Here is a 115,343-nt window from a genome sequence, read left to right on the forward strand (position 1 = left end):
GTGTCATCTTCGCTTTGGTTGCAGTGTTTGCAACAGCTTCAAGAAGAGTTACCAGCTACAGAATTCAGTATGTGGGTTCGTCCGTTACAAGCGGAACTCAATGACAATACTCTAACTCTATTTGCACCGAACCGTTTCGTACTCGATTGGGTTCGTGATAAGTATCTAAATAGCATTAACCGCTTACTGCAAGAATATTGCGGTAACGATATCCCACATCTTCATTTTGAAGTGGGAAGTAAACGTGTGATTGCACCAAAGCCTGCGACGCCGGCCCCGACTCGTACTCGCACTGCAGCCGACGTGGCTGCTGAGTCTTCGGCACCTGCGCAATTACAAGCTCGTAAGCCTGTCCATAATAACTGGCGTGATGAAGAGCCTGTAGCGGTTGACCTTAACCACCGCTCAAACGTTAACCCAAAACATAAGTTCAACAACTTTGTTGAAGGTAAGTCTAACCAACTAGGTTTGGCTGCGGCACGTCAGGTTTCTGATAATCCAGGAACAGCCTACAACCCGTTGTTCTTATACGGCGGCACTGGTCTAGGTAAAACGCACTTGTTGCATGCGGTGGGTAACGCCATTGTTGATAATAAGCCGAATGCGAAAGTGGTTTACATGCACTCAGAGCGTTTTGTTCAGGATATGGTAAAGGCACTGCAAAACAACGCGATCGAAGAATTTAAGCGCTACTACCGTAGTGTTGATGCATTGCTTATCGATGACATCCAATTCTTTGCTAATAAAGAGCGTTCTCAAGAAGAGTTTTTCCATACCTTTAATGCGCTGCTTGAAGGCAACCAACAGATCATCCTCACGTCAGACCGTTATCCAAAAGAGATCAATGGGGTAGAAGATCGTCTTAAATCTCGCTTCGGTTGGGGTTTGACGGTAGCGATTGAGCCACCAGAGCTTGAGACTCGTGTTGCGATCTTGATGAAGAAAGCAGAAGACCACCAAATTCACCTTGCGGATGAAGTGGCGTTCTTTATTGCCAAGCGTTTACGCTCTAATGTTCGTGAACTGGAAGGCGCATTGAACCGTGTTATTGCAAATGCAAACTTCACTGGCCGCCCGATCACGATTGATTTTGTGCGTGAAGCACTGCGTGATCTACTTGCACTGCAAGAGAAGCTGGTCACCATTGATAACATTCAGAAGACAGTAGCCGAGTACTATAAAATCAAAGTCGCTGATCTATTGTCTAAACGTCGCTCTCGTTCAGTTGCTCGTCCACGTCAATTGGCGATGGCATTGGCTAAAGAGCTAACAAACCACAGTTTGCCTGAGATTGGTGATGCATTCGGTGGTCGTGACCACACAACTGTGCTGCATGCTTGTCGTAAGATTGCTCAGCTGCGTGAAGAGAGCCACGACATTAAAGAAGATTATTCGAACTTGATTCGTACCCTTTCTTCTTAATACACAGTATTCTTAACCTTAATAAGCAGAATCTTGGCCACGTACTATTACGCAGTGCCATTTAGACCGTAAGAGCAAGATATGAAATTTACCATTGAACGTAGTCATCTGATTAAGCCATTACAACAAGTATCTGGCGCACTCGGTGGCAGGCCAACGCTTCCAATTCTAGGGAACCTACTGATTAAAGTAGAAGATAACGTGTTGTCGATGACAGCGACGGATCTAGAAGTTGAACTGATCAGCCGTGTAACGCTTGAAGGTGATTTCGAAGCGGGCAGTATCACCGTACCTTCACGTAAGTTTCTGGATATCTGTCGTGGATTGCCAGATAACTCAGTGATTACTGTGGTATTGGATGGTGACCGCATTCAGGTTCGCTCTGGTCGTAGCCGCTTCTCATTAGCAACACTACCTGCGGCAGATTTTCCAAATATTGAAGACTGGAGCAGCGAAGTTGAAGTGTCAGTGACACAAGCTGAACTTCGCGGTCTGATCGAGAAAACACAATTCTCAATGGCGAACCAAGATGTTCGTTACTACCTCAACGGTATGTTGTTTGAGATTGAAGGTTCTATCTTGCGCAGCGTGGCGACCGATGGTCACCGTATGGCAGTATCTCAAGCACAGCTGGGGGCGGATTTTGCTCAGAAGCAGATCATTGTTCCTCGTAAAGGTGTTCAAGAGCTAGTGAAGTTATTGGATGCACCTGAACAACCAGTAACGCTGCAAATTGGTAACTCTAACGTGCGTGCTGAAGTGAACAACTATGTCTTCACTTCTAAGCTGGTTGATGGTCGTTTCCCTGACTATCGTCGCGTAATGCCGCAAAATACCACCAAGACGCTTGAAGCGGGTTGTGATGAATTACGTTCAGCATTTTCTCGTGCTGCGATTCTATCCAATGAAAAATTCCGTGGTGTTCGCGTTAACCTTGCTGATAGTGAGATGCGTATTACAGCGAACAACCCAGAGCAAGAAGAAGCAGAAGAAGTACTCGATGTTAACTTCGACGGCGACGCATTAGAGATTGGCTTCAACGTAAGTTACGTATTGGATGTGTTGAACACACTGCGTTGTGAACAGGTTCGCATCTCAATGTCAGATGCCAATGCGAGTGCTCTGATCGAAAACGCACAAGATGACAGCGCGATGTACGTTGTTATGCCTATTCGCTTATAAGCTGCCATATGTTGACCTACCGAGTCGTGATTGAAGATTAATATGAAGACGTTATGCCTTTATCGCGCTTAATCGTTAAGCAGTTTAGAAATATTGAAGCCTGTGACATTCAACCGTCATCAGGCTTTAACTTTCTTATAGGGGCTAACGGAAGCGGCAAAACCAGTGTCCTTGAAGCTGTGTATCTGCTCGGACACGGTCGCTCATTCAAGAGTTCACTCACCGGTCGTATTATACAAAATGAGTGTAGTGAGCTGTTTGTGCATGGCCGTTTTATGACCTCGGATCAATTTGAGCTGCCAATTGGCATTAATAAGCAGCGCGATGGCACGACAGAGGTTAAAATAAGCGGTCAAACTGGGCAAAAGTTGGCTCAGTTAGCTCAAGTCTTACCTTTGCAGTTGATTCACCCCGAAGGGTTTGATTTACTGACAGATGGGCCTAAGCATCGCCGAGCATTCATTGACTGGGGAGTTTTCCACAGTGAGTCGGGCTTCTATGATGCTTGGGGTAGGGTAAAGCGCCTCAATAAGCAGCGAAACGCCTTATTGAAAACGGCAACGCACTATCGAGAGCTGAGCTATTGGGACCAAGAACTGGCCCGTTTAGCCGAAAGCATCAGTCAGTGGCGTGCCACCTACGTTGATCAGCTCAAAGAAGTCGCCGAAGAAATCTGTGCGACCTTCCTTCCTGAGTTTGAGATAAAGATTAACTATTATCGTGGCTGGGACAAAGACACCCCATACGCTGAGATATTAGAAAAGAATTTTGAAAGGGATCAGCAGCTTGGTTACACCTTTAGTGGGCCAAACAAAGCGGATCTGAAGATAAAAGTGAACGGCACTCCAGTGGAAGATGTCTTGTCACGAGGTCAATTGAAGTTGATGGTGTGCGCGCTACGAGTAGCACAAGGGCAACACCTCACTCAAATGACAGGTAAGCAGTGTATCTATTTAATAGATGACTTCGCTTCCGAATTAGATAGCCAACGCCGCGCACGTCTTGCTGAGTGCTTAAAGGCGACCGAGGCTCAAGTTTTTGTAAGCTCTATTACCGCTGATCAGATTGCAGATATGCATGACGAAAATAGCAGGATGTTTCATGTGGAACATGGCAAAATAGAGCAAGGATAATTAGTCAGAGAGTAACTATGTCAGATAATTACGATTCATCGAGTATTAAAGTACTGAAGGGTCTGGATGCGGTACGTAAGCGTCCTGGAATGTACATTGGCGACACGGATGATGGTACCGGTCTGCACCACATGGTTTTTGAGGTGGTAGATAACTCTATTGATGAAGCGCTAGCTGGTCACTGTAATGACATCATTGTAACTATCCATGAAGATAGTTCTGTGTCTGTGAGCGATGACGGCCGTGGTATTCCAACAGAATTGCACCCAGAAGAAAACGTATCAGCAGCAGAAGTAATCATGACGGTTCTTCACGCTGGTGGTAAGTTCGATGATAACTCGTACAAAGTATCTGGTGGTCTGCACGGTGTTGGTGTTTCAGTAGTTAACGCACTTTCTAAGCAAGTTACTCTTACTATCCACCGTGGTGGTAAAATCCACACTCAAACCTACAGCCACGGTGAGCCTCAAGCGCCACTAGCAGTTATCGGTGACACGGATAAAACAGGTACAGAGATTCGTTTCTGGCCAAGTGAAGAAACCTTCACTAACATCGAGTTCCATTACGACATTTTAGCTAAGCGTCTACGTGAGCTATCATTCTTGAACTCAGGTGTGTCTATTAAGCTAATTGACGAGCGCGAAGAAGACAAAATGGATCACTTCGAATACGAAGGCGGTATCCAAGCGTTTGTTGAACACCTTAATACCAACAAAACGCCAATCATCCAAAAAATCTTCCACTTTAACTCTGAGCGTGAAGACGGTATTACCGTTGAAGTTGCGATGCAGTGGAATGATGGCTACCAGGAAAACATCTACTGTTTCACCAACAACATCCCTCAACGCGATGGTGGTGCTCACTTAGCAGGTTTCCGTGCGGCGCTAACGCGTACTCTGAACAGTTTCATGGACAAGGAAGGCTTCTCTAAGAAAGCGAAGACTGCGACCTCTGGTGATGATGCTCGTGAAGGTCTGACGGCGATTGTTTCTGTTAAAGTGCCTGATCCTAAGTTCTCAAGCCAAACTAAAGATAAGCTGGTTTCTTCAGAAGTGAAGTCTGCCGTTGAATCTACAATGGGTGAGAAGTTGTCTGAGTTCCTTATTGAGAACCCAGGTGAAGCGAAAACAGTTTGTTCTAAAATTATTGATGCTGCACGTGCTCGTGATGCAGCGCGTAAAGCTCGTGAAATGACTCGTCGTAAAGGCGCATTAGATTTAGCGGGTCTTCCAGGTAAGCTTGCTGACTGTCAGGAAAAAGATCCTGCACTGTCTGAACTATATATTGTGGAAGGAGACTCTGCTGGCGGTTCAGCTAAGCAGGGGCGTAACCGTAAGAACCAAGCAATCCTACCGCTGAAAGGTAAAATCCTTAACGTAGAGAAAGCACGTTTCGATAAAATGCTGTCTTCTCAAGAAGTGGCAACGCTAATCACAGCCCTTGGTTGTGGTATTGGCCGTGACGAATACAACCCAGATAAACTGCGTTACCACAACATCATCATCATGACCGATGCCGATGTCGATGGTTCTCACATCCGTACTCTGCTACTGACATTCTTCTACCGTCAAATGCCAGAGCTGATTGAACGTGGTTACATCTACATTGCTCAACCGCCACTTTACAAAGTGAAGAAAGGTAAGCAAGAGCAGTACATTAAAGATGAAGATGCGATGAACCAGTATCAAGTATCTTTGGCTTTAGATAATGCAGAACTGCACGTAAACCCTGAAGCACCAGCATTTGCAGGTGAAGGTTTAGAGAAGCTTGTTCAGCAATACAATGCAGGCATCAAGCTAGTTGATCGTATGAGCCGCCGTTACCCACGCGCATTGGTTCACGAACTGATTTACGTTCCTCGTCTAACGGCTGAGCAGTGTCATGATGACGCGGCAGTTGAAGCTTGGGGTAAGCAGCTTGTTGAGCAGCTAAACGCGAAAGAAGTAGGTGCAAGCCAATACAGCCTTGAAGTTGAAAAACACGAAGAGCTAGGTTTAAGCGTTCCTAAGATTGTGGTTCGTACTCATGGTGTGACTCATGAACACGTACTGAGCATTGACCTGATTAACTCTAAAGAGTTTGCGAAGTTAGCTGATTTGTCTGAAGCTCTTGATGGCTTGATTGAAGAAGGCGCTTACATTAAGCGTGGTGAGCGTACTCAAGAAGTGTCTAGCTTCGTTGAAGCTCTGAACTGGTTAGTGAAAGAGTCTCGTCGCGGTCTAAGCCTACAGCGATACAAAGGTCTAGGTGAGATGAACCCAGATCAACTTTGGGAAACCACCATGGATCCTGAAACTCGCCGTATGATGCAAGTAACGATTGAAGATGCTGTTGGTGCTGATCTGTTGTTTACTACGCTAATGGGTGATCAAGTTGAGCCTCGTCGTAACTTCATCGAAGAGAACGCACTGAAAGTTGCTAACCTTGATGTATAGATTTCTTTAATAATAAAGAAACTTAACATTATAAAAGCACTGCCAATTGGCGGTGCTTTTTTATGCCTGATCGATATGACGGCCAGCCGTGGCGAGGAAGTACTTTCCGGATAACAGTCCTACTTCGTAGTCATGTTCAAGTGCATACTGCGGGCTTCCCAACAAGGTCGAGTGCAGCGCTTTGTCCGGATGAATTTCATAGATGGTGGCGTCTTCAGGCGGGTTGCTCAGAAAGTCTTGAGTCGCACGGTAATGCGCCTCGTGCTTGAGTAACAGCTCAATCATTGCTTTGGCTTTTGTTTTGCCTAATAACTTACTGTATTTGCACATCCAGCGGTGATCAAAAGACGTTGAGATCGGTACTGTTCGAATCACCACAATATGTTTATAGCCCCGTTTATAGGCTTCTTGTGCTGGTATTGGAGCGGCAATACCACCATCAAGCCACTCTTCATCATTCGCTTGAATTGCCTTTGGGCTGATAAAAGGAACAGCACATGAGGCTTTGAGTGCATCCTGCCAAGCGTGAGAGTCTAAGTCAAAATAGGCTGGCTCGTGACGAGTCGCGTGGGATGCACAGGCAAGCACCTTACAACTCTTCATATTGTCATGACCTAACTGCCAGTTGAGCGGTAAGTTTGTTTCGGTTTGCTCAAGCAACCAGTCTAGATCTAATCCTTTCTTTTGTAGTAAGAACTTATAGGCATCGAAGAATTCAGGGCTGGCTGTTGCTTCCGTGATGACGCGATAAGCATGTCGATGTTGTCCGCATATATAGGATGCTAGGTTAAGAGAGCCCGCTGACGTGCCAATCATCAATGAAAACGGATTAAAGCTTTGTTCGAGAAAGGCATCTAACACACCCGCTGTAAAAATTCCGCGTTGGCCGCCGCCTTCCGTCACCAGAGCCACCTTATCGATGTGAATATCTAGATGCGCTAAGGCATCGTAAGAGTGGAGTGCGTAAGATATATGCGTAGAAGACATCAGAATTGCCACCAAAAGTGATAGAAAAGGATTCAACCTGACTAGGATATGACCAATGGTGGTTAATTAAAATTAAGTAATATTTATATAGCGTTTGGTTTTTCTTAACCAAAAAATTGAGTAACGCCGCTTGAAAAGCTATTTGTGGCACCACATATCTATTTATGAAGAGGATGACTGTCTTGCTCATAAGAGAAGAAACAGAACCTTCATTACCGCTGACGAAGTATCGCTCAACAGAGGATAACTTTAGCAGCACACAACTTAAAAATTGATTCATTGTCATGTCCCAGTGTTGTCGCCAACAGAGGTGAAACCCGAGGAATGCGAATTGAATCTCTTAGCTGCTTACTTGGTCATACACAGGTTCGATCTAAGTAAAATTCGCAGCTAAGACTATTGCTTACTAAAAGGATAGCATTATGAGAACTGTAGATTTCACTCCACTTTACCGCAACGCAATCGGCTTCGATCGTCTATTCAATATGATGGAAGCGAACACATCGAAGAACACTTCTGGCGGTTACCCTCCATACAACATCGAGCAAAAAGACGAGAACAACTACCGTATCACTATGGCTGTTGCTGGTTTTGCTGATGACCAATTAGACCTGACTCAGAAAGAGAATATGCTAATTGTGAAAGGTGAGCGTAAACCTGAAGCAGAAAAAACTTATGTGTACCAAGGTATCGCAGAGCGTGATTTCGAACGTAAATTCCAACTTGCAGACTACGTAAAAGTAGTAGGTGCGAGCATGGAAAATGGTCTTCTTCACATCGACCTAGAACGCGAAATCCCAGAAGCGATGCAACCACGTAAGATTGCTATCAATGGTAATAGCCTACTAGAAGGCTAATACCCGTCATACTTGAAGCTACAGCGTTGTTGACGTCGTAAATTCCCCGGATCGCCGGCCGCCCAAATTACATAGGTTTCCTATGCTCATAGGGCTGAATTTTCTAGTCGCCTAGCTGAAGCCCCAATTATTTAGGGTATTCAAGTGACAAACATTATCGGGAAGTAAAAGTGAAAGAGCACCTATGAGGTGCTCTTTTTGTTTGTCCTTCTAACGTCATTCCATAGAGGGAGGAACGACCGAGTAGGGAATCTCTATTTGCTTTCGCTGTAAGCCTTTTTCACTTCTTCAGCAATGATCGCAATACCTTTTTGCATTGCTTCATCGTCTTGTACGTAGTTCATACGTAAGCACTGATGAGCATGATCCCACTCGTCTTCCTGGCCAATAAAGAAGTATTCACCTGGAACAATCAATACACCGCGAGCTTTTAATCTGTCGTACAGTTCCATGGTGGTGATTGGCAGTTCATCAAACCATAGCCATAAGAAGATAGCGCCTTCAGGTTTGTGAATACGGAAACGTGGGTCATCAATTGCTTCTTGTAGCAGTTCAACGGCGCGCAAAGACTTCTCTTTATAGAAAGGCTTGATCACTTCACTGCTCAAGCGCAGCAGATCACCGTTTTCAATCATGTGGTTGGCAATAGCGGGTCCAACACTGCTTGGTGCTAAGCTGATGATGCCATTCATGTTGGTTAGCGCTTGAGTGACTTCTTCGCTCGCAATCACGATACCGCAACGCACACCTGGTAAACCAAGCTTAGATAGGCTCATGCACAGAATCGTATTTTCATTCCAGAACGGCTCTACATCTTCAAAGATGATGTTTGGAAATGGTAGTCCGTAAGCGTTGTCGATCAGCAGTGGGATATTGTTGTCACGTGCGAGTTTATCCAACTTACGTACTTCCTCATCTGTCAGTACGTTACCTGTTGGGTTGGTTGGGCGAGATGCACAGATAGCAGCGACTGAGTCATCCACTTTTAGCTGTTCGAAATCGACATGGTATTTGAACTGGCGGTTTTCTAGCAGCTCGATCTCCGGGTGGTAAGAGATAAAGATGTCGTCATCAATCCCTGCGTCACCGTAGCCGATGTATTCAGGTGCGATTGGCAGCAATATTTTTTTGTGAGAGCCGTCTGGCTGCTGGCCAGCTAGTAGGTTGAATAGGTAGAAGAAGCCGCTTTGACTGCCGTTAGTTAGGCTGATGTTCTTCTCGCTGATGTCCCAGTCATAGGTCTCTTTTAGCATTGCGGCTAAAGACTTAATAAAACTGTCTTTGCCCTGCGGACCATCGTAGTTGGCGAGGGCGGCGATGAGTTCTCCACTGGCGAGCATGTCGGCACTGGCTTGGTTAAAGTAATCGAGCATAGCTGGGATAGCGGCTGGATTGCCACCACCAAGCATGATTGCACCAGGAGTGCGCAGGCCATCATTCAAATCATCCATTAAACGAGTGATTCCAGAGTATCGATTAAACTTTTCACCAAACTTAGAGAACTGCATTACTTATTTTACCTAATTCATTGTGATTGCTTGTTATGTGTCATTAAGGCAGACCTTATGTCTGCCATCAGTGCATTCCTTGAACATACCGCAATGTTTTTGCGACGCATAGCGCCAAATGCGCTAACACGAAAAAAACTTTTCTTGTTCCCTAGGCTAAATACCGCGATTAAACGCCCTCAAACTGAACCCAAACTGAATAGAACGACAGTAAACGCCAGAACAACGTGAAGTTGGTCACTCTTTTGTTGCTCAAAAATAGCGCAATGAATATTCTTTTCCCCGAAGACAAAACAACCTATTTATCTTTTTGGAGAAAGTAATGATTACTCATTTATTTGTTAAAGCTCAATTGTTTACAGCAGCATTTAAAAACGACCAACGTGGTGTAACTGCGATTGAATACGCAATTCTTGGCGTGTGCATGTCTGCGATCGTGCTTGCTGTATTTGGTGATGGGCTGACTGCTGCGCTTAACGATGCTGTTGCCGCTATTTCTCAAAACATCACTGATGCAAATACAGTTGAACTATCAACTGCTGGCTCAGAAGGTTTCTAGTGGCGAGCTTATGGTGGCTAATTATTTTAGCCGCCATGGCTGCCTACGCCTGTTACACGGATTGTCGACACCGAGAGGTCAGCAATCGTCTGGTGTTATGTATGGCGTTATGGACCTTATCGCGAATGGAGTTTCACGGTGAGGCTCAACATCTATTGCATCCAGCAGCAGTGTTGTTGGTTGGTGGCGTGTTGTTCCAGATGAATATTCTGGCGGCGGGTGATAGCAAGCTATTTGCAGCACTGAGCTTAGCGATCGACTCTCAGTTTATAGTTATTACGCTGCTGCTTATTGGTTTTTTAGGTGGTGTGTTGGCGATTAGTCAGTGGTGGTTAGGACGAATGACTGCCGATATTCGGTGGACACAACGTGGTGTTCCCTATGCAGTACCAATCTGTTTGGCAAGCTTATTAGCTATAGCTGCATCATTATAGGTTAAACAATGAATTCAAAAATCATTCTTGGTCTAGCAGTTGTTGCTATATCTATTGGGCTTTATGGCGTGACACAAACGCCTTCTACGAAAGAAATTCCTACGCAGTCAGTCAATCAAGTGGAACTGAAGATACTAGCTTGGCAGTTGAAGCGGGATGTTGTGCAGGGTGACAAGCTTGTCCGTCGCGATTTTGAAGCAGTTTACCTGACACGCCAGCAAGCCGGTTCACATGGCTTAACTGAAGATACTCGCTTTAATTGGCAGCAAAGCTTGTTTGCCAAACAGGCCTTGCAACAAGGTGGCATTGTGACGCCTGAGTTACTGACTTCCCCAGGTCAAACCGATTACTTGAATACGGTGATTGAACCAGGGTTCGTGCCTTTTAACGTGACGGTTCCGGGAGAGGATGTCGTTGGTGGTACTATCAGTGTTGGCGACTTGGTCGATATCTCTGTGTTGTCAGCGCCTAAACAGAACTTGGCCAATGATAAGAGAGTCGATGATATTCAACACCTGACTATGACCCCGTTGCTCGCTCAGGTTCCTGTTTTGGATATGGTCAGTAGACAGCGTTCGGTGAGTACTTTAAGCAGTGAAAAAGTGACCGAGGTGACCTTGGTACTGCAAGTTACCAATAGGCAGGTTGCTCAATTAACGATTGCCAAGCGCATTGCAGAGATTGAAGTGCATAAGTCAATTGGTAAAGAGTTCTCGGACGACCTGGAAGCAGACTCAAGTGATGTGATCAGTTTGTCTGGTCAACGTGACGAGATACGCGAATATCGGTTTAAGTAGGGCGAATCATGATAACAAAACGAATATTAGCCTTTGCTGGGCTGTGGCTGCTATCGCCGCTAGTAGCGGCGGCTAGCCTAATCAACCTCACTGAGGGACAGGCTACAACCGTGAACGTTTCTGGTGATGTGGCTTCAGTCTTCATTTCTGACCAAAAGGTCGCGGACTATCAGGTGATAGACGAGAACAAAATTGTCGTGTTTGGCCGTCAGTTAGGAACCACGACTTTCATCGCTTTTGATCAACAAGGCAATGAGCTGGTGAATCAACAACTGGTCGTGAATCGCAGCTATACCGATATCGAGCAGCAGATCAAAATTCAGTACCCACAAGCAAAAGTGACCGTTTATGGCATTGGCGAAAACATCATCCTTAGTGGTCCCGTATCTTCCGAACTAGAGAAAGACAATATCTACCAGATGGTCGGCGAACTACTGGGTAAGGAAGAAGTTGAACAGAACTTCTCTTCTGAAAATGAAGCGCCAGTTGATGATTTAAGCATTGAGTTTATGACCAAGCGTCGCTATCGAGGAGTGGTGAATAACATTGAAGTGAACGCTACCAAGCAGGTCAATGTAAAGCTGACTATTGCTGAAGTATCTCACTCTTTTATCCAAGATTTCGGTATCAAAGTGGGCACTGCTGGCAACGCAGGAATGTTTGTTGATCAGCTTACTCACTTTAGTGCTAGCGATATTGTTTCTGTTATTTCTGCGGTGGGATCGGATCAGATTGGTCAGATTCTAGCGGAGCCTAACCTATCGGTGATCTCTGGTGAGAAAGCGAGCTTTCTTGTTGGTGGAGAGTTACCGGTTGTGACCAGTAATGATGGTGGCACCAATGTGGACTATAAAGAGTTTGGTGTTCGATTGGAGTTGATGGCGAAGGTGCTAAGAGACGACAAAATTAAGCTAGCACTGACCCCTGAGGTGAGCTCTTTAGATGCTCAATACAGTAACGAACTCTACGATTTACCGGCTCTAAAGACTCGACGCGCACAAACGACGGTTGAGCTGGGGGATGGGCAAAGTTTTGTACTGGGTGGTTTGCTGAATAGTGAAGAGCGCGAATCGCTGACTCGAATCCCGTTTATTGGCGACATCCCAATTCTTGGTGCGTTATTCCGACACACAGGAACGGAACGTAATAAGACCGAGCTCGTAATAGTGGCGACGGTCAACTTAGTTCACCCCGTTAAAGCGAATCAGATCCAACTGCCGATAATGGAAAAAACGGGTACTTTGAAGCGCTTCTTAGCGCTAGACAGTGAATATGACAAAGCCGAACAGCGTTGGGCGAGCGAAATTTTATCTGCCGGAGGCTTTAAACAGTGAAACGTTATTTACTAGGAATGTTATGTGCCTTTGGCATCACCGGATGCGCTGACCATGTCGTTGAACCTGAAGGTACCTCTATCGAAGTGGTGCCGATTCACTATCAATTTAATGCACAGAGTCAGGATCACACTGTAGTTGAGCAGCGCTTTGAAGCCTTTATTCAGCGTTATCAATTAGAGGGCAGTACTGCTCAGTGGCAAATTATCGTGAATGGCTCATCACCTCAGCCGCTAGTGTCAGTGCTGGATGAGGTACTTGCCAATAACCATATTGCTCAGTCGCAGGTGGAGCATCAAGTTAACAACACATCAAACCGTTTTAGCGTGTCTGTGATTGCAACGGATATGCAGGTTCGTCTAGAGGTCTGTCAGCAACAAAAGGTCGGGCATTATGGGTATAGCAAACTTGGTTGCTATACCGACGGTAACCGCTGGCAATCAATGGTTAACCCTGAAAAGTCACTGTAACTCCGTTTACTACAGCTCCTTCAACAAGTTTTAGGTTTACGAATATGTTTAATTTAGTCGATAAGTTGAGTGCTAAGGATGAGCAAACTCCTCAAGTAGATAACCATTGTGCCGTGCTTTTTCAGAGTGAAGATTGCCGAGCTCATTTATACAAAGCCTTTCGTTTTGAAGGCCTGCCTGAGCCTGTCGCTTTTGAAAACCAACCGGCAAGTGCTTTAAAGCTGGCTGAATTCGTGAATTTAAAAGTGGTGATGATTGATCTCAACGATAGCGACAATGTGGTTCGAGATGCTCAGCAGATCGCCTTACAACTCCCGACACACTTATCGGTTGTGGTTATTGGTAGTGAAGATGCGATCACCACTATCCGTGTGTTAAAGGACTTAGGTTTCTACTATCTATTTTGGCCTGCGAGTGTTGTTGAGGTGACCGATTTTTACCGAAGTGTTTTGCACAATCATATGCAGCGTCAAGGTGTGGCTCGAAACCGTAAGGCCAAGCAAATTGCTTTTGTTGGGGTGAAAGGCGGAGTGGGCACCTCATTGATTGCGAGTGAAGTTTCTCGTTGTTTAGCCAAGCAGCACTCACTACCAACTTTGTTGGTTGACCACACCTATACCGGCAGCAACCTAGACGTAATGCTCGGTTTGAAAAAATTCCAAAAGCGTAACGTACAAAAAGGGACGTTAGTTTCTGCGGTTGATACGGCTTTGGCTTCGAATTTGGTGCAGAGCTTAGAGAACAATCTTTCTATTTTGGCGGTCGAGTCCCAAGACTTCAGTCGTGGCGAATTGCATGAATACACTCAAGCACTGACTAAGCAAGTAGAGCAGAACAGTTCATTCATCATTGAAGACTATTCGCACAGTGCGCTGACCCAACAAGAGTTGTCTCGAGCACTGGCTGATGTTGATTCATTAGTTTTGGTATTTGATGCTACCGTTTCATCGTTGAGAGAGCTCAATCGAATTGTTGGCAGTGTACAAGCTGAATTGCCAACAATGACCATAGTGACGGTAATGAATCACACTCGTCCGAGTAATGCCGCCTCGGTATCAAAAGCCGATGTTGAGAAGCACTTTGGACAAGCCGCTAATTGCCACGTTGAGTTCGATCACAAGGCCAATCAATACCTTCTTCAGGGCGAATTGATCACTGAAACTCGATCTGAGATGCAATTGGGTTTAACGCAGTTGGTGGCGATACTTCTTGGTGAGCAAGTTGTCCAGAAAAGCAAAACGTCATGGCTCTCTTGGCTTAAGAGGTAGTTCGCATGCAACAGTCAAAACAAGTCTATCTTCAACTTCGTCAGCAAATATTTGAAGCTTTGGACGCGAGTGCAATTGAGTCTTTATCCACTCAAGAGTTAGAGAAGCAGCTGAGCCACGCCATTGAGGTGTTGGTTAATCGTGAACAGCTTCCTGTTTCAACATTGGCTAAGCAAGAGTATGTCACCAGTTTAATCAATGAGCTCGTTGGTTTAGGGCCACTTCAAGTGCTGATGGATGACGACAGCATCAGCGATATTATGATCAATGGCCATCAACAGGTCTTTATTGAACGCAATGGTTTGGTAGAGCGTGCACAGGTGCAGTTTATTGATGAACAACAGTTAATCGAGATTGCTAAGCGCATTGCAAGTCGAGTAGGGCGTCGTATTGATGAGTCTTCACCAACATGTGATGCCCGCTTGGAAGATGGCAGTCGCGTTAATATCGTGATCGCGCCGATTGCTCTTGATGGAAGCTTGATTTCTATTCGTAAGTTTCGCCATCAAGCGATTAACTTGGACAAGTTAACGGAGCTAGGAGCGCTTAGTGAAGAGATGGCGCAACTATTGGCATTGGCTGCTCGTTGTCGCTTGAATATCTTAATCTCTGGCGGTACGGGTTCTGGTAAAACAACCTTGCTCAATGCGTTGTCACAGCACGTCTCCGAGGTTGAGCGAATTGTCACGATTGAAGATACCGCAGAACTAAGATTACAGCAGCCTCATGTTGCTCGAATGGAAACTCGACTTGCAGGAACCGAAGGCACTGGTGCCATCACTTCTCGAGATTTGGTGATTAACTCACTGCGTATGCGTCCTGATCGCATCATTGTTGGTGAGTGCCGTGGCCCGGAAGCTTTTGAGATGCTGCAAGCGATGAATACGGGACACGATGGTTCGATGTCGACATTGCATGCCAATAGTCCTCGAGACGCAATATCACGTGTTGAGGCGATGGTAATGATGGCGACCAACAATTTGCCTATCGATGCGATTCGTCGCTCTGTGGTGAGTGCAGTCGATATCATCGTGCAAGTTACTCGATTGCATGATGGCTCAAGAAAAATTATCAGTATCTCCGAAGTTGTAGGCCTTGAGGGAGAGAGCGTGGTGCTTGAAGAACTATTTACCTTCCAAATCAAGGGTGCGTTGAGTGATGGAAAGTTGTCGGGACGCTATGTCACTTCAGGGGTCATGAGCCGCTCGGTACTCTTTAAAAAAGCGCACTTTTTTGGGTGTGAACAACAACTACAGCAGTTGATTCATGCGATCGAATTAGTGGGGTAGCAGTGTGTATTGGCTATTAATGTTTTGGGGCGTTGTCCTGCTGCTGGTTGTGATTTTTTCTAATAAGAGTCACTCAATTGATGATTATTTTCCATCAAATGATAAGACAAAAACAGCGTCAACAGCCCCTCGCCAAGCGATTCAACTTAGTCAGATATCCAATGGCTTAGGTTGGTCTTCGATAGCAAGCCTTTTTCATCAAGTTAAGCGACAGTTGGGCTCTTTTGCTGGTGTAAAGGTGGTTTTACTTAGTGGTTGTGTGAGTGTTTTAGCTGGTGCAGTGAACCGCTACCTATTCGGTTTCCCAGCTTGGCTAGTCCTTGGTAGCGCATTGGTTGTAACTTGGGTATGGGGCTTCTTGTGGTTAAAACAGCGTGACCGTAAGCAATTTGAAGAGAGCTTTCCTGATGCATTGAACATGTTGGCTAGCTCTCTATCTGCCGGAGAGAGTATTGGTCGAGGAATTGGTTTTGTCGGCAATAAGCTTCCTGGTGAGGTTGGCAAAGAGTTTAAAAGAATGGCAGAACGCTTGAAGCTAGGTGAGCCGCTGGACGATGTTTTTCGTAAGTCTTGCCAGCGATTTCCTTATCCGTCATTTCATTTCTTTGTGATTACCCTACGTGCCAACATGCAGCGTGGTGGGCAATTGAAAGAGGTCATGTCGCGTCTGAACCGTCAGATGTTCGAAGCTAGAGCGATGGAAAGAAAGAAGTTTGCGATGACTTCAGAGGCGCGTATTTCAGCAAAGATAGTCAGTGCAACGCCGTTTGTCTTTATCTCAATGCTGCCAATACTGAGCCCTGAGAATTTTGATTTCTTGATGTTTACCGACGAAGGTCGCCCGGTTCTATATTACCTGTTGATCAGCGAAAGTATTGGTTTAGCGATCATTTGGATGTTGATGAAGAGGGTGAGGTAATGGCCAATATTATTTCGATTTTAATCAAGCCTCAGTTGCAGTCATTGTTGATTTGGACTTGCCTGTCATTTGGTGTGTTGTTGCTCTGTTATTGGTTAATCACGCAGTACATCGCGCAGCAAAAGCTGGCTAGTATCGCTAGCCAGTTTAAATCGATGACTCAACAACGCAGTCAACGACAGTTACAAATCGATAGCCTCTTATGTCCGCTGACACAATTGGTTAATGCGTCCGACCAACAGATGCAGCAGCGCTTTATTGGTGCGGGTATTTATCAAACACGCTATAGCTCCATGTATATGCCACTCAAATATCTGGTTCTTGCGATAGGTGAAGTGGTGGTCATTGGTGTGTGCTGGTGGTCCGGTGTCGCTATTAATCAGGCTGTCGCTCTGATATGTGGTTGGGCAATGGTTTCTATTGCGCTGCCCGATATGGTACTCGCTCAGCGAACTAAGTGGCGACATCAAAAATTAGTGGGTCAGTTGCCTTACTTGATCGACCTAACGGCGATCTGTGTGCAAAGCGGGATGACGATTGAAGCTTCACTGAAGTATTTAGCACAAGAGATGCAAGGCTTTGATCGTGACTTGGCTTATCTACTGAATAAAACCAATCATCGCGCTCGAGTTGTTGGGATGGAAGAGGCGCTTGAAGAGCTTTATCAACAGGTGCCAAGCAGTGAAATGCGTAGCTTTGTGATGACGTTGACTCAAAGCATTCAACACGGCTCGTCGATTTATCGCATGTTAACTGTATTGGCGAGTGATGTGCGTGAAGTACAAATGCTCGAACTGGAAGAAAAGATAGGGAAGTTAGCCGCCAAGATGTCGATACCATTGATTGTCTTCATCTTGATTCCGATCGTATTCGTTATCGCCGCTCCTGGGGTGATGAGGTTAATGCAAAGTGTTTAAACAATTTCTGATATGTATGCTGCCATTGTGGTTAATGGCATGTAGTTCAACTGCTAATAACTGGCAGCAAGAAGAATCGAAGGAAGCGATTTACCAACAAACCAATAATCACACAAAACTGGTTGCTCTGTATAAAGTTCAGCTCCAACGTGAAGATATCGCCGAAATTAGGCAAAAACTGGCGAGTAGCTATTTAAAATTGGCCGATGCAGAATCCGCTCTTTTTTACATAACTCCTGTTATAGAGAGTGAGAAAGCCTCACTTGAAGCTTACCAAATCCAAGCGCAGGCATACGGTGATATGGGCCAATATCCAGCAGCAATCGCTGCAGCGAAACTGGCATTGGAGTTAGATCCGAGTAATAGCCGCACTGAGAATTTACTCGGCACCTACTATGGTTACAGCTTTCAAACGATGCTAGCGAGACGCTACTTTGAACGCGCTCGTGATCACTTCTATGACGGTGTCACAGTAAACAATAACCTTGCTGTACTGGACATCGCTGAAGGTGATTATTTTACTGCGGCCAAGCGTTTAATGCCGTTGTATAAGAGTCACCAAGCGGATGAAATGGTTATGGCAAATCTGACGCTTAGCATGGCTAAACAAGGCCATTATGCGTTTGTACAACAGGTCTTAAGTGATACCTACAGTCAGCACCAAATAGAAAAGATCTATCGTTCACTGCAGAAGTTCGAACCTATGAGTGCTGATAGCCGCTTAGATACGCTGTCGAGCATTCAATATGAAAAATAAGCAGCGTGGTGTCGCTAGCATAGAGTTTGTTATGGGCTTCTTTGCCTTCTGGCTGATGTGTATGGCGTGGGTGGAGATGAGCTATATGTCTTACATTTCATCTATTAACGATCTTGCTATATCGGAAGTTGCCCGTGAAGCCAAGAAAGGCTCACACGATTATTTGGCTACGGTAGAGCAAGTTTTACATAGAGACGGCAGCATGTGGAATAGTGTGATTGATGGTGATGATTTTCAGGTAACCATGCACTATCTCACATCGGTGGATGAGTTGGTGAAAGTCACCAATCAGTGCCAGATAGCACCGGGTGAGTCCTATAAAGAGTGTGGTGATGAGCAGAACTCGTCGTTGGCTATTTATCGACTCACCTATCCATTCACCCCAATTTTTAGTTACTTCTTAGGTCTAGACGGATTACTAAGCCGAGAAATGGTCGTGGTTCAAGAGTATGAAAGATCTAAGTTTGAAGTCTAACTCGCGAAAGTGTCAGCAAGGCATATTCAGTATCGAGTTTGCCATTGTAGGGTTCTTTTTTAGTTTGCTGTTGGTATTCAGTGGTGACGTGATCATCAAGCTTTCCGTTAAAGGTAAGTTGGATCGTTTGTCCTATTCGCTGGTGAATGTTGTCAAAGAACGCACGCAGCTTTATGACTCTAGTGTGCTCTTAACCTCTAAGCAGGTTGATGAAATAGACACGATAGCTCGTCACTCCTTACAACGTACCTTTGGTAATTATGACGCTTCGCGTTATGGCTTGTTGCTTGAAGAGCAAAGCTTTACTGGGATTGGCCAAGCTTCACCGAGCATTCGGGAACGTCGTGGAGATCTAAGCTGCAGTGTTGCCAAGCCCATTAGTGAATTACAGCATCTGTCTGTGGTGAGTGTTTGGGGGCACCAGATGCCTCTTTATCGTGTAACGCTCTGCTATCGAACTAATAACTGGTTTGGTGAACTGGTTGGTACTGACTTTACCGACGTGATGTCAGATTCTGTCGTGATTGGGAGGTAAACATGAGTCTATCTTTGGCTAAACAGTCTGGCCATGCTGCGATCTTGTTCGCGATATGTATCCCCGTGTTATTTGGTGTGTTTATGTTGGGCTCTGATGGCGCACGTGCTTTACAGACAAAAGCGAGATTAGAAGAAGCAGCAGAAGCGGCAGTATTGGCGGTATCTGCAGAAGACAGTGAAAACCACTCGTTGGCTCAGTCTTATATCGATCACTACCTCTACGATATGGATACCTTACTTGATGTTGAGGTCAATAAGCTCTCGTGCGATCAAATTGCAGATTGTACCCAGCAGGCTGAACAAGGTGGCGCTCGCTATTTTGAATACCGAGTTGCCGGTCGAACGCAGCACCAATCGTGGTTTCCGGGGCAAGGTGTGATCGTGGGATTTGGTGACACTTTTGATGTGACTGGTTCTTCAAAGGCTCGAAAGTTTCAAAGCAAGATTGTTGATATCACCTTTGTCGTCGATTTCTCTGCATCAATGAACGATGACTGGAGTGGCGGTAAAAAAAGTAAGATTGAAGACCTCAAAGACACGCTAGAACTGGTGACTGATGAACTAGGAAAATTTAATGCGGTGACGCCAGGTATAAAGCACCGAGTTTCTCTCACAGGGTATAACCGACGTACCGTGAACGCTAATACTGCTGGCAAACTGGTATTTCGAGATCAACGCATCGTTACCAAAATGGGTGAGTATGACAAAGATGATGTTGTGAACTTTAACAAGACCATTGAGCAACAATTTAAGGTGAAGGGTGCTGCCAAACGAATCCCCAATGGTGATGGTGACGCGGTGTTTACCGATATTTTCTATACCGAGGATTTTGATGGATTTATGAAAAAAGTCAGAACCTTCAAGGCGTCTGGTGGTACTGCCTCACTACAAGGAATCATTCGCGCAGGGCAGATTGTGACGTCATTGGCCAAGAATCCGAACCAACTGATTATCATCTTGTCGGATGGTGAGGATTGGAATCACTACGCAGGACAAACGAACAAGCTCGTGAACAAGGGTATGTGTACCAACATTAAGAATATGATAAATGGCGGCAAGGTCTCAGCAGATAATCTTAATGATGATGTCGCTGTTGTTGATGGAGTGAGCCCGGGTAAGTTTACGAGTTGGGGCGAGGCGATGAATGCGCGCATGTCGGTGATCGGCTTTGATTATGATTTGCATGCCAACACAGGACTACTTAATTGCGTTGGTAAAGACAACGTTTTTAAGGCTGAAAATAAGCAAGATATCTTGAATAAGATCTTAGCCCTGATAACTGAAGAAGTAGGTCACTTGGCGCAGTAATGTTGTGTCTGGTCGATCAGATAGTTGATGAATATCCAGAGAATTAGAATGAACAAATTTATATCGATAACATTGTTATTGGCACTGCCTTTTTCGGTTATGGCAGCAACACCGAAACTCGATACGAACGAACTGCTTTACCAATACTGTGATACTGGCAGCTCCGAATTTGAGCAGTCGGTTACGGTTGGGCAAGGTACTAAGGTTATGTACCATCAGGGGCCTTTCATGCAGGTATCGGCAACGGTTGATAATCAGGCTCTGGTTGAGTTAATTCAAGGCAAGCTTACTCAATCTGATCTCAGCAATAGCTGTACTCAGTTTCTGTTGAGCAGAGCCGTCATCGAAGATGAAAATCAACCCCGTGATCTGGTTGCCAGAGTGTTGTTTGACTTTGATAAGGATGAACTGAATAAACAGTCGCGCTATTTGTTACTTAAGCTCGGAGCGAAGTTAGAGCAACAGGTGCCCGAATTGAGTGTTGTGGGTAACACCGACTCGAAAGGATCGGGGAAATACAATTTGAGCTTGGGTTTAAAGCGTTCAGAGTCAGTTGTTACGTATCTGCGTGAGCATGGGGTTCCTGTTGAACAAATTACGGTAACCTCGCAAGGTGAGAAAGCTCCGATTCAAAGTAATGACTTGGAGACTGGCCGTCATCTGAATCGTAGAGTCGATATTCAATCTTAACCTATCTTTAATTTATGGCTTATAGCTAGGGCTGCGGAAGTAAAATCCTCAGCGAGACACCCATGGATGGGTCTTCTGGTGTCTCAAACCAAATTGCCCCTTTGTAGCTGTGAATTATCTCATCACATAGTGCCAAGCCTAACCCTGTGCCTGGGTTTTGTTGGTCAGCTCTTACACCTCGTTGAAATAAGCTCTGGCTAGTATTACTGTCGATAGCTGGGCCATCATTACTGATCTCAACCATAATCTGATTATCAATATTAGTAACCTTGAACAAGATCGACTGATCAGCAAAACGGTAGGTGTTTTCTAATATGTTACCCATTATTTCCATTAGGTCATCTTTACTTAATGGCAGGGTTTGGTTATCTGGATAGTCAGAGACAAATTGGATCGACTTGTCAGTATAAATCTTGGTGAACATACCAACCAAGCTATCTAATACAGGCTTAAGTAGGGTGTCATTGGTGGTGATACCTTTCACTCCTAATGATGCTCGCTTTAGCTGACCTTGGATAAGGCTATCCATTTCGAGTAATTGTTGATTGATTTGATGGTTTTTAGTGGGTGATGAATCGTCTAGTAGTGCTTGGGATACAGCAACACGAGTCTTCAAGCTATGGGCGAGATCGTTCAGTGACCGTTTATAACGTTCCTGATTTTCCTTTTGCTGGAACAATAGCTCATTCAGTGCACTAGTCACATTGTGCAGGTCTTCTGGGTAGCTTTCTGCTAGCTGGTTCTGCTTACCCTGTTTTATTTCGTGCAGCTCTTTTTCTAAGCGAACAAAGGGGGCAAAGCTGATGCGATAGAAGAGTAAAAGCAGGGCACTGATTAATGTCAGGGCTACTATCAATACACCTATCGTGGTGTATTTTAGTTGCTTTATTGGTTCCATCTTATGTTCGACTCTTTGAGTAAGGATTACCTTTCCATCTTCTTGATCTTTAAACCCTTTCCAAAGCATTGTGTGGACGATAAACGCGGCCCCACTCGGTTTCTCTACTAGCCGAATTGTATCGATTGGAAAATTGAGATCAGTACACAGGTTGTCTATTTGAGGACGTGAGATACCTAACTTTGCCAGCTGTTTGGTTCTTCGCTCAACGTCGATTGAAGTCCAAACTTGATGGCTGTTGTGGTCACATAAGATGACGCTGGTATTAGGTGACTCTTTGGCATAAAAGCTATTCCACTCAGTGAGTGGCGGGATCTCACCCGAGGAGAGGAGTTCGTTGACAATTGAAGGTAACTCTCGGAGCGTGTTTTTAGAATAGTCTTCAAACAGCTGGTGTTTTTGGGTGTTGTAATAGAACCAAGTGCTAGTCAGTACCATAGTAAAAAGAATGGAAGCAGCAGTGGCAAAGGTACGTCGTCTAAACTGGGTTTTATACAGTCTTTTCATATCATTTCGCTTCTATTTCGAATCGATAGCCTTGTCCTCGAACCGTGCTGATCAGTTTTTCTTCGGTATGTTGAGCAAGCTTTTTACGCAGCCGCGAAACGATCACTTCAATGTTATTAAGCTGAATGCCTTCTCCTTGGTCGTATAGCGAGTCCAAGATTTGTTGCTTGGAGACGATCTTCAAACTATGACGAATTAGATACTCGAAGATTTGGTATTCGAGTGCCGTGAGGTCGAGCAGCATTTCATTGTAGGTAATGCTTTTGGCTTGAGTATCAAGAGTCAGTGATTGCGCCTTGATTTGAGAGGCTGCAAATCCTTGATTTCGACGTACAAGTGCTTCAAGTCTGGCGAGTAGTTCTTCAAATTGAAATGGCTTGGTTAGGTAATCGTCGGCGCCACAGTTGAGCCCTTCAACTTTATCCTGCCAGTCACCGCGAGCGGTTAAAATCAGAATAGGAACTGTAATCTCTTTGCGGCGTATCTGCTTAATCAGCGTAAAGCCGTCGAAATCTGGCAGGCCAAGATCGATGATCATGACATCGGTATTGGGTTGTTTTTGAATGGTTTGTAGACAGGCTGATGCAGTTTTCTCTGCGTAAATGGTATGGCCAAGATCACCAAGTTGAGACGAGAGGTGATGATTTAATATCTCATTATCTTCAACCAAAACAACCAGCATTCAATATCCCTATATACAATAAGATTCAACTACATAGAGCTTACACTAGCTTAGGATAAAAAAAAGGAGAAGCTTAAGCTTCTCCTTGAGTTTCTGCTGTTTTATGTCACTCGGCGTTTACTTAGAACCGGTATAAACAACCAATACTTTGTCATCTTGGTATTGGCGTTCGAACGCATAGTAGCCCTTACTGTTGCGGATGATGTGCTTTCCTTGCGCGACAGCAGGGTGGCGTTGGCGGAATTGGCCAAGCGCTTGCCAATGTTCTAGCAACTCTGCACGTTCGCCGGTGATTTGATCCCATGGCATGTCTGAGCGAGTACCTTGCATTGGGTCCGATCCTGTTGGGCCAAAGTCACGGGCGATTTCATCTCCGTAATAGATCTGCACTGCGCCTGGAGCCAGCATTAATGCATTCGCTGCTTTGGTCTGTTTGGCAAAGTCACTGCCGTGCTGCGTCCAGAATAGCGAGGTGTCGTGAGACGATAGGTAACTCAGCACGTTGAACTCACTGTCAGTGTTGATCTTCTCTGCATAACGGAGGTAATCGGCATCGAGATCAGACAGGCACTTCAGCGCCTTAGGGGCGATGTCGCTCTGGAATTCAAAATTGATGATCGAATCAAAGCCGTTAGCGAAGTAATCTGATTTCACGACGCTGTGTGCCCAGACTTCACCAGTCATCCAGAATGGTAAGTCATCCAAGGCCTTTTCTGGGTTGTTCTGCTTCCATTCTGCAAGCGCTTGATTGGTGCTCTCCTTCAATTCAGCCCAAGCGTCCAGTTCAACGTGCTTGGCGGTATCAACCCTAAAGCCATCAACGCCGTATTCACGCACCCAATCAGATAACCAAGTGATTAGGTGGTCGCGAGGTGTTTTAAGCTCATCGGTCGCGCTGGTGGATTTGTTGCTATAGAAGTTCGGTAGCCCAGTGGTTTCTGTCGATTCTGTTTTGAAATCGGGCAGGTGCGCCAAAGACATGGTGAGGTTGTTGTAACCCGGAGAGTCATAAGCGCCGATATCGCTGCGCAGCCATGCCTTGCCCCACCATTTTTCCCACGCTTCTTTATCGCTGTATGAGATGTAGTTATTGAAGTAGTGCCAGTTCTGACCTTTAGCGGGTTGCCAGTCAGTCCAGTTCTCGCCAAGTGTTTTTGTTGCTTCTTCATCGGTGAGGTTGAGTTTACCAAAGTCGAACTCTTGCATATCAGCAAGTGTGGCGTAACCAGTGTGGTTCATTACCACGTCCCAGACGACACGAATACCTTTGCTGTGTGCGGTATCGATGAAGGTTTTCAGATCGTCTTCTGTGCCCATGTTGTCATCAAGCTTGGTCCAATCTTGGTGGTAGTAACCATGGTAGCCATAATGCTTGAAATCACCTCTGTCACCACCGCCAACCCAGCCGTGGATCTGTTCTAACGGAGACGTTATCCAGATAGCATTAGCACCGAGCGATTCTATGTAATCGAGCTTCTCGGTTAACCCGGCCAAGTCACCACCGTGAAAGGTGCCGATTTCTTCTTGTCCGTCTTGACTGCGACCGTAACTGTTGTCGTTGTTAGGGTTGCCGTTATGGAAGCGGTCGGTCATAACGAAGTAAACCGTGGCGTTATCCCAACTAAATTTAGCCTTGGTTTCGGGCCCAACTTTTTCTAGCAACAAGACACCTTGGCTGTTTTCTGCAGGCTGCATGGTAACGCTGCCATTAGTTACAGTCGCTTGTGTGCCTGAAAGGGCATCTCTAACCACGGTGCCATCATCAAAGGTTTGAGCAACGTCGATGGTAGTTGGCTCGTCACTAGGCACTGGACAGGCAAAGCTTTGTACCTGCTGTTGCTTCGGCTTTATCTGAACTGTGAGTTCATTAGTCTGTGGGTTGAGCGTGAATTGATAGGTGTTAGCGCGAAAGACTTTAATGGCGATCTCAGATTTCTCGGCACAGTCGTCTAGGCGAAGGGGTTTATTGAACTTGATGCGGTTTTCTTCAGCCAGCGCATAGTTGGTGCCACAGGTATTTTGAGTATCGCTGATAGAGAAGGTATAGCTACCTTTAGTGAGTTCCTGTTCTGCAATCACGGTGCCTTTACCGGATGATTCGAATACGACTGTGTCGTTATTAATCGTCAGTAATAGGTTGTTGTCACTGGTTTGGCTGCATGCGCTGAGTGCGAGCATTGAAAGCGCGAGTACTGTTTTTTTCATTGTTCCCTTCCCCTGAATAAACAGGTTATTTATAGCAAACAATGCCCTCTACAGTCTGAGTGCTGATTCATTCAGTTAATCAATAACACCTATACAAACAAATGCTTGGTTCACAAAAACAAAAAGGGAAGCTTTCGCTTCCCTTTGGGTATTTACCTAAATCGCCCAACCAAAATCGGAAGAGCAATTTTTCTGCAGTATTGCTTATTTCTGTAAAAGAGAAATATCAGCAATCTGTAGGAACAGGTTACGTAGGTTGTTCAGTAGCGTTAGACGGTTCTTCTTAAGCGCTTCGTCATCAGCCATTACCATTACGTTATCGAAGAATGCATCAACGGGTTCACGTAGGTCAGCAAGTTTGCTTAGGGCTTCTTGGTAGTTGCCTGTCGCGAATGCTGGCTCTAGAGCTTCCGTCATTACTTCAACGTTTTCAGCCAGTGCTTTCTCTGCGTCTTCCTGAAGAAGCGTTAGGTCGATTTCAGCTGGTAGCTCGCCATCGAATTTCGCAAGGATATTACCTACACGCTTGTTCGCTGCTGCTAGTGCTTCTGCTGCTTCCAGTTCACGGAAGTGAGAAACCGCTTTAACACGTTGGTCAAAGTCAGCTGGCTTAGTTGGGCGACGTGCCAGTACCGCTTGGATGATATCAACACTGAAACCAGCATCTTGGTACCATGCACGGAAACGACCTAGCATGAAGTCGATAACGTCAGCTTCTACGTTTTCGTTGGTTAGCTTGTCGCCTAGTAGCTCTTTCGCTTTACCGATCAGATCGGTTAGGTCTAGGTTGTAGCCGTTTTCAACGATGATACGTAGTACACCTAGTGATGCACGACGTAGAGCGAATGGGTCAGAACCTTTTGGTGCTTGGCCAATACCGAAGATACCTACGATAGTGTCTAGCTTGTCTGCCATTGCAACTGCTGAAGAAATGCCAGTGCTTGGTAGGTCGTCACCTGCGAAACGAGGCATGTACTGCTCGTAAAGTGCTAGTGCAACTTGCTCGTCTTCACCATCGTGAGTCGCGTAGTGCATGCCCATTACACCTTGTGTATCCGTGAATTCGAATACCATTGATGTCATTAGGTCACACTTAGCCAGCAGGCCTGCGCGCTTAGACTTTTCAACGTCAGCATCGATTTGCTCAGCGATGTAGCCAGCAAGTTCTGTGATGCGGTCTGTTTTGTCTTTGATAGTACCAAGCTGCTTCTGGAAGATAGCTTGGTCTAGCTCAGGAAGACGGTCGATCAGCGGACGTTTACGGTCTGTGTTGAAGAAGAACTCAGCATCAGCAAGACGTGGACGTACAACTTTCTCGTTACCTTCGATAACGTGACGAGGCTCTTTAGACTCGATGTTTGATACGAAGATAAAGTTAGGAAGTAGCTTCTTGTTTTCGTCGTAAACAGGGAAGTACTTTTGGTCACCCTTCATGGTGTAAACCAAAGCTTCAGAAGGTACTTTTAGGAACTCTTCTTCAAACTTCGCTGTAAGCACTACTGGCCATTCAACCAGAGACGTTACTTCTTCAACAAGGTCATCTTCTAGGTCAGCTTTACCGCCAACCGCTGCTGCCGCTTTTTGAGAGTCAGCAAGGATGATCGCTTTACGCGCTTCGTAATCTGCCATTACTTTACCGCGCTCTTCTAGGATTGCAGGGTATTGGTCAGCAGAATCGATTGTGAACTCTTGTTCGCCCATGAAGCGGTGGCCACGGATAGTACGAGCAGATGCTACGCCAAGGATTTCGCCTTCAACAAGCTCATCACCTAGTAGTACAGTCAGTGTTTTCACTGGACGGATAAATTGAATGTCTGAGTTACCCCAGCGCATTGCTTTAGGGATTGGTAGGCCTGCTAGTGCTTTCGCAGCGATGTCCATCACCAATTCTTGAACAGGTTTACCAGCCACTTCTTGTTTGAAAAGAAGCCACTCGCCTTTGTCTGTTTTTAGACGGTCAGCTTGTTCAACAGTAATGCCGTTACCACGAGCCCAACCTTGTGCTGCTTTAGTCGCGTTGCCTTCAGCATCGAATGCAACAGAAACAGCAGGACCACGTTTTTCAACGACTTTATCTGCTTGGCCTTCAGCCAGTGCTGTTACTTTAAGTGCTAGACGACGAGGTGCTGCGTACCACTTGATGCCTTCGTGAGAAAGCTCAGCAGTTTTAAGGCCTGCTTCAAAGTTAGAAGCAAATGCTTCTGCTAGAGAACGAAGTGCTGTTGGTGGAAGCTCTTCCGTACCCAGTTCAATTAGAAAATTCTTCGCCATGATTATTTGTCCTTCTTACACATTGGGAAGCCAAGCGCTTCACGTGACGCGTAGTACGCCTCAGCAACTGATTTAGTCAGGTTGCGGATACGAAGGATGTAACGTTGACGCTCTGTTACAGAGATAGCTTTGCGCGCATCAAGAATGTTGAATGCGTGACCTGCTTTTAGAATGCGCTCGTAAGCTGGAAGCGGAAGTGGCTTCTCAAGCTCAAGTAGCTCTTTACACTCTTTCTCGCACTGGTCGAAGAAAGTGAATAGGAAATCTACGTCTGCGTGCTCGAAGTTGTACGTTGATTGCTCAACTTCGTTTTGGTGGAAGATGTCACCGTAAGTCACGTTAGAACCGTCTGGTGCTACGTTCCATACTAGGTCGTAAACAGAATCTACTTCCTGGATGTACATTGCTAGACGCTCGATACCGTAAGTGATCTCGCCGGTTACTGGCTTACACTCAAGGCCGCCAACCTGTTGGAAGTAAGTAAACTGAGTTACTTCCATGCCGTTTAGCCATACTTCCCAACCAAGGCCCCATGCACCTAGTGTTGGGTTTTCCCAGTTATCTTCAACGAAGCGAATATCGTGAACAAGTGGGTCAACACCAAGAACCTCTAGTGAGCCTAGGTACAACTCTTGGATATTGTCTGGCGATGGTTTTAGCGCTACTTGGAATTGGTAGTAGTGCTGCAGACGGTTAGGGTTTTCACCGTAACGGCCATCAGTAGGACGACGTGAAGGTTGTACGTAAGCTGTAGACATTGGCTCTGGGCCAAGTGCTCGTAGACATGTCATTGGGTGAGAGGTGCCGGCACCTACTTCCATATCTAGAGGTTGAACAATGGTACAACCGTTTTGAGCCCAGTAATCCTGCAGCGCGAGGATCATTCCCTGGAAGGTTTTGATATCGTATTTTTGCATAGTCAGGTTCGCGCGATTCTTTTAAATGAATGAGAAAATAACCTCTGAGTATACCGAGATATTCGTAAAGCGAGTAGGGGTAATCTTGTTTAATTAGTGGTCTAAAATGTCGTTTAGTGGATTTTTTTGCCTTTAATGTTTGTTTTTCGGCACAAGTGGATATTTTGATAAGTTTGACACTTGTGTTTGAAAGCGTGGGTGATTAAAATCTCGCGGTCTTTGGGGAGTAGCTTACTTATTCATATCCTATTGAATAAGTTCGTCCGTCAACATAATTGATGCAAAATCATCATGGCGTTCGAGGCAACCACCACCTTGGTGGCGCTTAGCAAGACCTTAGACAAGCATCGTGAACCGGGATGGGGCGCGAGGTTTGTCTTTGGTTAAATATAATAATCTCCATCCCAAATGAGCATGTCGTGAGCGTTTTAGCAATTTCAATTACAACTGTCGCCTTAGCCGAGATCGGTGATAAGACCCAGTTGCTATCCCTTTTATTAGCCAGTCGATATCGAAAACCGATACCTATTATTGCGGCTATTTTCTTTGCCACTATTGCCAATCATGCCCTTGCTGCATGGCTCGGGGTCGTGGTTGCTGATTATCTTTCACCTGAAGTATTAAAGTGGGTGCTAGTGGTCAGTTTCATTGCTATGGCGGGCTGGATTCTGATTCCGGATAAGTTGGATGATGATGAGCAGATCTCAAACAGAGGGCCGTTTGTCGCCAGTTTTATCGCCTTCTTCATTGCCGAGATCGGTGATAAAACTCAGATTGCGACCTCCATTTTAGGGGCTCAATATTCGGATGCATTAACGTGGGTAATTCTCGGCACTACCATTGGTATGTTGCTGGCGAATGTGCCCGTGGTGATCATTGGTAAGTTGTCGGCAGATAAGATGCCTCTTGACCTGATTCGCAAGATCACGGCCTTGTTATTCGTGGGTTTGGCTATCGCAGCAGCGTTCTATTAAGCGGTATATTATACTCAACTAGTGGACTAATGTGTTGTAGGTCATACTCTTACAGTATTGTGGGGTTTATCGAGCGAATGGACATATAACTGTCATACTTGTCATGATATTTTAATCTTGTGAGTTAAGAACACGAGGGCATGATTATGTTGACGCGTTATATGGGTATTACTCCACAAAGCCAAAGTTATCTTTTTACCTTTGGTCTTGCACTTACACTACTAGGCATGGTGTTAACGGACATGTGGCTGCCAATGGTCGCGGGTGCCATCATCATGACTGGGCTTGCAGTAGAGGCTTGGATTCGAGTTGCGCATATTATTCCGATGCGTAAAGATCTCCGAGAAATTCAGCATCAGCTTGAGCATCTGCAAAACAAGTCTAGAAACGAATAAACAAAAAGCCGCTGGTACTCTGAGTTCTATTGAAGAACATAAGGTACCAGCGGCTTTTTTGATACTTGATACTCGGTGGGGCGTTACGCCTCCAATCCCTTTCTGATCAAATATTGGTAAGGCAAAGCTTCTGTAGCTTGGCCGACTAACTGATGATCCATGAAACGACAAAAGCTCGGAATATCACGAGTTGTTGAAGGATCGTCAGCTTTTACCAGTAATACATCGCCATCCTGCATGTTTCTAATTGTCTTCCTGACCATCATTACTGGCTCTGGGCAACGCAGGCCTTCAGCTTCTAAAGTATGGGTTGCCAGTTCAGGTTTGAATGTCATGGTTTGTATCTCTATATCTATCTAACGAGTGAATAATACGTCTGCAGAAAAAATATGCAATAAGTGCTTGGCAAACAGAATCATTTCCTATAACTTAGTTAACAAGTTGATAACAACTTGTAACAAAGGCAACTAGCTAAGGAGTGGCGATGTTGACAGGATTAGATAGATTAACAATTTATTCGGTTCTCTGTTTTATTTCTTTTTGTGCGTTAGTACTACGCTCATCGACAGAGACCTCTCTAATGCCAATCTTTGGCATAATAGCAACGATTATTGGTATTTGGGTAGAGATGCGCCGTTGGCAAGGCATAGCCGAGGAGCAAGAGCACTAACCCGGATACAACAAGCAAATTCCGATACGACAACATTCCGACACTATCCCCAGATTTTCTTGGGCTTCCCCGCGTAATTGCGGGATTTTTTTTATCTAAAGCATGCTATAAACAACTTAGTGACCAATGATAATTGTATACAGCTAGGTAAGTGGCGTGGAATTAGAAGACATCTATCGTAGAGACCTAAATTTACTGGTCGCCTTGAAGGTATTGATTGAAGAGGGCAGTGTTAGCCAAGCCGCGCTTCGTCTCAACTTGAGCCAGTCGGCAACCAGCCGAGTATTAGGCCGTTTAAGAGAGCTACTCAACGACCCGCTGTTTACACGCCAAGGTCAGCACCTTATCCCTACTAAAAAAGCGCTCGAGATCAGTCAGCGTATTGATCAGCCTTTGGAGTCATTCCGTCAGTTACTAAGCCCTAGCGACTTTGACCCTTACTATTGCAGCGAGCGCTTCCTGATAGCAACCACCGACTACGCGATGCAAACCATCTTGCCTTATGCGTTGCCTAAGATTTATGAGCAAGCACCGAATATCTCCTTAGAGTTTGCACCACTGCAGCATGAGCATTTGTTTAAGCAGCTCAGTACCGAACGTGTTGATATGGCGATTTGTCGTCCGAGTGGCAGCATTGCACCACTTCATCAAGAGGTCTTGGGGCCGGTTGGTGTATCGTGTTTGTTATCTAAAAACCACCCATTGGCCGAGCAGCCTTTAAGCCTTGAGGATTATGTTTCTTTACCTCATGCGATGATTGCGATCAGTGATGGTGTTAAATCTTTATTAGACAACGCTTTAGCTAATCAACAGCCTCGTAAAATGGTGCTGCGCGCTTATCATCTTGAAGCTGCATTAGCGATTGTCGATAGAATGCCATTAGTGATCACAGTACCTGCTGATTTGGCTTATTTGGTAGCAGAGCGTTATGACTTAGTCGTTAAACCGTTGCCATTTGAGTTTATGCCGTTTGATTACTCACTGATCTGGCATTCGCGTTGCGACTCTTCTGCTTCACAGCAATGGTTAAGAAGAGTGGTAAAGGAAGAGTGTGGTGAGTTGATTCAAAAACGAATTGCGGATGTAGGTTTGGGTTAACTAGGACTGAGTCTGGGTTCACTTGACCCTAATGATAAAAACGCAAAAGGGCTGATAAAAATCAGCCCTTTGTTGTTTTGGGTCATCCAAGCCTGAAGCTGTTGCTTAAGGTTTGATAACGCAATGTTTGAGAATCTATAGTTTAATGACTACGCGACCAGTAATTTGACCGTTAGTGATGTCTTCTGCGGCTTGAATTGCACCGTCTAAAGACACTTCCTTGGTTGCTTGAGCGTAGAAAGATTCTGGTAGTAGCTCAGCCAGCTGTTCCCACGCTTTAATGCGTTTTTCACGAGGGCACATTACAGAATCAACACCTTGTAGGCGAACGTTACGTAGAATGAATGGCATTACTGTTGTTGGTAAGTCAAAACCGCCTGCTAGACCACACATCGCAACTGCACCGTTGTAATCAATTTGCGCCAATACTTTTGCAAGTACTTTGCTACCTACAGTATCGATAGCACCAGCCCACAGTTGTTTTTCTAGTGGTTTAGCTGGTTCTTCTAGTTCAGCACGTTCAACAATGCGTGTCGCGCCTAGTGATTTTAGTAGTTCACCGTTTTCTGAAGCTCGGCCTGTTACTGCTGCTACTTTGTAACCTAGCTGGTTTAGTAGAGTGATAGACACGCTACCTACACCGCCACTTGCGCCAGTAACTAGGATTTCACCGTCTTCTGGCTTGATGCCTGCATCTACGATTGCTTGCACACAAAGCATAGCGGTGAAGCCAGCAGTACCTATTGCCATTACTTTTTTCGCGTTTAGACCTTTAGGCATAGGCACTAACCAGTCACCATTTAGGCTTGCTTTCTCAGCCATGCCACCCCAGTGACCTTCACCAACACCCCAACCAGTCAGAACTACTTCGTCGCCCGCTTTGTAGCGAGGGTCATCAGATTGTGAAACCACACCAGAAAGGTCGATACCAGGAACCATCGGGAAGTTGCGAACAATGCGCCCTTTACCTGTAATCGCCAAACCATCTTTGTAGTTCAAAGAAGAGTAGCTTACATCGATCTTCACGTTACCTTCTGGTAATTGAGACTCTTCAATTTGAGAAACTGATGCGATAGTTTTTTTGTCTTCTTGGTTTAGTACAAGTGCTTTAAACATGATCTGCTCCATGGGAGAAATATTAGGAAACTGAAGTAACTTTAGTTGAATCGTTGGAGAAAAAATAATGAAACATCAACATTGAATCTATGCGTTTTGTGCATAGATGCCGCTAGGTGCTTTTCTCTTATTAGGGTGCTGAACGAATCTGTACGTGACTTGATAGCCAGATATAAAAAGTGCAGCCATATAAATATAGCTGCACAAAAAATTACCCTTCAAGTATTACAGTCAGTGATTGCTATGGGCGTTCAAATACTGTTGCAATACCTTGGCCCAAACCAATACACATGGTCGCTAAACCGTATTTCACGTCTTGTGCTTCCATTAGATTGATTAGGGTTGTAGATATACGAGAGCCAGAACAACCTAGTGGGTGACCAAGAGCAATGGCACCACCGTTAAGGTTTACTTTCTCGTCAACCACATCCAATAGACCTAGGTCTTTCGCACAAGGAAGAGATTGAGCGGCAAACGCTTCGTTTAGCTCAATCACACCCATATCTTCAATGGTTAGGCCTGCACGTTTAAGTGCTTTTTGTGTAGCTGGGACTGGGCCGTAACCCATGATTGAAGGATCGCAACCTGCGATAGCCATAGACTTCACGCGAGCACGAATCTTGAGGCCAAGTGCGTTGGCTTTCTCTTCGCTCATGATTAGCATTGCAGAAGCACCATCAGACAGAGCTGATGAAGTACCTGCCGTTACTGTACCGTTAGCTGGGTCAAATACCGGGCGCAGCTGAGATAGGCCTTCAACCGTTGTCTCTGGACGAATGACTTCATCGTAATCCAGAGTGAACAGAGAACCGTCTGCAGCGTGAGCTTCTGTTGGCAGGATTTCGTTTTTGAAACGACCTTCAACAGTAGCTGCTTGAGCACGAGCGTGTGAACGTGCTGCGAATGCATCTTGGTCTTCACGGCTAATACCATGCAGTTTGCCAAGCATTTCTGCAGTTAGGCCCATCATACCGGCAGCTTTCGCTACGTGTTTAGACATACCAGGGTGAAAATCAACACCGTGGTTCATTGGTACGTGGCCCATGTGCTCCACACCACCGATTAGGCAGATTTCAGCATCACCAACCATGATTGAACGGGTTGCATCATGCAGAGCTTGCATAGACGAGCCACATAAACGGTTAACGGTGACAGCCCCAATTTCAATCGGTAGACCAGCAAGCAAAGCAGCGTTACGTGCAACGTTGAAGCCTTGCTCTAGCGTTTGTTGTACACAACCCCAGTAGATATCTTCAATTTCGACAGGGTTTACTTCAGGGTTGCGCTCTAAAATGCCTTTCATCAAATGTGCAGACAGATCTTCAGCACGAGTGTGACGGAAAGCTCCACCCTTGGAACGTCCCATTGGGGTGCGAAGGCAATCAACAACAACTACATTATTCATTTTGCTATTCCTTTTCCAAATGTGGGTTACAGAGAACTTGCTTGTTGGCTGTCGTAAAAGCTTTCGCCTTTCGCTGCCATATCAAGCAATAGTTGAGGAACTTGGTACATTGCACCTAAGTCTTGGTAGCCTTTCGCCATTTCAACGAAGTTACCAATGCCCACACTGTCTAAGTAGCGGAATACGCCGCCTCGGAATGGAGGGAAGCCTAAACCGTAAACCAGTGCCATATCTGCTTCTTGTGGTGTCGCGATAATGCCTTCTTCTAAACAAAGAACGACTTCGTTGATCATTGGAATCATCACACGTTGGATAATTGTCTGGTCATCAAAGTCTTGTGGCTGTTGGCATACGTCAGCCAAGATAGGAAGAATATCTTCAGAGAAGGTTTTCTTCGGACGACCGCGTTTGTCTACGCTATACGTGTAGAAACCGCTGCCGTTCTTTTGGCCGTATTTTTCAGCGACGTAAAGTGCGTCAATCGCATCACGACCTTCTTTACCCATACGCTCAGGGAAGCCTTGCGCCATTACTGCTTGTGCATGGTGTGCTGTGTCTAGGCCAACAACATCTAGCAAGTACGCAGGACCCATTGGCCAACCGAACTTGCGTTCCATGACTTTATCGATCTTAGTGAAGTCAGCGCCGTCACGTAGCAACATGCTGAAACCGCCAAAGTAAGGGAAAAGTACACGGTTAACGAAGAAGCCTGGGCAATCATTCACAACGATAGGGGATTTGCCCATCTTCGCTGCGTAAGCCACAACACGATTAATCGTTTCTTCTGAAGTATGCTCACCACGGATGATCTCAACCAAAGGCATGCGATGCACTGGGTTAAAGAAGTGCATACCACAGAAGTTTTCTGGGCGTTTCAGAGATTTCGCTAGCAGGTTGATAGGAATCGTAGAAGTATTTGAGGTAAGTACTGTGTCTTCACCAACCAAACCTTCCACTTCGCTCAGTACCGCTGCTTTTACTTTCGGATTTTCTACTACCGCTTCAACAATCACATCTGATTGTTCAACACCTGCGTAATGTAGGCTTGGAGTAATAGAAGACAGAATACCTGCCATCTTAAATCCATCTAGGCGACCGCGTGATAAGCGTTTATTCAACAGCTTAGAAGCTTCGTTCATACCAAGATCAAGAGACGCTTGTGCGATGTCTTTCATCATCACTGGCACGCCTTTCAATGCTGACTGGTAAGCAATACCGCCGCCCATGATACCTGCGCCGAGTACGGCTGCACGCTCAGTTGCTTTGTTTGCTGATTTACCCGCTTGCTTCGCAAGGCCTTTGATGTATTGATCATTCAAGAATAGACCAACCAGTGCTTTCGCCTCTTCAGATTTTGCTAGCTTAACGAAGTGTTTACGTTCGATGTCGAGTGCTGCATCACGATCGCTACGTGCTGCTTCTTCAATAGCAATCACAGAAGTAATCGGAGCTGGGTAGTGAGGCCCTGCTTTTTGAGCTACTAAGCCCTTAGCCATGGTAAAGCTCATCATCGCTTCTAGTTTGCTTAGTGAAAGCGCTGATGTTTTTTGTTTGCGGCGTAGCTGCCAATCGAGTTTCTCATTGGCTGCCAAAGAAACAGTGTTGATCGCTGATTCTAGTAGTTGGTCTGTTTCAACAATCGCATCTAACAAGCCAACTTTAAGCGCTTCATCTGCGCGGCATGCTTTGCCTTGCGTGATAATTTCCATTGCGCTGTCAGCACCGATAACACGAGGTAGGCGCACACAACCACCAAAACCAGGCATGATGCCAAGTTTGGTTTCTGGTAAACCAATGCTGGTGGTCTTGTCACCAATACGGAAATCGGTAGCGAGAACACATTCACAGCCGCCGCCAAGGGCATGGCCACGCATCATTGAAAGAGTTGGGACAGGAAGGTCTTCGAGCTTGCTGAAGATTGAATTAGCGAATCTTAACCATTCATCAAGTTCTGCTTCTGGCTTAGCGAATAGGCCAAGAAATTCAGTGATGTCTGCGCCTACAATGAACGCGTCTTTGTTTGAAGTTAAGATCAAACCACGTAATCCTGCGTGAGCATTGAGAGCATCTAACGCTTTGTCTAGTGATTCTAAAGTAGCAAGGTCGAGTTTGTTTACAGAGGCTGGTGCACAGAAGCTTAATTCCGCAATACCATCTTGTAATTCCTTTACCTGTAGGGTGTTAGCTTGGTAAATCATTGTCTATCTCCATGACATACAATCCACGATTGTTTGAGAGAATCTTGTTATCTTTCTATTATTGTAGAATACCTGGTAAGACCAGTTATCTTAGTCTGTACCTCTGCTTGATTAATTTCAATACATTTTTTAAACAATTGTTTAACATTGTGCGATAGCACAGATCCTCTAACCCTTATTATTCACGCGTGATACACTTCGTCGCTCTTATTAACTAAGTTAACGATATGAATGAACAGCCCTATTTAATACCATCTGCGTCGGCTCTGTTTGAAGAAGAGATAAAAAAGAGCGTCTTTATTACTCATCTTGCTCATACTCCAAGTGTAGAAGCTGCAAAACAGTTCGTAGAACAGGTAAAGAAAGAGCATTCTTCAGCACGACATAACTGTTGGGGTTTTGTTGCTGGTCGACCTGAAGACTCAATGCTTTGGGGCTTTAGTGATGATGGAGAACCATCTGGTACTGCGGGTAAGCCTATTTTGGCGCAACTGTCTGGTTCTGGTGTCGGTGAACTGACTGCTGTTGTCACTCGTTATTCTGGCGGAATCAAGCTTGGAACGGGTGGCCTAGTAAAGGCTTATGGTGGTGGAGTACAACAAGCTCTCAAGCTGCTTCAAACTATCGAGAAAAAAATAACCACAAAATTACGGCTAGAGTTAGACTATGGATTTGTGCCGATCGCACAATCCATCATGACTCAGCATCAGGCTGTTGAGGTCCAAGCGGATTATGGTGTTCAAGTTGAGCTTATTATTGAGATAGAGCTCCGTCAGGTAGATTCGTTTACCCAAACCATGATCAATAAAAGCGGTGCTAAGGCACTGGTAACGAAAGTCAAAGACAACTAGGAAGTGTGAAGCATTTCGCTTCGTTCAATAGCTCATGCAATTTCGCTCAATTATTCGAATCGTCGGATTATTATTAGCACTTTTTAGTGTATCAATGCTTGCTCCTGCGCTCGTCGCACTGATCTATCGAGATGGTGCGGGTGTGCCATTTGTGACGACCTTCTTCGTTCTGTTATTCTGTGGAGCAACTTGCTGGTTTCCAAACCGACGCTATAAACATGAATTGAAAGCACGTGATGGCTTTTTGATTGTTGTTTTGTTCTGGACGGTAATCGGCAGTGCAGGTGCTTTACCGTTTTTGATAGCCGATAACCCGAGCGTTTCGGTAACTGATGCTTTCTTTGAATCCTTTTCTGCATTAACTACGACAGGGGCGACCGTTATTGTTGGTCTTGATGACCTCCCTAAGGCGATTCTGTTTTACCGTCAGTTCCTACAATGGTTTGGTGGTATGGGGATTATCGTATTGGCGGTAGCCATTCTTCCAGTTCTGGGGATCGGTGGTATGCAGTTATATCGTGCTGAGATTCCTGGTCCTGTAAAAGATAGTAAGATGACTCCGCGTATTGCCGAAACGGCAAAAGCTCTGTGGTACATATATCTCAGCTTAACTATTGCTTGTGCGGTGGCGTTTTGGTTGGCTGGTATGAGTTTCTTTGATGCAATCAGCCATAGTTTTTCTACTATTGCGATTGGTGGCTTCTCAACTCACGATGCAAGCATGGGCTATTTTAACAGCCCTGCTATCAACATGATAACGGTCGTGTTCCTTCTTATATCCGCGTGTAACTTCTCTCTTCACTTTGCGGCGTTTGCGTCTGGTGGTGTGCATCCTAAGTATTACTGGAAAGATCCAGAATTCCGCGCGTTTATCTTTATTCAGGCGGTCTTGTTCTTAGTTTGTTTCTTGTTGTTGCTTAATCACCACTCTTATGACTCGTATTACGATGCCTTTGATCAGGCTTTGTTCCAAACGGTATCTATATCTACAACAGCAGGCTTCACCACCACTGGTTTTTCCGAATGGCCATTGTTCTTACCCGTTCTGCTTCTGTTCTCTTCTTTTATAGGTGGCTGTGCAGGTTCAACGGGTGGTGGCATGAAAGTTATTCGAATATTACTGCTTACTCTGCAGGGCGCTCGTGAAATGAAGCGTCTTGTTCACCCGCGTGCTGTTTATACCATCAAGGTTGGCGGCTCTGCGTTACCACAACGTGTTGTGGATGCGGTGTGGGGTTTCTTCTCAGCATATGCTTTGGTCTTTGTGGTTTGTATGTTGGCTCTGATCGCAACTGGTATGGATGAGCTAAGTGCTTTCTCTGCCGTAGCGGCAACATTGAATAACCTTGGTCCAGGCTTAGGTGAAGTGGCAATGCACTTCGGCGATGTGAATGATAAGGCTAAATGGGTGTTGATCGTATCTATGCTGTTTGGCCGATTAGAAATTTTCACCTTATTAATCTTATTGACCCCTACGTTTTGGCGTAGCTAAGGACAACATTGTGGCAAAAGCTCTATTTTTGTATTCAAGCCGTGAAGGCCAGACCAAGAAAATCTTGAACTATATAAAAGAAGAAATGAATGAGTTCGAATGTGAACTTCAAGACCTGCACACAATTAGTAATGTCGATTTTACTCAATATGACAGAGTATTGATCGGTGCATCGATTCGTTACGGTCACCTTAATAAGAAGCTATATCAATTCATTGATGCCAACCTTGCTCAGCTGCAATCAAACAAGGTTGCTTTCTTCTGCGTGAACTTAACGGCGCGTAAAGAAGACCAAGGTAAAGATACGCCAGAAGGAAGTGCTTATATTAAGAAGTTTCTTATAAAGTCTCCATGGCAGCCGACGTTAATCGGTGTATTTGCTGGTGCCCTCTATTACCCACGTTATAACTGGTTCGATAAAACCATGATTCGCTTCATTATGAATATGACAGGCGGTGAAACGGATACAACCAAGGAAGTTGAGTACACAAACTGGGAAAAAGTCTCTTTATTCTCTAAGAAACTACAAGAAATGTAAGAGAAAAGCCTACTTTTGAGGCGTTTTGAGTTCTTTTTAATCGAACGAATAAAAAAACAAGAAAAACTTAAAAAAGGGCTTGCCAGTGTGATCGAAATCTCTATAATGCCACCTCGCTGACACGGGATGGCTTCTTAGGAAACCAAAACGAATCAGCAGGTCAAATTAGCCAAGCTAAGCGCTTGAAAAAAGTTTTGAAAATAGTGGTTGACACTAAAACTTAAATCGCTAAAATGGCCGTCCGATTTGAGCGAAGCTCAAAAAGGAAAAGCTCTTTAACAATTTAAACCTATCAATCTGTGTGGGCACTCGTTGATGAATATCAAAACGTTATTACTTAGGTAATAGCAGTTACTTCGGTAACAAAATGATTTCAATGAACTGAGTGACCAATACGAAATTAAGTTTACTTAATTTTGGCACAGTCAATTCATTATCATTCTGTTGGAATGGTAATAGCTTTAGAATTACATGTTCATTTTCGAATGAATATTAGTTTTGAAGTCAGTATTCGTTGAGTCACAAAATCTTAAATTGAAGAGTTTGATCATGGCTCAGATTGAACGCTGGCGGCAGGCCTAACACATGCAAGTCGAGCGGAAACGACACTAACAATCCTTCGGGTGCGTTAATGGGCGTCGAGCGGCGGACGGGTGAGTAATGCCTAGGAAATTGCCTTGATGTGGGGGATAACCATTGGAAACGATGGCTAATACCGCATAATGCCTACGGGCCAAAGAGGGGGACCTTCGGGCCTCTCGCGTCAAGATATGCCTAGGTGGGATTAGCTAGTTGGTGAGGTAATGGCTCACCAAGGCGACGATCCCTAGCTGGTCTGAGAGGATGATCAGCCACACTGGAACTGAGACACGGTCCAGACTCCTACGGGAGGCAGCAGTGGGGAATATTGCACAATGGGCGAAAGCCTGATGCAGCCATGCCGCGTGTATGAAGAAGGCCTTCGGGTTGTAAAGTACTTTCAGTTGTGAGGAAGGGGGTAGCGTTAATAGCGCTATCTCTTGACGTTAGCAACAGAAGAAGCACCGGCTAACTCCGTGCCAGCAGCCGCGGTAATACGGAGGGTGCGAGCGTTAATCGGAATTACTGGGCGTAAAGCGCATGCAGGTGGTTCATTAAGTCAGATGTGAAAGCCCGGGGCTCAACCTCGGAACTGCATTTGAAACTGGTGAACTAGAGTACTGTAGAGGGGGGTAGAATTTCAGGTGTAGCGGTGAAATGCGTAGAGATCTGAAGGAATACCAGTGGCGAAGGCGGCCCCCTGGACAGATACTGACACTCAGATGCGAAAGCGTGGGGAGCAAACAGGATTAGATACCCTGGTAGTCCACGCCGTAAACGATGTCTACTTGGAGGTTGTGGCCTTGAGCCGTGGCTTTCGGAGCTAACGCGTTAAGTAGACCGCCTGGGGAGTACGGTCGCAAGATTAAAACTCAAATGAATTGACGGGGGCCCGCACAAGCGGTGGAGCATGTGGTTTAATTCGATGCAACGCGAAGAACCTTACCTACTCTTGACATCCAGAGAAGCCAGCGGAGACGCAGGTGTGCCTTCGGGAGCTCTGAGACAGGTGCTGCATGGCTGTCGTCAGCTCGTGTTGTGAAATGTTGGGTTAAGTCCCGCAACGAGCGCAACCCTTATCCTTGTTTGCCAGCGAGTAATGTCGGGAACTCCAGGGAGACTGCCGGTGATAAACCGGAGGAAGGTGGGGACGACGTCAAGTCATCATGGCCCTTACGAGTAGGGCTACACACGTGCTACAATGGCGCATACAGAGGGCAGCAAGCTAGCGATAGTGAGCGAATCCCAAAAAGTGCGTCGTAGTCCGGATTGGAGTCTGCAACTCGACTCCATGAAGTCGGAATCGCTAGTAATCGTGAATCAGAATGTCACGGTGAATACGTTCCCGGGCCTTGTACACACCGCCCGTCACACCATGGGAGTGGGCTGCAAAAGAAGTGGGTAGTTTAACCTTTCGGGGAGGACGCTCACCACTTTGTGGTTCATGACTGGGGTGAAGTCGTAACAAGGTAGCCCTAGGGGAACCTGGGGCTGGATCACCTCCTTATACGAAGATATTTACGATGAGTGTCCACACAGATTGATTAGGTTTAGAAAAGCAAAGAGATGAAGAACTCCCAAGGTTCTTCGAAGTTTGTTTCTACTTTTTAAAGTGGAGATAAATTAGCAGTGTCCCGTTCGTCTAGAGGCCTAGGACACCGCCCTTTCACGGCGGTAACAGGGGTTCGACTCCCCTACGGGATACCATTGGGTCGTTAGCTCAGTTGGTAGAGCAGTTGACTTTTAATCAATTGGTCGCAGGTTCGAATCCTGCACGACCCACCATTTCCTCCCAAGGAAATAAAAATATGGGGCTATAGCTCAGCTGGGAGAGCGCCTGCCTTGCACGCAGGAGGTCTGCGGTTCGATCCCGCATAGCTCCACCATTCCTTCCATAAGGAATTAAAACTTTTATGGGCGATTAGCTCAGTTGGGAGAGCACCTGCCTTACAAGCAGGGGGTCACTGGTTCGAGCCCGGTATCGCCCACCATCTTTAAGCATTCTCGTAAGAGAGTATTTAAAAATGGGTTTAAAGTTTAACGCTTATAACTCTTGCTCTTTAACAATTTGGAAAGCTGACTGATTGATTACTTACGAGTAATTCAATCAAATTTAAAAGTTCTCAATGTTTACCTTTTAGGTAAACACAACAAACACATTCAAGTGTCTTGTATTCGAATCAAATTTATTTGATTCACAATTGAGTCCGGCAAACAGTTATCAAGAATTAACCCTTCTTGATGACAACCAAAAACCTTGGTTAGTTGCCATACACTAAGACCCTTTCGGGTTGTATGGTTAAGTGACTAAGCGTACACGGTGGATGCCTTGGCAGTCAGAGGCGATGAAAGGCGTAATAACTTGCGATAAGCCCAGATTAGGTAGTAATAACCTTTTGAGTCTGGGATTCCTGAATGGGGAAACCCACTTACATAAGTAAGTATCCTGTTGTGAATACATAGCAACAGGAGGCAAACCGGGGGAACTGAAACATCTAAGTACCCCGAGGAAGAGAAATCAACCGAGATTCCGAAAGTAGCGGCGAGCGAAATTGGATTAGCCCTTAAGCTTTTAATGATGCAGGTGAAGAGTCTGGAAAGTCTCGCAATAAAGGGTGATAGCCCCGTAACCGACACATCATAATCAGTGAAAACGAGTAGGGCGGGACACGTGATATCCTGTCTGAATATGGGGGGACCATCCTCCAAGGCTAAATACTACTGACTGACCGATAGTGAACCAGTACCGTGAGGGAAAGGCGAAAAGAACCCCTGTGAGGGGAGTGAAATAGAACCTGAAACCGTGTACGTACAAGCAGTAGGAGCACCTTCGTGGTGTGACTGCGTACCTTTTGTATAATGGGTCAGCGACTTAATTTTAGTAGCAAGGTTAACCGTTTAGGGGAGCCGTAGGGAAACCGAGTCTTAACTGGGCGTACAGTTGCTAGGATTAGACCCGAAACCAGGTGATCTAGCCATGGGCAGGTTGAAGGTTGAGTAACATCAACTGGAGGACCGAACCGACTAATGTTGAAAAATTAGCGGATGACTTGTGGCTAGGGGTGAAAGGCCAATCAAACCTGGAGATAGCTGGTTCTCCCCGAAAGCTATTTAGGTAGCGCCTCGGACGAATACTACTGGGGGTAGAGCACTGTTAAGGCTAGGGGGTCATCCCGACTTACCAACCCTTTGCAAACTCCGAATACCAGTAAGTACTATCCGGGAGACACACGGCGGGTGCTAACGTCCGTCGTGGAGAGGGAAACAACCCAGACCGCCAGCTAAGGTCCCAAAGTATAGCTAAGTGGGAAACGATGTGGGAAGGCTCAGACAGCCAGGATGTTGGCTTAGAAGCAGCCATCATTTAAAGAAAGCGTAATAGCTCACTGGTCGAGTCGGCCTGCGCGGAAGATGTAACGGGGCTAAGCTATACACCGAAGCTGCGGCTACGTACCTTAGGGTATGTGGGGTAGGGGAGCGTTCTGTAAGCCGTTGAAGGTGGTCTGTAAGGGCTGCTGGAGGTATCAGAAGTGCGAATGCTGACATGAGTAACGATAAAGGGAGTGAAAAACTCCCTCGCCGGAAGACCAAGGGTTCCTGTCCAACGTTAATCGGGGCAGGGTAAGTCGACTCCTAAGGCGAGGCCGAAAGGCGTAGTCGATGGGAAACGGGTTAATATTCCCGTACTTCTTACAATTGCGATGGGGGGACGGAGAAGGCTAGGTGGGCCTGGCGACGGTTGTCCAGGTTCAAGTACGTAGGCGGAAAGTTTAGGTAAATCCGGACTTTCATTAACGCTGAGATACGATGTCGAGCTACTACGGTAGTGAAGTCATTGATGCCATGCTTCCAGGAAAAGCCTCTAAGCTTCAGATTGTAAGGAATCGTACCCCAAACCGACACAGGTGGTCGGGTAGAGAATACCAAGGCGCTTGAGAGAACTCGGGTGAAGGAACTAGGCAAAATGGTACCGTAACTTCGGGAGAAGGTACGCTCTTATCAGTGAAGTCCCTTGCGGATGGAGCAGACGAGAGTCGCAGATACCAGGTGGCTGCAACTGTTTATTAAAAACACAGCACTGTGCAAAATCGTAAGATGACGTATACGGTGTGACGCCTGCCCGGTGCCGGAAGGTTAATTGATGGGGTTAGACTTCGGTCGAAGCTCTTGATCGAAGCCCCGGTAAACGGCGGCCGTAACTATAACGGTCCTAAGGTAGCGAAATTCCTTGTCGGGTAAGTTCCGACCTGCACGAATGGCGTAATGATGGCCACGCTGTCTCCACCCGAGACTCAGTGAAATTGAAATCGCTGTGAAGATGCAGTGTACCCGCGGCTAGACGGAAAGACCCCGTGAACCTTTACTACAGCTTGGCACTGAACATTGAACCTACATGTGTAGGATAGGTGGGAGACTTTGAAACCGCGTCGCTAGATGTGGTGGAGTCGTCCTTGAAATACCACCCTTGTAGTTTTGATGTTCTAACGTTGGTCCCTGAATCGGGATTACGGACAGTGCCTGGTGGGTAGTTTGACTGGGGCGGTCTCCTCCCAAAGAGTAACGGAGGAGCACGAAGGTGGGCTAAACACGGTTGGACATCGTGTGGTTAGTGCAATGGCATAAGCCCGCTTGACTGCGAGAATGACAATTCGAGCAGGTGCGAAAGCAGGTCATAGTGATCCGGTGGTTCTGAATGGAAGGGCCATCGCTCAACGGATAAAAGGTACTCCGGGGATAACAGGCTGATACCGCCCAAGAGTTCATATCGACGGCGGTGTTTGGCACCTCGATGTCGGCTCATCACATCCTGGGGCTGAAGTCGGTCCCAAGGGTATGGCTGTTCGCCATTTAAAGTGGTACGCGAGCTGGGTTTAGAACGTCGTGAGACAGTTCGGTCCCTATCTGCCGTGGGCGTTGGAAAATTGAAAGGGGCTGCTCCTAGTACGAGAGGACCGGAGTGGACGAACCTCTGGTGTTCGGGTTGTCATGCCAATGGCATTGCCCGGTAGCTAAGTTCGGAATCGATAACCGCTGAAAGCATCTAAGCGGGAAGCGAGCCTTGAGATGAGTTTTCCCTGGCGCTTTAAGCGTCCTAAAGGGTTGTCGTAGACTACGACGTTGATAGGCAGGGTGTGTAAGTGCTGCGAGGCATTGAGCTAACCTGTACTAATTGCCCGTGAGGCTTAACCATACAACACCCAAGGGGTTTTAATGGACTCAAAGAAATACCAAACGCTTGAATGAGTTTGAAGAGAACAGAAACAGCTTTCCGAATTTTAAAATTTGCTTGGCGACCATAGCATTGTGGACCCACCTGATTCCATGCCGAACTCAGAAGTGAAACACAATAGCGCCGATGGTAGTGTGGGGCTTCCCCATGTGAGAGTAGGACATCGCCAGGCTTTAAATATCGTTACCTGTGTATACATGTAACAACATCTACAGTGTACTAATCTGTTGATGACAATTTGTTGGAGGGATGGCTGAGTGGTCGAAAGCACCGGTCTTGAAAACCGGCAACCGTTAATAGCGGTTCTAGGGTTCAAATCCCTATCCCTCCACCACCATTAGAAAGCCCGCTGAGAAATCAGCGGGCTTTTTTCTTATCTGTGATATACATAAATGAAAAAGGGAAGAGCACTGACGTGCTCTTCCCTTTTTTGTATTGAAACCAACGACTATTAGTCCGTTAAATACTTCCCTTCTGCAACTTGCCAGAACGCTCGAATTAGAGGGTTATCTAACTGTGCTCGCTTGCAACAAACACCCAATTCAAAGGGTTTGATTGGCTCTATCTTTAAGCGGTCCACTTTGTCTCGTACAGGACTGTTGTTGATGACGACGTCAGGGGCAATACCAACTCCACACCCTAGAGCCACCATGCTTACGATTGCCTCATGACCTGATACTTGAGCATAAATGTTGGGTTTAATCTTCATCTTCTTAAACCATGCATTGGCACGTTCACGCGCAGTCCCCGCTTCTGGGATGATAAAAGGCACTTCATTCCAGTTTGGCTTGTCGGACTGAAGTTGCTGACTAAAGCTACTCACACCTGATGGAATGATGACGGATAGTGGGATATCGCTAATCGTTTCAAATTCTAACCTTGAGGGAAGGATGTCTGGTTTCGCTGAAATAGCAATATCCGCTTCATCATTTAAGATCTTGTCTATAGATTGAGCAGGGTCGCCCGTAGAGAGCTTGAATTCGATATACGGATGAATCGCTCTGAATTCAGTAATCAGTTCTGGTAAGTGGCTGTAGCTTGCGGTCACGGAGCAAAATATACGGATTTCACCTTTCAACTCCTGTTCTCCACCTTTCAAGTGAAGGTTATATTGCTGCCACTCCCCAACAATGCTCAATGCCACAGGCAGTAGGTGCTTCCCCGCTGGTGTAAGGTCAACGCTTCGGTTGTCCCTGATAAGCAGTTCTTGTCCTGTTTCCTCTTCAAGCTTTTGTACCTGACGGCTCAGCGCTGAAGGGCTAACATGCATAGCAGCAGCGGTTTTGCTGAAACTCTTGCTATCACATAAATGTATAAATAGTTGTAGAGATTTTATGTTCATGTTCTGCGAACGTTTCCATGTTGCATTTATTGCAATAACTAATTGTGAATATATCACTTTCAGCAACGGAGTGTCTGTTTTAGTATGAAGTCATTCGATAGAGAGATATCGACCTTACGGACTTATTTTTAAAGGAGTGCCCTAGAATGGCTAACTATTTCAATACATTAAACCTTCGTGAACAACTAGACCAACTAGGTCGTTGCCGCTTCATGGATCGTGAAGAATTTGCGACAGAAGCTGAATATCTTGAAGGTAAGAAAATCGTAATTGTTGGTTGTGGTGCTCAAGGCCTAAACCAAGGTCTAAACATGCGTGATTCTGGTCTAGACGTATCTTACGCTCTTCGCCAAGCAGCAATTGACGAGAAGCGTCAATCATTCAAGAACGCTGATGAGAACGGCTTTGTTGTTGGTAGCTACGAAACGCTAATCCCTCAAGCAGACCTAGTAATCAACCTGACTCCAGACAAGCAACACACAAACGTTGTTGAAACTGTAATGCCTCTAATGAAAGAAGGCGCTGCACTTGGTTACTCTCACGGCTTTAACGTTGTTGAAGAAGGCATGCAGTTACGTTCTGACCTTACGGTAGTAATGGTTGCACCTAAGTGTCCTGGTTCTGAAGTTCGCGAAGAGTACAAGCGTGGTTTCGGTGTACCAACACTGATCGCTGTTCACCCAGAAAATGATCCTAAAGGTGAAGGCTGGGATATCGCTAAAGCTTGGGCTGCTGGTACCGGTGGTCACCGTGCAGGTTGCCTAGAGTCTTCTTTCGTAGCGGAAGTTAAATCTGACCTTATGGGTGAGCAAACTATCCTTTGTGGCATGCTACAAGCAGGTTCTATCGTATCTTACGAGAAGATGATTGCTGACGGCATTGAACCAGGTTACGCAGGCAAGCTTCTACAATACGGTTGGGAAACAATCACTGAAGCACTTAAGTTCGGTGGCGTCACTCACATGATGGACCGTCTATCTAACCCAGCTAAAGTTAAAGCGTTTGAGCTTTCGGAAGAGCTTAAAGACCTAATGCGTCCGCTTTACAACAAGCATATGGATGACATCATCTCTGGTCACTTCTCTAGCACTATGATGGCTGACTGGGCGAATGATGATGTGAATCTACTAGGCTGGCGTGAAGAGACAGGCGAAACTGCATTCGAAAACTACCCAGCTTCTGACGTAGAAATCTCAGAGCAAGAGTATTTCGATAACGGTATCCTGATGGTTGCTATGGTTCGTGCTGGTGTTGAGTTAGCATTCGAAGCTATGACTGCATCTGGCATTATCGATGAGTCTGCTTACTACGAATCTCTACATGAGCTTCCACTAATCGCAAACACAGTTGCTCGTAAGCGTCTTTACGAAATGAACGTTGTAATCTCTGATACAGCTGAGTACGGTAACTACCTATTCGCTAACGTAGCAACACCGCTACTACGTGAGAAGTTCATGCCTTCAGTAGCAACAGACGTGATCGGCCGTGGTCTAGGTGAAACATCTAACCAAGTTGATAACGCTAAGCTAATTGAAGTAAACGAAGCTATCCGTAATCACCCTGTTGAATACATTGGTGAAGAGCTACGTAGCTACATGAGCGACATGAAACGTATTGCTGTAGGCGGTTAATTCGTCGCTTAGATACTGCGAATTTGTAGAAAAAGCAAAGCAGTATCAATAACTCCTTACAGGTTGGAGTTATGAATAAGCAACACAACATCTAATGAAAAGGCTTGGTCGCCGTTGACCAAGCCTTTTTTGTTTTTTAGTGGGAGTCGAGAATGCTTCGCGTACCTAAGGGTTATGGCTTTAAAGCTAAGTCATTTCCGAAAACAGCAAAGGAGTGTGGTCGGGAATCTCTCCTTATTATTCTCGCTTGCATAAAAAAGGGCTGACGCTTCACGTCAACCCTTCTATGTTTTTCGCTGATAGCTTACTTGTCAGCAAGCTTAGCTTCTAGATCTGCTAGCTTCTGTTCCATTTCAGTTAGCTTTTGACGAGTGCGAAGCAGTACTTGTGTTTGTACATCAAACTCTTCACGGCTCACAACATCTAGTTTGTTTAACTGGCCTTGGATAACTTGGCGAACTTTTTGATCTACGTCTGAACCAAGCTCTTTTACTGGTTGGGGCATAGAATCGTGTATCTGCTTAGCAATTTGCTCTAGTTTTTTTGGATCAAACATATCGATTAAAACTCCTGACTATTTATCACTATTCTATTTAATCACACTTGAGATGTCGCCTATGGCGTATAAAAAAAGGCCACCGAAGTAGCCTTTTTATTGTTAATACGACTTAGCGATTACTTATTATCAGCTAATTCTCTGTGTGCCGCTTTTGCTTCATCGACACGAGCTAGCTTTTCTAGATCTTTGTCTTCAACAAATACAGGTAGAGGTTTGTGTTTTTCAGCCAGGTAGCTGTAAATCACTGGCAGTACAAATAGCGTGAAGATAGTACCAATCGCTAGACCAGCAACGATTACGATACCAATACTAAAGCGCTGAGCCGCACCCGCACCACTTGCGTACATCAGTGGGATTAGACCCGCGATCATCGCTGCTGTAGTCATTAGGATTGGACGAAGACGAACCTTCGCAGCTTCCATTACCGCTTCGATACGAGTTTTGTGATGGTGCAACTGTTCTTCTTTTGCAACTTCACAGATCAAGATACCGTGCTTGGTGATCAGGCCGACTAAGGTGATCAACCCTACTTGCGAGTAGATGTTCATCGTTGCCGCACCCCAAGCCAGAGCAATTAGGGCACCACAGATCGCCAATGGTACAGATACCATGATAACCAATGGATCTTTAAGAGATTCGAATTGAATCGCTAGTACCAAGAAGATGATAGCCAGTGCCAAACCAAAGGTCGCGTAAAGTGCGCTACCTTCAGTTACGTATTGGCGTGCTTCACCCATATAATCGTGGTTGTAGCCACTTGGAAGCTTATTCGCTGCCGTGTCTTCAAACCATGCAATTGCATCACCCATTGCAGCGCCTGGAGCCGGTACTGCACCAATCGTAGCCGAGTTCAATTGGTTGAAGTGAGGAAGAGAGCGAGGCTCTGCCACAACATCAATCGTAATCAAACTGCCTAGCGGTACAGCATTGCCATCCGCAGCACGTACGTAGTAATTATTCATCGATTCTGGGTTCAAACGGTATTTACGTTCAACCTGAGGGATAACCTCGTAAGAACGACCATTCAAGTCGATACGGTTTACGTAGCCATCTGACATCATGGTACCTAGCGTGATACCGATATCTTGCATGGTCACGCCGTATGCGCCCGCTTTATCCTTGTCGATGTGTACTTTCATCGTTGCTGAGTCGTAGTTCAGATCGAGATCCGAGTATACGAACAGTGGGTTTGTCGCTACATCAGTCAAGATATCAGTGGTGATTTGGAACAAGCTCTCAAAACTGTTTGGTGTTGTAATAACAAACTGAATTGGAAGACCTGAACCTGCACCTGGTAGTTCTGGCATTTGGAACGCTGTTACTGCCATTCCAGGAACATCTTTCACCAAACCACCAACGCGGTTTGCTACTTCTGATTGGCTTGCTTCACGTTCACTCCATGGAACCATAGATGCAATACCGAACGCTTGGTTTGCATTAGGAACACCAGTAAACACCTGCGCGTAAGCGACTTCTGGCTGATCAGACAGAATCTTGTTTACGTCGTTCATGGTATTTTGCATGAAGTCTAAGTTTGCATTTGATGGCGCTGTACCCATAAGCATGATTACACCTTTATCTTCTGAAGGTGCTAACTCACTCGGGATGAACTTAAACAGCATCGGTAAGCTTGCAAATACGATAACAGCAAAGCCAATGAATACTGGGCGATGGTTCATTACCGCACCAAGCATACGCTCGTAACGGTTAGTCATACCATCCAGTACGCTATGTACCTTTTGTTCAAACTTGCTTGGTTCAGCGTGAGCTTTCAGCATTTTTGAACACATCATTGGCGACAGCGTTAATGCCACGATACCGGATACAAATACAGAACCGGCTAGAGTTAATGCAAACTCTTTAAACAGCGAACCTGTGATACCACCCATCATCGCGATAGGGGCGTATACTGCACCTAGCGTTAGTGTCATTGCGATAACAGGAACCGCAATTTCACGAGTACCGATGATCGCAGCGCGGAAAGGAGACTCCCCGAGCTTGATATGCCTGTCGACGTTCTCAAGTACTACGATTGCATCATCTACCACCAGACCGATGGCGAGTACCATTGCCAGTAGTGTCATCAGGTTCCAAGAGAACCCCATTGCCTGCATTACCATTGCCACACCAATCAAAGACAGTGGGATAGTAACGATAGGGATAAGAACCGCACGGAAAGAACCCAAGAACAAGGTAATTACGATCAGTACGATTAATGCTGCTTCAAGGATGGTCTTGATAACCTCTTGAATCGATTCGTTAATCGCAATCGTCGAGTCATACATCACGTTCATTGAGATGTTGCTCGGAAGGTTCTTCTCTAGCTGAGGAAGAAGCTCAAGTACATCTGCTGCAATGTTGATTGGGTTAGCACTTGGTGCCGCGTTAATCGCTGCAACAACCGCTTCCTGACCATTAGCACTTGCACGGTAAACATCGTGGCTTTTCTCTAGAGAAACCTTCGCAATGTCAGATAGGCGGATGATCTCGCCTTCACCGCTTCGTACTACAAGGTTCTCTAGTTCTTCAGTGTTGGATACTTGTGTATCAGCACTGCCGTTGTAGAGAACGAACTCACCGGTTGCTTGGCCCGTTGCCGATTGGTAGTTGTTGGCATTCAATACCGTCATTACATCACTAGCAGTTAGATTAACTGCAGCCATTTTTGACGGGTCTAGCCATACGCGTAGTGCGTATTTCATACCACCGTACAGGTCAACTTTCGATACACCGTTTACTGTAAATAGCTGCGGGTTGATTACACGCTCTAGATAATCGGTAATTTGGCTCGACACCAACTCATCACTAGTAAAACCAATGTAGAGTACAGCTGTTGTTGAACCGGTCGACATGGTTACGGTTGGATCTTCCGCTTCTTTAGGCAGCTGAGAACGAACCGAGTTTGTTTTCGCCAGTATGTCAGACAGCGCTGCGTTCGGGTCGGTGTTCAACTTCATGTTAACGGTAATCGTAGAGCTACCGAGTACAGAAGATGAAGTCATATAATCGATATTATCCGCTTGCGCCACAGCCTGTTCGAGGGGCTGGGTGATAAAGCCTTGGATAAGATCGGCACTTGCACCGTAGTAACTCGTAGTTACGGTTACGACGGTATTCGTCATTTCAGGGTATTCACGCACCTGCATTTTGAAGATTGCTTGTAAGCCAAGCAGCGCAATCAAAAAGCTGATGGATACCGCTAGAACTGGACGTTTAATAAAAACATCAGTAAAGCGCATTATGCCTCCAGTTACAGCTTAGGTGTTTCAGATGGTGGTGTGATTGCATCACTTTCCACAACCTTAACTTTGGCACCGTTACTTAGACGTACTTGGCCAGAAGTTACAACCGTATCGCCAGCTTTAACACCCTCAAGAATGTGTGCAATATCAGCTGTGCGTTCACCTACTTTTACCACTTGCTGAGAAACGCGTTGAACACCGTCTTCTTCAGTCAAGATGTAAACATTGTCACCGTATAGAGTGAAAGTAATCGCCGTTTGAGGCAGGGTTACTTGGTTCTCTAGTTTTGGCAGAATGATGTTAGCGCGAGCGAACATGCCGCTACGAAGTTTGCCATCATTGTTTGGAATGTCTGCTTGAACTTGAATCAGACCACTTTGCACGCTAACTGCTGGTTCAATTGCACTGATAGAGCCCTCAAATGGGATCTCTGGGTAAGCGTCAACAAAGATATCAACTGCTTGACCCACATTGATACGAGAGATGTCAGTTTGAGAAACTGTGAAGCGTAGGCGCATTACACTGGTATCTTCTAAACGAACGATATCAGTACCTGATTGTAGGTATTGGCCAAGGTAAACGTTACGGATACCAACGGTACCATCGAATGGTGCGCGAATTTCGCGACGATCGATAGACGCTTTTAGGCTCTCAATATCAGCTGAAAGAGAGAAGTAGTTAGCTTCTGCTTCATCGTAAGCTTCTTTAGAGATAGAGCCTTTCTTAAATAGACCTTGGTAACGCTTGTACTTTGCTTTTGCTGCAGGCAAACGAGCTTCAGAACTCTTAAGGTTCGCTTTCTCTACGTCTGAATCAAGGCGAACTAATAGTTGATCGCTCTTAACTTCAGTACCTGACTCAAAAGAGATCTGGTCAATAACACCGCTGGTTTCGTTCGCGAGTGTTACACCTTGGTTAGGTTCGATAAAGCCGATAGCTTCAATCACTGGAACCCAGTCGATCGGCTGAACTTCAGTTACCGTTACTGGAAACTCTGGTTCAGGGCGGTTGGCCATATACTCAGCAATTTTTTGTTGTTTGAACATGTTAAACCCAATAACGCTGCCGAAAAGTAGCACTGCGATGAGTAACATGAAGAAAGTCCACTTTTTCATTATGGTCAAAACTCCGATCTAGTGTTTAATTATTGCATCCCAACTGGCTTCTATTGCAGCTTCTAGTGCTGCCTCGTCGAGTTGGTAAAATCCTAAAGAATGCTTTCGCGCTAGAGATACGCTAGCCGCTAAGCTCAAGCCACTTAGTACTTCATTATCAAGTGGTTTAAACAATCCTTGCTCTTTACCCTCATTAAATAGCAGCTCAACTTGGGCAAACATTTTACGTTCTAGTTCCCTGAAGTTTAGGCTATTTGTGATGGGTAGCGAGTCATACTGAACCCGATTTTTTATCGCAGCTAAGTTCGTTCCCGCTAAGTTCCATATGTTTAACCACATAGTACGATAGCGTTGTTTAATTGGATCCGAATCATTAACCCCTTCTTGAACAGCATCAGCTACTCTTTGAGTCACGAGCACTCGAACATCATCGATCAAGTGATCCTTATCATCGAAGTAGCGGTAGATAGTACCTGCAGCAACTCCCGCTTCTTTGGCTAATTTTTGCATTGAAAGGCCTTGGAAGCCGACCTCTGCAATTAGCTTTTCAGCGGCTGAAAGTATTTGCTGGCGCTTATCCTGAGGTGCATGAGTTGTCATATTTCAATCACCAATGAATGAACGTTCATTCATTATAGCCTAATAACCACACACATGTGCAACAAAGTTTTACATCATCAACGTAAAAATCTTGTATAAGAGAACGTAGCATTCGTGGTGTTGCAGCATTATTATAGGCGCGCAATTGAATTCGCCCCTCTAGACCAAATTGAGAATCAAATGAAACTGAATCCAAGACAAGATGAAGCCGTGAAATATGTTTCGGGCCCCTGCTTAGTATTAGCGGGCGCTGGATCCGGTAAAACACGTGTTATCACGAATAAGATCGCTTACTTGGTTCAAGAGTGTGGCTATAAAGCGCGCAATATTGCAGCGGTAACCTTTACCAATAAAGCGGCTCGCGAGATGAAAGAGCGTGTTGGACAAACTCTGGGGAAGGGTGAGTCGAAAGGTCTGATCGTTTCAACCTTTCATACCATGGGCTTAACTATCATTCGTCGTGAATACAAAGCGCTGGGTTTGAAAGCAGGCTTCTCTCTGTTTGATGATCAAGATCAGTTGGCTCTGTTAAAAGAGCTAACAGAAAGACAGATTGATGGCGACAAGGATTTACTGCGTGCATTGATGAGTGCGATTTCGAATTGGAAGAATGACATGCTGACGCCAGATCAGGCGAAAGCGCGCGCTCAAGGTGAACAAGATCAGCTATTTGCGTTCTGCTTCGATATGTATCAAAAGCAGATGAAGGCCTACAACGCCCTCGATTTTGATGATTTGATTGCCCTGCCGGTACAATTGCTTAAAACCAATCAAGAGGTGCGCGAACGTTGGCAGTCACGTATTCGCTACCTACTAGTGGACGAATACCAAGATACTAACACCAGCCAGTACGAATTGGTTCGCTTACTGGTTGGAGAGCGTGGTCGTTTGACGGTAGTAGGTGACGATGACCAATCTATTTACTCTTGGCGTGGTGCGAAACCGCAAAACTTGGTGTTGCTGGGTGAGGACTATCCGAACCTTCGCTTGATCAAGCTAGAGCAAAATTATCGCTCAACCAGTCGAATCTTGCGTGCAGCGAACATCTTGATCGCTAACAACCCACACGTTTATGAAAAGTCACTGTTCTCTGAGATCCCAGACGGTGAAAAGCTCAAGGTATTAAATGCCAAGAATGAAGAGCACGAAGCAGAACGTATTACCGGTGAGATCATCGCTCACAAGTTTTTGAATCGCACAGAATACAAAGATTACGCAGTGCTTTACCGTGGTAACCATCAATCTCGCTTGATTGAAAAAGCCTTGATGCAGAACCGTGTGCCTTACAAGATCTCTGGCGGTACCTCTTTCTTCGCTAGAGCTGAGATTAAAGACATCATGGCTTACCTGCGTGTGTTGGTGAACCCTGATGATGACAACGCCTTCCTACGTATTGTAAACACACCGCGTCGTGAGATTGGTCCGGTGACGCTTGAGAAGTTAGGCAGTTACGCCAATATGCGTGCTAAGAGCCTGTTTGAAGCTAGCTTTGAGATGGGCTTAGAGCAAACACTGACGGGACGTGGTTTAGAAAACCTGCGCCGTTTCGGTGACTGGATTGTTCGTATATCGGATAACGCAGAGCGTGGTAACACCGTGGATGCGGTTCGTGCTTTGGTTCGTGATATTAACTATGAAGATTGGTTATACGAAACCTCTGCGAGCCCGAAAGCTGCTGAAATGCGAATGAAGAACGTTTCTGATCTTTATAGTTGGATTGTGGCCGATCTTGAGGGTGACAACTACGACAAAGAAGAGAAAACCCTACGCGAGGTAGTTCAACGCTTAACACTGCGCGACATGATGGAGCGTGGTGAAGATGATGACGATGCAGACCAGGTTCAATTAATGACGTTGCACGCATCGAAAGGCCTAGAGTTTCCGTATGTATTTCTGATGGGTGCTGAAGAGGGTATCTTGCCGCACCAAACCAGTGTCGATGAAGGTAACGTAGAAGAAGAACGTCGTCTGATGTATGTAGGGATTACTCGAGCTCAGAAAGAGCTGACCTTTACTAAGTGTCGTGAACGTCGTCAGTATGGCGAGTTGATTAAGCCAACACAAAGCCGCTTCCTTGACGAGCTACCGCATGAGGATGTTGAGTGGGAAAGCGTGAAGAAGCCTCAATCCGCTGAAGAAAGAATGGAAAAAGGGCAGGCGCACATTGCTAATATTCGAGCGATGTTCAACAAGAAGTAATGCTCTGCTTTAATAGCACTATATAGAAGCTAATAAAAAAGGTGACCATGAGGTCACCTTTTTTGAATCTGGTATTTTTAATTACAGACCAGCAATCATGTGCTCGATAGCATCTTTGATTTCGTCGTCTGAACAGTCCATACATGAACCTTTCGCAGGCATCGCATTGAAACCGTTGATTGCGTGGTCAGCTAGGATGTCGCGACCTTGAGCAATACGAGGGCCCCAATCTCCAGCATCACCTGTTTTAGGTGCGCCACTTACGCCAGATGCGTGACAAGCGATACAAAAGGTACCGTAAACTGCTGCGCCATCACGAGGGCCTGTTGGTTCTGCGGCTACTGGCTCGCTGCCGACTAGGTAAACTTGGCCAACGGGTTTGATGCGTTCAGCAATTGCATCTTGCTCCGCTTCGCTTAGGCCTGCAGCCATTGCGCCAGTTGAAAAGGTTAAAACTGCGATGACAACGCTTAAAATTCGACGAGACATATCCATTAAACTCACTTTACATTCCCAAGGTAAGTACATGCTTACCAATTTATAGTGTTGGAAGGGTGTTTTGGCTTTAACCAGCAAAGAGCAACTGTTAAACCAATGTAAATAATGGGTGATTATATCCCGATAAGTTGTTGCAATAAACAACAACTTATAAGCTGTGGCGGGTTGTAGTACTCAAATAAGGGGTTTATCACATATTAACTGTCGAAAAAGAGACCAAACAGAAAAAAAAGTTAAAAAAGTACTAGACGGCATTGGGTGATATACGTATTATTCCACTCCGCCGACAGGGCATGCGCCTGTAGCTCAGCTGGATAGAGCGTTGGCCTCCGGAGCCAAAGGCCGAAGGTTCGAATCCTTTCAGGCGCGCCATCCGGTCTCTTACTTCGGTAAGTGAGAAATTGGCAGAAAAGAAATAATGGTGGCTATAGCTCAGTTGGTAGAGCCCTGGATTGTGATTCCGGTGGTCGCGAGTTCGAATCTCGTTAGCCACCCCATTCTTTCTTTACAAAATATCGGTAGCTTCGGCTTCCAGTGTTGACTCATTATTCCCAAGAGTCGATACAAAACTAGTCGGTGAATAGCGCAGCTTGGTAGCGCATCTGGTTTGGGACCAGAGGGTCGGGGGTTCGAATCCCTCTTCACCGACCACTATTTCAATAATCGCTTTTAAGCGGTTATATAAAAAATTAGTGGTGGCTATAGCTCAGTTGGTAGAGCCCTGGATTGTGATTCCGGTGGTCGCGAGTTCGAATCTCGTTAGCCACCCCATTAATTTTGGTAGCTTCTTTGAAGTTCCCAGTTTGAGAAATCAAGCGAAACGTCTCGGTGAATAGCGCAGCTTGGTAGCGCATCTGGTTTGGGACCAGAGGGTCGGGGGTTCGAATCCCTCTTCACCGACCACCTTAAGAAAGCTCATCAGAAATGATGAGCTTTTTTTTCATCTGTAGATCGCTAGATTGGAACCCAAGTGGGGTTCGCCTGATGTTCAAAGGATGTCTCTTCACCGACCGCATTTAAGAAAGCTCATCAGAAATGATGAGCTTTTTTTTTCATCTGTAGATCACAGATTGGAACCCAAGTGGGGTTCGCCTGATGTTCGAAGGATGTCTCTTCACCGACCGCATTTAAGAAAGCTCATCAGAAATGATGAGCTTTTTTTTCATCTGTAGATCGCTAGATTGGAGCCCAAGTGGGGTTCGCCTGATGTTCAAAGAATGTCTCTTCACCGATCACTTAAGAAGCCTCTGCCGAAAGGTGGGGGCTTTTTACGTCTGCTGTTTCAGCTTTTCTCAATTTTGAATGTTGGGATCCTACCTGCTTCGGTACCTTGTCCGTTGTTGCCTCTGTATCCCCTTCATCTATAGGATAGGTTCCTATCGTTCTGACTGATTATGATGCTGATACAGAGTCGCTTTCTTTATCAAACCTACAGATCTATATCTAATTTTATATAAATAAGACGCCTAACAATTCGACATATTAATGAGTTTGGTCTAAAGACTTTCATCAAAAGTGAAACCTGACCTTAAACTTGCTCACTAAGGCCTGAATTTGACAGCTTTCTACGCATTTGGTCGTTCAAAAACTCCTCTTATTTATTAAACCTTTCGTTCCTCTGGTTTACATTTACCAGAATAATAAAAATGGTTAAATGTATGGTTAGTTTGCGTGTATCTGGTTGTTTTATTTGTTTAAATTAATAAATCTAGAGTTTGTTTCTATAGTGTTAATTGTTTTTTGGAATAATTATTTGTTTTTAGTGACTGGTAGTGAGATCTGCTTTTAAGCTCAGGTTTAACTCTACAAGTAAGTGCTGGTAAGGCGTTTGTGAGTGTTTCTTGCCGATAATATAATGTTGATTTATCTTACTATATGCTGTCTTGGTGAATATTTATGTGGTGCTTTTGCTTGTTAAGCGTTTGATGTCGACTTTTTATCCTATTTTTGTTGCTTTTCTGTGAATTATTTGCCAAATTGTCAACCGTATAAAATATCAGAACAATATTCTGGTAAGAATGGATTCAATTTTGCAGACAGGGCAGAAAGCTGCCAAAGCAGTAGAGGTCTGGTAATGTCACTTTTAGAAGTAAAAAATCTTCGTATCGAATACCCATCTCGTCATGGAGTTCACGCCGCAGTTAAATCACTTTCGTTCAACATTGAGCGTGGTGAGATTGTTGGTGTTGTAGGCGAGTCTGGTGCAGGTAAATCAACAGTAGGTAATGCTGTGATCGATTTGCTGAGTCCTCCCGGCCGCATTGCTAGCGGCGAGGTATTTCTGGATGGCGAAAAAGTCTCTGGCTTATCTCCTGAACAGATGCGTTCTGTTCGTGGCTCAAAGATTGGTTTTATCTTCCAAGATCCAATGACGTCTCTTAACCCTCTATTCACAGTAGAACAGCAGTTAAAAGAGACGATTCATGCCAACATGAAGGTTTCGGATCAAGAAGCTTACCAGCGCTCGTTAGACTTGATGAACCAAGTGGGTATCCCACAACCAGAAAACCGTTTAAAGCAGTACCCACACCAATTCTCTGGCGGCATGCGTCAGCGTGTTGTTATCGCGATCGCATTGGCAGGTGAACCTGATCTAATCATCGCTGATGAACCAACAACAGCACTGGATGTTTCTATCCAAGATCAGATACTGGGGTTGATTCGTGACTTATGTATCAAGAAGAACGTAGGTTGTATGTTAGTAACGCACGACATGGGTGTGGTATCTAACGTTACTGATCGCGTAGCCGTGATGTATCGTGGTGATTTGGTTGAGTTTGGTCCGACAGCCAAAGTTCTGGGTACTCCTGAACACCCATACACACACAGTCTTATCTCTGCGGTTCCACGTTCAGACCGTAAACTCGACCGTTTCCCACTTGTGAGCTACATAGAAGAAGCACACGAGATGGAGCCTCTTGATGTTAAAAACCACTGGTTAGGTCAAAGCCAAGACCACCGTGATTACACTGGCCCATTGTTGAATGTTGAAAATGTAAACCTGCGTTTCACGACTAAAGATTCGTTTTTTGAGAGCCGTCGTGAGTACGTTCAGGCATCAAACAATGTCAGCTTTGAAGTGCATGAAGGTGAGACGTTTGGCTTAGTCGGTGAATCAGGTTCAGGTAAATCAACGATTGCTCGTGTGATTGCTGGCTTATACGCACCTAACTCAGGCAAAGTAACGTTTGAAGGCGTTGACCTGACTGGACTGAAATCTGAAAAAGAGCGTCGCCCAATGCGTCGCCAAATGCAGATGGTTTTCCAAAACCCTTACACATCAATGAACCCTCGAATGAAGATATTCGACATCATTGCTGAGCCTATCCGATTCCATAAACTTACGCGTAACGAGAATGAAACTCGTCAGATCGTCAACGACCTGCTAGAGCATGTTGGTTTAGGTGTAATGGCAGGGGTTAAGTACCCACACGAATTCTCAGGTGGCCAACGTCAGCGTATTTCTATCGCTCGCGCTTTGGCAACTCGCCCTCGTCTTTTGATTTGTGATGAACCAACCTCAGCACTGGATGTATCGGTACAGGCTCAGATCCTTAACCTATTAAAAGACTTACAAGACGAGCTAAACCTAACCATGCTGTTCATCAGTCACGATTTACCGGTTATTCGCCAAATGTGTGATCGTGTTGGTGTGATGCAAATGGGAGAGCTATTGGAAGTAGCACCAACCGAGCAGCTATTCCAATCGCCTCAGCATGAATACAGCAAACACCTAATTTCTTTAATGCCTGAATTTACAGGTTTAAGAGAAGAAAAAGCAGTGGCACAAGCCGCGGTATAAAATCAGCAGGCTGGAGTTTAGCTTGCTAAAAACAATAAACAGACGCAAATACAACAACTAGGGATCTGGATTCCCGCATGAAGGAGTTATGCAATGAAAACCATGAAAAGCAAATTAGCAGTAGCTTTAATGGCAGCTGGCCTAAGCTTTAGTGCAGCAGCAGCAGATATTACCGTTGGCTACGCAGCTGACCCAGTATCACTTGACCCGCACGAGCAGCTGTCTGGTGGCACACTGCAAATGTCTCACATGGTGTTTGACCCTCTAGTACGTTTCACTCAAGAGATGGATTTTGAAGGCCGCCTAGCATCTAGCTGGGAGCGTGTTGATGAAACGACTTTCCGCTTTAACCTACGTAAAGGTGTGAAATTCCACTCTGGTAACGAACTGACTGCTGATGATGTTGTGTGGACTTTTGAACGTCTACAAGCTTCTCCAGACTTTAAGTCTATCTTCACGCCATACGAGAAGATGGTAAAAGTGGATGACTACACAGTTGAGCTTATTTCTAAAGCGGCTTACCCACTAGTACTACAAACAGCAACTTACATCTTCCCAATGGACAGCAAGTTCTACTCTGGCCAAACAGCGGAAGGTAAAGATAAGTCTGAGCTAGTTAAGCACGGTAACTCGTTTGCTTCGACTAACGTTTCAGGTACTGGTCCTTTCATCGTAACGCAGCGTGAGCAAGGCGTTAAAGTAACGTTCGAACGTTTCAACGATTACTGGGATACAGAAACTGAAGGCAACGTAGACAAGTTAACGCTTGTGCCAATCAAAGAAGACGCAACACGTGTTGCAGCACTTCTTTCTGGCGACGTTGATATGATTCACCCTGTAGCACCAAATGATCACAAGCGTGTTAAAAACGCTAAGAACATCGATCTAGTAACGCTACCTGGTACTCGTATCATCACGTTCCAAATGAACCAAAACAGCAACGAAGCTCTTAAAGATGTTCGCGTTCGTCAGGCGATTGTGCACGCAATCAACAACGAAGGTATCGTTAAGAAGATCATGAAAGGCTTCGCAACAGCTGCTGGTCAGCAAAGCCCAACAGGCTACGCGGGTCACAACGAAGACCTAGTTCCTCGTTACGATCTGAAAAAAGCGAAAGAGCTGATGAAAGAAGCGGGTTACGAAGATGGCTTTACGCTAACTATGATGGCGCCAAACAACCGTTACGTGAACGATGCGAAAGTAGCGCAAGCGTCTGCAGCAATGCTGTCTAAGATTGGCATCAAAGTTGATCTTAAGACTATGCCTAAAGCACAGTACTGGCCTGAGTTTGACCTATGTTCAGCAGATATGATGATGATCGGCTGGCACTCAGATACAGAAGATTCAGCTAACTTCAACGAGTTCCTAACTATGACTCGTAACGAAGAGACTGGCCGTGGTCAATACAACTGTTCTGGTTACTCAAACCCAGAGATGGATGCGATCGTAGAAGCTTCTAACACTGAAACTGACCCAGTTAAGCGTTCTGAAATGCTGAAAGGCGTTGAAGCAACTCTATACAACGACGCAGCATTCGTACCGCTACACTGGCAAAGTGAAGCGTGGGGCGCGAAGTCTAACGTAGGTGCAGCAGACGTAGTAAACCCAATGGTTATGCCTTACTTCGGCGACCTAGTTGTAAAATAATCTAGCTTGCTAGAATCGAGAGCCTGAAGCTTTTCAGGCTCTCAAATTATTAAGAAATAGATTTAAGTTTCGGTATTTGGTCTTCCTTCAGTCTGGCTAAATACCTTTTTTAAGACTGAATTTTGTTATCTAGTCGCGGATTTCGACTAGATAGTCATGGATAGATAAGGGGCAAGGAATGGTTACGTTTCTGGTCAAGCGCCTGTTTCAGGCACTGATAGTGATGTTTGTGATCAGTTTGGTGGCGTTTGCCATTCAGGATAACCTGGGCGACCCGTTGCGTGAGTTAGTCGGTCAATCTGTTTCAGAATCGGAGCGTCAAGCGCTGCGTGATGAACTCGGCTTAAATGATCCCTTCATTACAAAATACACTCGCTTTGTGGGCGCAGCTCTACAAGGTGATCTTGGTACTTCATATTTCTTTAAACGCCCAGCTGTGGACGTAATCTTAGATAAACTCGTAGCAACGCTTGAACTTGTGTTTGGCGCTTCTCTGATCATTGTTTGTCTATCGATTCCACTTGGCGTTTATTCTGCAATACACCCAAAAAGCTTCTTCACTAAACTGGTGATGGCGGGCAGTAGTATCGGCATTTCTGTGCCTGTTTTCTTAACTGCAATCATGTTGATGTATGTATTCTCTATTGAATTAGGTTGGCTGCCGTCGTTTGGACGTGGTGAGACCGCAAACTGGTTTGGTTGGGAGTCTGGCTTCTTAACGATAGATGGCCTTGCGCACTTAGTGCTGCCGAGTATTGCTTTGGCGTCTATCATGTTGCCTCTGTTCATTCGTCTAGTGCGCTCTGAAATGCTAGAGGTTCTTAGTTCTGAGTACATCAAGTTTGGTAAAGCAAAAGGCCTAGCGCTGAACAAGATCTACTACCAACACGCTTTGAAGAACACAATGCTGCCTGTACTAACGGTAGGTGGTGTTCAAATCGGTACTATGGTGGCTTACACCATTCTTACTGAAACCGTATTCCAGTGGCCGGGCACCGGCTTCCTATTCCTTGAAGCGATTAACCGAGTGGATACACCACTGATTACCGCATACGTTATCTTCGTAGGTCTTATCTTCGTAGTAACGAACACCATTGTTGACCTGCTATACGGCATCATTAACCCAACAGTGAACATTACAGGGAAAGGAGCATAATCATGGAACAAACAACAACAGCTCCATCTCGTTGGGAGCGATTTAAGCAGTCAGACATTCTGTACTACTTCTTACGCGACAAAGTGGCAATGGTCAGCTTTGCGATCTTTGCAGCCTTCTTAGTGATGGCACTAGCCGCACCGATTTTAGCGCCAACAGACCCTTATGACGTGACGTCTATCGATATCATGGATTCAGAGCTGCCACCATCTTGGATGGAAGACGGTGAAGAGCGTTTCTTACTGGGTACTGATGAGCAAGGTCGTGACATTCTATCGACGATGCTTTACGGCTCTCGTCTTTCGTTGACGATTGGTTTCTTAGCGGTTGGCCTTCAGCTGACTCTAGGTATCATCATTGGCCTGTCTGCGGGTTACTTCGGTGGTCGTATCGATAGCTTCCTGATGCGTTTTGCCGATGTTCAGCTTTCGTTCTCGACCATGATGGTTGCGATTATTGTATCGGCTATCTTTAAGGCAAGTTTCGGTAGTGACTTCTACGCGCAATATGCCGTTGTTATGCTGGTGGTGATCATCGGTATTGCCGAATGGCCGCAGTATGCGCGTACAATCCGTGCATCGGTATTGGCAGAGAAGAAGAAAGAGTATGTAGAAGCGGCGCGTGTGATGGGCTTCAGAGCACCTCGCATCATGTTCCGTCATATTCTGCCTAACTGTTTATCACCGATTTTGGTTATCTCTACGGTACAGGTGGCAAATGCCATCATGTCAGAGGCGGCACTTTCTTTCCTAGGTTTAGGTCTTCCGGTGGACCAACCGTCACTCGGTGCCCTGATCAGTACTGGTTTTAACTACATTTTCTCAGGAGCATGGTGGATCACAGCATTCCCAGGTGTACTTTTGGTAACATTGGTTCTAGTTATTAACCTATTAGGCGACTGGTTACGCGACGTGTTTAACCCGAAAATTTATAAAGGGTGATAGCTCGGTTTGATTTTTAGTAAAAAAAGTCACTAAACTAAGAGCCGTAAGCAATTACGGCTCTTTTTTTGCTTAATGGATCTTGAACTTAGTATCATTGACACTGTCAATAATACTTAAAATGGAATTCATGTTTTATCGACATAGATTCGGTAATAATTAGCCCGCGAGGGTTTAAGTGGTGGTTATGAAATTGACAATGAATGCTGTATGTCGTGCTGTGATGAGAAATTATCGTATGGGGCTTATCGCTGCATCCCTTTTGGTATCGAGCCAAGTGAGTGCAGAATCGGTTCTATGTGATGCCACTCAGGCAAGCACCAATCAATTGCCACAGCTAGAGCAGTCATGTCCGATTGGTAAAGGTGTTTGGGGCAGTAAGGCACCTAAACGTCATTCAGATAACGAACTGTTCTGGGTTCAATGTGGTCTGCTGAACAAGCCTTTGTCACTGAGCCGTGCAAAACCTCTTTATGAAAAGATCTCGACTAACGTTTGGATGAAGCCTGAAGGAAGTGACTACCGTTGCTTAATCGGCCCTTATTCAACCTTCTCTGATGCAAGAAAAGATCTAGCTCAAGTACGTAAGGTTCCTGGTTACGGTGAAGCCTTTATTCGTATGGTCGATAAGTCTAAAACCTCATCGCAACCTATCGTTGCAAAAGAGGCAGAACCAAAAGTGGTTAAGCCTAAAGCCCCAGCAAAGCCAAAACCAATCGCAGCTAAGCAAGCGGCTGCGGTAACGAGCGCTGCCTCTATTCAGACGTTACCAAGCGGTAATGCGAGTTCAGATAACGATCTGGAAATCGAAATCCGCGTGACAGCAGATGTTGCGGGTAGCCAATATGCGATTCCTTACCTTCTTGACCATCAACAGCAGTTCTACATGGAACAAGGTAAGCCTTGGAGCCGCCTAGATTACGATAGCGCTGAATTGGTGTGTAATCAGGTCAACATGAAGCTGATGAGTGAAAAGCAATGGCAGAGCATCTTGAGCTCAAAGGTTATGGAAAAACAGAACTGGCCAATGCATCTACCGTACTGGGGCGCAGATAAGAAAGGTCTGTTTACCAACGGTAACGTAAACCAATTGAAAGGCTCTTCACTGCTCAATGTGATGTGTGTGAAATAAGTACTAAGCTTTGTATCCGATAAAAGAAAACCCCGCAATAGCGGGGTTTTTATAGGTATGACATGATTAATTCAGGTTAATGAATTATTCGTTGTTACCTGTACCTGTCCATTCAATGTTGAACTTAACAGCTTCCAAGTATTCGCCATCGCTGTCTTTTACTTTACCGATTACGCTGTATACGTTATTGACAGTTAGTGCGGGTAAGTCAAAGTCAACAGACGCATAGTTGACGCCGTTTTCTTCATTTGTGTAGCACTCAATTGGTGTACCATTATAATCTATAGATTGTACTGAACCGATATCTTCACCAGTAAAGTAAAAACCTGAGAAAAACTCATTAATGGTCGCACAAGTAAAATCATTGTTTGGAACGTCAAAGGATAAATCTGCGTCCATTACGTTACTGTCATTTGAGTTAGAATTTTCTTTCAACGCTAAACTAATAGCTCCTAAGTTATACGTTAGGTCTTGCTCTGCTGGTAAGTAAGCGGCGAAATAACGTGCATCTGGACCCATTTCAGAAGTCACATTGATACGCTTTTCGATGTCTGCTTTGTTGCTGAAGTATGTGTAACGTTCTGCTGATTCTTCAGTCGCGTCTTGCATGCGGTGAATGATAGTTTTAGCACCGCCAGAAATATCATCAGCGTCTTCAAACACTTCTACTTGGAAGGTTTCAACTAGGTTTTGACCATCTTCTACAAATTCAAATGTCGCAAAAAGCTTACCGTCGATAACTTCATAAGTTGCGTTTTCAGTTTGAGTATCAGCGGCAGAACATGTTGTCTTGTTCGCAATGCTTCTTACATTACCCAGTACGATGCCATTTTCAAACTTGATTGAATCACACCAGATGCTTGCGTAGTCTTGCTCATTTTCACCATTTGAGCTACCGTGCTCTAGCATGTACCAAGTTTTACCTTCAAGAGGGTGAAGATCTGGTTCTGGCACTACGCCTTCAGCGACTTGAGGCATCAGCATTTCTTGGTAAGCTGCAGCGTCTTCGTTATCAACACCGCCAACCATGAATGCTTCTGAAGCGTCAGCTGCCGTTGCTTTGGTTGGTGTACCAGAAATGGTGATGATTGGGTTCGTACCTTCTTGTGGAGATACCGTTAAACCTGGAATTGTCATGCTACCAGTGCGGTAAGAAACAATGTCACCATCTTTGTCAGTGAATAGGTTTTCAATATTGATAGTTTGCTCGAATGGAACGCCTACCTCTAGCTGCCAGTTGTTGATTTCTGCTTGTAAAAGATCATATTCCGCGTAATCAACAGTCGGAATTGAGTTCGCAGCTTCAATTTTAACCTTGAACGTCGCGATCGCAGAGCCAACTACTTCTGGCGTTGAATTCTTATCTTCTGCCGTTAAAGTCACTGTAAACTCACCAGAAGCACCAATGTAATCTGATGCCACTAGAGTTAATGTGTCGCCATTGAGAGTCACAGCAATACCGCTTTCTGCAGGGATGTTGTGAGTTAGAGTTGGCGTGATTAGAGTCTGGTCTTTATCAACAAATAAGCCTGCAATATCAAGAACGATATTTGATGAGCTACCATTCTCTTCTAGTGTTGGGATCTTACCTTGCTCTGTTTCTAAAACGCTTGCTGTTACAACTAGCTTATTGTTGGTTACAACAACAGGGTCAAGATCTTCACCAGGAGCCGCGTTATCTCCAATAACAGGTTTTAAATCGTTGTCTGCTAGTTGGTCTGAAGTTAGCGTATCAACGATCGCATCGGCTTCTTTTGCAAACTGATCAGATTTTTCTTCATAAGTCGTAGGGTTAGCCGCTTTCGATTCCGTTAGGATTTGTGCTGTTTTGTGTAGTTCAGCATTCGCATCAGCACCTGAAACAAAATCAGAGTAAGGGTCGATAGGCGCTTCATCTGTGCCACCAAGAGCAGTGCTAACAATCGCCACCGCTTCTTCTTCAGTAACAGGAGCAGCGTCTGTGCCTTTAGCCATTTCGATTGCAACTAAATCAGTAATTGGTGAAATTACATCTGATGAAGTTGGTGCACGGAACACAAGCTCATGAGCCATTGCTTGAGCTGGGTGATCCATATCGATGGTGTATTTACCCGCGTATTTACTGCTATCGTGGTTCGCAAGTGCCGTTTGTACTGTACCGCCTGGTGTTAATGTTTGAAGTGCTAGCACACCTGAAATGTCGCCTGATATCTCAATTTGACCTTGGTCGTTGGTAAGGCCGAAAATAGTGTCTGAGCCAATGTTTAAAATGCCGTTGTTATCTTTATCATCAAACACAACAGCTTGATTAAAGTAACCATCAAAACCTGTAATTGTTACACCGCTTGGAGAAGGGGATGTTGAAGAATCACCATCTGAACCACCACAACCAGCTAGGGCAATTGCCACTGACGCTGCTAGTAAACTAACCTTTTTCATTTCATATCCTTTTTAGAGAGCTCTAGCCAAGCTCTGTTTGTTTCTTGTTCTAAGTTTTCATTATTAGGGTGAATGTTTTACTGAGTATTGCTCGATTTATCAACATACGTAAATTCTGAAAAAAACCGTAAAATATAATTTATTTTATTTACAGGTTTCGAGATCTACAGCTCTGATTGTTGATCTGTGCTAAAAGGAACGGTGCGTTCTGAATTGGAGGTAGAGGTTACACCTAGGTTTGGTATGTGATATTCGGTTACCAACAATGTATTTAGTCAGGTACGGGAAATAGTGGGTACTATCTACTGTAGGCGATGACCGACGGGAAGTGTCCAGAGCATGTGATTGAGTAAAATAGTACGACGCTGCCTGAAGCCGACACGTTCACTTTCAGTACTGGCTTACAGGCATTGTGGAGCTTTTAAGCGTCAGGGTCTAGATACCTAACGTTGAGCTTCATTTCTTCAACCTTATGGCGCCACTCTTTTTTAGGGCGAAGTATTATGCTAAATACTTCGCCATGTTTGAATTCATCAAACTCTAAGAAATCGACGTCGAAGAAAGAGTACTGAAGGTGGCCTAATGGACGCTCTGCACACTTGATTGGCTCGAAGTTTTCGCCGATGGTTTGGCCAATGATGTCGCCGTATACCCCTTGCCCGCCAACTGAGTAGTGATCAAACTTACTGAGTAAATCTTCGCAAATAATCGTGGTGTTGTAGGATTGGACATTGAGGTCGCCGTCCATTCGATCTGGCCAAGCTGGGTCACTGAGTTGGTAGTTACCAATATGCATGCCATACCAGCCTAGGTAGTAGTGACCATCGTTAGCTAAATACATATAGTTGAGTGGTGTTAGCTGCAGAGCTTCTAATCCTGTCACAGTGTTTATGCGCTGTTCTATTTGCGCTTTCGAGGCCACCGTGTAAGTTTCATACTCATTGCCCATTTTAACTTGAGTGACATAAGCGGTAGTGAAGGTTGGGTGATTTGGGTAAGTCTCCAAAATTGTCCAGCGCATGTCGGCGTCAAACATTGACTGATTGCTAGAGACAACCAAGGTATTGCCATCAACATGATACCCTCCAACTTTACGCAGCTCGTGCTCACTCGGGCAGGTTGTTAAAGTACTTGAAGAGGCAAAGAATACTTCGTCATTGATGAACTTAAACGCTTCGCAGTAGACCTTTTCATAGTTGTAGGTCTTGCCTGCAAATTGATGGTTGGTCTCGAGTCGATACCAAGTGTCGCCAATCAACGGGTGTAAGCCATCTTCCTCTAAGCCTGAAGACATTGAAGGAAGGGAAAAACTGGTGGCAACCCAAGCATTTTCTTCTGAGCCATGGTAATCATCTTTAGCGCGAGCTATCAGCTGAGTCGGTGCTTCTCCAACTTTCGGGGTGCCTCGGACGCTGGTTCTTCCTCCGAGGTTTGAAATAGAAAACTTTGGATGATTGACGGCAACTTGTATTGTCAGCAAGTCATCATCAGGATCTTCAAATAGGCCTGTAACATCAATAGAGTAGTTAATCGGAGAGTTTTCCGTAAAGGACCATTGATTGATTTCGTGCTGAATACTTTGCTGGACCGCTGGGTTTACTTGCGGTTTTTGGTTGTGGCCAGTACGGTCTTTGTCGTCAGCGACAATTAAGGTTTCGGTATCACTGTAAAACTTATCAGCAGATCTTTCCGATAAATTCGTTGGGCTTTCGAAAGAAGAAGTCGAGAGTCCCTCCCCTGATAGGGGTTGCTCGACTTTGCTTTTTATCAATGCCTCTGACGATGTTCGACTTTGCGCTGGCTCGGCACTCACAACGGCCTGTTCGGCTTTAGCAACCGCGAGTCTAACTGATGGTAATGAGCTATCACCGATTAAAAGGGAGGCATTCACTTCTTCAGAAGCAAGCCAAGGTGGCAGAAGAACTAATGCTCCACAGCCAGATGCGAACAAGAAACAAAGGCGCTTTTTCATTTTAAACCAGTTTACTTTGCAACCAACAACGAGAGAACTTGAGATCTTTTTCAATCAAACTTGCACTGCACTCAAGCAGTTCACTGATCTCACGGTTTCGCATTCCCATAAGGTATTTTAGTTTTAGTGCCTTAGATTGACGTGGGTAGTGGGCGCTGAAATTATCGAGCGCTTTATCCATCATCATAAACTGCTCAAACTTATCCCCTTCATTGTCTCTCAAAATGGTCATTTGTTGACGCTTTTGTGCTTGAAGGTGACGAGCGTTATCAATCAGTATTTGGCGCATCACTTTCGCCGCCATTAAGAAAAAGTCTTTCTTATTCTCGATTGAATGCAAATCTGAAGATGAGATCTTGAGGTATGCATCATGGATTAAGGCGGTGGTGCTATTCATGCTGTCACTGAGTACTTGGTTGTCTGTACCGTACTTTTGAGCACTGCGTGAGCGCTCTTGTTGCGCTATTTGCCTCAACTGTAAGTAAGCGAACTGATACAAATCGGCTTCAGCACTTTTGTCGCCGGATTGCCACTGTTGGATGATCTGTGTGATGTTTGGGGTTGCAGTTGCCATTAGCTGTTAGACCTCACTTTAGTAAACTCAGAAACAGATAGGGTGCTGATATTATGAGATTTATCTGGATTTAGCGAAATTTTTTGTTTGAATCTGTAGAGTATGCCTTGGTCCCAGTCTTTACCTGCTGGTAGATATTCCCACGCTGTGAAATGTTGTTGAGGTACGGAATCATACCAACGAACAGCAACGTTCATTTGAGCAAGAGAGGCCGTTGGTTCTGCATTGGTCAGCCACCACATATCCCCAAACTTCTCGGTCACATCTTGAGTGTATTTCTGGTGGTTTGTCGGGCAGGTTTCGCCATCGTTGTTGCCTAACATAATACGTTTATCTTTAATCAATAAGCATTCAGTAATTATGTCGGTTTGCTGATACTGAGTGTGTTGCCAGATACCCTCATAGGGGATGTGGTTCCCGCGCTCATTGGTGTAAGTAAACCAGATCATTTCTGCTTTATTCGGGTGGCGAATATATTCTTTTTGGCCCAAGCCTTGGGTCTTCTCCATCAAGAGTTCGGTCTCGGTATCGAAATCCAAAGCGACGGTACGATATTTCCAGTCGCCTTCATCGTTGTAGTCTTCAATAGAAAAACCACTTAGATCGTGGCGAGTACACCCCTTCTGGGCACAACTGGTGAATCCGGTCCAACCATCACCGACGGAAAGAGGCTCACGGATGATTTCTTGAGGTGTGTGGTAAGGACGTAGGTTACAACCTTTAAAGTAATCGCCTGTTCCTGGATACTGAATAAGTTCTGTATCTGTGATCGTATAGCTCAGCTCACCAATTGGTCCTTCGTATTTTGGATTCGCATGATGGGCTAAATCGTAGAAACACGCTCTTCCTGCATAATCTTTCTTCGCGATGATGATATTGTGAAGTACTTTGTCTCTGGGAGAGAAGATGATCTCCTCAGAGGCAAAGTTATTCTTAATGTACTCTTGGCTTTGATTTAGGTGCTTTGCGGCCTCTTTGACTGAAACCAGATCAATGCCGAGTTCTTGACCATCTAAGTAGCTCAAATCTAACTTCTTAAGTTTCTTTTGAAATTCAACATCAGATAACACCTTACTGGCCAAGATGATCTCATCACGATGCTCTGGTGTGTCATCTAGTGACAGCAGCAATCGAGTCATGTTGATGCTACGGCTTGGGCGTGTCGAAGATAAGGTTGGAGTGATGACTTCTTGTCCTGACAATGTAGTCAGTAGGTATCCTGAATTATCGGTACCTATGAAAAAGCTAACGATGTCACCTGAGTTGTATTGGAATGCTCCTTTATCTGTGGTGCCAGAGAGGTTTGAGCTAGTCTCGTAATAGAGGCCAGAGACCGGAGAATCAATAAAGTATCCAGTCAAAGGTTTACTGTCAGTAGCGTGAGCATTAAGGCTGGTCGCGTATATTGCGATAAAGGACAAAAGGTTTATTTTCATAATCAGTTATTGGATGACTTTTCTTTGTTTTTATTGGTCACAGACTTTTCTGGTGAAGGCGTCAGCATCGCCAGCAGCATTTTCTGTTTTACATCTTTGGGTAAGTCAGGGTTCGATAATATCCGGCGTCGTGTGAGTTCTAGCATTGTGCCGACTGACATTTTTGCTGCATCGCTGCCTTTAGCGTGAAATAGAAGGCTCGTTACCTCGTACATCATCTCTTCAGCAACCTGTTTCTCTTTCTGGAGTTGTAGGTTTTTATTGAAAATAGCCGTTGAGAACGTGGTACCTGACAGCAATAAAAGAATAGTTAGGGCACTTTGTACTGGACGACGTTTCAACAGCTTAATAAGCGTATGGACGGGGTGTTTCTCTCTCAATGATATCGGGCGACATTCTAGTATTCGCACGATATCTTGGCGTAGCTCACCGACACTGGCATAGCGTCGGTATGGTTCATGATGTGTGGCTTTTTCTACGATCAGGTCGATATCAAAATTGGGCGAAGAATCGAAGATCAGTGCCAGAATCCTACCCAATGAATAGATATCACTTTGCTGAGTAAGAAACTGCCCCGCAGCCTGTTCTGGACTGGCGAAGGCTTTACTGTAAGCCGTGAACAGAGACACGTCGGTATTTTGATCGAATACGGGTTGCTTAACCTTTTGAGTGAGGTTGAAATCCAAAATCTTAGGAGAACCAAGAGGATCAATTAAGATATTTTCAGGTTTGAGATCAGCGTGTAGTACCTGTTTTTGGTGGGCATGTTCAATCGCCGAACAAATCTCTTTAAATAAACGGAGCTTCTGTTTTTCACTCAAAGAACGATTCTGTAAGTACAGAGAAAGTGTTTGCCCTTCAACCCGTTCCATCACAATGTATACCGACTCTTGGTAGACTCCTCCGTCAAACACTTTAGCGATACATGGATGGTTTAGGTGTGCGAGTAATTGCGCTTCTTGAAACAGAGCGTGTTCACCGAGGATATGTGAGAGAGCGGGCTGAATGAATTTCACCGCCAAATCTTGTTCAAAGGTTCTATCCGCTCGACTGGCTGAATAGACAATTCCCATACCACCACGACCGAGTTCATGAGAGATATAGTATTTGTCGACTAAGGTACCGGTGAGGTTGAGCTCGCTGTCTGTTGCTTGTTGTGCGTAAAAGCCGAGCAGCGATGTGATCTGCTCTGAAGGTACTTCGTTAATGAGAGGAAGTACTTGTTGATATAAGTTGGGTTGCTCTTGTTCTAGTCGTTCTAGGTAGAGATTTTTCTGTACGTCGGAGAGATCCATGAGGTGATAAAAAACCTCAGTGGAGCCACTGCTTGTATTTTGCACAACTGATCTTTTTATGTTTCTTATTGTGCGGGCATTCTATAAGAGTTTTAGATGCTTTTTCGACATTTTTATCAACTACATATAAAAAAATGAGCTAACGAGTCGCATTTTTGAGAGATGATGTGAAAAAGTTATTATGTGATCTTCTCCCAAAGTTTGATTCTTCATTTTCTTTCAAGTATCGGCTGAAAATAGTTGGTTAAAGATCTGCTTTATTAGTGTTGAGTATGAAAATTGCTCTCTAACTGTATTTGTTTCGTATTGCTGTTTACTCACATCAATGAGGTTAAAAAGATATGAAATTGAATAAGTGGTTAGAGGGTATATCCCCTCAATTCGAAGCGGGTGGTCAGTACGAAAAGCTCTACCCTGTATATGAGGCTTTTGTGACCATCTTATACACACCCGGTAACGTCAACCGTGGAGTAACCCATGTTCGAGACAGCATTGATCTGAAACGAATCATGATTCTGGTGTGGCTAGCAACTTTTCCCGCAATGTTCTGGGGTATGTACAATGTAGGCCATCAAGCCATGATGGGGTTAACGGCTACTTATTCTGGCACCGAGCTAGCTTCCATCATCGACAGCAGTTGGCGCTTATCGTGGGCGTTTGGTAGTGCTGAAGCTTTAGTTTCCGGTGGTTGGGGAAGCCAGATGTTTCTCGGTGCTCTCTACTTTGTTCCTGTTTATGCCACAGTGTTTGTGGTGGGTGGCTTTTGGGAAGTTTTATTTGCGGTTGTGCGAAAACACGAGGTTAATGAAGGCTTCTTTGTTAGTTCGGTTCTTTTTGCCTCAATTCTTCCGCCAACTATCCCTTTATGGCAAGCCGCATTAGGTATCACTTTTGGTATCGTTGTTGCTAAGGAACTATTCGGTGGTACTGGGCGGAATTTCCTTAACCCCGCATTGGCTGGCCGGGCCTTCCTTTACTTCGCCTATCCCGCCAATATGTCAGGTGGCTTGGTATGGGTTGCTGCTGACGGCTATTCAGGCGCGACTCCGCTGAGCCAATGGTATGAGGGTGGTAGCTCGTCGCTGATCAATAACATGACAGGTGAAGCAATCACTTGGATGGATGCCTTTATCGGTAATATTCCAGGCTCGATGGGCGAAGTGTCTTCATTGCTTATTATGCTAACTGGTGTGATTCTTATTGTGATGAAGATAGCCTCTTGGCGCATTGTCGCGGGTGTGATTGTCGGCCTTGTGGTGACCTCTAGCTTGATGAACTGGATTGGCTCAGAGACTAACTCGATGTTCTCGATGCCGTTCTACTGGCACTTTGTGTTGGGTGGTGTTGCCTTTGGTACCTTCTTTATGGCAACCGATCCAGTTTCTGCCGCGTTTACCAATCAGAGTAAGTGGGCTTATGGGATTTTGATTGGTGTAATGACGGTCGGTATTCGAGTGCTCAACCCTGCTTACCCTGAGGGGATTATGCTCGCGATCTTGTTTGCTAACCTGTTTGCTCCGCTGTTCGACTTTGTCGTGAAAGAGCAAAATATCAAACGCAGACAAAAACGCACAGCACGATAAGAAATATGACCCAAAAGAAAAAGGCTTGCACTAGTGCAAGCCTTTCCATTTTTATCACGATTGATTTGAAGTTGATTTAACTCCACTTCAAATCAATCTCGAACGGTTGTGTACTGCCACAGTGCTCACCACACATCTCATCGTAAGCGCTGTTATGTATCAGTGTTGCTGACGATACGCCTTGATCGCTAAAGTGATCACGCGCTTGGTTTACACTCAAAAACTTCATCGGGTGCTGGTGGTCGTCTTTAATTAACTGCTTTTGCTCGTCAACGACTTGGTAAGCCAAGTAAATTCCGCCTTCAAATGATTCAATTAGTAGATTCATAACAAACTCCATTACTGTTCTAGGTAGGTGGATATTTGTGTTACGTCGAATCGATAGCCAAGGTTCAGAGCGGGCATAAAAAAAGCAGCCCCAAGGACTGCTTCTTAAAGTATCAACTAAAGGCGTTGATTAACGCATCGTAACAAACTCTTCTGAGCCTGTAGGGTGGATTGCCACAACAGAATCGAAGTCTGCTTTGGTTGCGCCCATCTTCATTGCAACGCCGAAGCCTTGAATCATCTCATCAACAGTGAAGCCGATGCCGTGTAGGCCAACGACTGTCTCTTCTTCGCCAGCACATACTAGCTTCATCTTACAAGGTTGACGGTGTTTGGTTACTGCTGTGTACATCGCAGTGAAGCCAGATGTGTAAACCTTGATGTTGTCTTTGCCGTACTGCTCTTCAGCTTCTTGAGTCGTTAGACCAATAGTGCCGATAGGTGGGTGGCTGAATACAACAGTAGGAACTAGGTTGTAGTCCATCTTCGCGTTGGTTTGACCGTTGAATAGACGCTCAGAAAGCTGACGACCTGCTTTAACTGCTACAGGAGTTAGCTCGATACCGCCTTCCATGATGTCACCAACACAGTAGATGCCTGGAACGTTAGTCGCTTGGAACTCATCTACTTTGATGTAGCCACGGTCGTTAGTCTCTACGCCAGTTGATGCTAGGTTGATCGCGTCAGTTGCCGGGTGGCGACCGATAGCCCAGATTAGGTGGTCAACGTTTTGAGTGCTGCCGTTCTCTAGGTGTAGAGTCAGCGTGCCGTCTGCTTCTTTCACAACTTCTTTAGGCACTGAGTGCGTGTGAAGTGTTGGACCTTCTGCTTCCATTACTTCTACTAGCGTTTCGATGATCATTGGATCGAAGCTACGTAGTGGAGATTCTTTACGGCAGAACAGGTGTGTTTCTGTGCCAAGCGCGCTTAGAACGCCTGCGATCTCAACTGCGATGTAGCCCGCACCGATAACCGCAACGCGTTTTGGTTGCTCCATCAGGTCGAAGAAGCCGTTCGAGTCGATGCCGTATTCAGCACCTGGGATGTTTGGAATCGTTGGACGGCCACCTACTGCGATCAGGATGTGATCTGCAGTGTAGTGTTCGCCGTTAACTTCAACAGTCTTCTCATCAACGAACTTAGCAAAGCCTTTGATTACGTTTACTTTGTTGTTGCCTAGTACGCGGTCGTAAGATTGGTGGATACGACCAATGTACGCTTGGCGGTTTTCAACCAGTTTGCCCCAGTTGAAGCCTTTTACGTCAACATCAAAGCCGTAGTCTTCAGAGTATAGGTTGATAGCTTCAGCGACTTGAGCACCGTGCCACATTACCTTTTTAGGAACACAACCAACGTTTACACAAGTACCACCAAGGTCTTGAGCTTCGATAAGTGCAACTTTTGCACCGTGCATTGCCGCGCGGTTTGCTGATGCGATGCCGCCTGAACCGCCGCCGATACAGATGTAATCAAAATGAGTCGCCATTACTTTCTCCATTTATTGAAGTCTGTGGGTACAGTGAGCGCACTGAACACCTACGTCCTATAGATTCTTAAATTGTCTAATTATTATATTGAGGGCAGATCGGTTGAACTCAATCTCCCTGTTTAAAATTTATTCGTGTACGTCACAATCTGCTGAATATTCGTCAGACTATGACGTTAAGTTCGAGATTACTCGGGTACGATCCACTCTACTTTGAAGTGACCGGTTGCCGGTGCAATTGCTTCTTTCAAGAATGGAAGAATCTCATTCATTTGACTTTCTAGCTTCCAAGGCGGGTTAATCACGATCATGCCAGATGCCGTCATTCCGCGCTCGTTGGTGTCTGGTGATACGCCAAGTTCGATCTGTAGAATCTTGTTGATACCTAAGCTTTCTAAGCCTTCGATCATATCTTCGATGTCACAGCGATTTACCACTGGGTACCAAATAGCGTAGATACCGGTCGCCCAGCGCTTATGGCTTTGAGCAATGGCTGTCACCACATCACGGTACTCTTTTGCAAGCTCGTACGGTGGGTCGATCAGCACTAAGCCGCGGCGTTCTTTTGGCGGCAGGCTTGCTTTTAGACGCTTAAAGCCATCTTCTTTGTAGATCGATACCTGACGATCGCGGTGGAACTCTTGCTCAAGCAGTGGGTGGTCCGCTGGGTGAAGCTCGGTCAATACCATACGGTCCTGGTCACGTAGGTGGGCGCGAGCAACACGCGGTGAACCTGGGTAGTAGCGCAGCTTGTCGCCGTTGTTTAGCGTTGAGATAGACTCAAGGTAGCTTTGAATGTCTTCAGGAAGATTTTGCTGTTCCCAGACGCGAGCGATACCTTGCTTGTATTCGCCAGTTTTTTCAGACCATTCATGCGTTAAGTCGTAACGACCTACACCAGAGTGAGTGTCATGGTAAACAAAAGGCTTATCCTTCTGTTTCAAAGAATTAAGAATAAGGCTCTGTACGATATGCTTTACTACGTCGGCATGGTTGCCTGCGTGGAAGCTGTGGCGATAACTTAACAAATTAAACTCTCGTAACACTCTCGATTTAGAGTGTGGTTAGTGTAGGTGGGGTTAATCTGACTATTATAACCCCCAATGGGCCATAAATTCTCGAACAATTCAGGAACAGTCGCTAGCAATATGCAGTTAGTTATTGGTTCTACTATTGAAATTTGCCTTGTTGGGCACTATTTAATAACTATTCGCAGGTGATTTTTTAGGGCGAACTTTAGCCTGGTGACTGTAAGACGACCTCATTACAAAAAAGACGAAAGTCTCTAAAGCCAAAGGAATGTTTATATGTCTAATCCGCTATTAACCTTCACGGACCTACCTCCGTTTTCACAGATCAAGCCTGAGCACGTAAAGCCAGCAGTTGAGCAAGTGATTGAAGTGTGTCGCAACAAGATCGAACAAGTACTTGAAGGTAATACTTCACCAAGCTGGGACAACCTCGTTGCTCCGATTGAAGAAGTGGATGATCGTTTAGGCCGTGTTTGGTCACCAGTAAGTCACATGAACTCAGTTGTGAACAGCGACCAGTTACGTGAAGCGTATGAGAGCTGTTTACCTTTGCTGTCTGAGTACGGCACGTGGGTTGGTCAACACAAAGGTCTGTTTGAAGCGTACAAAGCGATCAAGGCGAGTGAAGCATTCTCTGGATTAAATCGAGCTCAACAAAAAACCATTACCGACGCTCTGCGTGATTTTGAATTGTCAGGCATTGGCTTGCCAGCTGACGAGCAGCACCGCTACGGCGAGATCAGCAAGCGCCAGTCTGAGCTAGGTTCTCAATTCTCAAATAACGTGCTTGATGCAACCATGGGTTGGAGCAAGCAGATCACAGACGTAGCTGAACTGGCGGGTATGCCTGAATCAGCACTGGCGGCAGCGCAAGCCACAGCGGAGTCTAAAGAGCAAGAAGGATACCTACTGACTTTGGATATCCCATCATACTTACCTGTGATGACCTACTGTGATAACCAAGAACTGCGTAAAGAGCTTTATGAAGCGTACGTAACACGTGCTTCTGATCGTGGTCCAAATGCTGGTAAGTGGGACAATACTGAGATCATCACTGAGCAACTTAAGCTGCGTCACGAGATCGCTCGCATGCTGGGTTTCAGTACCTACAGCGAGAAATCACTGTCGACCAAGATGGCAGAAACGCCAGACCAAGTACTTGGTTTCCTTAACGACCTAGCAGTAAAAGCCAAACCGCAAGGTGAGCGTGAAGTAGAAGAGCTACGTCAGTTTGCTGAGAAAGAGTTTGGTGTCTCTGAGCTAAACCTGTGGGACATCGCTTACTACAGCGAGAAACAAAAACAGAACTTGTTCGAGATCTCTGATGAAGAGCTTCGTCCTTACTTCCCTGAATCAAATGTCGTATCAGGTTTGTTTGAGGTATTGAACCGCGTGTTTGGTATGTCGGTAACAGAGCGTGAAGGTGTGGATACTTGGCATGAGTCTGTACGCTTCTTTGATATCTTTGATGCGACAGGCGCTCTACGTGGCAGCTTCTACCTAGATTTATACGCGCGTGAACACAAGCGTGGTGGCGCTTGGATGGACGATTGTCGCGGCCGTCGTATTACTGAATCTGGTGAGCTACAAACGCCAGTGGCTTATCTAACATGTAACTTCAACAAGCCTGTTGGTGACAAGCCAGCGCTATTTACTCACGATGAAGTCGTGACTCTGTTCCATGAATTCGGTCACGGTATCCACCATATGCTAACGCAAGTGGAAGCGGGTGCAGTTGCGGGCATCAATGGCGTGCCTTGGGATGCGGTTGAATTGCCAAGTCAGTTCTTAGAGAACTGGTGTTGGGAAGAAGAAGCGCTGTCGCTTATCTCTGGTCACTTTGAAACTGGTGAAGCGCTACCAAAAGAGATGTTAGAGAAGATGCTCGCGGCGAAGAACTTCCAGTCAGCGATGTTTATCCTGCGTCAGCTAGAGCTTGGTCTGTTCGATTTCACGTTACACACAGAATACGATCCAGAAGTCGGCGCACGCGTATTAGAAACGCTAGCCAATGTTAAGTCTAAGGTTTCGGTACTGCCAAGCCTTGATTGGAACCGCTTCTCACACAGCTTTGGCCACATCTTTGCTGGTGGCTATAGCGCGGGTTACTACAGCTACCTTTGGGCTGAAGTGCTATCGGCAGATGCGTTCTCAGCATTTGAAGAAGAGGGTATCTTCAACACTGAAACCGGTAGTCGCTTCCTAAACAACATCCTTGAAATGGGTGGCAGTGAAGAGCCTATGGAGTTGTTCAAACGCTTCCGTGGTCGTGAGCCACAAATCGACGCAATGCTGCGCCATGCAGGTATCAGCGCTTAATATTGTGCTGGTCAGAATGTAAAAAGAGCCTCCTTGTGAGGCTCTTTTTGTATCGATTTATTAAGCGATTATGGATTCACGTTGCGGTTGATTGGGTTCTGCAATGAAATCAGTGTCTCGGTCGATTGCACTTCATCGATCGCCTGCAGCTTATCGATCAATACAAATTGCAGCTCTTCAATCGACTTACACATCAGCTTTACAAAGATATTGTAAGCACCTGTGGTGTAGTACGCCTCAACCACTTCGTCTAAGGCATTCAGTTTAGCGATCGCCGAGTGGTAATCTTTGGCAGCATTCAGGTTGATGCCAATAAAGCAACATACGTCGTAACCTAGCTTTTTCGTGTTTACCACAACCTCGGTACGCTCAATAATGTCGGCTGATCTCATTTTTTCGATGCGAACGTGAATCGTCGCAGGGCTGACATCGAACTGCTTTGCCATTTCAGCATAAGGAGTACGCGCATCTTCCATCAAAGTTTTGAGAATGGCACGGTCTAGATCATCAAGACGAGCTGTGGTTGTGGACATGCATAATCCTTAGATTGAATGAAAAACATACCGGCTTGAGTACACATCATAGCCAAGGGTGATAATATTAGCAGTAACTATCGGGTTAGGGTGAATTCAGTGCGATTTTCGTTATTTTTAATTGTGATGTGTTGGAGTTTTTTTGCTTCAGCTCAGGCAAAAGATGTGTTGGTTATTCACTCTTATCATCAAGGCTTTTTCTGGACCGATGATTTCCATAAAGGACTATCAGATGAGCTCGATCGTGATGGGCTGTCTTATCGTGTCGTTTATCTTGATAGTAAGCGGTATCAAAATCCTGAATACCTAGAGCGTGTGTACCAGCTTTATCACACCAAGTTAATGCACGAAGAGTTTGCGGCGGTTGTGGTTAGTGATAATAACGCACTCAATCTAATGAAGCGTCTCGCGCCCGACCTCAAAGGTACCCCTGTAATCTTTGGCGGTATCAACAATTTCTCCCCTAAAATGATTGAAGGCTTAAATGCTACCGGCATTACTGAAGATATAGACTTGGTAGGCAACATAGAGCTGATTAAACGCCTTCAAGCAACCGTAAAGAAAATCTACATTGTTACCGATCATTCAGTAACGGGTGAGGCCATTCGTTCTCAAATCGATCTGTTCATCAAAACCCACCCGGATTTTTCTGACCTCGTTGAGCATTATGTGCCGGATTCTTACCAAGAGTTAACGGCCTTTTCTCAACGTGCTGACCTAGGAAAGAGCTTCCTGTTTTGGGCGTACTACCGCGATGCACAAGGTAGGGTGAGTAGCGATGAAGATTGGCGACAACTGAACATAAAGACCCAAATTCCGTTGTATATGGTGCACGATCTCGGGCTAGGTTTTGGTGCGATTGGTGGTGTGATTCAAAGTGGTGAAACGCAAGGTCGAGATACGGGACGCGTGCTATTGAGTGTACTGAACAATCCTAATGATCCATTGCCATTGGTGGTTGCTGGCGCGCCAGAAATAAAACTCGATTACCAACAAATCTCACGTTGGGACTTGGGCGCAGAGAACGAAGCTTCGGTGACCTTCCTCAATAAGCCGAAGTCATTTTTGGTGCGCTATCGCGATGAAATTCGCACCATGGGTTTGTTGTTTTTGGTTATGTCGTGCGTCATCGCGACCTTGGTGTATTACCTCAATCGTCTTAAGAAAAGCGAGCGTGCTAGTCGACAAAGCCAACTATTGCTTGAGTCGATATTTGACCAAAGCCTGCAGTTCATGGGGATCATTGATAAGGGCGGTGTGTTGTTGTCGAGCAACAGCAAGCTGCATGAGCTGCTTTATAATCAAGGCTATAAACTGGGAACGCCGCTGCAGCACCACCAACACTGGGAAGATTCTGCACGAGAAGTGTTAACCGAATATTTCATCACAAAAAATGAGCACCCAGCCTTGCGATTTGAAGCCGAGGTGTGGTGTCGGGATCGCGGTGCGATGGTGTTGGATATTTCATTGAAGCCGATGCCCGGCAGTGAAGAGGAAGACATTCAGTTCCTATTTGAGGCGCGCGACGTGACTTCGCGTAAACTTGCTGAGAATAAACTGTTCCAACGTGAAGCGAACTTGAAGCTGTATTACGACAAACAGCCAGTGATGATGATTACACTTGATGGCAATAATCGCATTCAACAAGTGAACCAATTTGCCGAGGAGCTTTTGGGTTACCCACTAGATCAGCTATTAGGGCATCGTCCTAGAGAGTTCTATGTTGATGAGAACGCGATGATTCCTCGTCATATCTTGTTGCAACCACAGCATAAAATTCGTGGTGTGTGGCGTCGTGATATCGAATATCGCCATGCCGACGGCAGCAAGATCTGGATTCGTGAAAATATCCGCCCGTTGGTCGAGTCTGATAAGCTGTTGATTGTGGGTGAAGACATCACCGAGACGCACGAGCTTTCTGAAAAGTTAGAGTATCAAGCTCGCTATGACCTGCTGACTGACACCTTCAACCGTAACCACTTTGAGCAAGAGCTGCAAAAAGCGCTTAAAGAGGTTGAGAGTCACATGCGAACTCATGCGATGTTGTTTTTAGATTTGGATCAGTTGAAGGTCTTGAACGACACCGCGGGACATGAAGCAGGTGATGCTGCGATCTTGTTTAGCGCCAACCTGCTAGAAGATGTACTGCCTTACAATGCGGTGTTAGCGCGAATGGGTGGCGATGAATTTGCAGTATTAATGAAAGACTGTACTGAGCGAGATGCGGTTAATGTGTGTCGCAGTATTATTTCGATGATGAGCGAGAATCCATTCTTGTGGGATGATATTCGACTCAATCTGACTTGTTCTATTGGTATTCGATTGATTGACCATACTGCCGCTTCACCGCAGATGGTGCATGCTCAGGCGGATGCCGCGTGTCACGCGGCCAAAGAAGAAGGACGTAATCGCTATAACCTTTACCATCAAGACGATGAAGACCTGCGTCGTCGTCATCTTGAGATGGAGTGCGTCAACCTAGTGCATGAAGCCTTGGCTAACGATCGCTTAGAGCTGTTTGCGCAGCGTATTCTTGGTTTAGATGAAGACAGCGATAAAATGCACTTTGAGATCTTGGTACGCATCAAGAACATCAAAGGGGAATACATCTCCCCGGGGATCTTCATGCCAGCCTCAGAGCGTTATAACATCGCGCATTTGATTGACCGACAAGTCGTTAGTCAAACCTTGAGTTGGTTGGAGCAACGTCCAGAGATAATTGAAGAACTGGGGATGTGTTCAATCAACCTTTCCGGCCACTCGATGGGTAATCGTGAGTTTGTAGAGTTCTTGATAGAGAGCTTAAGGGATTCATCTATACCGTGTCATAAGGTTTGTTTAGAAATCACCGAAACGGCCGCCATGAGTAACATGAAGCAGGCGATCAAATTCTTCACTCGGATCAAAGAGCTCGGTTGCATGATTGCATTGGATGATTTCGGTTCAGGGCTATCGTCATTTGGTTATCTGAAAAAACTGCCCGTCGATATTGTAAAGATCGATGGTCTATTTGTACGTGATATTGATGTCAATGAGATGGACCATGTGATGGTTCGCTCGATTAATGATCTTGCTAAGCAGATGGGCAAGCACACCGTGGCTGAATTCGTTGAAAATACCCAGATCATCGACAAGCTGATCGAGCTTGGTGTGAACTACGCGCAGGGCTACATCATAGGACGACCTAAGCCACTGGCGGAGCTCGTTGAAGAGTTAAGGCAAGAACGCGAGATAGAGCCATTGGTTTAGGTAAGCCGACTTTAGCTGGGATTACCTTTCACCGCTAATATGTATTGTTGAGGCGATCAGGTAAACTGGTTGCCTCTTTTGTTTTGAATACTACTGTCTGTTGGAGACGACCTTGCAACTACAACTGATTTGCGAAGATGCTACACAAATCGATCATCTGAATGACTTAGCGACCCGTTGGAATTTATCTCACGACGAAAGCAGCGAATTTGCTTTGGTGCTGACTAGCGAACGCCTTGAGCTACGCAAAGTAGACGAACCCAAGTTAGGGGCTATCTTCGTTGATTTAGTTGGCGGCGCGGTTGGTCATCGACGTAAGTTTGGTGGCGGTAAAGGTCAAGCTATTGCCAAGGCGGCAGGTTTAAATAAAGGTGCTACGCCAACCATTCTTGATGGTACGGCTGGCTTAGGGCGTGATGCATTTGTACTGGCTTCTCTAGGTTGTAAGGTGCAAATGGTCGAGCGTCACCCTGTTGTTGCAGCGTTGCTTGATGATGGATTACAGCGTGCACAGCAAGACCCTGATATTGGTGGTTGGGTAAGCGAACGTATGACGTTGATTCACGCTTCGAGCCATGATGCGTTGGATAAGCTTAGTAACGATCCTAATTTTGAACAGCCTGATGTGGTGTACCTCGATCCAATGTACCCGCACCCTGAGAACAAAAAGAAATCAGCTTTGGTCAAAAAAGAGATGCGCGTATTCCAATCTTTAGTGGGTGCGGATCTGGATGCTGATGGTCTATTTGAACCGGCGATGAAGTTGGCATCGAAGCGAGTTGTGGTTAAAAGACCCGATTATGCGGCTTGGTTACACGAGCAAAAGCCGAGCATGGCAATCGAAACCAAAAAGAATCGTTTTGATGTGTATGTGAAAGCATCAATGACTTAGATAAAGCATCAATAACTTAGAGACACGCTAAGAAAATTTCCCGTCATAAATACGATAAAATGCCATTTAACACTTGCGATAGTCGCGTTACGGATGTATATCTAACTAAGAATCATTATTATTCTTAGCTGGAGTTGTAGCATGGCTAAACGCTTTTGTAAGTTAAACCGTCGAGATATCACTGAACACCTGGGCGAGATCCACAGCTTGGTTACTGAACCTAAGTTTGTGTGTCGTTCTTGTGCTCGTTCTTCGGCGGATCAAGCTAATCTATGCAAACCAACAGCAATTCCACCTCTTGGCTGTCAGAACAAGCCTGTAGAAGAGAAGGCAGCATGCGGCCTGTTAGCGGAAACATTACCTGTACCCGAGCTATCGCTCGCGGAAATCAACGAGTCAATTGAGCCTAGCGTGCAAATATTCGATCCAGCCGCTGCTGATATTGCCCCTCATCTTGCAAAAAAAGAAGCAGTACAGAAAAAAGCCAAGCTGAAAAAACTGATGGCGAAGGCGAGTGGTGATGAGAAAGCAGAACTCAAGCGTGCGAAGAAAGCGGCCAAGAAACAAGAGAAGTACAACAAAAAGTTAGTGAAGATGATTAAGAAGCAGCAAAAGCTGTTTAAGAAAAGTCAGAAACTGGAAAGTGATCTTGAACGCATCAACCTACAACTTGATGACGTTGCCTTCACTGAAACCAAGACTCAGGTAGTGAGCCATAATCACATCCACTGAAGTTGATTTGAATGGTTTGTTGCTACCGCGATGATTTAAAAAGAGCGACCTTAGGTCGCTCTTTTGCTTTTTGGGGTTATCCGAGCTAACTCATGCAGCTCATTGAAAGCCGTTAGGCGTTGCTTGCGGATCTTGCAACGCGCTTCTTTACCCACGTCTCATTGACGAATAGAGAGAGCAAGATAACAGCGCCACCAATAGACAATCGAACCAAATCGACATCTCTGTTCCAAATCAGGATATTCACTACAAGGCCCGCAGGTACTAATGCATTGTTCATCACCGCCAGCGCACCAGCATTCACCATGCACGCGCCTTTATTCCACATAAAGTAACCCAATCCCGAGGCAATCAAGCCAAGGTAGATCAGGATTCCCCATTGAAGTGTTGTGGTTGGCAGTTTTTCAGGGTTGCCCAGCAGCATGAAAGCAACCGACGCGACGCATAACGCCCCTAGGTAGAAGTAACCAAATACTGTTCGCTGAGGTAACTCGGTCGATTCTTTCTCCATCACCACTTTGTAGCCCACCTGACCGATAGCAAAACAGAGGTTCGCGCCTTGTACGACAAGGAAGCCAACTAAAAAGTTTTCGTTGATGCCTGCGAATTTAATGAATACCGCGCCCAATACCGCAATTGCAGCTGTCACTAAGTACCACGGAGAGAATTGCCCTTTAAGAAAGTCATAAATCAGGGTGACGTAAATTGGTGTGAAAACCGTAAATAAAAGGACTTCAGGAACGGACAGCAGTAAGAAAGACTGATAGTAGAAGCAGTACATTAGGCCAAGCTGGATACCACCAATCGCCATCAATTTAGCGATCAGCTTACGCGATATGCCGCGAAACTTTAGAAAAGGAAGAAATACGATGCCAGCAAGGGCAACACGCATTAAAACAGAGAACCAAGAGTCAACCTGACCCGCAAGGTAAACGCCGATCAGGCTAAAGGAGAAGGCCCATAGGAGGGTAACACCAGCTAAATAGCTCATAGTAAAACTTCGTTAATAAGATATGAGCTGTATGTTACCTAACCTTAAATCATTAGTCTTCTGAATCTCTTAGAGGCACGACCAGCATATCAACCGGAGACGCGTTGATCAGTTGTCGTGTTGAAGAAAGCAGCTTACTCCAAAAGTCTTGATGATGACCACAAACCACGAGATCAACATTGAACTCGTTGATGGTGTCACACAGCTCATGACTTAAATCACCACTGCCAACGAGGGTATGGGTGATCGGGTATTGAGCGTGCTCAGCAAAATTTTGCAGCTGAATACGAGATGCTTCCATCGCGTTGTGCTGGGTTTCGGCCATGTTGATATCAATCAGGCCAGTGTAGAGCTCTGCGTAGTTAATATCGATATGGATAAAAGAGACTTTGGCTTCCAATGGCTTTGCCAATGCTACCGCTTTATCCACAATTAATTTGCTGTCTTCTGATAAATCGACCGCGACCAAAATATGTTTGTAACTCATATCGCTACCTCCTTTATTCATTGTCTGATTAAAGACTAGCACTATGCGATGGCTTTTTTTGCTGAAGTGATCTCATATCCATCGTCTTGCGTAGTGAAGGTTCGAAATATCGGTTAACTAATGGTCAGCGAGATATTAATAAAATAGTGATATAGTAAAGAAAATTGAGGATGTAATTAGGAGTCTTAAATGCTGTCAAAAACTATGGTTGAGCAACTGAATGATCAAATTAACCTAGAATTTTTCTCATCCAATCTATACTTACAAATGAGTGCTTGGTGTGAAGACAAAGGATTTGAAGGTGCAGCTGAGTTTCTGCGTGTTCATGCAGTAGAAGAAATGGAACATATGCAGCGTCTTTTCACTTACGTAAGCGAAACAGGTGCAATGCCAATTTTGGGTGCGATTGAAGCACCAAAACATGAATTCGAAAGCCTTGGCGCAGTGTTCCGTGAAACTTATGAACATGAGCAGATGATTACTGAAAAGATCAACAAATTGGCTCACGTTGCTTTCAGCACACAAGACTACTCAACCTTTAACTTCCTGCAATGGTACGTTGCAGAGCAACACGAAGAAGAGAAGTTGTTTAAAGGTGTATTGGATAAGCTAGAACTTGTTGGTGAAGACGGTAAAGCATTGTTCTTTATTGATAAAGACCTAGCGCAATTGGCAAAAGATGGTTCATCTTCAATTATGGAAGCTCCTGCCGTTTAGGTAGCACGAGAAAGACACTGATTGTCTTTTTCTTTTGAGTTTTCTTATGAAGATGTAGGGAGGAAAGGATGATCAGCGGCGACACTATTCTATTTGCACTAATGGTTGTGACTTGCGTGAACTGGGCGCGTTATTTTACTGCGCTAAGAACACTCATTTATATAATGCGAGAAGCGCATCCTCTACTTTATCAACAAGTAGATGGAGGCGGTTTTTTCACAACCCATGGCAATATGACCAAACAGGTTCGCCTGTTTAGTTACATCAAAAGCAAAGAGTATCACCATCATCACGACGAAGTTTTTACTTCGAAGTGCGATCGTGTAAGGCAGTTATTCATACTCTCTTCCGCTTTGCTCGGTGTAACGTTGCTGTCTTCTTTCATCGTCTAAGTTATTTAGTACGTGTGAAGTAGAACTTAGGTTTTTGGTGTAAAGCTTCGGTTGTTGGTTCGCTAAGCCAAGTAGTGGTTTTACTGCTGTCTGCAAATTGTACAATTGAACATCAATTGCAAAGTTTAAAATTGCCGCTAAAATAGCGAGCAATTAGTAAGGATGTGCTGTTTATGCACATCCTTTTTTATTGATGGCATTTTGAGAACAGGGCGTCCTCAAGGTGCAAAGTGAAGAAAGCAGAACCACAATGAGTGAAAAATTTGATGTAATCGTAATTGGTGCGGGCGCCGCAGGCTTAATGTGTGCCGCGGAAGCCGGTAAACGTGGCCGACGAGTGCTGGTGGTTGATCATGCGAAAAAGCCAGGCAGAAAAATTTTAATCTCAGGTGGTGGCCGTTGTAATTTCACTAACTATGATGTTTCAGCAAACAACTTCCTGTGTAACAACCCTCACTTTGTGAAGTCAGCTTTATCTCAATACACCAACTGGGATTTTATCTCGATGGTGAGCAAGTACGGCATTGAGTTCGAAGAGCGAGATCATGGCCAGTTGTTCTGTGTGAATGACCATACAGCAAAAGACATCGTGAGCATGTTGCTTGAAGAGTGTCAGCAAGCAAAAGTCGAACAGCGCTACCGTTGTGATGTTCACTCTATCGAAAAGACCGACTCTGGCTTCAAGATGCACCTCAATACCGACCAAGTTGAATGTGATTCACTGGTGGTCGCGACCGGTGGTTTATCGATGCCTAAGCTGGGCGCAACGCCATTTGGCTACAAGATTGCAGAGCAATTCGGTCTGTCCGTCATGCCGACCACAGCAGGCTTAGTGCCGTTCACGCTACATAAAGAAGACAAAGAAGATTTCGCTGAGCTTTCTGGTATTGCGATTCCTGCAGAGATCACGGCGCAAGACGGAACCTTGTTTAAAGAAGCACTGCTGTTTACGCACCGTGGTCTATCTGGTCCTTCGGTACTGCAAATCTCTTCATTCTGGAAAGCGGGTCAATCGGTTTCGATTAATCTAGTTCCTGAAGTGGATGTGGCTGAACTGCTTGCAAATTCTCGCGAGAAGCACCCAAATCAAAGCCTGAAAAACACCTTGGCGAAAGCACTGCCAAAGCGTTTTGTTGAGGTATTAATTGACCGTAAAGAGCTGGAAGACAAACCGCTCAAGCAGTTTAATGAAAAGCAGCTTAGTGGTATTGTTGAGCACCTAGAGAACTGGAAAATTGCGCCAAACGGCACCGAAGGCTACCGTACTGCGGAAGTCACTTTAGGCGGTGTGGACACCAATCACCTATCTTCAAAAACCATGGAATGTAAGAGCGTTTCTGGCCTCTACTTCATAGGTGAAGTAATGGATGTAACGGGTTGGCTTGGTGGTTATAACTTCCAATGGTGTTGGAGTTCTGGCTTTGCTGCAGGCCAGTGGGTTTAAGCTTGTGTAGAGACAATAAAGTTCGCCCGTAGTAGCTCTGCATATTAGCCTCTTTTGTTCTGATTTTGATAGACAAACCCTCATGCCTACGTTGATAAGTATGAGGGTTGTTGAGAGCATATAACGCTTTGTAAGTTATAGGTTCTTTTTGATTTCATTTAACTCTTCTACTGAGATTTCACCGTTAGCGTAACGCTTTTTTGCAATATCAGCAGCACTCACTGTTTTTGTGGTTGAGTCGTTGTTGGAAAATATCATATAGATAATTGTTCCCCAAAAAAGAGCCATCGAGATTGGCATTAGCCAGTGAAATTCATGATACCCAAACATAGTTTTCCCTTAATCTTTAAAGTGAATTGTCGTGTTGACGGAACTGATTTTGAAGGTTCTAGCTACAGGAAGGTCAATGACTTTTTGGGAAAATGTGAATTATATTCTGAACTCAGTGCTCTGTTCTTACTCATAACCATTTCAAATAGAAACCTTTGGTCACGACGTATTAACGGGGTTATATATTGGTGGTAAAGAAATGCTGTAATGTAGGTACTATCATTTAACGGATGTCGGTTTTTTCGTTGTAAAGGCCAATCCACTCAGTGTTCAAGGAATCTTAATGCTCAATATTAGCCAAGTATCAAAACAGACGGGCTTAACCAGTAAAACGATTCGCTATTACGAAAGTATTGGTCTAATTAGTACACCACCGAGATCTGAAAATGGGTATCGCTTCTTTACTCAAACTATTGTGGATGAATTGGGCTTTGTTGCTAAAGCAAAAGAAGCCGGCTTTAACTTAGAAGAAACGAAGCAGTTGCTTGATCTGCAAAGGGATGAAAACCGTGCGAGCGGGGAGGTTAAGGATCTTACTTTACAGAAGATTGAAGAGATAGAGCTTAGAGTGGAGCGATTAAATTCTATGTTGGACACTTTAAAAGGATTAGCGAGTAAATGTAAGGGCGGGGATTCTCCAGATTGCCCGATTGTTCACTCGTTGTCTGACACAGACTAACTTAACAGTTATTGTTAGATCGAAAGTACGGGCTTAGACTCCGGCGTGTGAAGCCTAAGCAATCTTACTAGGTTCTGCTGGTTACGATGGATTATTGTGTTTTTCGTTATCAACGTTGGTTTCATCAGTTTCTGATTTTGGCTTATTACAGCCCATCATTTTCATCATCGCAAACATCATCACACCACAAAGAATCACCTGAATAGCAAGGCCGGTTAGAGCTTCGGTCGAGAGATTACCTGCGAATAAGAAAAATGCTACAGGTAGACCTAGACATAATATGCAGATGATTTTACAAAGTTTTTTGGTGTTCATAGTAGAGGTTGCCTTAATTGTTGGATGCGTTTTTTGAACTGGCTGTAGCATGAAGGTTCCAGTAACAGTAAGGTCAACGCTTTTAAACAACTAATTTGGCAAACTTGAAATTATGCCGAGGGGTACTGAAAAGGCTAGCGTAATAACTAGCCATTTTTTGAGTTAGTTATCAGTCTTAATCGGGGCCTTTGTCTTTCCCCATTTGATCTGCTGGATAACAAGACCAGCAATGATCAGTACCAAGCCAAACAGTGTCGCTGGGTGAATTTCTTCGCCGATAATCGTGGAAAGTAGCATCAACGAGATAAATGGCGAGGCAAAGATTAGGTTGCTGATACGAGCCGTATTGTTGGTTAGCTTGAGTGCTGATAGCCACAATACAAAGGTAATGCCCATCTCGAATAAGCCAACGTAAGTCACCGCCATCCAACCCTTCGCCGTAATTTGGCTAAAGCTTTCGCCTTCGTAAAGGGTTAAACCGATCGCGAAGGGTAATGCCACTAAGAATCCAAGCAATACACCCACCACAGGGTCAGCTTTATTTTTGGTATTTAAAATCCAGTAGCCCGCCCACAGCAGCGTTGAAAGCAGAGCTAAGGCCACACCGAGTGGGCTATCGAACTGCATGCCTAACACATCGCCTTTGGTGGCAATAACTACCACACCCGCATAGCTGAAGGTACAGGCAATCCAATCTTGCTTACGAATCTTTTGCCCCAGAAACACTGCCGCCATTAAGGTTAGCGTGATTGCCCAGCTGTAGTTGATAGCTTGAGCTTGAGAAGCGGGCAGTAAGTCGTAGGCTTTGAATAGAATCAGGTAATAGGCTAGAGGGTTAACCAAACCAAGCAGTAAGTAATACCAAGGGTTTGAAAGAAACGTGGTACTCAGTTGAGAAAGCTTGCCTTGAAAGGCGCAGACTGCGATCAGCGCAATCGACGACACAATGCTAGCGATAGTCAGCATTTGAATAGGTGAAAACTCAGCAAGGGTCAGCTTAAAAGCAGTAGCGACCGTTGACCACAGCAGTACTGCGGAAAGGCCAAAGCCCAAGGCACGACGTTCGTTCATGGCAACTCATTCTAATTTGATGGGACAGAATACGGAGCGCCTAGTCTATCTGTCGAATTTTAATACGGCAAACTGGACATTTATCCAGTATCAAAATACCATTTAATGAGTTATTTCCAATTAGGCTAAATCATTATCATGCAATGGATTATCGAACATCAGGCAACGCTTATTGCTGCAATTTCTGGCGCGCTCGTCAGTGGTGGTGTCGTGGGCTGGTGGATTAAACAGAAGCTCTCTTTTCAGCAGCGATTGCTCGAGCAGCAGCTAGAGTCCGATCGTTTGTTGCATGAATCTCAGCAGGCTCAGCTCAAATCATCACTCGCAGAGGCACAACAAGAGCTCAATGAGTTGGATGATGACCGAGACAAAGCGGCATTCGAACTCAAACAAGCGCATGGCAAGGTGATGGCTGCGATGGAAAAACTGCGCTATTTCGAAGCGGTCAAACAAGAACGCCAGCAGTACGCTGATGAGATCAATGTGTTGAAAGACCATAAATCTGAGTTGGAGGCTGAACTTCGAGAGCAAGAGGCAAGGCATGACCAAGAAAACCTCGCCAATAGCGAAAAGCTGCAGTTGCTAGAGCAAGCGGAATCTCGACTTAAGCAGCAGTTTGAGCTGCTAGCAAACCAATTGTTTGAAACCAAAACCGCTAAGGTCGATCAGCAGAATAAGCAGAGCTTAGAAGGTTTGTTGTCTCCACTAAGAGAGCAGTTGGAAGGCTTCAAGAAACAAGTGAACGATAGCTTCAGCCAAGAAGCCAAAGAGCGTCACACCTTGGTACACGAACTTAAGAACCTGCAACGTCTTAATGAGAGCATGACGCGTGAAGCGGTTAACCTGACTCAAGCACTAAAGGGCGATAACAAACAACAAGGTAACTGGGGTGAAGTAGTTCTGGCTCGCGTGCTTGCTGAATCAGGGCTGCGCGAAGGTCACGAATACCAAACACAAGTGAACCTACAGAACGATGCCGGCAAGCGCTATCAGCCAGATGTGATTGTCCATTTGCCACAAGATAAGCAAGTGGTGGTGGATTCTAAAATGGCATTGGTCGCGTTTGAGCGCTACTTCAATGCCGAAACCGATCAACAGCGTGATGCCGCATTACGTGATCACTTAGTCTCATTAAGAGCGCACATCAAAGGACTGAGCCAGAAGGATTATCATCAGCTCAAAGGCATCCAAAGCTTGGATTATGTACTGATGTTTATCCCAGTTGAACCCGCATTCCAAGTGGCAATTCAAGCTGACCCTAGCTTGGTGAAAGATGCGATGGAGCAAAACATCATCTTGGTCAGCCCAACCACCCTGCTGGTGGCACTGCGTACCATTGATAACTTGTGGCGTAACGAAAGGCAGAACCAGAATGCACAAATCATTGCAGAGCGTGCGAGCAAGCTTTACGACAAGCTGCGCCTCTTTGTTGATGATATGGAAGGCCTTGGTAGCTCGCTTGATAGAGCCAACCAAAGCTATCAAGGGGCGATGAATAAGCTAGTGACGGGGCGTGGCAACGTGATTCGTCAGGCCGAAAGCTTCAAGCAATTGGGTGTTGAAGTGAAGAAACCGATTTCGATTGGTTTGGCTGAAATGGCGCAAAATGAGGCTTTTTCAGAAAATGCCTCCTTAGTAGAAAGACAACCTGCTGAGGATAAAGTAAACTAATCGGCCGCAGCGCCTCTAAATACAAAGAGCGCTGTCGATGAGAACTTACCATGGTAGATAACAGCATTATGGACACAAGCGTGCAGACAAATTCAGCAGTAGAGTCAGAAACCACACATTTTGGTTTCGAAACAGTCGCAAAAGACGAAAAAGTCGTGAAAGTAGCAGAGGTATTTCACTCTGTAGCCGCTAAATACGACATCATGAATGACTTAATGTCGGGTGGTGTTCACCGCTTGTGGAAGCGATTCACGATTGATTGCAGTGGCGTTCGCCCGGGTCAACGTATCCTAGACCTTGGTGGTGGTACCGGTGACCTGACTGCGAAGTTCTCGCGTATCGTTGGTGAAAAAGGCCACGTGGTTCTTGCTGATATCAACAACTCAATGCTGAATGTTGGTCGTGATAAGCTGCGTGATAGCGGTATTGTGGGCAACGTACATTACGTTCAAGCAAACGCTGAAGAGCTGCCTTTCCCAGACAACTACTTCGATTGTATTACCATCAGCTTCTGTCTGCGTAATGTAACCGATAAAGACCAAGCGCTGCGTTCAATGTACCGCGTGCTTAAGCCGGGTGGTCGTCTGTTGGTTCTTGAGTTTTCTAAGCCAGTACTTGAGCCGCTATCAAAGGTTTATGATGCCTACTCTTTCCACCTGTTGCCAAAAATGGGTGAGCTGATTGCTAACGATGCAGACAGCTATCGTTACCTTGCAGAATCTATCCGCATGCACCCTAACCAAGAAACCTTGGAAGGCATGATGCAGGAAGCGGGTTTCGAGAATACTAAATACTTCAACCTAACGGGCGGCATTGTTGCGCTGCACCGCGGTTACAAGTTCTAGTCGAACTTGGTAGCAGGCTCGTAGGGCGTGCTAAAAAATAAGAATAAAGACAGAACGGATAGGTTAACGCTTATCCGTTTTCAAAGGTAAGGACAGTCATGCCATTTGATCCATTGGTAACCGCGGTTATTGAAACCTCTTTAAATACTTTCGTGAACGATGATCCAGCTTTGGTTCGTCGTTTGTCTCGTTTAAAGGGGCAGATCATTCAAGTTAATTTGAAAGAGTTGAATAAAACACTCACTTTTGTTTTCAGCCAACAAATTGATGTGTTGTCGGAATACGAAGGGCAGCCTGATTGCTACCTATCTTTGAACCTATCGGTGTTACCGGAACTGCGTGAGCAATCGAACATCACTAAGCTGATCAAGCAAGATAAGCTTATCTTAGAAGGTGATATTCAACTGGCTCAGAAATTTGCTCAGCTGATGACAGACTGCAAGCCGGACTTAGAAGAGTGGTTATCGCGCGTAACGGGCGATGTGGTTGCGCATACCTTGGTCCAAGGCGTTAAAAACGTCGGTGGTTTTGTGGCGAAGCAAGCGACTAAGCATCAAAACCATGTTGCTCAAGTTCTGACTGAAGAGTGGAAGATCGCACCCGCACCGTTAGAAGTCGCGCACTTTTGCGACCAAGTTGACGACGTAAAAAGCTCTGCTGCTCGTCTTGAAGCTAAGTTGAACGCTCTGTTGGAGAAAGCATGACCCCAGCAGAACTGAAACGTCTTTATCATATTATCAAGGTACAGTTGGAATACGGCCTTGATGAGTTGATGCCGGAACACCAACTGACTAAAGCCCCTCTATTGGCGCGAAAGTCACTGTTTTGGCTTAAGAACAAGCATCAAGATAAAGAGTTGGGTCATCGCTTGCGTCTTGCGTTGCAAGAACTTGGCCCTGTGTGGATCAAGTTTGGACAGATGATGTCGACACGTCGTGATCTGTTCCCTCCTCATATCGCCGATCAGTTAGCGTTGTTGCAAGACCAAGTTGCGCCGTTTGATGGTCAACTGGCTAAGCAAGATATGGAAAAGGCACTCGGTGGCAGTTTAGATAACTGGTTCACTGACTTTGATATCGAGCCCCTGGCTTCTGCTTCTATCGCTCAGGTGCATACCGCAAAGCTTAAAGAGAGTGGTCGCGAGATTGTTCTGAAGGTAATTCGACCTGATATTCGCCCGGTGATTGACGCAGATCTAAAACTGATGCACCGAATGGCGCGTATAGTCGCTAAGTCGCTTCCTGAAGCACGTCGTTTGAAACCCGTTGAGGTCGTTCATGAGTACGAGAAAACGTTACTTGATGAGCTAGACCTGCGCCGAGAGGCGGCCAATGCGATTCAACTACGACGTAATTTTGAAGGCAGTGAAGAGTTGTATGTCCCTGAGGTTATCCCTGATTTAAGCAGTGAAACCCTGATGGTGTCAGAGCGAATCTATGGTATTCAAGTATCCGATATTGAGACGCTAGAAGCCAACGGCACCAACATGAAATTGCTGGCGGAACGTGGCGTGACGGTATTCTTCACTCAAGTATTCCGAGACAGCTTTTTCCATGCAGACATGCATCCGGGCAACGTGTTCGTTAACCCAGAAAATCCAGATAACCCTCAGTGGATTGGTTTGGATTGTGGCATTGTCGGCACGCTTAACAGTGAAGATAAGCGCTATTTAGCAGAGAACCTGCTGGCTTTCTTCAATCGAGATTATCGTAAAGTTGCAGAGCTACACGTTGATTCGGGGTGGGTTCCACACGACACCAACGTCAATGATTTTGAGTTCGCGATTCGTATGGTGTGTGAGCCGATTTTTGCAAAACCACTTGGCGAGATCTCATTTGGCCATGTGTTGCTAAACTTATTTAATACAGCAAGACGTTTCAACATGGAGGTTCAGCCTCAGTTGGTACTTCTTCAGAAGACCTTGTTGTATGTGGAAGGCCTAGGTCGCCAGTTGTATCCGCAACTTGATTTGTGGGCAACCGCTAAGCCTTTCCTTGAAACCTGGATGATGAATCAGGTGGGGCCGCAAGCTGTGATCAACGCAGTAAAAGAGCGTGCGCCATTCTGGGCAGAAAAACTGCCAGAGCTGCCAGAGTTACTTTATGACAGCTTGCGCCAAGGTAAAGCGATGAACCACAGAATGGATCAGCTTTATCAAGGTTACAGAGATAGTAAGCGTCAGCAAGCAACTGGAAAGTTTTTGTTTGGCGTTGGAGCCACTTTAGTCGTATGCTCCGCAATATTAGTTTCAAGCCCTTATGAGCAGCTATCTATGGGCTGTGGCATCGCAGGTGTCACATTTTGGCTGCTTAGTTGGCGAGCTTACCGTCGTTAGACAGTAGACTCTCTTAATATTTTTATGTGTAGACAGACCCGAGGACAATGACAATGGGTGGTATCAGTATTTGGCAACTTCTAATCATTGCTGTAATTGTAATTTTGCTATTCGGAACAAAGAAACTGCGCGGTATGGGTGGTGACTTAGGTTCAGCGGTTAAAGGCTTCAAAAAAGCGATGAGCGATGAAGACAAGCCTGCAGATAAGAAAGATGCAGACTTCGAACCAAAGAATATTGAACAGCAGAAGAAAGAAGCTCACGCTGAAACAACTGCTGAAACAAAGAAAGACAAAGAGCAGGCGTAAATCGTGTTTGATATCGGTTTTTGGGAACTGGTATTAATATCTGTCGTTGGGTTAGTGGTTTTAGGACCTGAGCGTTTACCTGTGGCGATTCGTAGTATTTCCAAGTTTGTTGGACAAGCGAAAAGCATGGCAAACAGTGTGAAAGATGAACTTTCTCACGAGCTTAAGGTGCAAGAGCTGCAAGAAAACCTGCGCAAGGCGGAAAAAATGGGTATGGAAGATTTATCCCCAGACCTAAAAGCATCAGTCGATGAACTCAAGCAGGCCGCTGCTGAGGTTCAACGTCCGTATGCTAAGCCTGAGTCTGATAAGCCTAGTGAGACTAAACCTAGTGTCACGGAAACTGTGGAATCTGAAACTATTCAGGTTAACAGCGAAGCTTCAGCACCGTCAGATAAGAAAGCCGAATAGTCTCGCAAGGAGGGGTCGCCAGATACTTAAGTCGCAAGATGTTTAAGTAGATACCTATTCAAGTGGATACCAATTCAACTGGATAGATAGGTGCGCGACTCCTTTTCGATCTTCCTGTTTAAGAGGTTTGACATGTCTTCGACTGAGCAGACACAGCCTTTAATTAGCCATCTTCTAGAACTACGTAATCGCCTACTACGCGCGATTGTCGCGGTGCTAGTGATATTTGTCGGGCTAATTTATTTTGCTAATGATATTTATGAATTCGTATCAGCACCTTTGGTAGATCGTCTACCGGAAGGGGCGACGATGATCGCAACCGATGTTGCATCGCCATTTTTCACACCACTGAAATTAACTTTGATCGCGTCTATATTCCTCGCGGTTCCGTTTATTTTATATCAGGTGTGGGCTTTTGTTGCTCCGGGTTTATACAAGCATGAAAAACGCTTGATCATGCCGCTATTAGCTTCGAGTTCATTGTTGTTTTACTGTGGTGTGGCGTTCGCTTACTTCATTGTATTCCCGTTGGTATTTGGCTTTTTTACAGCCATATCATTAGGGGGAGTAGAGTTCGCAACCGACATATCAAGCTATCTTGATTTTGTACTCGCGCTGTTCTTTGCTTTTGGTATTGCCTTTGAAGTGCCAGTTGCGATTATCTTGTTGTGTTGGACGGGGGCAACAACGCCTCAATCTTTGTCTGAAAAGCGTCCTTACATTGTCGTAGGTGCTTTCATCATTGGTATGATGCTGACACCACCAGATATGATCTCGCAAACATTGTTGGCGATTCCAATGTGTATTCTATTTGAGATTGGTCTGTTCTTCGCACGTTTTTATACGCGTAAGCCAGATGCTGATGAAGAGGAAGAAGCTGAATCTTAATTCGGTATGCCTTCAGTAAAAATCACATAATAAAAAAGCGGCCTAGGGCCGCTTTTTTATTATGTCTGTTTATCGAATCTTTAACTGATAGCCACAGTTCTGACATATATAGAGCTCTTTGATGCCCCAAATTTTATGCCATAGAGTTCGATGCTGACGTTGTAAGTGTTGTGAGTGGTCACACATAATCAACTACCTCCATATGCAGGCGGTTGATACTATATGTATCACTTAGCTTTCTCAAATAAATTCATGGAAAATCCATAATAATTACTTATTAATAGATTTATCATAGATTAAACAGTGATTTAGCATTGGCGGTGGTTATGCTTTCGACTTCTTCAAGGGTAATTCCGCGCAATTCGGCGATGCGTTTTGCCACCAATTCTGTATAGGCTGGTTCATTGCGTTTACCGCGATTCGGTGTTGGTGCTAAGTATGGGCAATCTGTCTCTAGAATGACGTAATTCATATCAAGGTGTGGGATCACCTTATCCATCCCTGAGTTCTTAAAGGTCGATACGCCGCCTAAACCTAAGTGAAAACCTAACGCATTGATTGCTTGAGCTTCCTCTAAGCTGCTACCAAAGCAGTGGAATACGCCACGTAAGCTGCCATCTTGTTCTGTACGGAGTAGGGCAAGTGTCTCTTCAATAGAATCTCGTGTGTGGATTACTACAGGTAACTCGAGCTCTTTTGCCCACTGTAGCTGGGTGACGAAGGCCATCTCTTGTTCGGCTTTAAAGGTTTTATCCCAGTACAAGTCGATACCAATCTCACCCACCGCGATAAAGTCATGCTTATCAAACCAAGCTCGAATGGTTTTGAGGGTTTGCTCGATATTTGCATCCACATAACAAGGGTGTAGGCCCATCATTGAACGGCACACATCAGGAAACTGAGCTTCCGTCGCTAGCATTGGCTCGATAGATTCTAAATCGATGTTCGGTAACAGAATGGTATTAATACCTTGAGCAAGCGCACGCTGCACCACTTGTTCGCGGTCTTCATCGAATTCACTAGCGTAAATATGAGCATGGGTGTCGATCATTGTTTTGTCCTGAAAGCGGTCATTACTGAGTTGTCATGAGTATACGGCAGTGTGAGGAGAAGGTCATTTTTTGCCATTTATCCCTGTTTTTGAGTGGGTTTCATATTTTACTGCTAGCGTCCTGAGCCATCAGTGATATGCTTTTGCCTGTATTTAGCACTTTTCATATCTAAGTATTTCGGTACTTAGACTAGGCAAGGAGAATCTAGTGTCTGTTTCAATTCAAGGTCAATTCCCAGGTCGCCGTATGCGCCGTATGCGTAAGCACGACTTTAGCCGTCGCCTAATGGCAGAAAATCAATTGTCTGTGGATGATCTAATCTACCCAATGTTTATCCTGATGGGTAAAGACCGTCGCGAGCCTGTCGAGTCAATGCCAGGTGTAGAACGCTTGTCTATCGATTACATGCTTGAGGAAGCAGATTACCTGTCAAAACTGGGTGTTCCTGCGATTGCTCTATTTCCAGTAGTGAACCAAGATGCTAAAAGTTTATGCGCAGCTGAAGCTCATAACTCAGAAGGTTTGGTGCAGCGCGCTGTACGTTTACTAAAAGAGCATGTGCCAAACATGGGCGTTATTACTGACGTAGCACTAGACCCATTCACCACTCATGGCCAAGACGGCATCATCGATGAAGATGGTTACGTGATGAATGACGAGACGACAGAAGTCTTGATCAAGCAAGCATTATCACACGCTGAAGCGGGTGCAGATGTGGTTGCACCATCAGATATGATGGATGGTCGTATTGGTAAGATCCGTGAAGCGCTAGAAGAAGCGGGTTACATTCATACTCAAATCATGGCGTACTCTGCGAAATACGCATCGTGCTACTACGGTCCATTCCGCGATGCAGTCGGCAGTGCTTCGAACCTGAAAGGTGGTAACAAGAAGAACTACCAGATGGATCCTGCGAACAGCGATGAAGCGATTCACGAAGTAGCCATGGATCTTAATGAAGGTGCGGATATGGTGATGGTTAAGCCTGGCATGCCTTACCTAGACATCGTGCGCCGTGTTAAGCATGAACTTCAAGCGCCGACATTTGCATACCAAGTGTCTGGTGAGTATGCGATGCATAAAGCGGCGATTCAAAACGGTTGGCTGAAAGAGCGTGAAACCGTAATGGAATCATTGCTGTGCTTTAAGCGAGCTGGTGCTGACGGAATTCTTACTTACTTTGCTAAAGATGTTGCTGAGTGGCTTGCAGAAGACAATGCACAAGCAGCAGAGCACTTAAAGGAAAAGTAACCGCGCAGAACTCACTTAAGTGATCAGTAAAAGGGTTGGCCGTTGTGCCAGCCCTTTCGTTTATAAAGGATAGATAAGATGTCAGTTGTCGTACGTGAAGGTTCGTTAGAAGAGGTGGTCTCTGTTGTCGAGCAGATCTCTGAATTCGCTAAAAAAGAGAGTGTCGCTTCTCTTTCAGAGCGACTGACAGGGAAAAAGAGCCTTATCTTAGTGGCTGAAGAAGCTGGCGTGTTGCTCGGTTTTAAGATCGGCTACGAAATGGATAAACACACCTTTTACAGCTGGTTTGGTGGTGTATCACCGCTCGCGAGGAACAAAGGCGTTGCACAGGCGCAATTAGATGCTCAGGAGCAGTGGGTACAACAACAGGGATACAAGTTGTTAAAGGTTAAGTCTCGTAACCAGTTCCCCGCAATGTTGCGACTGTTATTGAGGAACGGTTATCTAATCGAAAAATTAGAAGAAAAAGAACACATTAATGACCATAGAATTCATTTTTTGAAGCAAATTTGAGCACAACAGTTAAGGGAATATAAATTAAATGAGATTTATTATCATTTAAGTGTTGACTATTAAATGAGAATCATTATTATTAACTTCGTCTTAGGGAATGAGGAAATGTTCACAAGGATGTTAAGTACTCAAGTATCTACTTGGTTACCCAACAGAATTCTCGCGAACTTGTACTAAGTTCTTTTTGACACGACATTGCTCACATTGCTTCCAGTGTAATTTATAGCTTTTAGGTAAAGCTGTGGTATTCAATTTGAATGGCTTTACCAGTTTTTGCTAGGCGACATCTTCGGGTGTCGCTTTTTTTATACCTAGCATTTCAACAAGATGCATATTTAGTAGCACGTATTTTTATGAATAAAACGCCATCAGCATTCTTTTCCACAACGCAAGATCGAGAAAAGATCGTTGATCATCTGTTCGATCTGTAAAAATATTCTTTATTTTCATGTATTTATTTGTGTTTTTTGAGTTGTTCACCTTAGTTCTCAACAGGGTGGATAAATAATATAAACAGAGTTATCCACAGAACGCTTGCGTCTAAGAACAAAAAATAACAACAAATCGATTATAACGAACACAACCGAGTGAACGGATACAGATCGACAACGTGGAATCCAACTAACAGACGTGGCATTCTTAACAGATAATTTCTGTACTTACTGGATACACAAACATTATGGCTCGTATTCCTGATAATCCATTGATTCTGATTGATGGCTCTTCTTACCTATATCGCGCGTTCCATGCTTACCCTGGCACAATGAGCAATGGTGATATCCCAACCAACGCTGTTTACGGTGTAGTTAACATGCTGCGCAGCATGATGCGTCAATTTGCTTCTGACCGTATTGCGGTAATTTTTGATGCGAAAGGAAAGACGTTCCGTGATGACATGTACCCAGAGTACAAGGCAAACCGTCCACCTATGCCTGATGATCTTCGTTGCCAGATCGAGCCTTTGCACAATGTGATTCGTGCGATGGGTTTGCCACTTATCTCTATTCCCGGTGTTGAAGCGGATGATGTGATCGGTACGCTTGCTTCTCAAGCTTCTGCGATGGGTATGCCTGTGCTTATTAGTACTGGCGATAAAGATATGGCGCAGCTTGTTGATGACAACGTTACTCTGATCAACACCATGACCAACGTGGTAATGGATCGTGAAGGCGTGATTGAGAAGTTTGGCATCCCGCCAGAGCTTATTATCGATTACCTTGCGCTGATGGGCGATAAAGTCGATAACATCCCAGGTGTTCCGGGTGTCGGTGATAAGACAGCGACGGCTTTGTTGCAAGGTATTGGTAGCATCGAAAAGCTGTATCAAAACCTTGATGATATTGCCGCTCTTGGCTTCCGTGGTTCAAAAACTATGGCTAAGAAGCTGATTGATAATAAAGACAACGCTGAGATGTCTTATGAGCTTGCAACAATCAAACTGGATGTTGAGCTTGAAGAGACGCCTGAGTCATTAGTAAAAGCGCAGCCAAATACGGATGAGCTGATTAAGCTATACGGTCAACTGGTCTTCAAATCTTGGCTAAACGAGCTACTTGAAGGCGGTAGTGGTGTGGTTGAAGCGGATGAGAAATCTGCCGCAGCGGGAGCTGGGTCAGTACGCAGCAGCGCTTCTGCAACAACGTCGACTGTTGAGATGAATACGTCTGCCGTGACGATTGATCGCAGCAACTACGAAACCATCCTCGATGAAGCGTCATTCAATGTTTGGCTAGAAAAACTGAAAGCGTCTGAAGTGTTTGCTTTCGATACTGAGACAGACAGCCTAGATTACATGGTTGCGAATCTCGTAGGCCTGTCATTCGCAACTGAAGAAGGCGTTGCCGCTTACGTACCGGTTGCTCACGACTACCTAGATGCACCGCAACAGCTGGATCGCGATTGGGTACTAGAACAGCTTAAGCCAATTCTTGAAGATGAATCACAAGCTAAAGTTGGTCAGAACCTGAAGTACGATATGAGCGTTTTAGCGCGCTACGGTATCGAGATGAAAGGCATCAAGCACGACACCATGCTAGCGTCTTACGTTTTCAATAGCGTTGGCGGTAAGCATGATATGGATAGCCTAGCGCTGCGCTTCCTACAGCACAGCTGCATCTCATTCGAGCAGATTGCAGGTAAAGGTAAGAAGCAGCTTACTTTCAACCAGATTGAGCTGGGTGAGGCGTCTCCATACGCTGCAGAAGATGCAGATGTGACACTACGTCTTCATAACCGTTTAATGGAAAACATCGAGCAAGATGAAAAGCTAAAAGCGATTTATGAAGAGATCGAAGTACCGCTGATTCCAGTGATGTCTCGCATTGAACGCACTGGCGTATTCATCGATGACATGTTGTTAGGCGCTCAATCGCAAGAGATTGCGGTTCGTTTGGATGAGCTAGAACAGAAAGCCTACGAGATTGCAGAGCAAGAGTTCAACATGAACTCGCCAAAACAGTTGCAAGCGATTCTGTTTGAGAAAATGGGTCTGCCTGTTATCAAGAAAACGCCATCAGGTGCACCTTCAACCAACGAAGAAGTGCTGCAAGAACTGGCGCTTGATTACCCATTACCTAAGTTGATCATTGAGTATCGTGGCCTTGCGAAACTGAAGTCTACCTACACAGATAAGCTGCCGAAGATGATCAATGCTGAAACGGGCCGTGTTCATACGTCTTATCACCAAGCGGTGACAGCAACGGGTCGTTTGTCTTCGACGGATCCAAATCTACAGAACATCCCAATTCGTAATGAAGAAGGTCGTCGTATCCGCCAAGCATTCGTTGCACAACATGGTTGGAAGATTTTAGCGGTCGATTACTCTCAAATTGAATTGCGTATCATGGCGCACCTATCGGGTGATAAAGCGCTTCTGGAAGCATTCCAACAAGGCAAAGATATCCACGCGGCAACGGCTGCTGAGATCATTGGTGTTGATATTGAGCAAGTAACGACTGAGCAGCGTCGTCGAGCTAAAGCCGTTAACTTCGGTCTTATCTACGGCATGAGTGCCTTTGGCTTGGCTAAGCAATTGGGTATTCCTCGTGGCGAAGCACAGCACTACATGGATACTTACTTCGAGCGTTACCCTGGAGTGATGCAGTATATGGAAGACACGCGTAGTGCGGCTTCAGAGCAAGGTTTCGTCGAAACCATTTATGGCCGTCGTCTGCACCTTCCTGAAATTCAATCTCGTAATGGCATGCGTCGTAAGGCAGCTGAACGTGCGGCGATCAATGCACCAATGCAAGGTACAGCAGCAGACATTATCAAGAAAGCGATGCTATTGGTTGATGAATGGATTCAAGCGGAAGGCGATGGCCGTGTGAAACTGCTTATGCAAGTACACGATGAATTGGTATTTGAAGTCGAAGAGTCAGCTTTAGCCGAAATTGAAAGTAAAGTACAAGAATTGATGGAATCAGCTGCAGAGCTAGAAGTGCCGCTTGTGGCGGAAGCTGGCCATGGTGACAACTGGGATCAAGCCCACTAATCAGTTTTTGACCTTATTAAGTAAATTAGTATGAGCCAGTGCACAAACACTGGCTTTTTTTTGTCTCAAATAAAGTTGAGTCATGAAAAGGTTTTAGGTGTTTAAATAAAACATTCATGAAAAAAAACTACAAAAATTGTTTTCATTTCTGAGCAATTGTTGTACATTAAATCTCGTAGGGTACAGAGGTAAGATGTTCTATCTTTCAGACCTTTTGTTTCACGTTATTGGATTAGGCTGATTCAGCCGCCCCAGTCAGTATTTGACTGGGGCGTTTTTTCTTGTGCGAAAGAAAAATATTTCCAACCTACCATTTCCCCGTAGAACTCCTCATTTTTTAGTACCTTTTATTTCACTTTCTCAAGCACAGTGATAACCCCCTGATTTACTTTAGAACTGGAGTTTGATCAGCTTTTGGTAATTTAAATCCGTTTATAAGTTGATTGTTTTATCACTTGAAATAACTTTTATTTTACAAGTGATCGATAAAGGATTGATGGCTTACACCTTATTTATCAGTGTATTGAGTCGGTGAATGCTCAATGTAGTCCATGATTTTTTGTTGTTTCTCGGTGCTGTATTTCAGTGCTTCGGCGGTGATCTGGATGGATTGCGCCATCGAAGAGATATTGTTGGTCGCTTTAACCAAGGTTTGTTGCATGGGTTTGAGGATTAGCAGGTAAATAGCGGTTAGGGCGATAATAATTACACCTACAACGGCAACCAACGCGATGATGACTTTGGTTTGGATATCATCGAGCAGCGTTTGGCTTGTCTGCTTAAAGGCGACGCGTGATTGGTCTAAGGCTTGTGGTAGTTGATTGAGCGAGGTCTTGGTTGTGTCTGCGAGCTTGTTGATGCTTTCAACCGTTTGATTAAGAGCCAGCTGTTGGTCGTCGCTGAGGTTAGGATTATTGACGATGGCTTGCAACGATTGTGATATCACCTCGAGTGACTCGTTTGCTTCCTGAGCGTACTTTTCCATGCCATCTAGGTCTAAGGTCATATCGACATTGATCAGTGGGGCTTGTTCTTGTTCTGCTTCAGAAGCAAATCCTGTCAGTGAGACCAACATAAGTGCAATGATGGCCAATGGTGTTTTCCACATGAGTATTCCTTTCTCATTGTTCTGATTATTTAGATGTGTTTTTTAGTATGGTTCACTTCTATTGCTTGTAACGGGTTTATCTTGCCTTTTATTCTCAGTTCTTGAGTTTAACCCGCTAATTTATGGGCAAAAAAATACCCCACCTATATTTAGGCAGGGTATTGATAAGGTGCGAACACTTGATCGTGGCGAGCTAGTCCTTCTATATAGAGATTACTCTGAATCGTTGTGTTCTTCGTCTGCTAACTCATCGATCAGTTGGTCTGCAAGCGCTGGTGCGAACCACTCATCCATCTTGGCACGCAGCTGGTCTACGCCGATGCCTTTCATTGAAGAAAAGACATCAACCGCCACATCTCCACCGAAAGATTTCGCATCGTTACGAATTTTCAGTAGCTGTGCTTTACGCGCGCCACTTTTCAGTTTGTCTGCTTTTGTTAACAAAACTTGCACTGGGATGCGGCTATCGATAGCCCAGTAGATCATTTGTTGGTCAAGGTCTTTCATTGGGTGACGGATATCCATCAATACTACTAAACCTTTCAGGCTTTCACGTCGTTGTAGGTATTCACCTAGCGACTTCTGCCATTTTTTCTTCATCTCAAGTGGTACTTGAGCAAAGCCATATCCAGGTAAATCGACGATATGACAGCCATCCGTTACCTTAAATAGGTTGATTAGCTGAGTTCGACCGGGTGTTTTACTGGTTTTCGCCAAACTTTTTTGGTTTGTAACGCGATTTAGCGCGCTAGATTTACCAGCATTGGAGCGTCCTGCAAACGCAATTTCGATCCCTTCGTCTTCTGGTAAATGACGAATATCAGGTGCACTGGTAATGAAATGCGTGTTTTGATAATGAATTTTTACGCTCACTGTTAACTCCATCTCGACTTTGTGTAGTCGATTGATTACTTTTTTGTGAATTTGTGTAAAATAACCGTGCTCGGCATAAGGTCGCCTATTGTACCATGAGTGGCAACATAGAGTGGTACTGGAAGCTTGATAATTATAATGGAATGTCATGAAGAAATTAGCGCTAATTTTGAGTCTTTTAGCCAGCTGCTCAGTATGGGCTCAAGGTAGTATTGAAGCTGGTAAAGCCAAATCACAAACATGTGTTGCCTGCCACGGTGCTGACGGCAACAGTCTGATCACTCAGTACCCTAAACTGGCTGGTCAACATGAGAAGTATCTAGAGAAGCAGTTAAAAGAGCTTAAGCTAGGTATGACAAGTGGTGGTAAGCAAGGTCGTTATGAACCTGTAATGGGTGCAATGGCGATGCCATTATCTGAAGAAGATATGGCTGACCTAGCGGCATACTACGCATCGCTACCTATCTCTAGTAACTCTACTCCTGAGAATGTAGTAGATGAAGGCAAGGTCCTTTACACTGCGGGTAACGCAGAACGCGGCGTAACGGCGTGTATTGCTTGTCACGGTCCACGTGGTAATGGTACTGAACTTTCTGGTTTCCCTAAAATTTCAGGTCAGCACGCAGATTACATCAAGGCTCAACTTGAAAAATTCCGCGATGGTAACCGTAATAACGACATGAATGCGATGATGCGTGATGTAGCTAAAAAGTTAACAGACGCAGAAATTGATACCTTATCGAAGTACGTTGGTGGTCTACACTAATTTGTCGGTTTCTCGCTCTTAGCCAGAGTGAAGAAATGTACGTTCGAGCGAGATTGAAGAAGACGCCCCGATCAGTAATGGTCGGGGCGTTTTCTTTTGTATTGGTTTTATTAATGCATTTTGCGCTTATGTCTGATTTATCAATGTGTGATCGATTTGTGTACAAAAGTGTGAAGTCGCACTCTTGTAGTCTTTTTGTAACCGGGTAAAGTAACGGCCATCAGCTAGGAGCTGACTTAGATACGGATGATCATCTAGTCTAACGGTATAGACAGAAACGGATCAGGCTAGGACAGCCCAGCAACAAGGTGTTAGAAAAGGATAGCCAAAACTCATCAGGACGATGAACAACAAACAAATTTGGCATGGAAAGCACCAATAACAAATGGAGATTTGTGTACCAAGTTGAGTATGCAAATTTTGGCCGATATAGGCAGATTTAGAGAGCGATAGGTTTTCCTATCGCTTTTTTTATTGATTTGATGAAAAAACACCCAATACCACTCCACTATAAACTCAGTTTCTGGTATGTTTCGCATCCCTGTTTAAGGATGTGCTATGTATACTTGTCCCTTATGCCATCACCAAGGCGTGAATCACTATTTTGAAGACAAACGCAGAGCCTATCTGCAGTGTCAGCAATGTGAACTGGTATTTGTTAAACCTGAACAAAGGTTAGAAGCAAAAGAAGAAAAAGCACACTATGATCTCCATGAGAACGATCCTAGTGATGCAGGCTATCGCCGCTTTTTATCTCGCATCGCGGATCCGCTAACAGACAAAATTTCATCTAACTCACAAGGGTTGGATTTTGGTTGTGGCCCAGGCCCTACGCTATCTATTATGTTAGAAGAAGCCGGACACACCATGGAGTTGTACGATATCTATTACCACCCAGAAACATCTGTGTTGGAAAAAACGTATGACTTTATGACTGCCACGGAGGTGATAGAGCACCTTTATCACCCAGACAAAGTGTGGCAGCAATGGTTGAATTTAGTTAAACCCAAGGGCTGGATTGGTCTTATGACTAAACTAGTAATAGACGTAGATGCGTTTGCTGGTTGGCACTATAAGAATGACCCGACACATGTCGTCTTCTTTAGTCGTCAAACATTCCAGTTTTTGGCAGAGCGGGATAAGCTCGAACTAGAATTTTTTGGAAATGATGTAATTTTACTGAGGAAAGTGCAGTAATGGGTCGTAGTAAGAAATCAAGAAAACCGGGAGCACTTGGCGCTCCGGAGCCTATGGTTACTCGTAACCGTAGTGAATCTGATGTTGAAGGTCGTGAACGTAAGCGTGTTAAAAAACGTAAAGGCCTTAAGTCTGGCAGCCGCCATTCAGATGGTAGTGAAGCAAAACAGCGTAAAGCTGCACAAGCTCGCGACCCACGTTTAGGTAGCAAGAAAAAAATCCCACTGATTATTGAACCAGTGAAGAAGCCGACGAAACAAGAGCGCAAGCTATCTAACGAACAAGAGTTAGAGATGCTTGAGAATGATGCTCAACTGAACACGTTACTAGATCGTATCGAGAATGGTGAAAACCTAGGTGCTGGTCTACAGAAGTTTGTTGATGAGAAACTAGATCGTATCGAACACCTAATGGGCCGCTTAGGTCTACTAGAGCCAGAAGACGATGAAGAAGAGATCTTCGAAGAAGCACCTGTTGCATCTAAGAAGAAAGCGAGCTCTGACGAAGACTTGTTATCTCAATTCGAAGATTTCGACTTAGACAACTTTAAAGGTTAATAGCCAATGAACGTAACCTTATTAGCAATTGCTGGTGGAATTATCATTCTCGGCTTGGGCTCTTACGCAGGTTACCTTCTACTTCAAGTGAAGAAGCAGACGGAGTTGCAAAAGCAGCATCGAGCACTAGCCATTGAAAAACGTAACGCGACGATTTACGAAAACGTAAATACTTTGTGCTTAGCGGGCATTCAAGGGCAATGTGACTTACCTGAGATCAGTATCCGAGTGTGTATCATTATGGATAATGTTCAGGGAGATGAGCGTGTCGATTTTGATTCTGAGTATCCTGCTCTTTCTGAGCTGTACCATATCGTCAAAGATATGGCTCGCGGAGATGAAAGGCAGGAACTGACGAAGAAAGAACGCATGCAGCAGAATCTCACACGCCATAAGGCAGAGACTCGCTTGAATGATGCGGTCATTGAAGATCTGAAAAGGTTGCAAGAGAAGGTTAAGCCTCTCAACAACCAAATTAACATTCAGATGATTTAGTCGCTAAGACTATTTTAAATAGAGGCTTGCTTAATACATGGTGTTTTTGAGATGCGTTTTTTTTGAGACATATAGTTTTAATTCGCATTGTTCTTAATACACCTTATCTTTATGGATAGTGTTAAATGAGCCTTCTTACCTTTTGCACCTTTTTATTTCGGTGCATTGTTAGTGATCAAGCTAGCAGTTCTGAGTTTTTGTCTGAAAAATTGATTTTGTCTTAGAACGACCTTACAGGTCGTGTGGCAAAATAACCCGTCTATATTTTAATGTATGTAAAATGATTTGAGAGACCTTAGGTTCTCGCGGATCTAAATTGGAAGTACCGCTATGTCGAGCAAGCCAGTAACAACGAATCAGCAAATCGTTTGGGACCAAGAAATCTTAAACAAGTACAACTATTCGGGACCTCGTTACACCTCATACCCAACTGCGTTGGAGTTTCATGAAGCGTTTACCGTCGCTGATTACGACATGGCGTGTACTCAATATCCTGAGCGTCCACTCTCTCTTTACGTGCATATCCCGTTCTGCCACAAGCTTTGTTACTACTGTGGCTGTAATAAAGTTATTACTCGTCATTCGCATAAAGCGGATGAGTACCTTGATGTGATTGAACATGAAATCCGCCAACGCGCCTCTTTATTGAATGGCCGCGAAGTGACTCAATTGCACTTCGGTGGTGGTACGCCAACGTTTTTGACCAAAGCCCAAATCACTCGCTTGATGATGATTTTGCGTGATGAATTTAACTTTACGGCTGATGCTGAGATCAGTATTGAAGTTGACCCGCGTGAGATTGAACTCGACGTACTGGATCACCTGCGTAATGAAGGCTTCAACCGTCTGAGTATTGGTGTTCAAGATTTTAATAAAGAAGTACAGAAGCTGGTTAACCGTGAGCAAGATGAAGAGTTCATCATTGCGATGGTTCAGCGTGCCAAAGAGTTAGGTTTCCGCTCAACTAACCTTGACTTGATTTACGGCCTACCGAAGCAGACTCAAGCTTTGTTTGCTGAAACATTGAAGCAAGTGCTTGAAATGAAACCGGGTCGTTTATCGGTATTTAACTACGCTCACATGCCTCAGCTTTTTGCTGCGCAACGTAAGATTAAAGACGAAGACCTACCGGAAGCGAAAGAGAAAATGGCTATCTTACAAGATACCATCGAGACGCTAACGGGTGCTGGTTATCAGTTCATTGGCATGGATCACTTCGCTCTACCTGAAGATGAACTAGCGGTTGCTCAGCGTGAAGGTATTCTGCATCGTAACTTCCAAGGTTACACTACCCAAGGTGAAGCTGACTTAATTGGTTTCGGTGTTTCTGCTATCTCTATGGTCGGTGATGCTTACGCACAAAACCAAAAAGAGCTGAAGAAGTACTATGCTCAGGTGAATGACCTACGCCATGCACTTTGGAAAGGCGTGGTATTAGATAGTGATGACCTTCTACGTCGTGAAGTGATCAAGCAGCTTATTTGTAACTTTAAGCTTGATAAGACGATGATCGAATCTGAGTTCTCGGTTAACTTTAATCGCTACTTCAAAGAAGATTTAGATCTTCTACAAACCTTCATCAACGATGATTTGGTTGAAGTCGATGATAAAGAAATCCGCGTTACTCTGCGTGGCCGCTTGCTGATCCGTAACATCTGTATGTGCTTTGATAAATACCTACGTGCGAAGGCTCGCCAGCAGCAATTCTCTCGCGTTATCTAATAGCTCGATAGAAAATAGAACAATAAAAAATGCCAGCATCATGCTGGCATTTTTGTATCTGACTCATTCGATACTTTGCCTGATTTAGGTGAGGCTTTCTTTGGTGTTTTGTTTAGTATTGACGAGGTCGGTAGGCCATTGCTCAAACGGAACTGGGCGACTGTATAAGAAGCCTTGTGCCTGTGGACATTGCAGTTGTTTGAGGAGTTCAGCCTGTTGTTGTGTTTCAACGCCTTCTGCCACTAAGCTCACTTTGAAGCCCTTGGTGATGTTAACGATAGCCGCGACGATAGAACTGTCTAGGTTCTCTTTATCAAGTTTGCTGACAAAGCTTCGATCAATCTTAAGGCAATCAAATGGCAGTTTATGTAAGTAAGCTAATGACGAATAACCGGTACCAAAGTCATCAATCGCAATTGATATCCCTAGTGCCTTTAGAGTCAGCATATTATCGATGATGATTGGGTCATTATCTATGATACGTGACTCGGTGATCTCTAACGTGAGGTTCTTGGCCGGTAATTTGGTATCACTCAATGTATTTTTGACAAGAGCAACGAAGCCTTTTTCAGTGAGCTGGTCGACAGAAAGGTTAACGTGAATAGAAAAATCTTCACTCCACTTTCCTGACTCTATTGCGATCGCGGTATCTCGACAGGATTTATGTAGAATTTGCTTACCAATGTCGTTAATAAGCCCAGTTTCTTCTGCAAGTGGGATAAACTCCAATGGCGAAACAATCCCTTCGTTTGTAATCCAACGAGCTAAGGCTTCGGCGCCTATGGTGGAGCCAGATTCAAGGTCGATAATCGGCTGATAAAAGGGTTCGAATTGTTGTAACTCAATCGCTTTGTTCATCCGAGCTAACATCGTAGTACGATGCCTTGAGGCCTTGCCCATCTCTGAGCTGTAAATACTGACACTGGTTTTGTCTTGTTTTGCGTTACTTAGTGCAATGCTGCTGTTACGAAGCCATAGCGTAATATCTTGATCGTTAGAGACATGTACAACACCAATTGAGACTTTGATAACCACACTCTCAGATTCCATGGCAAATGGAGAGGCAAAGGTCTGCAATAAGCGATTCGCGAGCAATTGAACGTCATTCTCTTGGGTGACGTTAGGGGCGTAGATAGCGAACTCATCACCACCAGTACGTGCCAATAGATATTCTGATGGCAATATGCCTCTTAAACGAGCCGCTGAGATGATCAGCAATTGGTCGCCATTGTAATGGCCTAGGCTGTCATTAATATCGCGGAAGCGATCAATACCTACTAAGTAAAGGGTACCTTGCTTAGTGTCAGTAATTTTTTGTGCGGCATCGATAAAGCCTTCACGGCTGTACAGTTTGGTCAACGAGTCGTAGGTAAGTTGAGACTGAAGCTGCTTGAACGAAGCTTTTAAATTGTTGGCCATCTCGTTAAAGGCTTCTACCAACATACTGGTTTCGTAGATATGGCCGGATTTCGGCATGCTGCTGTCCCAATCACCCTTGGCGAGATGCTTTGCTGCGTCTGCGGTGGAGGTAATAGGTTGGGTCACGCGATTAAAGGCAATTAATCCTGCAATGACCCCAATGCAACTCAGGGCTAGTCCGATCAACCAACTGTTTCTTTGATTTTCTGGTAATTCACCGAGCAGGTTGCTCTCTGGAATCGATACACCAATAAACCACGTGAGGCCGTGTTCATCCTCATAAGGGGTTATTTGGTTGAAGTATCGCTCGTTGTCTAGGTGAAAGCTAAAGCGCTGTTCACCAAAATTATCGATTAGGTGGAATTGGTCTACGTAACTGGCACTTTCACGTATGACGGGGTTAGCACTCTCTGTTGCCAGTAAGCGTTGTCCTTTATTTGTTTTCCCTGTTCCCCATGAAACTACACTACCCCCGCCGGAGTGCGCGACCAAGCGTTGTTGCTTATCGATGATATAAACAGAGGCATCTGTTCTATCTTTGAGTTTTTTTAGAAACGCATTGAAGGTATTGATCTTGATGTCGCTGACGACGACTGCTTTGAATTCATTATTATCATAGATAGGAGCGAGAGCAGATAAGGTGATGTCTTGGCGTTCGTCAGCATTGGCATAAATTGGTGACCATACTGCCTTTTTCTTTGTCGCAACAGGTGTGTACCAAGGGCGGATTCTTGGATCGTAACCTGAAATCACCGAGCGAATGTCTTCACTAACCTTGCTGCCACGGTAAATGACTAACTGATCATTGGTGCGCTCGTCTTGCACCATCAAGGTGTAGCCTTTGTTGGCTTCTTTTCGGAAACCGACGTAATTGCCATCTTCAGAACCAAAGCCGATTACATCGAGTTGAGGTACTGCAGTGAAATGGTCTGAAAACGTATAAAAAATATAGTCTTGGACCTTACTAAGGTTTCCTGCTTGATACAGATGGTGGTAGCCGATGTTATGGCTGAGTGAGAGGTTTGCGTGAAATGGTTTTTCTAAAAAATTAGACAGGCTTTGATGAACATTATCGGTGAGAGATGTTAGCTGGCGTGCACTAATATCTCTCACCATCTCTTGGTAGCTTTGTTTTTGAGTGAAAACCATTACGCCCATAGTGAACAGAAAAATCATCACGAATGGCAGAACCACTGCGGTTCTCAAGGTAATTTGTGTTTTCAAAGACATCTTTAGCTACAACTTTGGTGGATGGTATACTGTAATTGTACCGACACTATTCAAACCAAGCGATACTTTTTTGGTTAAAAAGTAGCAGCATCGAGAGTCATATAAGGTCTAGTACAGTTCTTTGAGTTTACGAGTTAGGGTATTTCTTCCCCATCCCAAAACCTTAGCAGCATCCTGTTTATGGCCATTAGTATGGTTGAGTGCAGCCTCTAGCAGTATACGTTCAAACTCTGGCAGAGCATAAGTCAGTAGCTCTTTTTCTCCTGAATCAAGCGCACATTTTGCCCAATCAGCGAGCAGTTGTTGCCAATTATCTCCGGTCCCTGAGGTCGTCACTACTTTTTCTTCCAGTAGTTCTGGTGGTAGATCTGAAGGAAGAATCTCACTGCCGCTCGCCATCACGGTGAGCCAACGGCAAATGTTCTCAAGCTGACGCACGTTACCCGGCCAATTCAGCTGATTGAGCTTTAAAATGGTCTCAGGATGCAGTGTTTTCACTTCAACACCGAGCTCTTCGGCGGCTGATGCTAGGAAGTGATGAGTCAGCTTTTCAATGTCTTGTTTACGTTCGCGAAGTGCCGGGATATGGATTCGGATAACGTTGAGTCGGTGGAAAAGGTCTTCACGGAAGTCACCTTCATGCACCAACCGTTCAAGATCTTGGTGGGTTGCGGCAACGATACGAACGTCAACCTTAACTGCTGAGTGCCCACCCACACGATAAAATTGACCATCGGAAAGTACTCGTAGCAGGCGAGTCTGAATATCGAGTGGCATGTCGCCGATCTCATCAAGAAACAGTGTGCCTCCGTTGGCCTGTTCGAAGCGCCCTTGGCGAACGCTGTTAGCACCGGTAAAGGCGCCTTTCTCGTGGCCAAACAGTTCAGACTCGATCAGATCTTTGGGGATTGCTGCCATGTTCAAGGCAATGAAGGGTTTCTTGGCTCTTGGGCTGTGACGATGCAGAGCGTGGGCGACTAATTCTTTACCAGTACCCGATTCACCATTGATAAGTACGGATATGGATGAGCGAGACAAGCGGCCAATAGCTCGAAAAACCTCCTGCATTGCCGGTGCTTCACCGATGATTTCTGGTGCGTTGGTGTCTTCAGCTACTTCACTGGCTTGCTCGCGTTTCTGTTCTTGGCTGTGCGCGATCGCTCGTTCTACGAGAGTCAGTGTTTCATCAATATCGAACGGCTTTGGTAGATATTCAAAGGCGCCTTTTTGATATGCATTCACCGCCGCATCAAGGTCTGAGTGCGCGGTCATTATGATCACGGGCAGGTCGGGAGAGCGTTGGTGAACTTGATGCAACAGCTCAATTCCGTCAATACCTGGCATGCGAATATCAGACACCAATACGTCAGGTGTCTCGCGTTCAAGCGCAAGCAATACGCTCTCGGCATCAGCAAATGTCTCACACTTTATATCCGCGGATGAGAGTGTTTTCTCTACTACCCAGCGGATAGAGCTGTCGTCATCGACGACCCAAACGTATCCCTTACTCATAATTCAATTCCTTTGCAGCCAAATCTATTGTGATAATCATTGTTGTTTTTATGATGTCTTTAATTTTTGTGTTACCGAGTTAAGCCTTTCCTCTCGCAGTCCAATAGCGAGGCTCTTGTAACCTAAATCGGCAGGTAAATCGTGAATGTGGTGCTGCCCGGCCAGCTTTCAACATCAATTTTCCCATTGTGTTGATCGATCAGGTTTTGAGAAATCGATAGCCCTAATCCTGTACCGCCTTCTCGTCCGCTAACCA

95 protein-coding genes, 10 tRNA genes, 3 rRNA genes and 1 riboswitch (1 of these 109 running past the window's edge) are annotated in these 115,343 nt (G+C 45.1%); of the genes, 71 read left to right on the top strand and 37 right to left on the bottom strand.

Annotation, left to right across the window (positions count from 1 at the left end):
* The 4 genes from dnaA to gyrB all read left to right on the top strand — a co-directional run bounded on the left by dnaA (position 1) and on the right by gyrB (position 6,172).
* Entirely contained in the window at positions 1 to 1,422 is a 1,422-nt protein-coding gene (gene dnaA, locus OCV56_RS00005; RefSeq protein WP_086712393.1) for a chromosomal replication initiator protein DnaA, read from the top strand.
* Between the two features lie 81 nt (positions 1,423 to 1,503).
* On the top strand, positions 1,504 to 2,604 hold the full coding sequence (gene dnaN, locus OCV56_RS00010; protein WP_017058809.1) for a DNA polymerase III subunit beta: 1,101 nt from the start codon (positions 1,504 to 1,506) through the stop codon (positions 2,602 to 2,604).
* A gap of 53 nt (positions 2,605 to 2,657) precedes the next feature.
* Positions 2,658 to 3,737, top strand: coding sequence for a DNA replication/repair protein RecF (gene recF / locus OCV56_RS00015; protein WP_017632663.1), 1,080 nt, complete (start codon positions 2,658 to 2,660; stop codon positions 3,735 to 3,737).
* Positions 3,738 to 3,754: 17 nt separating this feature from the next.
* Entirely contained in the window at positions 3,755 to 6,172 is a 2,418-nt protein-coding gene (gene gyrB, locus OCV56_RS00020) for a DNA topoisomerase (ATP-hydrolyzing) subunit B (RefSeq protein ID WP_057622113.1), read from the top strand.
* Positions 6,173 to 6,232: 60 nt separating this feature from the next.
* On the opposite strand, the gene OCV56_RS00025 is transcribed toward gyrB, so the two are convergent.
* Positions 6,233 to 7,159, bottom strand: a complete 927-nt coding sequence (locus OCV56_RS00025) for a patatin-like phospholipase family protein (protein ID WP_086712391.1) — start codon at positions 7,157 to 7,159, stop codon at positions 6,233 to 6,235.
* Positions 7,160 to 7,581: 422 nt separating this feature from the next.
* Here OCV56_RS00025 and OCV56_RS00030 point away from each other — a divergent pair, with 422 nt between their 5' ends.
* Positions 7,582 to 8,016 (top strand): Hsp20 family protein, encoded by a 435-nt coding sequence (locus OCV56_RS00030; protein WP_004739258.1) that lies wholly within the window; start codon positions 7,582 to 7,584, stop codon positions 8,014 to 8,016.
* Between the two features lie 254 nt (positions 8,017 to 8,270).
* On the opposite strand, the gene OCV56_RS00035 is transcribed toward OCV56_RS00030, so the two are convergent.
* Complete coding sequence (locus OCV56_RS00035; RefSeq protein ID WP_086712390.1) at positions 8,271 to 9,524, bottom strand: valine--pyruvate transaminase; 1,254 nt, start codon at positions 9,522 to 9,524, stop codon at positions 8,271 to 8,273.
* Positions 9,525 to 9,846: 322 nt separating this feature from the next.
* Between OCV56_RS00035 and OCV56_RS00040 the strand changes: the two genes are divergently transcribed.
* Genes OCV56_RS00040 through OCV56_RS00105 form a run of 14 tightly spaced genes read left to right on the top strand, consistent with a single transcriptional unit; the run spans position 9,847 to position 21,278 of the window.
* Complete coding sequence (locus OCV56_RS00040; protein ID WP_086712389.1) at positions 9,847 to 10,083, top strand: Flp family type IVb pilin; 237 nt, start codon at positions 9,847 to 9,849, stop codon at positions 10,081 to 10,083.
* Between the two features lie 35 nt (positions 10,084 to 10,118).
* Entirely contained in the window at positions 10,119 to 10,517 is a 399-nt protein-coding gene (locus OCV56_RS00045) for an A24 family peptidase (protein WP_228761238.1), read from the top strand.
* 8 nt (positions 10,518 to 10,525) lie between these two features.
* A complete protein-coding gene (locus OCV56_RS00050) occupies positions 10,526 to 11,314 on the top strand; it encodes an RcpC/CpaB family pilus assembly protein (protein WP_086712387.1) in 789 nt (262 codons plus the stop codon).
* An 8-nt stretch (positions 11,315 to 11,322) separates the two neighbouring features.
* Entirely contained in the window at positions 11,323 to 12,648 is a 1,326-nt protein-coding gene (locus OCV56_RS00055; RefSeq protein ID WP_086712386.1) for a type II and III secretion system protein family protein, read from the top strand.
* Positions 12,645 to 13,118: a hypothetical protein gene (locus OCV56_RS00060; RefSeq protein WP_143691556.1), complete on the top strand. Its 474-nt coding sequence runs from the start codon at positions 12,645 to 12,647 to the stop codon at positions 13,116 to 13,118. Before OCV56_RS00055 ends, OCV56_RS00060 begins: the two co-directional genes overlap by 4 nt.
* Positions 13,119 to 13,162: 44 nt before the next feature.
* Positions 13,163 to 14,386: an AAA family ATPase gene (locus OCV56_RS00065; RefSeq protein WP_086712384.1), complete on the top strand. Its 1,224-nt coding sequence runs from the start codon at positions 13,163 to 13,165 to the stop codon at positions 14,384 to 14,386.
* A gap of 5 nt (positions 14,387 to 14,391) precedes the next feature.
* Positions 14,392 to 15,675, top strand: a complete 1,284-nt coding sequence (locus tag OCV56_RS00070; RefSeq protein WP_086712383.1) for a CpaF family protein — start codon at positions 14,392 to 14,394, stop codon at positions 15,673 to 15,675.
* A gap of 4 nt (positions 15,676 to 15,679) precedes the next feature.
* On the top strand, positions 15,680 to 16,594 hold the full coding sequence (locus OCV56_RS00075; RefSeq protein WP_228761237.1) for a type II secretion system F family protein: 915 nt from the start codon (positions 15,680 to 15,682) through the stop codon (positions 16,592 to 16,594).
* On the top strand, positions 16,594 to 17,511 hold the full coding sequence (locus OCV56_RS00080; protein ID WP_048662706.1) for a type II secretion system F family protein: 918 nt from the start codon (positions 16,594 to 16,596) through the stop codon (positions 17,509 to 17,511). The genes OCV56_RS00075 and OCV56_RS00080 overlap by 1 nt, the downstream gene beginning before the upstream one ends.
* The gene (locus OCV56_RS00085; protein WP_086712382.1) at positions 17,504 to 18,268 is read left to right on the top strand and encodes a tetratricopeptide repeat protein; all 765 of its coding nucleotides are present in this window, start codon (positions 17,504 to 17,506) and stop codon (positions 18,266 to 18,268) included. The genes OCV56_RS00080 and OCV56_RS00085 overlap by 8 nt, the downstream gene beginning before the upstream one ends.
* Positions 18,258 to 18,743 carry a TadE/TadG family type IV pilus assembly protein gene (locus tag OCV56_RS00090; protein ID WP_048657799.1) on the top strand — a complete coding sequence of 162 codons (486 nt, stop codon included), beginning with the start codon at positions 18,258 to 18,260 and terminating at the stop codon, positions 18,741 to 18,743. Before OCV56_RS00085 ends, OCV56_RS00090 begins: the two co-directional genes overlap by 11 nt.
* Positions 18,718 to 19,278 carry a tight adherence pilus pseudopilin TadF gene (gene tadF, locus OCV56_RS00095; RefSeq protein WP_086712381.1) on the top strand — a complete coding sequence of 187 codons (561 nt, stop codon included), beginning with the start codon at positions 18,718 to 18,720 and terminating at the stop codon, positions 19,276 to 19,278. Before OCV56_RS00090 ends, tadF begins: the two co-directional genes overlap by 26 nt.
* Before the next feature lie 2 nt (positions 19,279 to 19,280).
* On the top strand, positions 19,281 to 20,588 hold the full coding sequence (locus OCV56_RS00100) for a TadE/TadG family type IV pilus assembly protein (protein ID WP_048657797.1): 1,308 nt from the start codon (positions 19,281 to 19,283) through the stop codon (positions 20,586 to 20,588).
* A 48-nt stretch (positions 20,589 to 20,636) separates the two neighbouring features.
* A complete protein-coding gene (locus tag OCV56_RS00105; protein WP_086712380.1) occupies positions 20,637 to 21,278 on the top strand; it encodes an OmpA family protein in 642 nt (213 codons plus the stop codon).
* A 25-nt stretch (positions 21,279 to 21,303) separates the two neighbouring features.
* On the opposite strand, the gene OCV56_RS00110 is transcribed toward OCV56_RS00105, so the two are convergent.
* The 5 genes from OCV56_RS00110 to glyQ all read right to left on the bottom strand — a co-directional run bounded on the left by OCV56_RS00110 (position 21,304) and on the right by glyQ (position 28,758).
* Entirely contained in the window at positions 21,304 to 22,683 is a 1,380-nt protein-coding gene (locus tag OCV56_RS00110) for an ATP-binding protein (protein ID WP_048657795.1), read from the bottom strand.
* A 1-nt stretch (position 22,684) separates the two neighbouring features.
* A complete protein-coding gene (locus OCV56_RS00115) occupies positions 22,685 to 23,365 on the bottom strand; it encodes a response regulator (RefSeq protein ID WP_048657794.1) in 681 nt (226 codons plus the stop codon).
* A 117-nt stretch (positions 23,366 to 23,482) separates the two neighbouring features.
* A complete protein-coding gene (locus tag OCV56_RS00120) occupies positions 23,483 to 25,570 on the bottom strand; it encodes an alpha-amylase (protein ID WP_086712379.1) in 2,088 nt (695 codons plus the stop codon).
* 204 nt (positions 25,571 to 25,774) lie between these two features.
* Positions 25,775 to 27,841 (bottom strand): glycine--tRNA ligase subunit beta, encoded by a 2,067-nt coding sequence (glyS, locus tag OCV56_RS00125; RefSeq protein WP_086712378.1) that lies wholly within the window; start codon positions 27,839 to 27,841, stop codon positions 25,775 to 25,777.
* A gap of 2 nt (positions 27,842 to 27,843) precedes the next feature.
* Positions 27,844 to 28,758, bottom strand: coding sequence for a glycine--tRNA ligase subunit alpha (glyQ, locus tag OCV56_RS00130; RefSeq protein ID WP_017632669.1), 915 nt, complete (start codon positions 28,756 to 28,758; stop codon positions 27,844 to 27,846).
* A 209-nt stretch (positions 28,759 to 28,967) separates the two neighbouring features.
* Positions 28,968 to 29,143: riboswitch (yybP-ykoY riboswitch) on the top strand.
* Positions 29,144 to 29,177: 34 nt separating this feature from the next.
* Between glyQ and OCV56_RS00135 the strand changes: the two genes are divergently transcribed.
* On the top strand, positions 29,178 to 29,732 hold the full coding sequence (locus tag OCV56_RS00135) for a TMEM165/GDT1 family protein (RefSeq protein ID WP_017055491.1): 555 nt from the start codon (positions 29,178 to 29,180) through the stop codon (positions 29,730 to 29,732).
* Positions 29,733 to 29,872: 140 nt separating this feature from the next.
* Complete coding sequence (locus tag OCV56_RS00140) at positions 29,873 to 30,127, top strand: hypothetical protein (protein ID WP_086712377.1); 255 nt, start codon at positions 29,873 to 29,875, stop codon at positions 30,125 to 30,127.
* 83 nt (positions 30,128 to 30,210) lie between these two features.
* On the opposite strand, the gene tusA is transcribed toward OCV56_RS00140, so the two are convergent.
* Positions 30,211 to 30,462: a sulfurtransferase TusA gene (gene tusA, locus OCV56_RS00145; protein WP_017055492.1), complete on the bottom strand. Its 252-nt coding sequence runs from the start codon at positions 30,460 to 30,462 to the stop codon at positions 30,211 to 30,213.
* 149 nt (positions 30,463 to 30,611) lie between these two features.
* On the opposite strand from tusA, the gene OCV56_RS00150 reads away from it, so the two are divergent.
* Positions 30,612 to 30,797 (top strand): hypothetical protein, encoded by a 186-nt coding sequence (locus OCV56_RS00150; protein WP_017073805.1) that lies wholly within the window; start codon positions 30,612 to 30,614, stop codon positions 30,795 to 30,797.
* Between the two features lie 156 nt (positions 30,798 to 30,953).
* A complete protein-coding gene (locus OCV56_RS00155) occupies positions 30,954 to 31,895 on the top strand; it encodes a LysR family transcriptional regulator (protein ID WP_086712376.1) in 942 nt (313 codons plus the stop codon).
* A gap of 135 nt (positions 31,896 to 32,030) precedes the next feature.
* Here OCV56_RS00155 and acuI read toward each other — a convergent pair whose 3' ends face one another.
* From acuI to fadB, 3 genes are all read right to left on the bottom strand, one after another.
* Positions 32,031 to 33,011: an acrylyl-CoA reductase (NADPH) gene (acuI, locus tag OCV56_RS00160; RefSeq protein ID WP_086712375.1), complete on the bottom strand. Its 981-nt coding sequence runs from the start codon at positions 33,009 to 33,011 to the stop codon at positions 32,031 to 32,033.
* Between the two features lie 241 nt (positions 33,012 to 33,252).
* Entirely contained in the window at positions 33,253 to 34,416 is a 1,164-nt protein-coding gene (gene fadA / locus OCV56_RS00165; protein WP_086712374.1) for an acetyl-CoA C-acyltransferase FadA, read from the bottom strand.
* Between the two features lie 26 nt (positions 34,417 to 34,442).
* On the bottom strand, positions 34,443 to 36,614 hold the full coding sequence (gene fadB / locus OCV56_RS00170; protein ID WP_048611252.1) for a fatty acid oxidation complex subunit alpha FadB: 2,172 nt from the start codon (positions 36,612 to 36,614) through the stop codon (positions 34,443 to 34,445).
* 227 nt (positions 36,615 to 36,841) lie between these two features.
* Between fadB and OCV56_RS00175 the strand changes: the two genes are divergently transcribed.
* The 11 genes from OCV56_RS00175 to OCV56_RS00225 all read left to right on the top strand — a co-directional run bounded on the left by OCV56_RS00175 (position 36,842) and on the right by OCV56_RS00225 (position 45,638).
* The gene (locus tag OCV56_RS00175; RefSeq protein WP_086712373.1) at positions 36,842 to 37,465 is read left to right on the top strand and encodes a YigZ family protein; all 624 of its coding nucleotides are present in this window, start codon (positions 36,842 to 36,844) and stop codon (positions 37,463 to 37,465) included.
* 34 nt (positions 37,466 to 37,499) lie between these two features.
* Complete coding sequence (locus tag OCV56_RS00180) at positions 37,500 to 38,957, top strand: TrkH family potassium uptake protein (RefSeq protein ID WP_086712372.1); 1,458 nt, start codon at positions 37,500 to 37,502, stop codon at positions 38,955 to 38,957.
* A gap of 10 nt (positions 38,958 to 38,967) precedes the next feature.
* Positions 38,968 to 39,495 (top strand): menaquinone-dependent protoporphyrinogen IX dehydrogenase, encoded by a 528-nt coding sequence (gene hemG / locus OCV56_RS00185; protein ID WP_086712371.1) that lies wholly within the window; start codon positions 38,968 to 38,970, stop codon positions 39,493 to 39,495.
* A 531-nt stretch (positions 39,496 to 40,026) separates the two neighbouring features.
* Positions 40,027 to 41,581, top strand: a 16S ribosomal RNA gene (locus OCV56_RS00190).
* A gap of 124 nt (positions 41,582 to 41,705) precedes the next feature.
* Positions 41,706 to 41,781: transfer RNA gene (locus OCV56_RS00195), tRNA-Glu, on the top strand.
* Between the two features lie 2 nt (positions 41,782 to 41,783).
* A tRNA-Lys gene (locus OCV56_RS00200) sits at positions 41,784 to 41,859 on the top strand.
* A 25-nt stretch (positions 41,860 to 41,884) separates the two neighbouring features.
* Positions 41,885 to 41,960: transfer RNA gene (locus OCV56_RS00205), tRNA-Ala, on the top strand.
* A gap of 29 nt (positions 41,961 to 41,989) precedes the next feature.
* Positions 41,990 to 42,065: transfer RNA gene (locus OCV56_RS00210), tRNA-Val, on the top strand.
* Between the two features lie 306 nt (positions 42,066 to 42,371).
* A 23S ribosomal RNA gene (locus OCV56_RS00215) occupies positions 42,372 to 45,265 on the top strand.
* A gap of 95 nt (positions 45,266 to 45,360) precedes the next feature.
* Positions 45,361 to 45,476, top strand: a 5S ribosomal RNA gene (rrf, locus tag OCV56_RS00220).
* The 16S, 23S and 5S rRNA genes sit together here with 5 tRNA genes alongside, the layout of an rRNA operon.
* 71 nt (positions 45,477 to 45,547) lie before the next feature.
* A tRNA-Ser gene (locus OCV56_RS00225) sits at positions 45,548 to 45,638 on the top strand.
* A gap of 117 nt (positions 45,639 to 45,755) precedes the next feature.
* Here the strand turns inward: OCV56_RS00225 and ilvY are convergent.
* Positions 45,756 to 46,646: an HTH-type transcriptional activator IlvY gene (gene ilvY / locus OCV56_RS00230; RefSeq protein WP_086711538.1), complete on the bottom strand. Its 891-nt coding sequence runs from the start codon at positions 46,644 to 46,646 to the stop codon at positions 45,756 to 45,758.
* A 146-nt stretch (positions 46,647 to 46,792) separates the two neighbouring features.
* Here ilvY and ilvC point away from each other — a divergent pair, with 146 nt between their 5' ends.
* Entirely contained in the window at positions 46,793 to 48,277 is a 1,485-nt protein-coding gene (gene ilvC / locus OCV56_RS00235) for a ketol-acid reductoisomerase (protein WP_086711540.1), read from the top strand.
* 304 nt (positions 48,278 to 48,581) lie between these two features.
* Here the strand turns inward: ilvC and ubiK are convergent, their stop codons facing one another.
* From ubiK to OCV56_RS00255, 4 genes are all read right to left on the bottom strand, one after another.
* On the bottom strand, positions 48,582 to 48,833 hold the full coding sequence (gene ubiK, locus OCV56_RS00240) for a ubiquinone biosynthesis accessory factor UbiK (protein ID WP_032551009.1): 252 nt from the start codon (positions 48,831 to 48,833) through the stop codon (positions 48,582 to 48,584).
* Between the two features lie 119 nt (positions 48,834 to 48,952).
* Positions 48,953 to 52,075 carry a multidrug efflux RND transporter permease subunit gene (locus OCV56_RS00245; protein WP_086711541.1) on the bottom strand — a complete coding sequence of 1,041 codons (3,123 nt, stop codon included), beginning with the start codon at positions 52,073 to 52,075 and terminating at the stop codon, positions 48,953 to 48,955.
* Positions 52,076 to 52,086: 11 nt separating this feature from the next.
* Positions 52,087 to 53,193 (bottom strand): efflux RND transporter periplasmic adaptor subunit, encoded by a 1,107-nt coding sequence (locus tag OCV56_RS00250; RefSeq protein ID WP_086711543.1) that lies wholly within the window; start codon positions 53,191 to 53,193, stop codon positions 52,087 to 52,089.
* Positions 53,194 to 53,211: 18 nt separating this feature from the next.
* Positions 53,212 to 53,793, bottom strand: coding sequence for a TetR/AcrR family transcriptional regulator (locus tag OCV56_RS00255; RefSeq protein ID WP_010433399.1), 582 nt, complete (start codon positions 53,791 to 53,793; stop codon positions 53,212 to 53,214).
* A 180-nt stretch (positions 53,794 to 53,973) separates the two neighbouring features.
* On the opposite strand from OCV56_RS00255, the gene rep reads away from it, so the two are divergent.
* A complete protein-coding gene (gene rep, locus OCV56_RS00260; protein ID WP_086711545.1) occupies positions 53,974 to 55,992 on the top strand; it encodes a DNA helicase Rep in 2,019 nt (672 codons plus the stop codon).
* 81 nt (positions 55,993 to 56,073) lie between these two features.
* Here the strand turns inward: rep and OCV56_RS00265 are convergent, their stop codons facing one another.
* On the bottom strand, positions 56,074 to 56,487 hold the full coding sequence (locus tag OCV56_RS00265) for a c-type cytochrome (RefSeq protein ID WP_017069626.1): 414 nt from the start codon (positions 56,485 to 56,487) through the stop codon (positions 56,074 to 56,076).
* Between the two features lie 298 nt (positions 56,488 to 56,785).
* Here OCV56_RS00265 and OCV56_RS00270 point away from each other — a divergent pair.
* From OCV56_RS00270 to OCV56_RS00315, 10 genes are all read left to right on the top strand, one after another.
* Positions 56,786 to 56,862 (top strand) — tRNA-Arg (locus OCV56_RS00270).
* A 49-nt stretch (positions 56,863 to 56,911) separates the two neighbouring features.
* Positions 56,912 to 56,987 (top strand) — tRNA-His (locus OCV56_RS00275).
* Positions 56,988 to 57,064: 77 nt separating this feature from the next.
* Positions 57,065 to 57,141 (top strand) — tRNA-Pro (locus OCV56_RS00280).
* Between the two features lie 44 nt (positions 57,142 to 57,185).
* Positions 57,186 to 57,261 (top strand) — tRNA-His (locus OCV56_RS00285).
* A 55-nt stretch (positions 57,262 to 57,316) separates the two neighbouring features.
* A tRNA-Pro gene (locus OCV56_RS00290) sits at positions 57,317 to 57,393 on the top strand.
* A gap of 1,171 nt (positions 57,394 to 58,564) precedes the next feature.
* Positions 58,565 to 60,292 carry a dipeptide ABC transporter ATP-binding protein gene (locus OCV56_RS00295; protein WP_055318741.1) on the top strand — a complete coding sequence of 576 codons (1,728 nt, stop codon included), beginning with the start codon at positions 58,565 to 58,567 and terminating at the stop codon, positions 60,290 to 60,292.
* A gap of 93 nt (positions 60,293 to 60,385) precedes the next feature.
* A complete protein-coding gene (locus OCV56_RS00300; RefSeq protein ID WP_086711547.1) occupies positions 60,386 to 61,939 on the top strand; it encodes an ABC transporter substrate-binding protein in 1,554 nt (517 codons plus the stop codon).
* Between the two features lie 178 nt (positions 61,940 to 62,117).
* Positions 62,118 to 63,095: an ABC transporter permease gene (locus OCV56_RS00305; protein WP_008218600.1), complete on the top strand. Its 978-nt coding sequence runs from the start codon at positions 62,118 to 62,120 to the stop codon at positions 63,093 to 63,095.
* Positions 63,096 to 63,097: 2 nt separating this feature from the next.
* Positions 63,098 to 64,036 carry an ABC transporter permease gene (locus OCV56_RS00310; RefSeq protein WP_017060135.1) on the top strand — a complete coding sequence of 313 codons (939 nt, stop codon included), beginning with the start codon at positions 63,098 to 63,100 and terminating at the stop codon, positions 64,034 to 64,036.
* A gap of 187 nt (positions 64,037 to 64,223) precedes the next feature.
* Entirely contained in the window at positions 64,224 to 65,168 is a 945-nt protein-coding gene (locus tag OCV56_RS00315) for an SPOR domain-containing protein (protein WP_086711549.1), read from the top strand.
* A gap of 84 nt (positions 65,169 to 65,252) precedes the next feature.
* Here OCV56_RS00315 and OCV56_RS00320 read toward each other — a convergent pair whose 3' ends face one another.
* The 5 genes from OCV56_RS00320 to OCV56_RS00340 form a co-directional block, all read right to left on the bottom strand.
* Positions 65,253 to 67,586: a hypothetical protein gene (locus OCV56_RS00320; protein ID WP_086711551.1), complete on the bottom strand. Its 2,334-nt coding sequence runs from the start codon at positions 67,584 to 67,586 to the stop codon at positions 65,253 to 65,255.
* A 421-nt stretch (positions 67,587 to 68,007) separates the two neighbouring features.
* Entirely contained in the window at positions 68,008 to 69,558 is a 1,551-nt protein-coding gene (locus tag OCV56_RS00325; protein ID WP_086711553.1) for a hypothetical protein, read from the bottom strand.
* 1 nt (position 69,559) lies between these two features.
* Positions 69,560 to 70,132: an ECF-type sigma factor gene (locus OCV56_RS00330; RefSeq protein WP_086711555.1), complete on the bottom strand. Its 573-nt coding sequence runs from the start codon at positions 70,130 to 70,132 to the stop codon at positions 69,560 to 69,562.
* Positions 70,132 to 71,568 carry a chromosome partitioning protein ParA gene (locus OCV56_RS00335; RefSeq protein ID WP_143691553.1) on the bottom strand — a complete coding sequence of 479 codons (1,437 nt, stop codon included), beginning with the start codon at positions 71,566 to 71,568 and terminating at the stop codon, positions 70,132 to 70,134. The genes OCV56_RS00330 and OCV56_RS00335 overlap by 1 nt, the downstream gene beginning before the upstream one ends.
* Before the next feature lie 2 nt (positions 71,569 to 71,570).
* Positions 71,571 to 72,863 (bottom strand): serine/threonine protein kinase, encoded by a 1,293-nt coding sequence (locus tag OCV56_RS00340; RefSeq protein WP_167373142.1) that lies wholly within the window; start codon positions 72,861 to 72,863, stop codon positions 71,571 to 71,573.
* A 341-nt stretch (positions 72,864 to 73,204) separates the two neighbouring features.
* On the opposite strand from OCV56_RS00340, the gene OCV56_RS00345 reads away from it, so the two are divergent.
* Positions 73,205 to 74,446, top strand: a complete 1,242-nt coding sequence (locus tag OCV56_RS00345) for an NADH:ubiquinone reductase (Na(+)-transporting) subunit B (protein WP_086711558.1) — start codon at positions 73,205 to 73,207, stop codon at positions 74,444 to 74,446.
* A gap of 76 nt (positions 74,447 to 74,522) precedes the next feature.
* On the opposite strand, the gene OCV56_RS00350 is transcribed toward OCV56_RS00345, so the two are convergent.
* The 3 genes from OCV56_RS00350 to OCV56_RS00360 all read right to left on the bottom strand — a co-directional run bounded on the left by OCV56_RS00350 (position 74,523) and on the right by OCV56_RS00360 (position 77,287).
* Positions 74,523 to 74,774, bottom strand: coding sequence for a DUF6482 family protein (locus OCV56_RS00350; protein WP_086711561.1), 252 nt, complete (start codon positions 74,772 to 74,774; stop codon positions 74,523 to 74,525).
* Positions 74,775 to 74,903: 129 nt separating this feature from the next.
* The gene (gene gorA / locus OCV56_RS00355) at positions 74,904 to 76,259 is read right to left on the bottom strand and encodes a glutathione-disulfide reductase (RefSeq protein ID WP_086711563.1); all 1,356 of its coding nucleotides are present in this window, start codon (positions 76,257 to 76,259) and stop codon (positions 74,904 to 74,906) included.
* 188 nt (positions 76,260 to 76,447) lie between these two features.
* Entirely contained in the window at positions 76,448 to 77,287 is an 840-nt protein-coding gene (locus tag OCV56_RS00360) for a 23S rRNA (adenine(2030)-N(6))-methyltransferase RlmJ (RefSeq protein ID WP_086711565.1), read from the bottom strand.
* A 279-nt stretch (positions 77,288 to 77,566) separates the two neighbouring features.
* Here OCV56_RS00360 and prlC point away from each other — a divergent pair, with 279 nt between their 5' ends.
* On the top strand, positions 77,567 to 79,609 hold the full coding sequence (prlC, locus tag OCV56_RS00365) for an oligopeptidase A (RefSeq protein ID WP_086711568.1): 2,043 nt from the start codon (positions 77,567 to 77,569) through the stop codon (positions 79,607 to 79,609).
* 68 nt (positions 79,610 to 79,677) lie between these two features.
* On the opposite strand, the gene asnC is transcribed toward prlC, so the two are convergent.
* Positions 79,678 to 80,142, bottom strand: coding sequence for a transcriptional regulator AsnC (gene asnC / locus OCV56_RS00370; protein WP_008218581.1), 465 nt, complete (start codon positions 80,140 to 80,142; stop codon positions 79,678 to 79,680).
* A gap of 126 nt (positions 80,143 to 80,268) precedes the next feature.
* On the opposite strand from asnC, the gene OCV56_RS00375 reads away from it, so the two are divergent.
* The 3 genes from OCV56_RS00375 (at position 80,269) to OCV56_RS00385 (ending at position 85,015) form a co-directional block, all read left to right on the top strand.
* Complete coding sequence (locus tag OCV56_RS00375) at positions 80,269 to 83,391, top strand: EAL domain-containing protein (RefSeq protein ID WP_086711570.1); 3,123 nt, start codon at positions 80,269 to 80,271, stop codon at positions 83,389 to 83,391.
* Between the two features lie 112 nt (positions 83,392 to 83,503).
* A complete protein-coding gene (locus OCV56_RS00380; protein WP_086711572.1) occupies positions 83,504 to 84,283 on the top strand; it encodes a class I SAM-dependent methyltransferase in 780 nt (259 codons plus the stop codon).
* Between the two features lie 141 nt (positions 84,284 to 84,424).
* Positions 84,425 to 85,015: a hypothetical protein gene (locus OCV56_RS00385; protein ID WP_086711574.1), complete on the top strand. Its 591-nt coding sequence runs from the start codon at positions 84,425 to 84,427 to the stop codon at positions 85,013 to 85,015.
* A gap of 112 nt (positions 85,016 to 85,127) precedes the next feature.
* Here the strand turns inward: OCV56_RS00385 and OCV56_RS00390 are convergent, their stop codons facing one another.
* Positions 85,128 to 86,006, bottom strand: coding sequence for a carboxylate/amino acid/amine transporter (locus OCV56_RS00390; RefSeq protein WP_086711576.1), 879 nt, complete (start codon positions 86,004 to 86,006; stop codon positions 85,128 to 85,130).
* A gap of 52 nt (positions 86,007 to 86,058) precedes the next feature.
* A complete protein-coding gene (gene uspA, locus OCV56_RS00395) occupies positions 86,059 to 86,493 on the bottom strand; it encodes a universal stress protein UspA (protein WP_017060149.1) in 435 nt (144 codons plus the stop codon).
* Between the two features lie 189 nt (positions 86,494 to 86,682).
* Between uspA and ftnA the strand changes: the two genes are divergently transcribed.
* The 3 genes from ftnA to OCV56_RS00410 all read left to right on the top strand — a co-directional run bounded on the left by ftnA (position 86,683) and on the right by OCV56_RS00410 (position 89,046).
* Complete coding sequence (gene ftnA / locus OCV56_RS00400; RefSeq protein ID WP_017066029.1) at positions 86,683 to 87,210, top strand: non-heme ferritin; 528 nt, start codon at positions 86,683 to 86,685, stop codon at positions 87,208 to 87,210.
* A 68-nt stretch (positions 87,211 to 87,278) separates the two neighbouring features.
* Positions 87,279 to 87,602: a universal stress protein UspB gene (gene uspB, locus OCV56_RS00405; protein ID WP_009848060.1), complete on the top strand. Its 324-nt coding sequence runs from the start codon at positions 87,279 to 87,281 to the stop codon at positions 87,600 to 87,602.
* 250 nt (positions 87,603 to 87,852) lie between these two features.
* Entirely contained in the window at positions 87,853 to 89,046 is a 1,194-nt protein-coding gene (locus OCV56_RS00410; RefSeq protein WP_086711580.1) for a BaiN/RdsA family NAD(P)/FAD-dependent oxidoreductase, read from the top strand.
* Between the two features lie 135 nt (positions 89,047 to 89,181).
* On the opposite strand, the gene OCV56_RS00415 is transcribed toward OCV56_RS00410, so the two are convergent.
* Positions 89,182 to 89,304, bottom strand: a complete 123-nt coding sequence (locus tag OCV56_RS00415) for an SHOCT domain-containing protein (RefSeq protein WP_261901415.1) — start codon at positions 89,302 to 89,304, stop codon at positions 89,182 to 89,184.
* Positions 89,305 to 89,659: 355 nt separating this feature from the next.
* Between OCV56_RS00415 and cueR the strand changes: the two genes are divergently transcribed.
* Positions 89,660 to 90,055: a Cu(I)-responsive transcriptional regulator gene (cueR, locus tag OCV56_RS00420; RefSeq protein ID WP_086711585.1), complete on the top strand. Its 396-nt coding sequence runs from the start codon at positions 89,660 to 89,662 to the stop codon at positions 90,053 to 90,055.
* An 81-nt stretch (positions 90,056 to 90,136) separates the two neighbouring features.
* On the opposite strand, the gene OCV56_RS00425 is transcribed toward cueR, so the two are convergent.
* Together OCV56_RS00425 and OCV56_RS00430 are read right to left on the bottom strand one after the other, a co-directional pair.
* Positions 90,137 to 90,370, bottom strand: coding sequence for a DUF2933 domain-containing protein (locus OCV56_RS00425; RefSeq protein ID WP_086711900.1), 234 nt, complete (start codon positions 90,368 to 90,370; stop codon positions 90,137 to 90,139).
* 162 nt (positions 90,371 to 90,532) lie between these two features.
* The gene (locus OCV56_RS00430) at positions 90,533 to 91,441 is read right to left on the bottom strand and encodes a DMT family transporter (RefSeq protein ID WP_086711587.1); all 909 of its coding nucleotides are present in this window, start codon (positions 91,439 to 91,441) and stop codon (positions 90,533 to 90,535) included.
* 138 nt (positions 91,442 to 91,579) lie between these two features.
* Between OCV56_RS00430 and rmuC the strand changes: the two genes are divergently transcribed.
* The 7 genes from rmuC to tatC all read left to right on the top strand — a co-directional run bounded on the left by rmuC (position 91,580) and on the right by tatC (position 97,899).
* Positions 91,580 to 93,112: a DNA recombination protein RmuC gene (rmuC, locus tag OCV56_RS00435; protein ID WP_086711589.1), complete on the top strand. Its 1,533-nt coding sequence runs from the start codon at positions 91,580 to 91,582 to the stop codon at positions 93,110 to 93,112.
* Between the two features lie 65 nt (positions 93,113 to 93,177).
* The gene (ubiE, locus tag OCV56_RS00440) at positions 93,178 to 93,957 is read left to right on the top strand and encodes a bifunctional demethylmenaquinone methyltransferase/2-methoxy-6-polyprenyl-1,4-benzoquinol methylase UbiE (RefSeq protein WP_086711902.1); all 780 of its coding nucleotides are present in this window, start codon (positions 93,178 to 93,180) and stop codon (positions 93,955 to 93,957) included.
* 98 nt (positions 93,958 to 94,055) lie between these two features.
* A complete protein-coding gene (locus OCV56_RS00445) occupies positions 94,056 to 94,661 on the top strand; it encodes a ubiquinone biosynthesis accessory factor UbiJ (RefSeq protein ID WP_017063051.1) in 606 nt (201 codons plus the stop codon).
* On the top strand, positions 94,658 to 96,292 hold the full coding sequence (gene ubiB, locus OCV56_RS00450) for a ubiquinone biosynthesis regulatory protein kinase UbiB (RefSeq protein ID WP_017065813.1): 1,635 nt from the start codon (positions 94,658 to 94,660) through the stop codon (positions 96,290 to 96,292). Before OCV56_RS00445 ends, ubiB begins: the two co-directional genes overlap by 4 nt.
* A gap of 53 nt (positions 96,293 to 96,345) precedes the next feature.
* Positions 96,346 to 96,600: a Sec-independent protein translocase subunit TatA gene (gene tatA / locus OCV56_RS00455; RefSeq protein WP_086711591.1), complete on the top strand. Its 255-nt coding sequence runs from the start codon at positions 96,346 to 96,348 to the stop codon at positions 96,598 to 96,600.
* 3 nt (positions 96,601 to 96,603) lie between these two features.
* Positions 96,604 to 97,011, top strand: a complete 408-nt coding sequence (gene tatB / locus OCV56_RS00460) for a Sec-independent protein translocase protein TatB (RefSeq protein WP_048612432.1) — start codon at positions 96,604 to 96,606, stop codon at positions 97,009 to 97,011.
* A gap of 132 nt (positions 97,012 to 97,143) precedes the next feature.
* Positions 97,144 to 97,899 carry a twin-arginine translocase subunit TatC gene (gene tatC, locus OCV56_RS00465; RefSeq protein ID WP_017060156.1) on the top strand — a complete coding sequence of 252 codons (756 nt, stop codon included), beginning with the start codon at positions 97,144 to 97,146 and terminating at the stop codon, positions 97,897 to 97,899.
* Positions 97,900 to 98,188: 289 nt separating this feature from the next.
* Here the strand turns inward: tatC and OCV56_RS00470 are convergent, their stop codons facing one another.
* Positions 98,189 to 98,950: a TatD family hydrolase gene (locus tag OCV56_RS00470; protein ID WP_086711593.1), complete on the bottom strand. Its 762-nt coding sequence runs from the start codon at positions 98,948 to 98,950 to the stop codon at positions 98,189 to 98,191.
* Positions 98,951 to 99,158: 208 nt separating this feature from the next.
* Between OCV56_RS00470 and hemB the strand changes: the two genes are divergently transcribed.
* The 4 genes from hemB to OCV56_RS26205 all read left to right on the top strand — a co-directional run bounded on the left by hemB (position 99,159) and on the right by OCV56_RS26205 (position 104,449).
* Entirely contained in the window at positions 99,159 to 100,202 is a 1,044-nt protein-coding gene (gene hemB, locus OCV56_RS00475; RefSeq protein ID WP_086711595.1) for a porphobilinogen synthase, read from the top strand.
* A 78-nt stretch (positions 100,203 to 100,280) separates the two neighbouring features.
* Complete coding sequence (locus OCV56_RS00480) at positions 100,281 to 100,715, top strand: GNAT family N-acetyltransferase (protein ID WP_086711597.1); 435 nt, start codon at positions 100,281 to 100,283, stop codon at positions 100,713 to 100,715.
* 679 nt (positions 100,716 to 101,394) lie between these two features.
* The gene (polA, locus tag OCV56_RS00485) at positions 101,395 to 104,208 is read left to right on the top strand and encodes a DNA polymerase I (protein ID WP_086711599.1); all 2,814 of its coding nucleotides are present in this window, start codon (positions 101,395 to 101,397) and stop codon (positions 104,206 to 104,208) included.
* Positions 104,209 to 104,401: 193 nt separating this feature from the next.
* Entirely contained in the window at positions 104,402 to 104,449 is a 48-nt protein-coding gene (locus OCV56_RS26205; RefSeq protein WP_438356636.1) for a hypothetical protein, read from the top strand.
* A gap of 267 nt (positions 104,450 to 104,716) precedes the next feature.
* On the opposite strand, the gene OCV56_RS00490 is transcribed toward OCV56_RS26205, so the two are convergent.
* Positions 104,717 to 105,316: a GTP-binding protein gene (locus OCV56_RS00490; protein ID WP_086711601.1), complete on the bottom strand. Its 600-nt coding sequence runs from the start codon at positions 105,314 to 105,316 to the stop codon at positions 104,717 to 104,719.
* A gap of 213 nt (positions 105,317 to 105,529) precedes the next feature.
* On the bottom strand, positions 105,530 to 106,189 hold the full coding sequence (yihA, locus tag OCV56_RS00495; RefSeq protein ID WP_017631972.1) for a ribosome biogenesis GTP-binding protein YihA/YsxC: 660 nt from the start codon (positions 106,187 to 106,189) through the stop codon (positions 105,530 to 105,532).
* A gap of 148 nt (positions 106,190 to 106,337) precedes the next feature.
* Here yihA and OCV56_RS00500 point away from each other — a divergent pair, with 148 nt between their 5' ends.
* From OCV56_RS00500 to hemN, 5 genes are all read left to right on the top strand, one after another.
* The gene (locus tag OCV56_RS00500) at positions 106,338 to 106,955 is read left to right on the top strand and encodes a c-type cytochrome (protein WP_086711603.1); all 618 of its coding nucleotides are present in this window, start codon (positions 106,338 to 106,340) and stop codon (positions 106,953 to 106,955) included.
* 558 nt (positions 106,956 to 107,513) lie between these two features.
* On the top strand, positions 107,514 to 108,152 hold the full coding sequence (locus OCV56_RS00505) for a class I SAM-dependent methyltransferase (protein ID WP_086711605.1): 639 nt from the start codon (positions 107,514 to 107,516) through the stop codon (positions 108,150 to 108,152).
* Positions 108,152 to 108,709 (top strand): Der GTPase-activating protein YihI, encoded by a 558-nt coding sequence (gene yihI / locus OCV56_RS00510; RefSeq protein ID WP_086711606.1) that lies wholly within the window; start codon positions 108,152 to 108,154, stop codon positions 108,707 to 108,709. The genes OCV56_RS00505 and yihI overlap by 1 nt, the downstream gene beginning before the upstream one ends.
* 6 nt (positions 108,710 to 108,715) lie before the next feature.
* Positions 108,716 to 109,204, top strand: a complete 489-nt coding sequence (locus OCV56_RS00515) for a DUF2489 domain-containing protein (RefSeq protein ID WP_086711608.1) — start codon at positions 108,716 to 108,718, stop codon at positions 109,202 to 109,204.
* Positions 109,205 to 109,534: 330 nt separating this feature from the next.
* Positions 109,535 to 110,926: an oxygen-independent coproporphyrinogen III oxidase gene (gene hemN, locus OCV56_RS00520; protein WP_086711611.1), complete on the top strand. Its 1,392-nt coding sequence runs from the start codon at positions 109,535 to 109,537 to the stop codon at positions 110,924 to 110,926.
* 84 nt (positions 110,927 to 111,010) lie between these two features.
* Here hemN and gepA read toward each other — a convergent pair whose 3' ends face one another.
* From gepA to glnL, 3 genes are all read right to left on the bottom strand, one after another.
* The gene (gene gepA / locus OCV56_RS00525; protein ID WP_086711614.1) at positions 111,011 to 113,575 is read right to left on the bottom strand and encodes a phosphodiesterase GepA; all 2,565 of its coding nucleotides are present in this window, start codon (positions 113,573 to 113,575) and stop codon (positions 111,011 to 111,013) included.
* A gap of 108 nt (positions 113,576 to 113,683) precedes the next feature.
* Positions 113,684 to 115,087 carry a nitrogen regulation protein NR(I) gene (gene glnG, locus OCV56_RS00530; protein WP_086711616.1) on the bottom strand — a complete coding sequence of 468 codons (1,404 nt, stop codon included), beginning with the start codon at positions 115,085 to 115,087 and terminating at the stop codon, positions 113,684 to 113,686.
* A gap of 122 nt (positions 115,088 to 115,209) precedes the next feature.
* Positions 115,210 to 115,343, bottom strand: the 3' end of a protein-coding gene (gene glnL / locus OCV56_RS00535; protein ID WP_190960474.1) for a nitrogen regulation protein NR(II). It continues 943 nt past the right edge of the window; 134 of the gene's 1,077 nt are visible here — the last part of the coding sequence; the start codon falls outside the window, past its right edge; its stop codon occupies positions 115,210 to 115,212.

Origin of the sequence: Vibrio gigantis (assembly GCF_024347515.1) — a bacterium.
GTDB classification, from domain to species: Bacteria; Pseudomonadota; Gammaproteobacteria; order Enterobacterales; family Vibrionaceae; genus Vibrio; species Vibrio gigantis.

Excerpts from the sequence above, each read along its gene's own strand:
- dnaN (WP_017058809.1), top strand. The coding sequence starts at position 1,504 with ATGAAATTTACCATTGAACGTAGTCATCTGATTAAGCCATTACAACAA.
- recF (WP_017632663.1), top strand. The coding sequence starts at position 2,658 with ATGCCTTTATCGCGCTTAATCGTTAAGCAGTTTAGAAATATTGAAGCC.
- gyrB (WP_057622113.1), top strand. The coding sequence starts at position 3,755 with ATGTCAGATAATTACGATTCATCGAGTATTAAAGTACTGAAGGGTCTG.
- OCV56_RS00025 (WP_086712391.1), bottom strand. The coding sequence starts at position 7,159 with ATGTCTTCTACGCATATATCTTACGCACTCCACTCTTACGATGCCTTA.
- OCV56_RS00030 (WP_004739258.1), top strand. The coding sequence starts at position 7,582 with ATGAGAACTGTAGATTTCACTCCACTTTACCGCAACGCAATCGGCTTC.
- OCV56_RS00035 (WP_086712390.1), bottom strand. The coding sequence starts at position 9,524 with ATGCAGTTCTCTAAGTTTGGTGAAAAGTTTAATCGATACTCTGGAATC.
- OCV56_RS00040 (WP_086712389.1), top strand. The coding sequence starts at position 9,847 with ATGATTACTCATTTATTTGTTAAAGCTCAATTGTTTACAGCAGCATTT.
- OCV56_RS00045 (WP_228761238.1), top strand. The coding sequence starts at position 10,119 with ATGGCTGCCTACGCCTGTTACACGGATTGTCGACACCGAGAGGTCAGC.
- OCV56_RS00050 (WP_086712387.1), top strand. The coding sequence starts at position 10,526 with ATGAATTCAAAAATCATTCTTGGTCTAGCAGTTGTTGCTATATCTATT.
- OCV56_RS00055 (WP_086712386.1), top strand. The coding sequence starts at position 11,323 with ATGATAACAAAACGAATATTAGCCTTTGCTGGGCTGTGGCTGCTATCG.
- OCV56_RS00065 (WP_086712384.1), top strand. The coding sequence starts at position 13,163 with ATGTTTAATTTAGTCGATAAGTTGAGTGCTAAGGATGAGCAAACTCCT.
- OCV56_RS00070 (WP_086712383.1), top strand. The coding sequence starts at position 14,392 with ATGCAACAGTCAAAACAAGTCTATCTTCAACTTCGTCAGCAAATATTT.
- OCV56_RS00080 (WP_048662706.1), top strand. The coding sequence starts at position 16,594 with ATGGCCAATATTATTTCGATTTTAATCAAGCCTCAGTTGCAGTCATTG.
- OCV56_RS00090 (WP_048657799.1), top strand. The coding sequence starts at position 18,258 with ATGAAAAATAAGCAGCGTGGTGTCGCTAGCATAGAGTTTGTTATGGGC.
- tadF (WP_086712381.1), top strand. The coding sequence starts at position 18,718 with ATGAAAGATCTAAGTTTGAAGTCTAACTCGCGAAAGTGTCAGCAAGGC.
- OCV56_RS00100 (WP_048657797.1), top strand. The coding sequence starts at position 19,281 with ATGAGTCTATCTTTGGCTAAACAGTCTGGCCATGCTGCGATCTTGTTC.
- OCV56_RS00105 (WP_086712380.1), top strand. The coding sequence starts at position 20,637 with ATGAACAAATTTATATCGATAACATTGTTATTGGCACTGCCTTTTTCG.
- OCV56_RS00110 (WP_048657795.1), bottom strand. The coding sequence starts at position 22,683 with ATGAAAAGACTGTATAAAACCCAGTTTAGACGACGTACCTTTGCCACT.
- OCV56_RS00115 (WP_048657794.1), bottom strand. The coding sequence starts at position 23,365 with ATGCTGGTTGTTTTGGTTGAAGATAATGAGATATTAAATCATCACCTC.
- OCV56_RS00120 (WP_086712379.1), bottom strand. The coding sequence starts at position 25,570 with ATGAAAAAAACAGTACTCGCGCTTTCAATGCTCGCACTCAGCGCATGC.
- glyS (WP_086712378.1), bottom strand. The coding sequence starts at position 27,841 with ATGGCGAAGAATTTTCTAATTGAACTGGGTACGGAAGAGCTTCCACCA.
- glyQ (WP_017632669.1), bottom strand. The coding sequence starts at position 28,758 with ATGCAAAAATACGATATCAAAACCTTCCAGGGAATGATCCTCGCGCTG.
- OCV56_RS00140 (WP_086712377.1), top strand. The coding sequence starts at position 29,873 with ATGATTATGTTGACGCGTTATATGGGTATTACTCCACAAAGCCAAAGT.
- tusA (WP_017055492.1), bottom strand. The coding sequence starts at position 30,462 with ATGACATTCAAACCTGAACTGGCAACCCATACTTTAGAAGCTGAAGGC.
- OCV56_RS00150 (WP_017073805.1), top strand. The coding sequence starts at position 30,612 with ATGTTGACAGGATTAGATAGATTAACAATTTATTCGGTTCTCTGTTTT.
- acuI (WP_086712375.1), bottom strand. The coding sequence starts at position 33,011 with ATGTTTAAAGCACTTGTACTAAACCAAGAAGACAAAAAAACTATCGCA.
- fadA (WP_086712374.1), bottom strand. The coding sequence starts at position 34,416 with ATGAATAATGTAGTTGTTGTTGATTGCCTTCGCACCCCAATGGGACGT.
- fadB (WP_048611252.1), bottom strand. The coding sequence starts at position 36,614 with ATGATTTACCAAGCTAACACCCTACAGGTAAAGGAATTACAAGATGGT.
- OCV56_RS00175 (WP_086712373.1), top strand. The coding sequence starts at position 36,842 with ATGAATGAACAGCCCTATTTAATACCATCTGCGTCGGCTCTGTTTGAA.
- OCV56_RS00180 (WP_086712372.1), top strand. The coding sequence starts at position 37,500 with ATGCAATTTCGCTCAATTATTCGAATCGTCGGATTATTATTAGCACTT.
- ilvY (WP_086711538.1), bottom strand. The coding sequence starts at position 46,646 with ATGAACATAAAATCTCTACAACTATTTATACATTTATGTGATAGCAAG.
- ilvC (WP_086711540.1), top strand. The coding sequence starts at position 46,793 with ATGGCTAACTATTTCAATACATTAAACCTTCGTGAACAACTAGACCAA.
- ubiK (WP_032551009.1), bottom strand. The coding sequence starts at position 48,833 with ATGTTTGATCCAAAAAAACTAGAGCAAATTGCTAAGCAGATACACGAT.
- OCV56_RS00245 (WP_086711541.1), bottom strand. The coding sequence starts at position 52,075 with ATGCGCTTTACTGATGTTTTTATTAAACGTCCAGTTCTAGCGGTATCC.
- OCV56_RS00250 (WP_086711543.1), bottom strand. The coding sequence starts at position 53,193 with ATGAAAAAGTGGACTTTCTTCATGTTACTCATCGCAGTGCTACTTTTC.
- OCV56_RS00255 (WP_010433399.1), bottom strand. The coding sequence starts at position 53,793 with ATGACAACTCATGCACCTCAGGATAAGCGCCAGCAAATACTTTCAGCC.
- rep (WP_086711545.1), top strand. The coding sequence starts at position 53,974 with ATGAAACTGAATCCAAGACAAGATGAAGCCGTGAAATATGTTTCGGGC.
- OCV56_RS00265 (WP_017069626.1), bottom strand. The coding sequence starts at position 56,487 with ATGGATATGTCTCGTCGAATTTTAAGCGTTGTCATCGCAGTTTTAACC.
- OCV56_RS00295 (WP_055318741.1), top strand. The coding sequence starts at position 58,565 with ATGTCACTTTTAGAAGTAAAAAATCTTCGTATCGAATACCCATCTCGT.
- OCV56_RS00300 (WP_086711547.1), top strand. The coding sequence starts at position 60,386 with ATGAAAACCATGAAAAGCAAATTAGCAGTAGCTTTAATGGCAGCTGGC.
- OCV56_RS00305 (WP_008218600.1), top strand. The coding sequence starts at position 62,118 with ATGGTTACGTTTCTGGTCAAGCGCCTGTTTCAGGCACTGATAGTGATG.
- OCV56_RS00310 (WP_017060135.1), top strand. The coding sequence starts at position 63,098 with ATGGAACAAACAACAACAGCTCCATCTCGTTGGGAGCGATTTAAGCAG.
- OCV56_RS00315 (WP_086711549.1), top strand. The coding sequence starts at position 64,224 with ATGAAATTGACAATGAATGCTGTATGTCGTGCTGTGATGAGAAATTAT.
- OCV56_RS00320 (WP_086711551.1), bottom strand. The coding sequence starts at position 67,586 with ATGAAAAAGGTTAGTTTACTAGCAGCGTCAGTGGCAATTGCCCTAGCT.
- OCV56_RS00325 (WP_086711553.1), bottom strand. The coding sequence starts at position 69,558 with ATGAAAAAGCGCCTTTGTTTCTTGTTCGCATCTGGCTGTGGAGCATTA.
- OCV56_RS00330 (WP_086711555.1), bottom strand. The coding sequence starts at position 70,132 with ATGGCAACTGCAACCCCAAACATCACACAGATCATCCAACAGTGGCAA.
- OCV56_RS00335 (WP_143691553.1), bottom strand. The coding sequence starts at position 71,568 with ATGAAAATAAACCTTTTGTCCTTTATCGCAATATACGCGACCAGCCTT.
- OCV56_RS00340 (WP_167373142.1), bottom strand. The coding sequence starts at position 72,863 with ATGGATCTCTCCGACGTACAGAAAAATCTCTACCTAGAACGACTAGAA.
- OCV56_RS00345 (WP_086711558.1), top strand. The coding sequence starts at position 73,205 with ATGAAATTGAATAAGTGGTTAGAGGGTATATCCCCTCAATTCGAAGCG.
- OCV56_RS00350 (WP_086711561.1), bottom strand. The coding sequence starts at position 74,774 with ATGAATCTACTAATTGAATCATTTGAAGGCGGAATTTACTTGGCTTAC.
- gorA (WP_086711563.1), bottom strand. The coding sequence starts at position 76,259 with ATGGCGACTCATTTTGATTACATCTGTATCGGCGGCGGTTCAGGCGGC.
- prlC (WP_086711568.1), top strand. The coding sequence starts at position 77,567 with ATGTCTAATCCGCTATTAACCTTCACGGACCTACCTCCGTTTTCACAG.
- asnC (WP_008218581.1), bottom strand. The coding sequence starts at position 80,142 with ATGTCCACAACCACAGCTCGTCTTGATGATCTAGACCGTGCCATTCTC.
- OCV56_RS00375 (WP_086711570.1), top strand. The coding sequence starts at position 80,269 with ATGTGTTGGAGTTTTTTTGCTTCAGCTCAGGCAAAAGATGTGTTGGTT.
- OCV56_RS00385 (WP_086711574.1), top strand. The coding sequence starts at position 84,425 with ATGGCTAAACGCTTTTGTAAGTTAAACCGTCGAGATATCACTGAACAC.
- OCV56_RS00390 (WP_086711576.1), bottom strand. The coding sequence starts at position 86,006 with ATGAGCTATTTAGCTGGTGTTACCCTCCTATGGGCCTTCTCCTTTAGC.
- uspA (WP_017060149.1), bottom strand. The coding sequence starts at position 86,493 with ATGAGTTACAAACATATTTTGGTCGCGGTCGATTTATCAGAAGACAGC.
- ftnA (WP_017066029.1), top strand. The coding sequence starts at position 86,683 with ATGCTGTCAAAAACTATGGTTGAGCAACTGAATGATCAAATTAACCTA.
- uspB (WP_009848060.1), top strand. The coding sequence starts at position 87,279 with ATGATCAGCGGCGACACTATTCTATTTGCACTAATGGTTGTGACTTGC.
- OCV56_RS00410 (WP_086711580.1), top strand. The coding sequence starts at position 87,853 with ATGAGTGAAAAATTTGATGTAATCGTAATTGGTGCGGGCGCCGCAGGC.
- OCV56_RS00415 (WP_261901415.1), bottom strand. The coding sequence starts at position 89,304 with ATGATATTTTCCAACAACGACTCAACCACAAAAACAGTGAGTGCTGCT.
- cueR (WP_086711585.1), top strand. The coding sequence starts at position 89,660 with ATGCTCAATATTAGCCAAGTATCAAAACAGACGGGCTTAACCAGTAAA.
- OCV56_RS00425 (WP_086711900.1), bottom strand. The coding sequence starts at position 90,370 with ATGAACACCAAAAAACTTTGTAAAATCATCTGCATATTATGTCTAGGT.
- OCV56_RS00430 (WP_086711587.1), bottom strand. The coding sequence starts at position 91,441 with ATGAACGAACGTCGTGCCTTGGGCTTTGGCCTTTCCGCAGTACTGCTG.
- rmuC (WP_086711589.1), top strand. The coding sequence starts at position 91,580 with ATGCAATGGATTATCGAACATCAGGCAACGCTTATTGCTGCAATTTCT.
- OCV56_RS00445 (WP_017063051.1), top strand. The coding sequence starts at position 94,056 with ATGCCATTTGATCCATTGGTAACCGCGGTTATTGAAACCTCTTTAAAT.
- ubiB (WP_017065813.1), top strand. The coding sequence starts at position 94,658 with ATGACCCCAGCAGAACTGAAACGTCTTTATCATATTATCAAGGTACAG.
- tatA (WP_086711591.1), top strand. The coding sequence starts at position 96,346 with ATGGGTGGTATCAGTATTTGGCAACTTCTAATCATTGCTGTAATTGTA.
- tatC (WP_017060156.1), top strand. The coding sequence starts at position 97,144 with ATGTCTTCGACTGAGCAGACACAGCCTTTAATTAGCCATCTTCTAGAA.
- OCV56_RS00470 (WP_086711593.1), bottom strand. The coding sequence starts at position 98,950 with ATGATCGACACCCATGCTCATATTTACGCTAGTGAATTCGATGAAGAC.
- OCV56_RS00480 (WP_086711597.1), top strand. The coding sequence starts at position 100,281 with ATGTCAGTTGTCGTACGTGAAGGTTCGTTAGAAGAGGTGGTCTCTGTT.
- polA (WP_086711599.1), top strand. The coding sequence starts at position 101,395 with ATGGCTCGTATTCCTGATAATCCATTGATTCTGATTGATGGCTCTTCT.
- OCV56_RS00490 (WP_086711601.1), bottom strand. The coding sequence starts at position 105,316 with ATGTGGAAAACACCATTGGCCATCATTGCACTTATGTTGGTCTCACTG.
- OCV56_RS00500 (WP_086711603.1), top strand. The coding sequence starts at position 106,338 with ATGAAGAAATTAGCGCTAATTTTGAGTCTTTTAGCCAGCTGCTCAGTA.
- OCV56_RS00505 (WP_086711605.1), top strand. The coding sequence starts at position 107,514 with ATGTATACTTGTCCCTTATGCCATCACCAAGGCGTGAATCACTATTTT.
- yihI (WP_086711606.1), top strand. The coding sequence starts at position 108,152 with ATGGGTCGTAGTAAGAAATCAAGAAAACCGGGAGCACTTGGCGCTCCG.
- OCV56_RS00515 (WP_086711608.1), top strand. The coding sequence starts at position 108,716 with ATGAACGTAACCTTATTAGCAATTGCTGGTGGAATTATCATTCTCGGC.
- hemN (WP_086711611.1), top strand. The coding sequence starts at position 109,535 with ATGTCGAGCAAGCCAGTAACAACGAATCAGCAAATCGTTTGGGACCAA.
- gepA (WP_086711614.1), bottom strand. The coding sequence starts at position 113,575 with ATGTCTTTGAAAACACAAATTACCTTGAGAACCGCAGTGGTTCTGCCA.
- glnG (WP_086711616.1), bottom strand. The coding sequence starts at position 115,087 with ATGAGTAAGGGATACGTTTGGGTCGTCGATGACGACAGCTCTATCCGC.